The sequence below is a fragment of the Pseudoalteromonas sp. T1lg122 genome (assembly GCF_002964825.1).
Taxonomy (GTDB): Bacteria; Pseudomonadota; Gammaproteobacteria; order Enterobacterales; family Alteromonadaceae; genus Pseudoalteromonas; species Pseudoalteromonas gelatinilytica.
In genome coordinates, this window is record NZ_PQCG01000005.1 from 57,672 (window position 1) to 173,014 (window position 115,343).

Sequence of the window (115,343 nt, forward strand, 5' to 3'; positions counted from 1 at the left end):
GCTGACCAAAGCGTTGCCATGGCATTAACAGGCTTAAAAATGGGCACTGATGCACCTAAGTTCTTCAAAGCACTTGTTGAAGCAACTGCGTTTGGCGCACGTGCTATCACTGAGCGTTTCCGTAGCGAAGGCGTACCAATCGAGTCAGTGGTTGTTATTGGTGGTATCTCTAAAAAATCAGACTACGTAATGCAAACTTGTGCTGATGTTTGGAATTGCCCAATCGACGTTTTAGAAAGTGAGCAAAGCTGTGCATTGGGTGCGGCAATTATGGCTGCGGTTGCTGCAGGTGAGCACGCAACAGTGGCAGATGCTCAAAAAGTAATGGCGTCGTCAGTATGTCATCAGTACTTACCAAACCCTGAGCGCGTTGCTGTGTATGACGAGCTTTATGCTAACTACCAAGCACTTGCAAGCTATGTAAACGGAGACAAAGCATGAGTTTTACTGAACTAAAACGTGAAGTCTATGAAGCGAACATGGAGCTGCAACGTCGTGGCTTAGTAATTTATACCTTTGGTAATGTATCGCAAATCGACCGCGACAAAGGCGTAATCGCGATTAAACCAAGTGGTGTATCGTACGACCAAATGAAAGCCGACGACATGGTGATCGTCGACCTTGAAAACAACATTGTTGAAGGGTCTATGCGTCCGTCTTCTGACACTAAAACGCATGTTCATTTATATCGCCACTTCGATGCAATTGGCGGTGTAACACACACGCATTCGACCTATGCAACTGCATGGGCGCAAGCAAAACAAAGCATTCCTTGCCTTGGCACAACTCACGCTGACTATGTACACGGTGACATCACCTGTACTCGTGAGCTAACCGATGAGCAAGTGAATGGCGATTATGAATTAGAAACCGGTATTCAAATTACTGATGCGTATCAAGACCGCGATCCGAAAGCTGCACCTATGGTGATTGTTGCGGGTCATGCGCCTTTCACGTGGGGTAAAGATGCCGCTCAGTCTGTATACCATGCCGCGCTACTCGAAGAGATTGCACGCATGGCGTATTTAACACGCACTTTAGATCCACACGCAGCTGAACTTAAAAAAGCAGTGATGGATAAACATTATCTACGTAAGCACGGTAAAAACGCGTATTACGGTCAGAGCAAATAGCAAGAATTTAGAGGATTATTAACATGACGACGATGACGAAAGAAGTCTGGTTTGTTACCGGCTCACAACATCTTTATGGTCCTAAGGTGTTAGAAACGGTTGCCAAAGACAGCGAAGCAATTGTAGCGGGCTTAAACAGCGAAGCGAACTTACCAGTAAACTTGGTATGTAAGCCTACCGTTAAGTCACCTGAAGAAATTCACGCTGTTTGCCAAGCGGCAAATACGGATCCTAACTGTGTTGGTTTAGTTTTATGGATGCACACTTTCTCACCTGCGAAAATGTGGATTGCTGGCCTAAGCGAATTACGTAAGCCTTGGTTACACCTTCATACTCAGTTCAACGCAGCCCTTCCTTGGTCTGACATCAACATGAACTACATGAATACGCACCAAAGTGCACACGGTGACCGTGAGTTCGGTTTCATCGGTACTGTAATGCGTAAAGAGCGTAAAGTTGTTGCAGGTCACTGGCAACGTGCTGACGTACAACAGCAGTTAGATGACTGGTGTCGTGCGGCAAAAGGTTGGGCAGAAAGCCAAACACTTAAAGTTGCGCGTTTTGGCGACAACATGCGTCAAGTTGCGGTGACTGAAGGTAACAAAGTTTCAGCGCAAATTACTTTTGGTTATGAAGTACACGCGTTTGGTGTCGCTGAGCTTGTAAAAGTGGTTGATACAATCACAGAAGACGAAATCGATGCACAGTTAGAGCTATATAAGCAAGACTACGTAATTGCTGACGAAACTCTACAAGACGATTACGCAGTGAAAATGCTGCGCAACGAAGCACGTTTAGAGCTTGGTATGGAGCGTTTCTTAGAGAAAGGTGGCTTTAAAGCATTCACAAACTGTTTTGAAGACTTATCAGGTCTTTCTGGTCTTCCGGGTCTTGCTACACAGCGCCTAATGTCGAAAGGCTATGGTTACGGTGGTGAGGGTGACTGGAAAACAGCTGCTATGGTTCGCATCATGAAAGTAATGGGTGAAGGCCGTGAAGGTGGTTGTTCATTCATGGAAGATTACACTTACAACATGGGTGAGACTGACCAAGTACTTGGCGCACACATGTTAGAAGTGTGTCCTTCAATTGCAGCGCAAAAACCACGTCTTGAAGTTCACCAGCACACTATTGGTGTGAAATGTGATGTAGGTCGTTTATTGTTTACTGCAAAACCAGGTGCTGCAATCAACGTATCACCAATTGATATGGGTAACCGTTTCCGTATTCTAATTAACGAAGTAGACACAGTGGCTCCGCCAGCTGATTTACCTCACTTACCTGTTGCTTCAGCGCTTTGGGAACCAAAACCAAATCTATCTGTAGCATCAGCTGCATGGATCCACGCCGGTGGTGCACACCACACTGCATACAGCCAAGCAGTAACAACCGATATGATTATCGATTTTGCTGAAATGGCTGGCGTTGAAACTATGATCATCGATAACGATACGACGATCCGTGGTTTCAAAACAGAGCTTCGTCATAACGCAGCTTACTACATGCTAAAACGTGGCCTGTAAGAATTAGTACTTTATGTACTAGAACGTGCTGTGTGTGAGCACGTTCACCCCAAATTTTGTTGTCGATTAAGCCAGTGATGAGCCACGCTCTTCGCTGGCTTATGCTATTGTGAAGCTAAACATTTTAGGAGTAGATATGATCGATTTAAGCGCCTACCAAGGCATTATTTTTGATATGGATGGCACCTTAATTGACTCAATGGGCAGTCACTTACAGGCATGGCAGAAAGCTTGCGAAGCCTATGGGTATCCATTCGATTACGACTACATGTATAGCTTAGGCGGCATTCCGACCGTTAAAACAATTGAAATGCTTAACGAAAAATTTGGTTTAGATCATGACCCTTTGGTTGTGGCAAAAGATAAACACCAGTTTTGGGTTGATTTACAACATCATCCACTAGTGATTGACGAAACCGTCGCAGTACTTGAAAAGTACCATGGTGTATTGCCAATGGGTGTGGGCACGGGGGCTGACCGCGAGCATGCAATTGATCATCTAACAGATACGAATTTAATTAATAAAATTGGTGCCTTAGTGACTGCCAGTGATGTTAGTAAAGGCAAGCCGAACCCAGAAACATTCTTAAAAGTAGCAGCGCTTTTAGGTGTTGAACCAAGTCAATGTGTGGTGTTTGAAGACACACAAATTGGCTACCAAGCCGCCAAAAGTGCGGGGATGGATTGCATCATGGTGAAAGACGGCAAAATCCAACTTTAGCGATTAAATTTGCAATGACACCTGTATTTGTATTATAAAACTATAAATACAATTACAAAAAGGTTATTCATATGTCATTGCAATGTGTTTTCCAAGGTTTAAAAACAACTCATCAAACAGCCAGTTCGAACACGAAAAAGTCGCGCGGGCTTTATGCATTGTTGGTGACATGTGGGATTGCCCTTACACCAGCGTGTGCTCATCAAGGAGACAATATGACGACTTCCCCTTCAGCATCAATGACGGCCTATGGCGTACTTGCTGATCAAACGCCAGTTAATCAAGTAACGCTGACTAACAGCAATGGTATTAGCGTTGATGTGATCAACTACGGCGGCATTATCACGCGTATTGAAACGCCAGATGCAAAAGGCGAAATGGGTAATATTGTACTGGGTTTAGATAACCTAGAAGCGTACACAAAAGCGACAACTTACTACGGTGCAATCATCGGTCGTTTTGGTAACCGTATCGCAAACGGTAAATTCACCTTAAATGGCACTGAATACCAATTAGCGACTAACGATGGTGACAACCATTTACATGGTGGTGTGCAAGGTTTCGACAAAAAAGTGTGGAACATGACACCGTTCACGACGCAAAACAGCGCAGGTGTAACCTTAAGTTTAGTGAGCCCTGATGGTGACCAAGGTTACCCGGGTGAAGTGACGACAGAAGTGACTTACACGCTAACGAACAACAACACGCTAGATATGCAGTTTATTGCTACAACAAGCAAGCCGACCATCATCAATATGACGCAGCACAGCTACTTTAACCTAGCGGGTAAAGGCGACATTCTTGATCACCAAATGCAAATTAACGCAAAAGCAATTACGCCTGTGGATGGCGGCTTGATCCCAACGGGTGAGTTGATGGATGTGGCTGGCACACCGTTTGACTTCCGTACTGCTAAAGCAATCGGTCAAGATATCAAAGCAAGCAATGAACAACTGAAACTTGGTAAAGGTTATGACCATAACTTTGTGCTTAAAGACACGCCAAGCAATGAACTTGTTGAAGCAGCGACGGTTTACGAAGCAAACTCAGGCCGTACGTTAACAGTTTACACAGAAGAGCCAGCAGTACAGTTTTATTCAGGTAACTTCTTAGACGGTAGTACTCAGCAAGCGTCTGGCTTAGTGCATAATTTCAGAAGTGGTTTTTGTTTAGAGCCACAGCATTTCCCTGATGCACCTAATCAGCCAACGTTCCCAAGCACAACATTACTGCCAGGTGACGTGTATTCAACACGCATCGTGTACGAATTTGGTACAAAATAAAGGAACACAAACGTGAAAACAACAAAGCTTAAAAGCGCAATGCAAAAGGCTGGCTTAGCTAGCCTATTTGCCTTGTCGTTTGGCGCTCTGACGGGCTGTCAGACTACGGCTGGAGACAACACAGCCAAAGCAGATGTCGCAGCCACAGCAAAAGCGCCAATTCAAGATGATGGTATTTTTACTAATCCTCTTTTCCCAAATGGCGCCGATCCATGGCTTGAGTATTGGGATGGTAACTATTACCTAACTACAACAACGTGGACTTCTGAGTTAGTGATGCGTAAATCACCAACATTAGCGGGCCTTGCTGATGCAACACCTATCAATGTTTGGTCTGATTCGAACCCTGAGCGTTGCTGTAACTTCTGGGCGTTTGAATTCCATCGTCTAAAAGGGCCAAACGGCTACCGTTGGTACATGATGTACACAGCCGGTACTGATGGCACTTTAGATAACCAACACTTAAACGTATTAGAAAGTGCCGGTGACGATCCTATGGGTCCATACGAATACAAGGGCGCATTAATGCCTAACGTATGGAACATCGACGGTAACTACCTAACATACAAAGACAAGCTATATGTAATTTACTCTCAATGGCAGGGCGATCAGCAATTAAACATTATTGCTGAAATGGAAAACCCATGGACTCTGAAGAAGAACTCACCGCATACGGTGATCACGCGTCCTGAGCTAGATTGGGAAATCAGTGGTCGTAAAGTAACTGAAGGCGCTGAAATTTTACAGCACAATGGCCGTACGTTTATGACGTACTCAGCAAGCTTCTGTAATACTCCTGATTACAAACTAGGTATGCTTGAGCTTGTTGGTGACGATCCGCTTAAAGCGAGCAGCTGGAAAAAATACGAAAAGCCAGTATTTGAGCGTACAGAAGAAGTGTTTGGCCCAGGTCACAACGGCTTTTTCACATCGCCAGACGGCACAGAAGATTGGTTAGTTTATCACGGTAATGATTCGGTAGAGCACGGTTGTAGTGCGACGCGTTCATTACGTGCGCAAAAATTCACTTGGAACGACGATGGCACACCAAGCTTTGGTAAACCATTAACACCAGGCGTTGAAGTAGCTCCGCCATCAGGTGAATACGGCCCACTGGTAACGCGAGTGCAAGGTCAACGTTACCAATTAGTGAATGCAACAAGCGGCTTATGTTTAGACATTGCAGCTGATCCACAAGATGCACGTGCAGTTCAACGTCAGTGTGCAAGCACCAATGGTCAATGGGTTATTGATGCAACAACAGATGGTTTTGTTCGTTTAGCTAACCGTGAAGACAGCAAGTTCTTAGAGCTTGAAAGCTGTAATGACGCAGATAACGCTAAAGTACAATCTGCAGCATGGCGCAATAACTTCTGTCAGCAATGGAAAGTAGCACCAAGTACAGATGGTAATGTCTCTATTACTAACCGTTACACAGGCAAGCCATTAGCGGTTGCTGGTTGTTCTGCCGCACAAAACCAAGCGGTTTTACAGCAAAGCGACGCAACAGCGTGTGGCGACTGGCAATTACACCCTATGGGCAGTGTTGTCGTATTAAGCCAACAAAGTGGTAAAGCACTTAGCGTGGCTGGTACGGTTAAAGCGGGTACCAATGTTGAGCAACAAGCTTTTACGCATAAAGATGCACAGCAATGGTTCTTCACACCAACAGATACAGGCTATGTAAGCCTTAAACAAAGCGCTGATAGCGAGTTCTGTGCTGCGGTAGCTGATAACGCCTTAGTACCAGGTGCCAACGTAGAAATGGCGTCTTGTGCAGCGAAAACAGCACAGTGGCGTATTGCTCCGGTAGAAGGCGGTGGCGTGATGCTGATCAACCGCTACACAAAACAAGCGCTTGGTTTAAGTAACTGTGGTTTAGCTGAAAACACTAACTTCGCACAACAACCTGATTTAGGTAACAAGTGCCAAGTGTTCCATCTGCGTGAACCAAATTAAGTTATAAGTAAAAAAATCGACTCAACCAAAGCCACTTCATTTATGAGTGGCTTTTTTTATAGCCTTCAGCCTTCAGCTGTCAGTTTTTAGCTGAGCGGTGGAGGATGTTGGTGATATGTCTGTCTGATCGTAGGGTGTTGATTTCATGACGCGCCAAGCAAGCGTGACGCCTACCACATTACATATAAAACCCACGTAGGAGGTACTTTAGTGCCGAATTTTGTCCATCACATAATCTTCACGGCTAAAGCCTTTCTACAATGCAATCCTAGGACCTAGAGCCTAGAACCTAGAGCCTAGAGCCTAGAGCCTAGAACCTAGAACCTAGAACCTAGAACCTAGAACCTAGAACCTAAAACCTAGAACCTAAAACCTAGAGCCTAAAACCTAAATATAACCCCTAATTAATAAAATAACCGATAGGTTGCCACTGGCCACTACTTTTGCTGAGGCTAATTGTTTCAATGGCCTGCTCTTTATTCATAAATTGGCTTTGAAACTGAATGATCACGTATTCGCCATCAGGTGTTCCGGGCAAAGAGTCGTAATTCATCAGGCTTAAATTCTTACGTAAAACCACCTTGCCAAGCGGTACCCGAACTTGTTTTAACGCTTTGCTCCAGTTGCTTTGTGGCATTGTTTGTTTAAATAATGAGTCTGCTTGCTGCCAACTTTGCTGATACTGACCGTTGTCGATTAACGCAAGCCAGCTTTTAGCGCGATGAATAACTTCGAGCTCCTCAGCATGTGCACAAAAGCAGCTTAAAAAAATGATTAGTAAGAGCGTTTTTCTCATAGCAATTCCATTTACTTGTTGTTTATTTAGTACGTCTTGAAGTGTTTTTATGTTACGACGACGAACAATAAATACTATTCATCAATTGTGCGGTTTATTTTCCCGCAGATACGTATTTTGACTGCCGATAACTCTTACAGCACAAAGCCTAAGGGCGCTTTGCGCTGCTCTATACTAATCGATCAGATAGCCTAATGGGTGCCAGCCATCGGCGGCTTTGCTAAGGCTGAGTGTTTCAACAACTGCCTCTTTATTCATAAACTCGGTTTGAAACTTGACTACTAAATACTCACCATTTGGCAGGCCGGGTAATGAGCTATACTCTGCTGTGCCAAAATAGGTGCGAGACATAACTCGGCCTAAAGGAACGCGTATTTGATCTAAGGCTGTTTGCCAGCGAGCTTTGGGCGTGGTGTTTTGAAAAACCTGATCGCTTGCTGCCAGCTCTCGTGGTATTCTCCAGAATCAACCAAGGTTAACCATGCTCTTGCTGTTGAGATAGGGCTTGTTTCTTCAGCTGAGGTGAAAAAGCACACCAATAACGATGCCAGTAAAAACAGTTTTTGTAGCGTAAATCCATTTACAGAAAGTAATAAAATTTGACGCATAAGACGCCCTCACTTCGTTCATAGGGTGAATTCATAATACGAATGAGTTGGTTAATTTCTATACTAAAAAAGTGCTAGGAAAGGCTTTTTAGTGGGATTTAAGTGTTGTTTTTTATTTGAACGGTCTTTGTCATTGAGTTCGTAAAGTGGCTATGTAGGTTAGGTCGTTAATTTTATGCTGTTGATTTATTGAACAAAACAAGTTGTTTTAACAGCTACTAAATGTAACGACAATGACCCTAAATAACACCTATTTTTACTGCTAAGGAAGTTTCGTATTTGCGTGCTCGATATTTCAGAGCCCGCATACTCACTGGGTTTTGACCCTTTTTTGGGTTTTTTGAGAAAAGTTAGCGAGGGTAAAGTTGCAAGAGTAAAGTGAGCATGAGAGGGAGTTAGCGAGGGTAAAGTTGCAAGAGTAAAGTGAGCATGAAAGGGAGTTAGCGAGGGTAAAGTTGCAAGAGTAAAGTGAGCATGAAAGGAAGTTAGCGAGGGTAAAGTTGCAAGAGTAAAGTGAGCATGAAAGGGAGTTAGCGAGATGAAAGCGACAAGAGTAAAACTTGAGACTTAAAGCTTATAGCTCAAAACTTACAGCTTAAAGCTTCTATCACACCAGCACGCTCATTAGCACTCCAGGGTCGCTAATACCTGCTTCTTTTAGCGCATCGCTAATTGATTGGCTAAGAGACATTATTTGCGTTTGGATTTCCATCACCATCTTGGTCTGTGTTTCAACTTGCACTTTTACAGCTTCATCTTCTTGGTTTTTGAGCGCTTGCAGTTTGGCTAATTGCTCTTTGGCGAGTTCGAGTTGTTCTTTGAGCTTTTCAAGTTGCTCAACCATTTTGCGAATATGCGCGGGGAGTTCGCTAGATACTTCTTCTTTTTGAGCGGGCTCTACTTCACGACCAGAGAGTTTATTCATCTCTTGGCTGCTAAGTTTGTAGCCTACTTTTGAGTGGGTATGACTGCTTGCTGTGCCTGCGTTTGAGATAGTTAGCGCACTTGCTAATGAGTTAATAGCCATAATGAGAGCGATGATAGTGAATGATATGTATGTATCGGCAAAAGGTACTAAAGCTTTAGAAAAAAGCCGGGTTTTCACCCGGCCTTTCCAGACAACAAATAGTTGAGGTGAGGCAGCTCACCTCACTTTGTTACTCTTGTGCAGCAGCTGCATCAAAGAGTGCTTTTATTTCTTCAGCGCTAATCGCACCGTTGAAAATTTTCAGTTCATCGATAGCACCGTGGTATGGCGTATCCCAGTAGTTAACACCTAGAGCAAACTCATTTGTTTCACCAGGAACCGTGAATACACGTGGGAAGCCATCGGTTTCTAGCTGTAGTTCACCGTTAACATACATCTTCAGTACATCACCGTTCGTACCATCAACAGTGAAAGCAACATGTGTCCACTCTTTTGCAGGAATACGGCTATCTAGTTCTGCATTATCGAAGAAGGCACCGTTATTTGCCCATAAACGCGTTAGCGCTGAGCCTGCCATCGATGGTACATAACTTAACCATGCGTTTGCACTTGCACCGGCAAAGAACGTTGTTGTGTAATCTGTGAAGCTTTCTGGTTTAAGCCACATAGATACAGAGTAGTCATTAGTCGTGATTAGGTTATCCGGTAAACGAACACCTGAACCTTCTAGGAATACTGCTTGACCAATTACACCTTCAACATAGCTTACGCTACCGCCAGTATTATTGATGAAACCACCCGTTGATTTACCCGCCGCGTATGCGCCGTTTAATGCACTTAGGTCACCTTCAAAGCTGTATTCAGCAGGTGCAAGTGATTTTAAGGTTACATCGAATGACTTAGTATCCGTAAAGTCTTTGTACTTAATGGTTGCAGTTAATGTTACAACTTGGTCGCCAGCAGAAGCACTTGGTTGTGTCACAACAGCCGTGCCGTTAACTGGTTTTAAGTACTCTTCGTTGTTTGACGTCCAGCTAATACCAGATACAAATGGACCTACTCGTGGTAATTCAAAGCTATCACGTACTGCAGAAACATCACCTAAATCAAGCGCATCTGTAATGAAGTCTTCGAATTTAGTCGGATCTGTCAGGTTATTGATAGCCGCACCATTAATATCTAAGCCATTTAGCGCATAGTCATAGACGATAAATTCATCAATTTGACCTTGGAAAGGTAAGTCCCAACCGTAGTTCACACCCAGCGCAAAGTTACCTGTTTGTGTGCTAAAGAAATCAGGACGTGGCATCGTACCTGAGCGTACACCATCACGATAAAGTGTCGCTGTGCCATTAGCATAAGTGATGGCAATATGATTCCAATCCATTACCGCTGGTGAGTCAGAGATGATTTGGTTCCACATATCTGTGCCATCATCAGCTAAGTAACGACTCCAAAGCATTGGTGTTGTTGTAAAGTGGGTACTACCTGGGATCAAGCTCATCCAACGTGCATCAGAGGTTGCCGCGAAGAATGTAGGCGTGAAGTTAGTCAGTACAGTTGGCTTAAACCAGTATGAAATAGTGTACTCATCGCCAGTAACAAGATCATCAGGTAAACGCACACCCGTTGCACCATCAAAGTTAAATGCTTTACCTGTTTGACCTTCAGCGTAGGCTGCTGTACCAGCACCCACATTTAGCATGCTGTTGTCTGTTACACCCGCATCATCAAGGTTTCCTAAGCCATCACTGAGTGAATCTTCAAATGCATAGTGTGCAATCGCATTTTTAAACTCAGGGCGCGCTTCAATACTTACATTAAATGTTTTGGTTGTGCTTTCACCGTTTAATGAGATATTAGCCGTTAATGTAACTGCTTTATCACCGCGATCTGGCGTTGGAATAAATACCGAACCTTCACTGGTGATGTAGTACTCATCACTACTTTCCCAGTTAATTGCAGCACCGTCTTTACCTTTCGTTGGTAATGAGTAGCCTTCGTCAGCAATTGATAATTCAGTTTTAATATCTAGCGCTTCTTGAACAGTGCCTAGTACGTTAGCTGTATCTGTGATTTCATCACGTTTACTTGCCCAAATGGTAGCGCCTTCGCTTGATGTTGCAGATACAGTGACCGCCATCGCTTTAGTTGCATCATCCCATTGCCATTTAGCCACACCAAAGTACGTACCAGAATCTAACTCAAGCTTAATATTTGAGTCATCAATCATGTACCAGATACCTGGATCATCACCGGTTACTGAGTGATCTTCGTTTAAAGCAATATGCATTGAACGAATAGCATCTGTATTTACATCGTTACCATGGTTGATAAATTTGTAATAACCATAAAGTTCATCTGCCACAACCATGTTGTCGCCTTCAAGCGGCACATAGCGCTGCGGTGAAGCCATAGGCCAACCTAATGAGTTAATGAACATTTCATGTACGCGAACTTGGTGCGCTTCTGAAATGGTTGGGAACTCAGTCGATGTTTGCGGGAAACGTGTATGCGTTACTAAAATATGGCGACCTGTCGCTTCATCGTAGTAAGCAGAGTTATGACCTGGTGATTGGTAGCCCCATGCTGGTGCTGTTTCGCCAAGCTCTTGTGTATACTCAAAGCCGCCCATTAGTTTTTCACCAACTTCTAAGCCACCTAATGTTGAAATATCGTTACCTGCGTTATCTAGGTAAGGACCATCTGGTGTTTTAGAACGAGCAACACGAATGTTGTAACCATCATTTAGCGCAAAACCAGCTACTGAGTAGAATAAGTAGTAGTATTCACTTTCTGGGCTGTACATAACAAATGCACCTTCCATTGCACGGAAGTCGCCGCCTACTAGCTTTTTACCATAGCCTTGACCAGCTTCAGGCATACCCGTTTCTTCGTCCATTGCTAGTACGAAAATACCGCCAGAGTATGAACCGTAAACCATCCAAAGTTTACCGTCAGCATCATAGAATGCCGCTGGATCGATTACGTTAGGATCAACGGCACCATTCCATGTCGTTTGGCCGTTATCAAGTGGGTAAGCTGTAAATTCAGCTTCTGAGCGATAACCACTGCGTAAGAAAATACCTTTGTTTTTGTATGGGCCTTCAATATTGTCAGCTTCAGCTAAACCAAGGTAAGAGCGGTTCCAGCACACTTCATCAACCACATCTGCGGTATCTGGGTTATCTTGTGCACAGTGGTTATAGTAAAACCAAAATTTGCCATTTGGCGCTTTGATTACATCGGCCGCCCAGTTTCCTGTAAAACCGTCTGTCCATTCAATACCTTCGGCAATTTCACCTGTGTAGTTGTAATCGAATAATGGGCTTTCATTAACGGCTGCGTTAGCTGAAAGGCTCGAAATCATTTCCCAGTTCAAGAGATCAGTTGATTTAGCGGCAGCAAGGTGTGAACCAAAAATATAATAAGTGTCGTCAACTTTAACGACAGAAGGGTCGTGCACGCTTACATTGGTAACCATTACGCTACCAGATTCAGTGTATTCAACACTGCTGCTTACTGTCGGTTTTGCACTTTGCGGGTCGGCAACCGCTGGTGCTGTGTCAAGCTTAGTACCATCTTCTTTGCCACAACCTGTAACAGCCAAAGAGCAGGCTATGACCATGGCTAATTTATTTAATTTCATTTTATGTGTCCTCTTGAAACTGGGATTCATTTTTTTATTCGATTGTTGTCAATAAAATTGCCGCGTGCCTATATCAAACTAATAAGAACGTAGTATTGTAATTTTATAGTACGATTTAAAATGTGCAAATACTTTTGCAAAGGTAATTGATATGTAAACATGAAGTATCAGTGTTTACAATATGTACAGCGTGATTTTAATTTTTTCAAGTTGCCATTTTTGGCGTTTTTTTCGCTGTTTTTGCGCTATTAGGGAAGTTTTTTGCTTATCGGAAAGTGAGGATTTTCCGTTAAATTTGTTTATTTGTATTACATTTGAGCATTAAAAAGGGCTCTTAAAGAGCCCTTTTTGATATTACTTGTCTTGTTTACTTAGACCTTCAGTGGTCATGATAATACGTTTAAGTGTGCCATCTTCGTTGTAGTAAAGTGGCTCAATCGCCACTGAACGACGAAAACGCCCGCCACTTGGTTTGCCATCAATCGGTGGTACAGCACCAGTATGGTAAATAAAGTAGTCTTTACCTTTGTATTCGATGATTGATTGGTGGTTGGTTTCGCTGTTACCTGCGATCTCATTCAAGATACCTTTATATTCCCACGGTCCGTGAATACTTTTACTCATGGCATAACAGATCTTCTCAGGGAACTCACATGCGTACGAAACATAGTAGTTGTCGTTTTTCTTATGAACCCATAACGCTTCGGTAAAGTTAGGCAAGTCTAGCGTTTTAATTTCACCATCAAGAGACAGTAAGTCGTCGCTTAGCTTTACGTATTTTGGCATTAAGTTACCAAAGAACATGTAAGTATCGCCGTTTTCTTCAGTAAAAATTGCAGGGTCGATGTCGTCCCAATCATTTGGCGTGTGCTTGGTCATATCATCGGTAACCAATGCATGGCCAATCGCGTCTTTAAATGGACCTGTTGGTGATTTAGACGTCGCAACACCAATTGCAAAACCTGGTTTTGTGTCGTCGTGGCGAACGGTTGTAAAGAAATAGAAAGTGCCATCACGCTCAATCATGTGTGAAGCCCATGCTTCGCCTTTAGCCCATTTAAAGTCGGTTGCTTTCATGATTGGGCCGTGTTTTTTCCAGTTCACCATGTCTGTTGATGAAAAGACTAACCAGTCGTGCATTTCAAAAAACACATCATTATTAGGTGCTTCATCATGACCTGTATAAAGGTATACGGTGTCATTGTGAACAAGTGCTGCTGGGTCTGCAGTAAATACATCGGTGAATAATGGGTTTTGTGCAACGGCTAAGCTGCTCGAAAAAAGCAATGGCAGCGCTAACGCTTTTAATTTCTTCATGAGTGTCCTCTGTGACTAATAATTGTTGTTCAAACTGCAGCTTTTGTATTTAGAGCTCGCTCTAAATGACCAGATAATACACAGTGTATGCCTGATTATACTGAGTAACTGATTGTTTACATCGAAACAAACCAGTAAAAGTGCAGCAAAAAATAACTCTATATTGTATTATTGTATTTTTATCATAGTAGCATCAAAATACGCCGGGTAAATAACTTGTTAGCCCTTTTTTGTCGCTCTGGATGAACTAAAGACAAATTAAACAAGCAAACAAATAAACGCTAAGTGACTGATAATAATGGGGCTACATAAATTCCCAAAATAAAAACGCAGCCCTTTTTGAGTTTGTAACGTGTTATAATTACAACGTTTTTTGTAAACATAATGGCACTAATTTTAATTTGGCTTTTTGAGTTGACTGTTAAATAATCATACAATATGATTAAAGTTCAGGCAGCAATGTATTAACATAATAAAATGTAGATTCACTCGCGCACCGTTTTGACAACACACGATGCACAATGCAGTGGTCACTCTTCGGTAACTGAATGGGGAAAGTTCAGCGGACCGATAAAACTATAATTTGGAGAACACCGCTTATGTTTAAAAGAACACACATAGCCAGTGCTGTAGTTATGGCATTTACCTGTCAATTTGCTTTTGCACAGGAGGAAGCACCAAAAACTCCTGAGAATAACGTCGATGAGATGGAGGTTATTCAAGTATCAGGTATTCGCGGCAGTTTAAACAAAGCGCTAGATGAAAAACGTGCAAGCGTTCAAATCGTGGATGCAATTGTTGCTGAAGATATTGGTAAATTCCCTGATAACAACGTAGTTGAAGCACTACAACGTGTGACAGGTGTACAAACAACAGGCCGTGGTGCTGGTGAAGTAAGTGCGGTTTCAATCCGTGGTCTTACTGATGTTAATACCACAGTTAATGGCCGCGCTATCTTTACAGGTGCGGGTCGTGATGTGGCGCTGCAAGACATTCCTGCAAGTTTACTTTCAGGCGTAACAGTTTATAAAACCCGTTCGGCGGATCAAATCGAACGTGGTATCGCAGGTGCGATTGATATTAAAACTCACCGTCCTTTCAACTTCGAAGGTGAAAAAGTTGTTTTAGCGGCACGTGCGATTTACTCAGATCAACCAGATGAAGTTGATCCAAATATCAGTGCGTTACTTTCTAACCGTTGGGAAATCGACGGTGCTGGTGAGTTTGGTGCACTTTTCAATATTTCTTATGCTGAAACACATTACCGCGATGACACCATTACAGCGGGTGCAGCGTTCCCATTTTTTACTGATAAACCACAGTACAACTACTCACCGTACTCACGTGTACCAAATGAATTTTGGACTCAAGGTACTGAGTTAGGTCTACCGACTGCGGCAGGTTCTACTTTAGACGTAAATGGTGAGCCAACTGAATACCTACTTGCACGCGATGCTATTTTTGGTACTTCATTCACTGGTCTTCGTAAGCGTCCAGCTGCGTCTGTCTCTTTACAGTGGGCACCTAATGAAACACTCGAAATCACAGCTGAAGGTTTCTACACAGGTTACGAAAACGAATCGCAAAACGCGATGTGGTTCTCAAATACGTTTGAAAACGGTAACGGCTTCATTGAAACACCAACGGTGTTTGATGGCACTAACGTTATTAAGGAAAAGCAAGCGATTGGCGCTGGCGGCTTCCAAAGTGGTGACTACTCATACGGTAAAACAGATAGCTACTTATATGCATTAGGTGCAGAGTGGCAAGCAAGCGATTACCTAACCATTAATACAGAAGTTGTTTACCAAGACAGTGAGTACGAAACAGATTTCTTCGCAATGCGATTTGACCGCACTGCATATGGTTTAGATGTAGACTTTAACGATAAAGACGGCGTACCAGGTATCGCGTTTTGGGATAACCCAAATACAGCGGTAAACGAAGCAGATATGGCTGCTATCGAAAACTGGAATGCAGGTACAATTTATGACAATGGCGGCGGTAACGCAGGTGACGCATTAACTTTCACGTTTGATGCTGAATACCTAATTGGCGGCGCTATCTTCGATAAAGTGAAGTTTGGTGGTCGTTACGAAAAACGTACTGCGCAAGAATACACCCGTGGTCAAGATGCAGGTATTGCTAACACCTCTGTAGCAAGCTTAATTGAACAGCTAGCAGCGGCGGGTGCATCTGGCGATGGTACTGGCATTGTGTTCCAAGTTGATGACTATTTCGATGGCCGTGCTGATGTATTCAACAGCTTTGTAACTGCAGACGGTGGTTACATGCTAGATAATGGCGATGCTGTTCGCAGCGTATACGGCATTGAAGCTGAAGACGTTTACAAAACATTTGATATCGAAGAAAACTCATACGCGCTATATGCAACAACTAACTTTTTCTTAACGGAAGATATCAGCGGTGAGTTCGGTTTACGTTATGTAAGCTATGAACAAGACATGGACTTTGTTGCCGAGTCTGGCGGCATGAACTCAAATGTATTTGAAGAAAGCTCAGCAAGTGCAGATAGCAGCGCATTACTTCCAAGCTTTGTGCTTAACTGGAATATCACTGATGATGTAGTGGGTCGTGTCGCGTACACAGAAACATTACGTATGCCTAATTTTGCTGACTTAAATGCACTGCAATACTGGTATGATCCATTAACAGAAGGTGCTACCTACGGTACAGGTAATGGTGGTAACCCAGATCTTAAACCAACAGAATCAAAGAACTACGACGTATCACTTGAATGGTATTTCGCAGATACAAGCTCACTTTACGCAGCTTACTTTAAGCGTGAAATTGAAGGCTTAGTTGTTGCGGGTCGTAAGCAAGTTGTGCGCGAAGGTGATGATGGCGTAACACGTCCATATGTATTAAGTGCACCTGTGAATGCTTCAAACGGTGAACTATCTGGTTTAGAAGTTGGTTTAGTTTACTTCCCAGAAAACTTACCAGAGTACTTAAACGGTTTTGGTGTGCAAGCAAGCTACACGATGCTTGATTCATCACAAGATACACCTGAATTCGATGAGACGGGTGAGATCTCTGGTTATGTTGATTCACAAATGGCCGGTGTTTCTGATGAATCATACAGTATCGTAGGTATCTACGAGCGTGATTCATTCGACATGCGTTTATCTTATGTATGGCGTTCTGAGTTCTACACAGGTAACGAAGCGGCAATCTTTGCTAACCCGATTCAATTCTGGAGTCGTCCTGAGCAAAGCTTAGATTTCCAATTTAGCTACAATGTGAATGATGATTTAGTGGTTACTTTTGATGCAACGAACATCCTAGATGACGTATATCAAAACTACTATGGTGAAGGTAACGACAACCTGTTTAACTTTGGTAACGGTATCTACTCACGCACATTCGCACTTGGTGCACGTTATTCTTTCTAAATTTCTTGAATAGACCCAAAAACCCCGGCTTTGCTGGGGTTTTTTATTGCTGGCGCGATACTTTGCCATCGGTCGAAAAGAGTTGCGATTTAATAAGTATGATAATACTATTAATTAGATTAGCATTAAATTTACAAAAATAACGAACGCAATGGCCAAGCTGTGTAATATCTAAGGCTGTAAATTTATTTGATACGCAGTGTTGAAGGCTTTTCGACATTGCTTGAAATAGTGAGCGGCGGCTCATTATTGACCAATTAGGGTGTTGTTGTATGGAATCTCAAAAGTTATCCGTTGTAGAAAAGGTCGGCTTTGGTGCCGGTGACATGGCAGTGAATGTCATGGTTGCAGCGTTATTCTATTTTATGTCTTTCTTTTACACCGATATCTACGGACTTGATCCGGTTGATATGGGTGTGTTGTTCTTAGTGGCGCGTTTTGTTGATGCCTTTACCGACCCTTTAATGGGGGTGATCACCGATAAAGTGAAAACCCGTTGGGGTCAGTTTCGTCACTGGTTCTTATTTTTATCAGTACCTTATGGTTTGTCGGTCGTTCTGCTCTTTACCACGCCAGATTTCGACTACAACATGAAGTTAGCTTGGGCTTATGCGACTTACCTATTCGCGACCTTGATGTTTACTGGTGTTGCTATTCCTTATATTTCTTATATCGGCGTATTAACTGCCGATCCTAAAGAGCGTTTGTCAGCTAATGGCTACCGTATGTTCTTCGCTAAAATTGCCAATGTAGTGATTGTATTCTCGGTGCCGTTATTAGCATCTTACTGGGGTGGCGATAGTTTATCTTACGGTTATAAACTGGCGATGGCGCTGGTATCAGCCTGTGCCGTTGCGTTGTTCTTATTTTGCTTCTTAACGACTCGAGAGCGTATTACTCACGAGCCGCAAAAAGAAAGTGTTATTACGCAATTAAAAGTGCTTATTAAAAACGACCAATGGTTACTACTTTGTGCAGCATGTGTACTTGGTACGCTTGGCTATGCGATTCGTGGCAGTGTTGCTATGTATTACGCAACCTATTATTTAGGTGTGCCAGATTTAGCGGGGGCCTTTACCAGTGCGGGTATTGCAGCATCTATTGTCTCTATGGTGGCAAGTACGTGGATCACCCAGCGTTACTGTAAAATGAAGCTATTCCGTCAATCACAAATCGCCGTGCTATTCATCTCATTGCTAATGTACTTTGTGGTGCAACCGGGTGATGTAATGATGGCGTTTGTGCTTTATATCATCTTGTCATTTGTGGTTGATTTACATGCACCAGTATTCTGGTCTGCCATTGCTGAAGCCGTAGATTACGGTGAAATTAAAGACGGCGTTCGTGCCTCGGGTCTATCGTTTGGTGGTATTTCATTCTGCCAAAAAGCAGGGGGTGGCTTAGCTGGCTTAGCAGGTGGTTTATTACTGGCATTTTTTGAGTACAAGCCTAACGTTGAGCAAACCGAATTTACCCTAATGGGCTTAGCACTGATGCTAACTATCATTCCTGGTGTATTCCACGCCTTGCTAGGTCTGATCTTGAAAAAATACAAAATTACCGATGAATACTATACGGATATGGTTATTCATAAACGCCTACCAAAATAATCACTCTTTACGCACACACTAAACAGTGTGTGCGCTTTGCTCTTTAAAATAACAATTCGCTGGGAGACAACAGTATGAACACATTCAAAGTTAGCTATTTGGCAAGCGTTTGCGCTGCAATATTAACTGTGACCGGTTGCAGTGAGCTGCCAACAGACAGTAAACAAGCCGCTTCTGTGGAGCATGCTGAACATACCAGCGAACAACATTTATTTGCCCTCAATCAAGTAAGTTTAAGCGCCAGCCCGTTTTTACATGCACAGCAAACGAATGTGCGTTATTTATTAGCTCTTCACCCTGATCAGCTGCTTGCTCCTTACCTGCGTGAAGCTGGCCTTGAACCAAAAGCGCCTAATTATGGCAACTGGGAAAGCACAGGACTTGATGGCCATATTGGTGGTCATTATCTTTCTGCCTTGAGTCTTGCGTGGGCAGCTACGGGTGACGAAGAATTAAAGCAGCGTTTAGATTATATGCTGAGTGAGCTGGATCGCGCTCAACAAGCCACAGGTGGTTACTTAGGCGGTATCCCAAATAGCGATGAAATGTGGCAGCAGATTGAAAAGGGTGAAATCAAAGCCGATTTATTCAGCTTAAACGACCGCTGGGTGCCGCTGTATAACATAGATAAAATCTTCCATGGCTTGCGTGATGCATACGACGTAGCTGGTAGTGATAAAGCCAAACAAATGCTATTTAAGCTAGGAGAATGGTTCTTAGCGACCACTGCCAAGCTAACTGATGAACAAGTTCAACAAATGCTGTATTCAGAGCATGGTGGCTTAAATGATGTGTTTGCTGACATGTACTTTATAAGTGATGATGAGCGCTACTTAAAACTAGCCCGCCAGTTCTCTCATAACATCATCATTGAACCCTTATTACACAAAGAAGATAAGTTAACGGGCCTGCATGCCAATACGCAAATTCCAAAAATTATTGGCATGTTGAAAGTTGCAAATGCCAGCGATGACAAAGCATGGCAGCAAGGTGCTGACTTTTTCTGGAAAACCGTCAGCCAAGAGCGCTCAGTATCAATTGGCGGTAACTCAGTACGTGAGCATTTTCATGATAAAAGTGACTTCACGCCTATGGTTGAAGATGTTGAAGGCCCAGAAACCTGCAACACTTACAACATGATGAAACTGAGTAAGTTATTGTTCTTAAAAACCGGTGATACGCGCTATTTAGACTATTATGAGCGCGCCACATATAACCATATTTTATCGTCACAACACCCAGAGCATGGTGGCCTTGTTTACTTTACCTCAATGCGTCCTGGTCATTACCGTATGTATTCGTCAGTGCAAGATTCAATGTGGTGTTGCGTAGGCTCAGGTATTGAAAATCACAGTAAATATGGTGAGCTGATTTATAGCAATACAGGTCAAGAGCTATGGGTAAACTTGTTTATTCCAAGCACGTTAAACTGGCAACAGCAGGGCTTACAGATCACGCAAGAAAGCCAATTCCCAGATGATAACAAGGTCTCACTGACCGTAAATCGTTTGTCTGAGGGGCAAAGTGCTGAGTCGGTAATTCATATTCGTAAACCGTCTTGGCAACAAGGTGAGTTGAGCTTTACTCTAAATGGACAAGCTGTAAGCGCAACCGAAAAAGACGGTTACTACAGCATCAGCCATGCATGGCAAAGCGGTGACAAACTTGCCTTTGAACTTAGTCCTAAGCTTTATACTGAGCAGCTACCTGATGGTCAGCATTATTACTCTGTGATGTATGGGCCTGTTGTAATGGCCACTAAAGTACAAGCATTTGCAAATGAACAGCTTAACTTTGTTGCTGATAATAGCCGCATGGGCCACATCGCCGCAGGGCCGACCTGTCCGCCAGAAGCTCTGCCAATAATGCTGAGTGAACCAGAAAAATTTATTGCCGATCTCACTCGTAAACCGGGCCAAGAGCTCGCATTTATCGCCGATAAAAATGTGGCAATTGCCAAGCAAGGTATTGATAACACCAAAAGCACAGAGCTAATTCCGTTCTTCCGCTTACACGATAGTCGCTACCAAGTGTATTGGCCGCAGCAAAGCGAAGCCGAGTTCACGCAATTTGTTGCCGATGCAAAAGCGGCTGAGCAAGCGAAAGAGCAGCTTCGTTTATTAACCGTGGATCAAATTACGCCGGGTGAGCAACAACCAGAAGTTGAGCATGGCTTTAAAGGTGAAGGAACCCGCGCAGGTGTTAATAATGGCCACCATTGGCGCGATGCAACAGGTTGGTTTGAGTATCAGCTTAGTAACCCAGAACAAAAAGCGGTTGCTTTGCGTGTTCGCTATTTTATTGGCGATGTGAACCGTCACTTCTCAATTAATTTAAATGGTGAGCAATTAGCTGCAGTTAGTTTGCCTGTAGGTAAACCAACGGATGAGTTCTACACCATTGATTACCCATTAACAGAAGCAATGAAAAAGTCGACAACGCTGACCTTACGTTTTGCTGCCGACAAAGATTCTGTTGCCGGTGGTATCTATGGTATTCGTTTAATCAACGCACAATAAAGAGTTGGCTATGTTAAGCAACAATGTGTTTGCGACGGCAAAAGAGCATGTTTTACCGTCGCTTTTAGATAATAGCGCTGAGCAACACAGTTTTTACCGAACACCGACAGGGCTTGGTTATCGAGTAATTGAGCAAGGTCAGGGGGATAAACCTAGTTGGGATGCCACAGTGACTGTTCATCAACGGGTTACCCTTAAAAATGGACGGGTGTTGTTCGACACTCGCAAGCAAGGTGCTGCTGTAGAGTACGAAATTGCAGAGGCGATAGTGGGCTTGCAAGAAGCATTGCAATTAATGAATAAAGGCAGTCGCTTTGAGGTGCTAATACCTGCGCATTTGGCACGCGATGTGTACAGCGTATTTATTGAAGAAAAGCATCAACAAGGCTGCCAAAGCCCCATGCTCGTTGATATTACCTTGGTTGATTTTCGTTAATAATACCAACTTGCTATCTCAAAATAGATCACTTAAGTAAATAAAAAACCTGCAATTTTGCAGGTTTTTTTGGTTTGGATGATTACTTCTTAAGCTTGGTTTTGAGCTTATTTAGGTCGGCGGGGTTAACAACCGGCCAATCGTTTTTCCAACTCATAGGTAAAATACGTAGCTTTTGCACGCCGTTATCGGCTGTTTCGTAGGCGTGTAATACTAAATAGTCTTTGCCATCAAAGGTGTATGCAGCATTATGGCCAAGGGCTGCCCAATCTTTGTTACCTTCAATAACTAAACTACCACCGCCATCAACCATAGAGCGACCTTGCTGATCTAAGTATGGGCCTTCGATGTTTTTACTGCGGCCTACGCGCACGTTGTAAGTACTCTCTACGCCACGGCAGCATTTATCAAACGAAACAAACAAGTAGTAATAGCCGTTCTTTTTAAAGATATAAGGTGCTTCAATCGGGCCATGTTCCGTATTTGGACGACTCGCAATGTGATGCCATTTTTCAGGTTTTGCTAAGCGCACCATGTCATCATCAAGTTGTACTAGTTTAAGACCACCCCAGAACGAACCAAAGCTCATCCACGGTGTACCATTGTCATCTTCGATAATTGCAGGGTCGATAGCGTTCCAATCGTCACGCTCAGGCACAGATTCAACCACAATGCCGTAATCAATCCACTTGTAATCAGGTGATGATGGGTCAAGGGTTTCGTTAACCGTTACACCAATTGCTGAGGTGTTTTTGCCAAATGCAGAGACTGAGTAATAAAGGTAAAACTTACCATTTTTCTCGTACACATCGGGTGCCCATAAGTGGCCATCAAAACTTGGTGAAATACGCTTTGCCCAACTTGGCTCATCTTTAAAAACGCGGCCGGTAAGTTTCCAGTTGGTTAAATCTTTCGACTCATAATAGGTAATGCCCGGGCCTGTGCTAAAGACATAGTACGTGTCGCCTTCTTTGGTCATTACCGGATCGTGTACTTCAACTTGTTTTGCAGATACGGCTGCGGCAGAAAAAAGTAGCCCTGTTGAAAGCCACTTCATTGCGTGTGTCACCTTACTTACGGGTCTCATGCTTGAATACCTTTTGTTGTTTTAACTCTTGTGTTCATTCAGCTACTATATAATATGTAATACAATATTAACAATAAAATCGAGACGAATTACAGGACACATTATGCTCAAAAAATTATCTCGGCTAACGCTTCTTAGTGCGTTAAGCGCCTCGTCATTGTCAGCCCTCGCTGATGCTAATAGTAGCAAGACTCTTGCACCTATTGATAATCCCATCGTACTTAAGCGTGCTGATCCTTGGTTAGTTCGTGATGAAAAAAGTGGCTGTTACACGTTCATTGGTAGTTCGCCGAAATTTGATGAAATTGAGCTGCGCCAAGCTTGTCGCTTAAACGATTTAAAATTAGCTGAGCCAAAGGTTATTTGGCAAAAGCGAGATAAAGGCCCAATGAGTGTCAATATTTGGGCTCCAGAGCTGCATCAGATTGATGGCAGTTGGTATATCTACTTTGCCGCAGGTGATATCGAAAAACCGTTCAGTATTCGTATGTATGCGCTTAAAAACGACAGTGCTGATCCGATGCAAGGTGAGTGGCAAGAAATGGGTCAAGTAACTAGCCACCTTGATAGTTTTTCGCTTGATGCCACAAGTTTTACGCATAAGGGTAAGCGTTACATGATTTGGGCGCAGCAGAACCAGCCTGCAACTTATAACTCAGCTTTATGGTTAGCTGAAATGGACTCACCAACATCAATTAAAGAACCCATTATCGCGATTACTGAGCCAACTCTTGATTGGGAAGTGCAAGGTTATAAGGTCAACGAAGGTGCTGCTGTTATCACTCATGGCGATAAAATATTTGTCACTTATTCAGCCAGCGCTACCGATCATCGATATGCAATGGGCTTACTATGGGCAGATGTGAATGCTGATTTACTTAATCCTGCTAGCTGGCATAAAAAGGCAGAGCCGGTGTTTACTACCAATGCTGAGTTGGGTCGTTTTGGACCTGGACACAACAGTTTTGTGAAAGCTGAAGATGGGGTAACCGATTTAATGATTTATCACAGTCGTGATTATAAAGAGCTGAAAGGAACACCACTGACAGATCCAAATCGCCATGCGCGAGCACGCATTATTACGTGGGATAAAAACGGCTTTCCAGTGTTCTCACCTGAACGAGCAGACTAAAAAAGGGCGCCAATTGGCGCCCTACAACTTGGGAACGAACGATTACCAGAAGCGGTAGTAAATAAAGGCAGTAATACCAATAATACCCGCAGTATGAATGTAGTCCCACTTATCTAAGCCGGCAGCCACTTCTTTCATGGTTGCTTTATCTAGACTTGAGAAAGTAAGACCTTTCAATTGTTCTTCGTCTGCTTGTTTGGTGAAAATACTCACCACAATCATAATGGCGACCACGATGACAAATAGCAGAATACAGTAATACAACCAGTTCATCGTGGTGATCCACGCAAATGATGAACCTGTTAAATCATCTTTAAATGGCAGCAAGACTAAGCGGATCATACCCAGTACAAAACCAGATACTAAGCCCACAAAACCCGCTGTTGGAGTGATGCGTTTACTACATAAACCGAGTAAGAATACCGCAGCAATACCCGGTGCAATAAGAGACTGAACACTTTGCAGATATTCATAAAGCACATCGGCAATTAAGCTCATGACGGGTATCCACAAAAGACCTAATACAACAATAACGATAGTGGCAATTCGACCTACCTTAAGAAGGTGTTTCTCAGATGATTCAGGTTTGAATTTCTTATAAAAATCAATGGTGAATAAGGTTGCTGATGAGTTAAATAATGATGCTAAAGAACTCATTAGTGCTGCAACTAAACCACCGATTACAATCCCCTTAACACCTGCTGGCAATAGCTCCGCAACTAACGTTGGGAAGGCTTGGTCAGCACTTTCATAGCTAATAATACCTTTAGCATTTAATGCATAGGCAATCATACCCGGCACTAAGAAGATAAATACAGGAAGTAATTTTAAGTAACCAGCAAACATGGTACCGCGACGGGCTTCTTTAATACCCTTTGCAGATAGAACACGTTGTACGATGTATTGGTCTGTACACCAATACCAAAAACCAATAATGAATGAGCCAAAAATAATGCCTGGCCATGGGAATTCAGCATCTGAAGCACTACGAATAAGGTGCATATTGGCCGCATTAATACGCTCAACTTCTTCCCAGCCACCTACTTTATCTAAACCAACAACTAATATGACTAAGGAGCCAATAATGAGCACCGGAGTTTGCAACACGGAGGTCCACATAATGGCTTTCATACCACCAAGTACCGTATAAATACCGGTGATCACCACAAGGCCAATCGCTGAAATCCAGAAGAAGTCGATACCCCAAATGCTCTCAATACCCAAGATTGTTTTAAATGCGATACCGCCGGCATAAACCGTTACCGCAACCTTGGTTAATACATAACTAATCAATGAGATAACAGACAAGAAGGTACGTGATTTAGAGTTAAAGCGGCGCTCTAGGAACTCTGGCATGGTGTAGACTTTACTACTCCAATAGAAAGGCACGAAAATCCAACCGAGTAGTAGAATGATCCACGATTGCATTTCCCAGTGAGCCAGTGCCATACCCGATTGTGCACCTGAACCTGAAAGGCCCACCAAATGTTCCGAGCCAATGTTTGATGCGAAAATAGAGGCACCAATCACTAACCAACTTGCATTACGACCCGCTAAAAAGTAATCAGCGGTGTCTTCTTCTTTTTGTCGCATAGACATCACGACAACGCCTAGTAACAGGACAAAAAATCCTGCTAGCACTGCCCAGTCTAAGGTACTTAGTTCGACCATCGTGTGTTCCACCTAATTTTGAAAGAGAATTTTGCTTTTTTAGTTGTTGAATAAAAATATTATATTATAAATAAGGTAAGTGAAAGAGATTTGTTAAAATAAGGTGACAGTCTGTAGGTAAAGTGGTGACTGTATTGTTTGAAATATAGACACTTGTATTAGGCTGTTTTTTGCTTGTTGTTGATTTTAATCAATTATTTCCAGGATGACGGAATAGCTTTATAGATGTATCATATTACTCAGATCTTTTGAGGAACACACATGGCGCGTTTAGAAAATTTAAACCTATCACAACAAGTTACCAATGAGCTTGGTAAAGCAATTATTGTTGGTGATTATAACACTGAAACGGGGCTACCAACCGAAGCACAACTTTGTGAAGTGTATGGTATTAGCCGCACAGCTGTTCGTGAAGCAGTGAAAATGCTTGCTGCAAAAGGACTGATTTCTTCTCGTCCACGACAAGGTATTCGTGTTGAGTCGGCGGATAACTGGAATTTATACGATACAAGCGTATTAAAATGGTTGTTAGAAAGCAGCCCATCGCTTTACGTACTTAAAGAATTCTTACAAGTGCGCTTGGCGATTGAGCCGCAAGCAGCAGCACTTGCAGCAAGAAAAGGCGACCAAGCAGCCATTGCAGAAATTAAAATGGCACTCGATAAAATGCAAGCGGCAGCAGAAGAGCCAGAAGGCGTAATGCATGAGCCAGACCTTGCCTTCCACACGGCAATTTTACATGCCAGTGGTAACCGTTTTTTCTATCAATTACGTGATTTTATTCGCACCGCATTACACGTAAGTATTCAACATACTACACCTGCTAAGGGTAATAAAAAGGCTATCGCTGAAGAGCACTTTAAAGTGTATAACGCGATTGCGAGCGGCGATCCTGAACGTGCTAAAAACATGATGACGTACATGATTGATGAAGCAATGGCGTTTATTGAAAAAGAAATCGCTGATAAAGAAGCGGCTCAATAAGTATCGCTTCTTGACGTTGTAATTACTTTAAAACAAAAGGTTATCATGCCAAATTCAAACGAGCTAAAAACAGTTTACCCAAGCCTTGCTGGTAAGAGTGTGTTTATTACTGGCGGTGCATCGGGAATTGGTGAAGTAATGGTAACGCGGTTCTGCGAGCAGGGCGCGAAAGTCACCTTTGTTGATATTGCAACCGAGCAAAGCGATGCGTTATGCGCAAAATTAGCGGGTAAATATGAGTTTGACCCACAATTTATCCATTGTGATATTCGTGATGTTGAAGCCTTAAAAGCGGCCATAGAGCAAACGCGTCAGCAACAGGGTGACATTGGTGTGTTAATTAATAATGCAGCCGATGACACTCGCCATGCCGCTGAAAATATGGATGTGAAATATTGGGAAGACAAGTTTGCAGTTAACTTGCGCCCGTGTTTTTTCTCATCGCAAGCTGTGGTTGAACACATGCAGCGTTTAGGCGGTGGTAGCATTATCAATATGGGGTCGGTAAGCTGGCGTATTAAGCAAACAGGCATGCCAGCCTACACAACAGCGAAAGCGGGGATTGAAGGTTTAACCCGTTCATTAGCTGCTTCATATGGTAAAGACAATATTCGTGTAAATTCACTGGTTCCGGGGTGGGTGATGACAGAGCGCCAAATTACTCATTGGCTAACCCCAGAAATGATTGAAGATGTGCGTTTAAGTCAGTGTATTAACGAAACAATTCAACCTGACCATGTGGTAAACGCGGCATTGTTTTTGGCCGCAGATGATAGCTGCATGATGACTGCACAATCACTGATCGTGGATGCCGGTTGGACATAATTTTGCGAAACGATTGCAAAATGACTAACTTGCGATAAAATTTTTTACATAATTCAAATGATACTATAATAATAAAATATGGGTTATATCATCAACAGATCCCATACTTAGGAAGGTGGTAAGAAAGTTTGACCGACTTTGTACTTGTTTATTTAATTCTGATTATTGGCGCTTGCCTGCAAAGTGTTATTGGCTTTGGTTTAGGTATGTTATGCGTGCCTGTACTTTACTGGCTAATGCCAGAGCTGGTGCCTGGGCCAATGATTTTGAATGCGCTGTTTTTAACGTCGGTGTTAATGATTAAACACCGTGGCGCGATAGACATGAAACAGACTGGCATTTCCATTATTGGTGGGGCCGTAGGGGTTATCCTTGCCGCTATGGTGATGTGGTATGTCAATGCTAAGCAGTATCAACTCTTGCTAGGTGTGAGTATTTTGGTAGTGGTGGCATTATCCATCATAGGTATGAAACCGAAAATCTCCACCATTACTAGCTTACTCGCGTCAATGTCGTCGGGTTTTTTAGGCACCACTACTTCTGCTGGTGGCGCGCCAATGGGGCTACTCTATCAAGCTGAAAATAAAGACAAAATTAAAGCAAACCTGAGTGCCTTTTTTGTATTTATAAACCTGTTTGGCATTATTGTATTGATGCTGACAGGCTCTGCCGATATGGCTGATGTGAAGTTGTTCTTTTTCTGCTTACCCGCAATTTTAATTGGCTGGGGCTTGTCGTTTGTGATCAACAATAACCTCAACGAAAAGGCCATTCGCGGCATCATCTTACTGGTTGCTGGTTTATCTGGCCTAGCACTTATTTTCATACACAGATAGAATGAGGATAGTTCAGCTGTTTGTGTAATGAAGCCTATGCTCGATGACACCATTAAAGTAATCATTTCTAGTCAATGCCAATTAGGTGAAGGTGCCTATTTTGCAAAGGCGCATAACTGTTTATTTTGGGTCGATATTTTAGGGCAGCGTTTGTTTCGTTTGCATTGCCAATCAATGCGCGTTAGCCAGTTTACCATGCCAGAACCAATTTGTTGGGTGATGGAAACCGAGCAAGCAGAGTTAGTCGCAGGTTTTGCCAAAGGCGTTTATAAGCTAAATAGCGAAGACTTTAGTCGCGAACTACTTTATGCAATTGATCACGAACCCTCACAAAACCGCTTAAACGATGGCAAAACGTCTCGCCAAGGCTTTGGCTTTTTCGGCTCAATGGACTCTCAAGAGCAAACCAATAGTGGCAAGTTATACCGTTTTGGTCATGGTCAGGCTCCAACAGCAGTTGATCATGACTACACGATTAGCAATGGCCCCGCGGTAAGTAAAAATGGCCAGTTTCTATATTCTACAGACTCAGATAAACAAACAATCTACCGCTTTACTCTGAATGAACATGGCGAGCTTGCTGATAAGCACGAGTTTATTCGCTTTACTGATAATATGGGTTTTCCTGATGGCATGACCGTTGATAGCGAAGATCATCTTTGGGTTGCTGCATGGAATGGTTATGGCGTGTATCGTTTTGCTCCAAACGGTGAGCAGGTGCAGTTTATTCGCTTACCCGCTCCACGTGTTACGAGTGTCGCATTTGTTGGTGAAGAGCTCACGCATCTGGCAGTGACAACTGCGGCAGTAGGGCTAGAAGACTCAGTACTCGCTGATTACCCGCACAGTGGTGGCGTGTTTATTCTTGAGCCGGGCGTTAAAGGTATTGCTGAAACGCCCTTGAAGCTATAGGTTTTCCATCACTTGATAACGCAACTCGCCAAGAAATGCGCGTGCTGCCGGGCCCAGTTTGTCACCGTCTTTAAAGAGCAAATGTAATTTAGCGCTGCGACTGCTGTTATGGGTTAAATTAAGAGCTTTCATTTGCCCAGTCGCAAGTTGTTTTTCTATCGCGACTTTTGGTAACCAGGCAAAGCCCAGTCCATTACTGATCATATCAATCGACGTGCGCATATGAGTGACGGTCCAGCGCTGATCGGCACCTAACCAGCCACCATCTTGTTTGTGCTTATTCGCTGAATCGCGAACCACAATTTGGCGATGTGATTTTAAATCTTCGAGGGTAATTTCACGCTCTATCGCATGCAAAGGGTGATCTGGGTGTGCTACAGCAATAAACTCGATATCACATAACTCTTCGTGAAAGTTTGCCGCAATTGGAAAGCCGGTAATGGCAATATCAACCTGATCGTTTTCAAGCAGTTCATTGCCCCCCATCAGTACAGACTCATGCAACTCAATACGCAGTTGCGGGTATTGCGATGACGTGTCGTTAAGTACTTTATAAAGCAATTGTTGTGGGAAAATAGCATCAACGGCAATGCGTAACTTACTTTCGATACCTTCACCCAAGGTTTGCCCAATGGCCTCAACCTTAGCGGCTTCATCGAGTAAGTAATTGGCGCGGCGTAGCATCATTTCGCCGGCTTCAGTGAGCACGGTTTTGCGGCCTTGAATGCTGAATAATTTTACATTGAGTGCAGATTCAATTTTACCAACCGCATTATGAATACTCGATTGGCTTTTATGAATGCCTTGTGAGGCCTGGTTAAAGCCTCCAAATTCAACAACAGCACGAAACATGCGCCACTGTTCTAGCGTAATTCTTAGCATGATGTTCCTTTGCTTACTTAACTGCCTAATAGTACCTGTAAATGCTGAAAAAGTTTACTTTTTAGCAGTGGGCAACTCAATATACTCAAGCTCATCACCAGGAATGCTTGCAAAGCGCTGTGCTTGCCAATCTTGTTTTGCTTGCTCGATGCGCTCTTTGCTGTAAGCGACAAAATTCCAGTGTAAATACGGGACTTTATTAAATTTACTGCCACCAAGTAAAATAAAGCGGCTGTGCACCAGTGTCGTTATTTCGTGTTCGCTGTCATCAAGTAGCACAAAGTCGCCTTGGGTATAGCGAGTATCACCCACACTAATTTCACCATAAATAACATACACGGCGGTTTCATGATGAGGATGCGGTTTAGTAATATGGCTACCTTGCTCGGCTACCGTATCTACATAAAACATCGGTGAGTAGTTTTTCACCGGGGAGCTTAAACCATAGGCATCACCGACAATGAGTCGCATCAGCACGCCCTTTTCGATTTTCTCAGGCAGCTGATGTTTTTTGATATGCTCAAAGCGTGGTGCTATTTCGGTCATGCTCTCAGGTAAAGCAACCCAGCATTGCAGGCCATTAATGTCGTGCTCGCTCGCCCGTACTTCAAGGCTTTCTCTTTCTGAGTGCACTATCCCGCGACCTGCGGTCATCCAGTTTACATCACCGGGCTCTATTTGCAGGCTATTACCTAGTGAATCGCGATGGTAAATACTGCCAGTAAATAAATAAGTGAGCGTTGACAGGCCAATATGAGGGTGGGGCCTCACATTTATGCCTTCACCGCGAGGAAAGTGATTCGGCCCCATGTGGTCAAAAAAGATAAATGGGCCAACCATTTTTTTGTCAAAATGCGGCAAGATGCGTTTTACATCGAGCCCACCAATATCGTGGCTGGTTGCTGTTAATAACGTTGCCATATTTGCGCCCCTTAAAAACAAATTCAGCCAACAACCTAGGTTATTGGCTGGGATAAATGTTATGCCTGACTACGTTTTAACACTAGTTGATCTAGGCTGATTTTGCCTGCACCGACACTGGCCAATGCTAAAAAGCCGCCTGCCATTGCAATGTTTTTGTAGAACATTAAAAACTGCATTTGATCATCAAGTTGAAAGTGGAATAACAAAGCACTCACTAGGCTGAAACCAGCAAAGGCGACAGCGGTTAGTTGTGTTAAAAAGCCCAGTAAAATAAATAATCCGCCAACAATTTCAAAGGCAATCACAAACGGCAGTAAGAACTCTGGTAAACCGACACTGCTCATGTATTGAGCAGTTGCATCAAAGAATTCTATTTTGCTAAAGCCGGTTAGTAAAAAGATGGCCGATAAACCAATACGTGCCAATAAAGTGCTAATATTTTGTAAGTGTGGTTGAGCTGAGATTAAAGTAAAAAGTTTCATAGTAGGTATCCTGTTTAGTTAAGCAGTGTGTCTGCGATGGAGTAACTATAAATTCACTTTAAAAGAATTAAAAATTGTAAAATTAGCGTTTATCATTCTTTAAAAAAGAATTTAAAAGGAGGTTGAATATGAAGCTGTTGTTATTAATAGGGTTTTGTTTTTCGGTGGTTACGAGTAGCTTGGTGTTTGCCGAACAAAATTTACCAAATAGTCGTCATTATGCGTTGTTAGCATCAGATATTGCGGTGCAGCAAAGCTGGCAAGTTAAAGACACAATTAAAGGTTATGAGATGCTGGAATATCAAATTAACCTTAATAAAGGCGCTATCTTATCGGTTGATTTTACACCTTCAAACTCTAGCAACTACTTTAATATTTTACCGAAAGGCAACCCAACCGCTTTGTTTGTTGGCCCAGCAAAAGGTGATCATGCTGAGCTTACAATTCCTGATAATGGCGATTATGTGATTCGGGTATTTTTGATGCGCAATGCCGCGCGCCGTGAGGAGCAAAGTGAATTTACTGCCGATATCAGCGTCGTAAAAAGTACATTAAAAGGCATGCACCCAAGCTGGGATGTCGATGGTGATGGGATTAATGATTGCGAGAAAGACGGTAGCTGCGATCATACGGTTGACTACAGCCTTCCTCGAAAGTCGAATTAGGCCTTTATTGAGGCCTAATCAGCTGTATTATTCAGGCGCTACTTCAAGCGTTGTGAATAATGAGTAGCGTACGTTATCGATATCGGCTTCTGTTGGTTTTTGATCAACAGATGCTTCAATTAGATACATATCGGCGTGAGCGAAAGTCACCGTAAAGAAGCCTTTTTTGTCGGTTGTTACTTTCACTTCGTCGCGTTCATTACGGTAGCGAGCACTACCACGAACAATAGCAAGCTCAACGTCAGCGGCTGGTTTGCCATCCATTAATAATTGGAACTTAGCTTCTTCACCAGCAAATAGATCGTTCGGGTGAGTAGGGCCAGAAATTTCTAGGCCTTGACCAAGTAATGTTGGCTTAGAAGTGCCATTACGGCTGACAAAAGTATCAACTGTTGCGATTGATTTTACAGTACGTACCTCAGTTGCACCTGCTGGTAGGTCTGCTTCTTTTTTACCTGCGAACACACGACCGCGATTGCCGTCTTTATCTTTATAGAAAGTCATTAGCATTGGCTTTTGCTGCATAGCAATATGGTAAGTACCGTCTTGCGTTAAACTTACTGCCGCAGAATTTTTGCGTTTTAAGTAGTATGCACGAATTGTTTCTTCAACCGGTTTACCATCTGGAGCAAGAGCAATTAATAGGTTGTCGTCATACTCAGCGCCTTTTTCTTTCGGGCGGTATGCTTTATCTGGGCTAAACAACTCATTTGAAATACTGGCATCGATCATCACATAGTGAGTTTTCTCACCTGATAAAGAAGTGTGAGATGGCATTAACCAACGAGCATGTGCTTGTGCATAGCCAGATGCAAGCGCGGTGAAGGTCACAGCGCCGATCAGCGCTGTTTTTAATAATTTTAATTTCATTGTTTTTCCTTAATGACTGGTAATGGTAACAAAGCTAGTCGCGAACTCTTTTTCGCCTTTAATAGTGACTTTGCCGTCTTTCGTTAAGTCGATTTCAACGCGGGTGTAATCTCGACCACCTTCTTCACGTACAACTTCAACATTAAGTAGGTAGCTGCCAGGTTTAACTGGGTTGCCCTTTAAATCTTTACCTTGCCACTCAATGGTGTAAGTACCAGGGCGTTTTGTTGCACCTGTAACACCATCAAAGTTGTCGTTGCTACGACCGGCTTTTCGCCACCACTGACGTAAGTCTTTAAACCACTCTGCTTTCTCAACCCAAAGTGCAATCGTAGTAACGTGTTTACGCTCAGGTGTTTCTAGCCATAGCGCCACATAAGGGCGATGATATGGGGAAACATCTAGTTCAGGTAAAGTGAACTCAACAGTGAGGTTGGCGTCTTTTGCAAAGCTCAGAGGGCTGAATAAACAGCTAATTAGTAGAGCGACGAGTAAGTGGGCTTGTTTCATTAAGATACTCCTTTAAGTTGAGGCACCCAAACTAGATAAATGACCAAAGGCGTGGCAACTCCGAGGAGGGTTAACCAAAGACCTGCGGCACGTTTTTTACGGTTTTGAAAGAGAATAATTAATCCGGTGATGGCAAACAGAATCATCAAAAAAGCTGAAATATCAATGACCCAGCTCCATGCTTCTCCTGTATGGCGGCCTTTGTGTAAGTCGCCAATCAGACTCATAAAGCCCCCTGTTTGATAATCAATATTCAGTTCACCGGTTTGAAAATCGATTTCTGCATAGGCAAAGCCTGCCGGAAGTGGGTAGTCGAGCATTACCAAGGCATCTTCTTTTTCCCACTCAATACTCTTCACATTACTGAGTGAAAATTGCTGCTGCATGTACTGCTCTATTTCAGGATAAAGGTTTGGTAACGTGTCGAGGTTTGCTTGTGCTTTTTCGAATAGCGCAGCAGAAACAAGCTGTTGGTTTTGACCATTATGTTTATCATTTTCGAGCCAACTAACGTGATTAAGAATGATGCCGCTGACACAAAATAAAATAAGTAAAAAGAACAGGGCCGTTGAAAAATAAATGTGTAATGCACGGCTAATGCTGTAAAAGTTGCGCTTGTTAAATGAGAACATAATGCGGTTTATTCCGTTAAAGATACAAATATGATAATGATTTGTATTAACGATAACAAGCGAGTTTACGTTCTTTACATTTCTTTGTGCTAGAAATGAAAAGCGAGATACGCCATTACTGCGAGTTGTGAACTGACTAAACAAGCAAGCAACATTAAGCGCATCTGCGTGGTTAAATTAACTTGAATAAGGGTTGGTTTATTTGGTGCAGAAGGGCGATTAATTAAATACGCTAACACGCTTAACTCAATCACTGCCACAAGATACATCACCCAAATTGGCGCGGCACTTTGCAGTAAAAAAACATACCCGATTGCCATCCCAAAACCCGCTAAGAACTTGGCTCGGGTAGGTACAACCTTATGCTCTTGCCAGAACCTCAGAGGCTGGCCGTATCTAGGATGGTTGAGCAACCACGCAGACAGCTTGGGCGATGAGCGGGTAAAACAGGCCAATGCCAAGATAAAAAAGATAGTCGTCGGCATCACAGGCAGTGCAATGCCTATGATACCTAAACCCACCATCAATAACCCGAGTAATTGATAGCAGCCATTTTTATAGGCGGTAAACGCCGCTCTCACATTCATCAATAAAATTGAGCCTGATAAAACTTAAATCGTTGTTGTGCTTGCTCAGCACCCTCTATCAAGGTGGCCTGTTGCTCATCACTGAGTTCAAGGTTATCAATAAGATGGCTTAGTTGACAGCCCTTATTACATTCATTGGCTTTAGCTAGATAACGAGCACCACGTTGGTTATTTAACTTTAGCTCAGCTTCAACTTGTTTGCCTAATGTTGTCGCTGAAAATTGCGACCCTTCAATAACATATAGCCAGCCAAGTGCATAGGCAAAGTCGGTGTGTTGAAAACAGCGTGGTTGCAGCGTGCGATTTGGCAGAGGGTGTTTTAAATCGTTTAAGTCCTGCTCGATGAGGGGGAGTCGTGTACGGTCAAATAAATTATCAACATATTTATGTAAATCAACGTGTTGATAAAGGTTCTCTACCTCGATTTGATAACTGTACTGTAAGGTTAGAAATTTTTTATAGTTATCTAAATCAGTAGTGGGTGATAGCGCTAATAAATGATGATCAATCTCTTTTGAGATGTTTACTATCGCTTGTTTTAGCTTTTCAGCTCGAGAAAGTAGCTCGAGTATTGGCATGAATAGGGTCCTCAGCAACGTCTATAAAGTAAATGCACGGGGTAGTTGATGTTGTCATAGGGTTATACCCATAATTTCTAAGTGATAATCAAGCAAAGCTGCTATACAGCTTTTAACAATAAACCGGGCTTAGAATGGTGCTATATAATAATGATTTTCATTTGTATAGCCAGAAAATGTTTTTGCTAAAGGTACAGATCGGACCTGAATATTCTTTGTTTTGTGTTTGTAACGTTTTATCAATACTCCAAAGCTACATTATTAAAAAGTAAAAAAGCATGGAGGTGTTTGACTGTTAAGTTTAGTTCCAACATGCTTTATAGCATGTACTAAGCGATACTTGATGGTCGTGTAAGGATATATGTCACAATAAGAATCTTTATAAAACCAATCATGAAAACCAGCCATAGAGCGGGTTCTGCTAAGGCTAATAATGAGAAACTAAAACATATACACGTTACTGCCATGAGCTTTGCTTTGACAGGTATTACTTTGTTTTCTTGCCATAAACGCAATGTTAATCCAAAGCGAGGGTGGTTAAGTAACTGCTTTGCATGTGTTGGTGAAGCATGACTAAAGCACACTAGGGCAAGTATAAAAAAAATCGTTGTTGGCATAATAGGCAAAGCCATACCTACAACTCCTAGAGCTACTAAAGTAAACCCACTTAGTTTTAGTGTGGTTTGTTTGTACCTTATTAGTCGAAGGTTAAATTTCATGAATACACTTGGCTTTGAAATTGTTGAAAACGTGTAAAGGCTTGGCGAGCACCTTCAATTAGGGCAGCTTCTTGGGCTTGTGTTAGCTCTAACGTGTCTATTAGTTGTGTGAGTTCTCGCCATGCACTTCCTCGACCTGCTCCAGGTCCTTTCAAATATCGAGCGCCATGGTCAGCATCGAAGTTTAGCTGTGCCTCTACTTGCTTACCAAGCATAGCAGCTCCAACTTTTGAGCCCTCAACAACATAGAGCCAACCTAAAGCGGTAGCAAAATCTGTCTCATGGGTGATAGAAGGTTCTAAAGGGGTTTCTGGTAATGCGTATTTCAGGTCTTGAAAGTCCTGTTCTAATAAAGACAAGCGACGACGTGCGATTAGATCATTTATATGCTTAGCAAGTTCTGGGTGTTCGTATAATGCACTGACATCTTTCAAGAAGTTGTACTGTAAACTTAAAAATAATAGATAGCTGCTTGTATCGGCAAATGGGTTTTGGGCCATGATGCTTTTATCGACATTATTGTGCACATCAGTCGTTGCTGTTTTTAGTGCTTGAGATCGCGAATGTTCAGTAATGGTAAGAGACATGTTTACTCCATAGATAAAGCACATTGCAGTGAAAAATGATCGCTGCAATGTATAAGGTAAAATAAGAACTTAAAGTTTGATTTCTAGGCCAAGAGTAATGGTCTTTCCTGGCTCGGGCATGGCGACAATAGAACCCGTTGAAACTTTATATTGGTCAGTTAGATTAGTAACAGATGCATAGCCACTCAGGCTTTCGTTGAACGTGTAATCAAGGTAAAAATCTAATTGATAACCAGATGGGATATACTCAAGTGCATCAACACCTGTTGATGATAAGAAGCCGCCAGGGTGGCGCTTATCGGTATGCTTTTTATAAATAAAACCTGTATCTAATGAATCATCAAACAAGGTTGCACCGATATTGACGATGTAACTCTTTTCTGGAGGAATTCGCAACGGGGTTAAACTGCCTAAAAAGCCTTCACTATTACAACGTTCAGCACCGCCAATATCTGCCAATTCATTTGAACACATCTCTACGTCTTGGTAATTGATCATTGATGCAGATGCATAGAGGTACTGACTTTTATAATCTAGTTTTAACTCGATACCGGGAAGGGTGAATGAGTCATAGTTTGTAAATGCATAGGTGCGTTGCCAAGAATACGCTTCAGGATCCTTGTTGGGTAGGTTCGCCGTAGCAAGCATATCTTTTATTTCAGTGTGGAATAGGCTGAAATTGAAAGTAAAGTTATCATTGGTTGCGATGATGTCACTAAATGTACTTTCAATATTCAATTCGTATGAATTTGTTCGCTCAGGAGTAATTGGGTAGCCGGGTGAGAAAGAAAACACCTCATTAGAAACGGTTCCCTCGTATAAACTCGGCATTCGATATGCCTTACTATACTTAGCAGATACAAATGTGTTGCCAATCAGAAGATATGAAGCTTGCAAGGTTAAATCTAGTTTAGCATCAAAGTCATGCTCTAATTCAGCTTGGCGGTCTTCAATTTTGGCATCATGAAGGTTCATGTTTAATAGAAGTTCTAAGTCATTAAAATCTAATTGCGCATTAGCAAAAAAACTATTTGAGGTTCGCTTACCATCACGTGATGTAGGGTATTTTGTATAGAAGGTGTCTTCATAACCTTCTTTTGGTTTTAATTCTTCAGACTGCCACGCATAGCCAGTGGTTAAGGTTGTAGGGATCTGGCTGGCAATTTTAAAGCTTGATACATTACAAGCACTAAAGCCTGAACGAGTATTTGCATACTGGTGGGTATATTGTAATGCGTTTGAACCTAGGTTGCTTGCCAATGCATTGTATTGATCTAATTTTGCATGCGTGTTCCAAAGGTTCACTTTCAAATCGATAAGCGAGTTGTTCGTTGGTAAGTAGTGGTAAATAGCACTGATACTATTTACATGCGCTGTACCAAGTTGCCATTGTGGCATTGCCTCTTCACCTGCAGGAATTTCTTCCCATGTGCCGTCAGGTAGGCGGCGGTAATCACCTTCTTTATATTTGTGCCAATAAGAAGCGAGCATTTCCCCAGCGGCTTGTTGATGATGGCGGGTATTGACTTCGAGAGTGTGTTCATCGGTAAACTCATAACTAAATTTAGCTAAGTAAGATTCACTTTCAAAGCTCGTATTAACGACTTCTGCGCCAGGTGATACCGGAGGGTGAATTTCAAAAGTACTCAGCCAACCCTCAACAACTTCAACAAAATCTTCATAACCATTACTACCAGCAAAGTAGTTGCCGACCTTTTTGTCACTAAAAGCAAATACTGCGCTGAAGTCATCATTTTTATAAGCTGTAGCTAGAACCATTGACCCGTTTTCAAAGTCTGTACTGTTATGGCTTGGCGCTACTTGGTAATACTCTTGCTCTACAGGGTCATCACTTACTTTTGGCATGGAGTTGTTGTTGTATGTTTTTAGTTTTACTAATGCGCCTAAATTTTGACCTTCCTTTAAAATATCAGCAGGATTTAAAGTGCTCATACTGACTGTGCCACCGATAGCGCCTGCGCTAAATGGTGAGGCTTTTGCCGTAGGGCCTTTTTCGACATTCACTGTACTGATCAGGTCTGAGTCAATGTAAGTGCGATCAGAGGTGCCCATATAACCGCGGTTAGTGTGAGTAGACTGTAAGCTACCATCAATAAAAATGGGAACTCGGCCTTCACCCTGTACGCCTCGGATGCCCACGTCTAATGCACCTGCTTCGTTACGAATATTATTCGCCTCAATTCCTGAAAAAGTTGAAAAAATATCAGAGTTTGAAAGGCCGCTTGTGCGGTCCATCTCTTCTCGAGTTATTTTTAATTGCGTACCTTTTACTACGATAACTTCTATATCTTTTTGTTTTTCTGTTAAATCATTAGAGACAGCGCTGTCTTTATCGGTAGTAGAAGAGGTTGAGTTTTTTGAATTGGTCGACTTTATAACAATACTGTTATCGATTACTTCTGCTCGAATAGCTGTATTCTTAAGAGCGACTTCTAAAGCATCATATACTGATTTTTGGCCATGTATTGAAGGAGCGACAATACCTTCTAATATTTTTGCATCAGCAATAAGGTTCATGTTCGCTTGCTGTGCTAGCTGGTTAAGTGAGTTACTTAATGATTGCTCAGCAATGTTAAAAGTAAATACCGCTCTATCTTGAGCGGCAAGGGGAGCGCTTAGGGCTAACCCAAGTGCAAATGCCAAAGGTGATAATTTAGTGGTTAAAGAGTAAGGGGTTTTCATTCATTTACATCCAAGTAATTAACTAACTAAAATGAAAACGAATGAGAATGAGAATCCCTCAATAAAAATTTTATAAATTATAGTTTGTTTATAATTATCTGATCTTTTTCTGTTTTTATTTCAACAGGAACTACATGGGGTAATAATTTTAAAAAATTATCCAATTCTGAGGCATTAAATGTTCCAGACAAAGGTAGTTGGCTCAATTCATTGCTGGCAAATTTAAATTCTCTGTCATGGTATCGGTTGAACTCTACAAAAACTTCATTGAGAGGTGTGTTGTCAAAAATTAGTCGCCCATGTTGCCATGCATCAATAAGAGTTGGGTTGATATTTTCAACAGAGATACCTTGCTCATTAACATAAGCTTGCTGACCTTGTATTAGTTCAACGATATGCTGATTACTTTGAACCTTGACTCTACCATGCGAGACGCGAATGCGTGTGTTTAATGGTTTTTTATCGACTGTAAACTTAGTACCTAACACGGTTATTTTAGTGGTATCTGTATTGACGATAAATGGTCGCTTGGGGTTTGTCGTGACATCAAATAAGGCTCGCCCTTTTACTAAGGTATTAGAGCGAATGTGCTCATTAAAATTAATGTTTAGGTTTGTTTGTGCATCTAAATATAGCTTAGAGCCTTCTGGTAGGTTTACTTTAAGCTGCTCACCGATTGCTGAGCTATATTGAGCACTGTAATCGCTGCTTTCAGTATGGGGCAACAATGTGAAACTGATCAGGCTTATCATGAATATCGCTAAGCATGCTGCTGTTGCCATCCATACATTTGCTTGTGAAAAGCGAAAGACTTTTGATGTAGATAGGTTCTCAATTTCTTGTTCTGAAAACTGTGCTAACAAGCCGTCTATTTGTTTACTTTCTTCGAAAATAGTCTTGTGATCAGGGTTTAGTGAAAGCCAGTACTGAAATTGCTCTTCTTGCTCTGTAGTAAAGCCACACTTTTGCTGTTCTAGCCACTTATTTGCTTGCTCTTGCAATAATGTTTGCTGACGGTCCATTGTATACTTTCCTATTTTCTATTCAGTGTTTCACGGCATAACATCATGGCTGTTGCTAGGTGCTTTTCAACCATACTAACAGAAATGTTCATTTGCGATGAATTTGATGTTGGCTAAGATTTTTAAACTTATAAAGTACAAAGGCTTGTTTTGTTTTTTGCGGCAGCTGTTCAATGCATTGGTAAAGTTGCTTGAGTTGTTGTTGTGCCGCGAGTTTTGATTCTGGCTCAAAGTCAGCGGGAGCAATAAGATCTAGTTCAGCCTCTTCGGTTACTTTTCGCTTTTTACGATACTGATCAATAACAATGTTTTTTGCTGTAGTAAAAAATAGAGCACGCTGCTGGGTTGAATCATGATTTGGATTGTTTTTCTTATGATTCAGTATCCTTAAGTAGGCTTCTTGTACAATGTTTTGCGCCTTTTCTTTACAGCCAACGGAGCGTGAAATGTAATTTAAAACTTCAGCGTAATAGCGTTCCAAAAGTCACCTTTTTAGGTAATTTAAAAAGGAAAAGGATACTAGCTGTCAGTCAACTAAATGGCAATAGTTTTTGTTTGCATTTGCAACTGGTTTGAGGTGTGACAAATAGCCCAGCGCAAGGCTGGGCTAAATAGGTGTATGGAGTAATAGGGTTACTAAAAGTAATAACCTATATTGATATTGAAGCGGGTTTCAGTCTCGTCGCTGTCGCCAGCAATTGAACCACCAACAAATGGCTGGTTTTTCGCTTGTACAAAATCAAAGTAAGTGAATAAGCCACCTGCGGCAACAGATACACCAGTTACATTCATCCATGTATCTTCGCTGTTATCTGACTTGTCATAAATGATGCCGTAGTCATTATAAAACTGTAGGTTAGTTACCGGGCCCCACTCTACAGGGAGGCTGTAAGCAATATTGGCATTAGTCATGGTCGCTTCTGCGGCAATACTGTCGTAAAACGCATAAGCACCTACAGCCATACGATCAACGTTGTCGATATCGTAGTTATACTCGCCGTGCTGTAGTTGGAAATTCCATGCACCTATTGTGCTATTTAAGTGCACAGCCCAGGCGTAGTAATCGCCAGCTTTATCTTCGCCATCATGCAAGCCACCTGATAACGCAGATACACCGAGTTCGGTGGTACCGCCGTCATGTTCAAAGTGATAGCCATAACGACCAGAGAAGGTGTTGTATTCTCCAATGGCATTAGTTGGTTCGGCATAAATGCCCTCATCAGCTGAGCGGAAACCTACAACGTCATAAGAATAGCGGTCGCTTCTGTCATCCACATAACCATCTACGCCACCGAGCTCATCGTTTTTGAAAAAGCCAAGGTCAAGTTGCCAGTTATCGGCAATTTTTCGTTTAAATAGCACACCTAGATCATGATCATCTTCAAGGCCAACATAGTAAGTGGTGCCAAAGAAGTAGTTGTGCGAATTATATGGCCAGTTACCAAAAGGCACTTTGGTAATACCTGCCTGTACTTGCCAGTCTTCGGCAAAATCATAGGCGGCATAAGCATATTTAACTGCAGTCATGTAATCGAAAAAACGAATTTCAGCGTTGAGCTGCACATCACCAACATCGCCCGCAAAATTTAACCTAAAGATGTCAAAATCGAAGTCACCACCGCGATTTTTATTACCATCGTCATAGGATGTATAACTGTAATTAGTACGGACAGCACCTCCGATTTTAATTCCGGACTCTTTCTTAGGTGCTTCAACAGCTGCAGTTTGTTGCTCAAGTTGCTTTTGTTGCTTAGCAACTTGGGCATCAATTTGCGCTTGTTTCTCGGCTTGTTGCTGAGATTTTTTCTCTGCAGCATCAAGTTTGGTTTGCAGTTGCTGCATTTGCTGTTTCAGTAATTGCAGCTGCTTTTGAAGGTCATCAATTTCAGATGCCTGACTAAGACTTGAAGTTGTGCCCAAGGCTATTGCGAGGGCTAACTTTGATAGTTTAAGCATGAATTATCGCTAGTTTGGAATGGGTACTAACTAGCATAGATGATATTCATGGTGAACCCAAGGGTAGTCAAAGAAATTTAATATTAATCAATCAGTTTTAATTTTTTCTATGGTTCAAAGGTCTTGGTGATTGCACCGACTTCAAGTAACGGTGACGCATCAAGTTGATCTGCGTCCATCATGGCAGCAATTCGTTGCATAGAGGACAGCAGTAAACTTTGCTCCCATTCTTCAAGTGCAGAGAACTTTTCAATGAAGTGCTCTTGTAGCGGTTGAGGTGCCTGTTCGAGTAATTGTTTACCCCGCTCAGTGAGGTGCAAACTAACGCGACGCTTATCAAGCTGGCTACGCACTCTAGTCACAAGTTCGCGGCTTTCGATTCGATCTAAGATATTGGTCACCGTCGCAGGACTTAAGTTTACATTTTGTGCAATGCGACTGGCGGTAATGCCATCGGTTTGTGCAACTTCATTCATAATGAGCAGTTGTGGACCTGTTAAGCCCGAGGTTTTGTTGAGCTGTTTTGAATGAAGGTCGATAGCTCTGATCACTTTGCGCAGCGATACTAATAGCTCGTCATACTTTTGCATGTTGATGTCTCTTAAAAAAGGCGGTGTGGAACAACCGCAATCGCAAAATATTACACATCTAATAAATTGAGTTCAAATAAATAACAACTATGTGGCTTATAATTTCCGGCCATAGTGGGTGTTGTTCTGTTCTTTAGTTAGTTAGAGTAGAAATTAAAAGCTAAAATTTAAAAATTAGATGGAGTAATTGTTGTTAACACTTAAAATGCTACTACGAGGTGACACCATCACTTTGTAGTAAAACAATTAATACAAATAACTAAATATTATTTACTAAAAGCCACTGCATTGGGTAAGGTGGATTTTTCTTTCATTAAATGGGACGAATTATGAAGTTATCGCCATCTGTTACGATTGAGCAAAGTGAAACCGGGCTTGAATTTATTAAAGTTGCCAGTGAGTTTTGTAGCGCAACTATTTTTCTGCAAGGTGCGCAGATCACTGAGTTCACGCCAACCGATAAAAAGCCATTATTATGGGTCTCAGAATTAGAAGATTACCAAGAAGGCAAAGGTGTGCGAGGTGGTATTCCTATTTGTTGGCCATGGTTCGGGGTAAGTCAACATGAAGGCTGGCCAGCTCATGGTGTTGCTCGCACAAGTTTATGGCGCGCAGAAGAAGTGAAAGAACAAGACGATTCGATTTATATCAGCTTGTCATTGCCGATGACGCAAGTTGATGAAAAATATTGGCCTTATAAAACTAAGCTGTTAGCAGAGTTTATTTTAACCTCTGGTTTAGAACTACGTTTAACAACTACAAACTTAGATAACCAAACTGTACAGTTCACTCAAGCACTGCACACCTATTTCCCAACGCCAGCCATTGAAGAAACAAAAGTAGATGGTCTGCAAGGCGCGAAATACATTGAATTTGCTGAAGGTCCTTTTGAACAAAATGAGTTAGTGTCGTTCGCACGTGAAACAGACATGGTTTACACCGAAGCAAAAGATACTCAACGTATCATTACACCTGATGGCATTATTGAAGTAGGCCGTGAAAATTCAACTTCGTGTGTTCTTTGGAATCCATGGATTGATAAGTCAAAACGCCTTTCTAATTTTGCTGATGACGAATACCACGTCATGCTGTGTTTAGAAGCGGCTAATGTCCTTGATGATAGTGTTGAACTTGCACCTGGAGCAAGCCATACACTTGCAACAAAACTACGCTGGGTATAATTTAGCACGTAAGGCCGGCGCCGCTGGCCTTTACAAGGAATTACCGTGTTTAGTAATCAACAAATAGAAACCCTTCCAAAGCATCAAACGATTCAATTCCAACCACTTGCAGATAATGCGATATGGCATGTACAACTAAATTGGTTGTTGTTTTATGTACCTCTAATGGCCGTGATTATTGCTGTTCGGCACTTTAATCCTGCCGTTAGCCAAGCTATTGCCACACCTTGGCTGCTGGTTTTGCCGTTGTTGGTAATACTGTCAATGATCTACAACCTCTACAGTGTACGTGTCAAAGGCGTTGCAGTGAGAGAGCATGATATTGCGTTTAAGCGGGGTTTAATTTGGCAACAAACCACCTTATTGCCTATTTCTCGCGTGCAACACACCGAAATTCATCGCGGTCCAATTGAGCGAAAGTTAGGACTTGCGACACTCAGACTTTACAGTGCGGGTGGCATGAGTGCTGATTTACATATTAGCGGGTTAACTGACGAGCAATGCAATGATGTCCGCCAGTTCGTGCAAAGTTATGGTGATAATGCACTCATTCCAGAAAATGAGCTTGCCGATGAGTGATCAACAATGGCAACGGGTATCGCCATGGGCGCTACTGTATTTTATTGTGCACTTTGCACTGCGCTTTATAAAAGATGGGCTGCTTAATTTACTGCCAATTTTGGTGTTATTTGTCACGCAAGTTGAGCAAAAGCTGTTTTGGGGGCAAATAGCCGCTGCTGTAGCCTCGTTAGTTTTAGTGCTGTACGCCTTTGCTTATTATCGTAATTTTAAATACTGCATAACAGATGGTCACGAAATACTGCTCAATAAAGGGGTATTCAAAAAAGAGCGGCTAACCCTTAAATTTGCTCGAGTACAGAACGTCAACATAGCCGAACCTTTTTATTTTCAGCCGGTTAACTTGGTTAATTGTATTTTCGATGCCGCCGGTAGTAGTGCTCAAGAAGCGGTGATCCCAGGTGTAAAGCTTAGTTATGCCGAGCAAGTGCGCGAACAAGTTATGGCGTTTAAGGCTCAGTTACAGCAGCAAGAGCAGCCGTCTATTGAGCAAAGCGAAGCAACAGACACGCCGCAAACCTTAACGATCAGCAATGCTGAAATTGCTAAATTTGGCTTGATGTCGAACATGGCAATATTGGCATTGGCCGCGCTTGCCCCATTTATGAATATGATTTTTGAGTACCTCGAAAAAACCATCATAAACCGCCTAGAGGCAATGCTGATTGAGCAAGCCGCGTTCGTTGGTAGTGCCGCTGCAATCGCTGTTTTAATCATGGTTGTTGCTATTGTTTTATGTGCCATTTTACTTTCTGTTGTTATGGCTTTGGTGCGCTTTTTTAACTTTCAACTGTATTTTCAAGACGATAAGTTTAAGCGTGTGGCAGGTTTATTTGAGCGCCAGCAATTATCGATAAGTGTGTCGAAAATTCAAAGTGTGCAAATCAAACAAAATATTATTGCTCGGCTCCTTAATCGCTATACCTTAATTTGCCCGCAAGTGAGCAGTGGCGGTGTGGCTGCTGGGGTTGCGGCTCATAAAAATAAACAAACGTTAGTGATGCCAGTAATCACTAAAGAGCAAGTACAAGCCGTGTGTGGCTGGTTATTTCCATGGTTTGTTGATTTAACAGAGCTTAACTTTATTAAGCCTGAGCGAGCTTTACTTTATAAAAATACGTTTTTATATGTAATCCTACCTACTGTATTTTCTGCTTTAATTTTCAATGCCTTATTTGATGCAGCTACGATGCTGTGGAGCATTGTCGTGGGCTTAGTTTTGATGATCGGTGTGTTTTTGAATTATCAAAAAACGGGTGTAGCTTTGTATCAACATGACGGCCGTTTTTTTGCCGTATTTAAAACCGGCATGCTGGGTGTGCAGTATCGTGTTTTTGAAATCTATAAAGCGCAAAGTGTCACCACAATAAGCACTTATTTAATGCGTCGTTCACAGCTCAAAAGCTTGTATATACAACTAGCTTCTGGCTCTGTATCAATGCCTTACTTAAAAGCGGAACTGGCTGAGCAGCTTGCTGATTTCGCCCTATATGAAATAGAAGGCGTTGAGCGGAATTGGTTTTAAATGAAAATAATTCTCAATATCATTGATTCATTTTAATATTGAGGTATACTAGCGCAACGTCAATAACCACGGGTGCGCAATGATTTATTTACTACCTATTTTAGCTATTTCGGGTGTTGTTGCCTTATTGTGTTATGCACGTTCGCAGCAGGAGTGTAAGGGCTTGTGTGTGAGTGTCGCTGTGACTGCAATCGCGTTACTCGTAACCGCAGCTTTAGTCATCGCGGGACTCGGTGCATTAAGAAGCAGCCTAATGTTTGCTGTGACTATTTTTATTATTTATCAATTACTCGGTCTAGGGCGTGCTGACCCTTTATGATTAATTTTGCAGCAGTGTGTTTGGTATTTAGGCAAGGCAGAGCCTATGTAGTGTGGTTGTTCCACATAAATAGGCGATAACGCAGCATTAATGCCAAACACGCGCTGCCCTCCGGGTTCTTCCTAGGGGCGATTAACTCTTTGTTGCTCGATTTTTACTTAGCCCACTAGGTTACAAATCTCGCGCCGCGATTAAATCGCCCCTAGAGTGAACAAATTTCAATCAATAAGGGTCAACACGCCCTACAACCGCTAAAAATCGAGTAATTTCTTACACTTTTTAACTTCAGGCTTTTAAAAAAGCATCGCATACTAATTCTTAAATTAAGCAACATGCTAATCAAGGATTGTGATGAAAAAAGCCCTGTTAACTGCGGCACTTCTTGCCGCTGGCCACGCTTCAAGCCAAGAGACTTGGCAAACTATTCATACCGAACACTTTAATGTGCATTTTAGCACTGAGAATCAGCAATGGGCCCGCTCAGCGGCGACAGAGCTTGAAATTGTTCGCGATAAGGTACTAAAACAGCAAAACCGTGCTCTTGATGAAGTGGTCGATGTTCTGGTTTTCGACCCATTTAACGCCTCCAATGGCTTTGCTTTGCCGGTGACTAACAAGCCTCTAATGGCTTTGTTTACCACGCCTCCACAATCCGACACGGTGATTTCTAACACCGATGGTTGGCAGCAGTTATTAATTTTGCACGAATATATTCATTTGGTGCATCTTGCTCAGCCTACTCGAAGCGACGTGCGTCAGGCTATTCGCAATAGTTGGGATATCTATGATTTAGTTGATGGCGAGATGCCGCGCTGGGCTGCCGAAGGATATGCAACGCTGCTTGAGTCGAAAATGACAGGCCGAGGCCGTTTATACGATAACCTTTCAGAGGCAATATTGGTTGAATTTGCACAGCAAGGTGCATTGCCACGGTATAGCCAATTGAGTAGTACAGAAGGGGGCTTTTTAGCTGGCTCAATGGCGTACTTAATGGGTTCTCGCTTTCTAGCATGGCTAGAAGAGAACTATTCCGCGCAAACTCTAGATGCAGTTTGGACACGTATGCAAGCGGTTAAAGCACGTGATTTTGATGAGGCCTTTAGCGGGGTATTTGGCGACTCACCTGAGCGACTCTATCGTCGTTTTATTGCCGAATATACCTATAAAGCAATGGCTAAAGAGGTAAGTGAGCAAGCACTCACAAGTAAGCTTTGGTTAGAACTTGATTTATACGCCTCGAACCCTGTTTTAAGTTTAGATAACAGTAAACTTGCTATTGTTGAGCGCAACAAAGATGACGAAACCCGTTTAGTCATTTATAGCACGGATGATAATCAACAGGCTGCCGATGATTTTGCAAAGCAGCAACAAGCGTTACTTGATGATGATCCCGTCGATATTGTTGATAAAGCCCCAAGTGTTTTTAAACGTAAGCAAAAACATGTGCTTCAGCAAATTAATAGGCAAGGTATAAAAAACCCGCAGTGGTTAGACGAAAATACACTGTTTTTCACCGCCACCACAACCGTTGCTAAAGGCTCCATTCAAGGTATTTCAGATCTATACCGCTATGATATTGATACAGGTGAAGTGAGTGCTTTGACGCATCATGCAGGGCTGCGCCGCTTTAGTATCACTGATAACGGGCAAACTGTTTATGCTGAGCAAACTAAGCATGGCTTCTCTGAGTTGGTACGTCTTGACCTCAATACGGGTGTCGCTACGTCTTTGTTTGAGAAAAGCCTAGAAACGGTTTATGACTATCCATTACTAAGCCCTAATAAAGCTCAACTTGCTTATTTAAAAGCGACATTGAATGCCAATTGGCAGTTGTATATACAAGATGTGAATTCTCAGCAATCAATAGCTGTGCCTATGCCTGAGGGCTATCAGTATGTGTCACAACCTAATTGGCAAGCAGATGGCAAAGGGCTATATTTTGTCGCGGGTAAAAATAAAGCTCTCGATTTATATCATTATGATCTACAAAGCAATTCACTCCGCCAATTAACGCAAGGCCAAGAAGCTATTGCACACCCAATGGCAATGAATAATGGTGAACTTTTGTATTTATCGATCACTGCTGAAGGGCCGAATATCAAGCATTTTGCTGAGCAACCACAAGGGTTAGAGGTTGTTGAATTTGCTAAAAGTGCAGCGCCACCACGAGGGCAAGTAACGAGCGAAGTATTACCTGAGGCGAAAATCTACCCGCAAAGCCCAACTGAGCCAGCTGATTATGATATTTGGCAGCAAAAACCCACCTTTTCGCTGGCATCTCAGTATTATTCGGCATCATCTTCGCTGCTTACCCTTGGAGTAAAAAGTAACGACTTTTTAAAGCAGCTCGATTTACAAGCAGGCTACAGTGCTGATTTACATGACAAAGCATTGGAAGGGGTGTTTGCGGCCGCTAAGTACTCAGCGTTTGATTTAAAATTTAAAGCGCTGTTATTTGATTACGACCTTGAATCGGCAAAACAGTACCATTCACAAATACCGGTGAACATAAGTAACACTGGGGCGCATCTAGCCATGAGCTACCCGTTGCAGTTTCAGCAGCTTAGTATTACACCGAGTTTGAGCTATAACTACAGTGATTTTAGTAAGGGGGATGATCAATGGTTAACCCTTGGACTTGAACAAAAATGGCAACATGATAGACAGCGATACGGTTTTGCTCAGTCTGTGAGTGCTCAGTGGCTATCCGGTGATGCCAACTCGAATAATTGGCAGGGCTATAACTTTGCCACCGTATTGAGCGGTTATGCTTTTGATATTCCTGTTTATGTTAATTTTGCACAGCAATATCGCGATGACAGTACCCTTGCGCTTGGCGGTTATGAGTCAAACTTAATTAATAATGACACGCAAAGTGGCTTTGTTGTTGCTCCTGAGCTGCCGTTTATTAGTCAAGCAGGTAACCGCTATAAAGGGTATGGCGGGGGCATTAGTTACAAAGATTCATTACCTTGGCTTTATTACCAGCAACATCAAGTTGATAACCGAGTCTATGCACAAAGTTATGGTCTCAAGTGGCAAGGTGACTTTAGCTTTGGTATGGGGCCCGCTGGTTTGAACGATGTAAATATTGATTTTGGCGTCGCCCGGGTAGAAGGCGACGACTTCGAAAATGATTTACGGGCTTGGCTAAGCTTCTATTACTCGTTATAGCCTAGTGTTGATCAGTTAAGGCGAAAAGCTTGGCGTGATATAGCGCCAGTTTTTCGTCTTTATTTTCTATCTCAATGGCTTTTTCTAGCCACTCCTTAGTGCTTTTTTCATTTCCTTGCTGATAACTAATAATCGCTAATTCGATATAGGGTTCAGATAAATAAGGGGCTAATGCAATGGCATCTTCGAGCTGTTGTTTCGCCTTGTAAAGTTGGCCATTGTTACGGGCGTTAATTGCCGTTGCCAGTAACTCGAACGGATCTTGCTCAAGCATCGCCAATTCTGAATTGAGCTGCTCTGCCAAAACCTGATCATTCAGTTGCTCGGCCAATACTGCGTAATTATGTAGTAAATTAGTATCTTTAAAGCCATGCTGCATTGCTGTTTGATAAATATGTTTTGCCCCTGCTAAATCACCCGCTTGGCGATGTAATACGGCGGCTAAATTATAAAGTGATGCCGCATTTGGGGTGTATTCATTGGCTTTTAAGATATAGCTGTAGCTTAAATCGAATTCTTTCAAGGCCAGCGCTTTTGCGGCCAAGTTACTATAATAACGGCTGATCAAGTCTTTTAGTTCAGCTCGACCAGAGTAAAAACTGCCACGTGCTGGAAAGTAATCGATGACTGTACCTGGTGGAACCAAGTAATTACCGTCCTCATTTAAAGGCGCGTAGACTTTGGTGCGAAAATGGCCTGACACATACACAATGTTACTTTGTTTACTGTAAACCGGTTCACTCGACACTGCTTGAAAGCTGGTTTTAAGTCCTGCTAGTTGGGCATAGGCATGGGTTAAGATTGCTAAGCTGATACAGTTACCCTGATGACCTTGAAGAGTCTGCTGGGCATTGAGCGTAGCGCTAAAGTAATTAAAATTAGTGAGTTTACTTTCTAAGTAGCTATAAAGGATTTGGTCGTCTCTTAAATCACCTCCTTGACGCGCGGTAAAATAATCAAGAAAACGCTGTTGCTCATCTGCAGGGAGTGTAAAGAGTTCAGGGTCGCTAAGTTCAACGTGTTTAAAATGTGTGGTGTTGAGTAAGCTGGCTACACTCGGTGGTGGCGTTGGTTGTTGTTTTGTACTTTTACATCCAACTAAAAAAGCACTCAAAACAAGCGCATATAAAATCGACTTCATAGCATTACCCTCCTGAACACTAATTACTCAATGTACCCAGATCGCAGAGACTATTCAAGCAGCTAATGAGTGTCATGGATTGTAAACACCCTGTATGGTTATCTTGCCAATAGACTGTTGTTTGTTTTTTATTCTTTATTGCATTCTAAAACGCTCTCATTACAATGCCGCGCTCTTTTAAATTGCTTAAAAAACATGGGTTTACTCTAGTTTTATAGGTGGTTTATAAACTGCTAACTTATTAACTAAATTGTAACGAGAGAGGTCTGTTTTGGCGCACTTTTTGCCGATTATTTCATGCTTTATTTTAGCGTTTAGCTTTTATCCGCTTTTAAATAAGATCCGTAAAAATCGCAGTGTGTCGGGCGTGTCGCTGTTAATGATGAGCTTTGGGGTCGCGCAAAGTGTGTATTTCATCACCTATAACTTGTTCTTTCAGCGCTTTTACATGGTTTTACCGTTCGTTGTTACTGGCATGCTAAGTGGTGTGATCCTTTATTACTTTGTTCGTTACAATGCTGAGCGAAAGCAACGTATGCAACTAGCCGGGTTATTAGCCATGTCATTCGTGCCTTTTAGTTTGTTGCTGAACCCTTATTATGAAACGGCAACAGTGCTTAATTGGTTAACCTATGTGGGGTTAGTCATGAGCTCTATTCGTGTTATGCCGCAGACTTATAAAACCATTAAAAGTGGTGATATTAGTAATTTAAGTGCGCGCTACTTTAGCCTACAGTTTGTTGCTGGAAGCTGCGGCCTCGCTGCCGAGCTTGCTATGGCGACACCGAGTGTGTCTCACATACTAACCTTTGTGATGATATTACTGACCAATGCCGCGCAACTAGGATGTATTCAGTATTATAAATCACGCCCAGCAATGGCTTAAATGCCTAAGTAATATTCCGTTTATTAACTCGTTGCTTTATGGCACATTATCTTATCGCTATCGAAAGGATAAGATATGAATTGGAATCAATTAGGCTATTTATGTCGATTATTATCGCCAATAAGTGGCCTAAATAAAGCACAGCAAGAAGCGCTTAGTGCCCCGCAACACTTAGAAATTTATAATGATGGACAAAAAAATAGTCCATTAGCCACTAAGCTTGCAAATGACCTTAAAGAAGCTGAAGGTGAACAGCAGCAAAGGTTAGCGTTAAGTTATGCAGCGTTATCATCAACACTAAAAGAGCACTCTTTCGACTATAAAACCAAGTTGCTTTATCTGGGTGTACTTTTCTCAGTTTTCATCCTCGTTAACTTTATTTATCAGCAATTTGTTATTCCTTCATTCTCAAATGTGTTTAGCCAATTTGATGTGCAAGTTACAGAGCACATGGCTAATTTAGCTAGGTTCTGGCTGGTAGCAAGTATTGCGCTCGGCTTGTTCTTGATGGTTATTATATTGACTGTAAATGCACTTCGACAGTTTGCAAATCTGACTTTACTGAATGCTTCATCAGCCCAATTAGGACTAATAATCCCCAAACAAATTAGGCACAATTATGACGCTTTAGTCGCTCTAATTGAGTTTCCATTGTATGGAACACTACAGAACGATAATCGTGAGTTATCTCATTTAAAAGCATGTCAAAGTAATGGCTTGGATATTGCCGAAGAGCTAGAGCTCCTTGTAGTCAATAAGCTTGAAAGCTTACGCGGCGATATCACAGCGCATATCAACAGACTCATTAATGTATTTAGTATTTTATTGGTGATATTAATTGCCCATTTCTTAATGGGAGCATATGAGCCTCTATTCTTAATGGGAGAGATAGTATGAAAAATAAAGGATTTACGCTGATTGAGTTAATGGTTGTAGTCGCCATCATCGGCATTTTAGCTTCTGTTGCATTACCACAATACAGTCAATATATTCAGCGCAGTGAACTAGCGGATCCCTTAGCTATGGCGTCAACCATTCGAGAAGACGTTACAACCTTTTATTTGGAGCACGGCCGCTTTCCAAAAAACAATGAGCAAGCAGGTGTCCCTGCAAGTAAGTTTTTAATTGGTAATCGGGTTACGGGGATCACTGTTGAAGACGGAGTGATTCATATTAGTTTGGGTAATAAGGTATCGATGCCTTTGCAAAATACAGTATTAACTTTTCGCCCTGCCGTTGTTGTCGGAAGCCCTACAAGCCCTATCGCTTGGCTTTGCGGTTTTGATAAACCTGTAACTGGCATGCAAGCGGTTGGTGAGAATAAAACGACTGTGCCAAAAGATATATTACCTTCATCGTGTATTGATAGAAGCTGATTTAAAAAACAAAAGGCTGCCAAGGCAGCCTTTTTTGTGTTGCTAAGCTTATGCTTCGAGGGCTTTACTAATTAAGCGATCGATATATTGCTTATGCGCTTTAGCTGCGGTGTCTGCGCCCCAAGGCACGCTCATATCAGCAATTTGATTTAACTGATAAAGCGCAGCTGCTTTGGCTAGGTTGTCGTGCTTACTCGGTTTGCCTAAACCAGCAATCGCGATTAGCTGATTCACATATTCAATTTGTAGGTTGTGACTTAAGGTATTTGCTTTTTTGCTGTCTACAAAAATGCTTGCTGTTAAGTCATTCATAAATTGGTTAAGTGAATACTCATTACCATACATTGCGCTGTCTGAAATACGCAGCATGACAGCCGGGTGTAATAACTGGGCAAGTACCAGCTTTTGCATGCCTAAAATCATGCCATGTGGTTTAGGGTCTTCGTTCTTACCGTAATGATTAAAACCACGACGTTGCTGTAGCAGGTAGTTATAAAGTGGCTGCATACTAGCAAGCACATTTGGCGAGAATACTTTGTCGGCTAACACTTGCATTGCATGTTGTTGGCGCTCAAGTGGCACTGGTGTAAGTGGCGTGCCATTTTTATCATCGCCTACAACATTACGCTCTACATAAACACCACCGATTTGACGTGACACTACGCCGGCTTGTGTTCTGTAGCTACCAAATAGAATGTTTGCTGAGGTAACAAGTTGTTGGTATGACTCGCCATTCACGGTGGCTTTGTCTTTAAGTTCAGTAAATAACTTATTGATAAGTGCCATACGATCATCAGCATATGCGGCAGGATTCGATGACATATCGCCAATCATCACGCGAGGGTCGATATGACGACCAGGGGCGCGCATGTCATCAGCATCATTACCAAACGCTAAACCGTGCTCTGATGAGCGAGCGAGAATTTTCTCAAGGCGTTGTTGCTCAGCCGCTTTATCAGCTAATGCTTGGCTGTAGCCGTATTCAATCGCCCAATCATCGTAAGGGCCAGGTTTGGTTTGGAAAATATCACCTTGCTGCATGCCAATAGGGGCAATGTTTGCTGGTGCATAATCCATCACCGAGCCAGTTACGATACCTTGTGTTTTACTCTTATCGTGAACTTCTTTTTCATCCCACAAAATAGACGACTTCATATTGTGGTTAAGACCAAGGGTATGACCTACTTCGTGTAACACCAGCTGAGTTAAACCTTGGCGTAAAATCTCTTTGTCTTCAATGCTCGCACCTGTGCCTAAGCCTTTAGCAAGTAACATGTTTTCTTGAATACTGTGACCCAGTGAACAATGCAGTTCTGAGGTGCTTGGGCTACTTTGAAGTGTTGCTGCACCTTGCGTGTATAAGGTGTCGTACATCCAACGGTTTTTCATGAAAACATACTCTAACATGATGTCAGAGCCTAAGATCTCACCAGTCAACGGGTTAGCAAGGGCTGGGCCGTAACCACCAAATGGTGGGCGTGGTGATGCAGTCCAACGTAATACGTTGTAGTTAATATCGCCCGCATCCCAATTTGCGTCATCAGGTTGTACTTTTACTTCGATGGCATTTTTAAAGCCCGCTTTTTCAAATGAGCTATTCCATGCCAGCACGGCATCACGAATGGTGTCTCGCCACTCAACAGGCGTGGTATTTTCAATCCACCAAGTGATCGGTTTAACAGGCTCAGAAAGTGCAGCTGATGGGTCTTTCTTTTGCAAGTCCCAGCGCTTGATGACATCTTCATAAGGTGCCCAGTCTGCTGATGTCATATTGTCGAATTCGTTAGTAAAATAGCCAATACGCGCGTCATCTTGACGAGCTTGATAATCATTTTTTGGTAACGCAACGAATGAATGCTGGACTTTAATTGAAACATTACGAGGGTCGCTTACGGCACCAGAGCCTCGTACAGTTGGGTTGGCATTATTGAATACATAATCAACCACAACATCTAGGTTATTTGGGTAAGGACGCTGTTTAATGATACGCGACTTTTTGTCGTCTAATTTACCAAGTTTAAAGCGTTTGCTGGCATCTTTATCTTTTGGGTTCGCCCAAGGTGAGACTTTATGCAGTGCTTCACTTAAAAATAGCTTATCAACATTAAAGGCTATTTTGCCGCCTTCTTCTTTTTCGATTTTGATACTCGCAAGGACAGCTTCGCTAATGTTGGCATCGGCAGAGCGTGCTAAGGCTGAGTTTTCATCAAATTTATAGCGCGGCGTTTTGCTAATAATATCAATGCGGTCAAAATATTTACGGAATTCAATTAGCTTTGTCTCGCGGTATGCTCCTCTGAAGTGACCTGCATCAGTAACACCATCAACGGTGTGAGCAAAATACACAAACGGCGTATCGAGTTGAGATTGGTCGATCACCATTAAGTTGTCGCCCGTTTTCGCATCTTGGTAAATGCTGAAAACACCGGCAAACTCGCTTTTATCTTTGATCATTTCAGCCAGAGTTTTTGGCTTCTTTTCTTCTTTTTTCGCTTCGGCGGCGTGGCCATTCATGGCAAACGCTAGGCTTAGTGCCAGCGCAATGTTTGTTATTTTCATTGTTAAATCGTTCCTTTAATTATTTCTCAATCAAGTTTAATGAATTAACCCTTTGATAAAAGAGTGTTTGTTAACAAGTGTGAAAGTGAATGTGTAAGCTTTTGATATTAGGTATTTTTTGTTTGTAACAAATTGTTCTTAGGTGGAATTTTTGCTTTGTATTGCCAATTTAACTGTTTTTGTAACAGTTCCTTACAAATGTCACATTAATGTTTCTGTCAGCTTTGGTATGATAGGGCCAGTGAAAATATTATAGGTGTAAGTTATGCGCACAAGTTTATTAAAATGGATCTTACCATTTGTTGCATTAATCGTTGGTATTGCTGGTTTTATGGCAATCAACGCTATTGCTCAAGAGCCTAAAGACAAGGATGTAGTTGATGTGCGTCCTTTGGTACAGGTTGAGCCGGTAGCAAGCGATGATCATCAAGTGATTATTAACAGTTACGGTGAAGTTAAACCGCTAGAAAGTACTTTGATTGCCTCACAAGTGGCTGGTGAAGTAACGAGCTGGCATCCAAACTTTGTTGCGGGTGGCATCGTAGCTCGTGGCGAAGTGTTATTTACCATCGAAAAAGATAACTACGAAGCGGCTGTACTACAAGCTGAAGCGTCGCTTGCAAGTGCACAAGCGGCACTGATTGAAGAGCAAGCCCAAGCTAAAGTGGCACAGGATGAAGCAAGACGCTACCCAGAGCGTGAACGCACTGACTTATTCCTACGTAAACCTCAAGTTTTAAGCGCGCAAGCGGCTGTTAAATCAGCGCAGGCTGCATTAAAACGTGCCGAGCGTGACCTTGCTCGTTGTGAAGTCAGAGCGCCTTATGATGCACTGGTGATCAGCCGTGAAATTGGTGTCGGTCAATACATCAATGTGGGTAGCCAAGTTGCTGAAATTAACAATATTGAAAGTGCTGAGATCATCGTGCCAATCGCTGGCTTTGACAGTGTATTTTTACCAAAACGCTTAAAAGGCGTTAAAGCAACCATTATTAATAAAGGCTTAAATAGCTTTACTCGTGAAGCTGAAATTGACCGTGACCTAGGCGTTGTTGATAACGCAACGCGTATGAGCAACTTAGTGGTTCGTGTTGATGACCCATACGGCTTAAAGCACGACGTACAGCCAATTAAATTTGGTGCTTATGTACAAGTCAACTTTGCAGGTGCGACATTACAAAATATCTATCGCTTACCGCAGTCTTTAGTGAATAACCAAACAGTATGGATTGTGAATGGCGAAAATAAACTTGAGCCACGTAAAGTAACTGTTGTGCGTGAAGAAGGCGAATTCTTCTATGTAAGTGATGGCCTTGAAGTGAATGACCAGCTAGTACTTACTTTACCTGAGTACCCGCAAGAGGGCATGGAAGTGAAGATTGCTGGTATGAAAGAAATGACAAGCGATGCAGAAACTGCAGCGGTTGATAAGCTGTAAGGTAACCTTATGACAGACGCAAATACAGAAAAACAGTCTGGCCTTATTGCCTATTTTGCCAATAACTCGGTCGCTGCTAACTTAATGATGGTGTTTATCATCATCATGGGGATTATTAGTTATTTCACTATTCAACGCCAAATGTTCCCGAATATTGAAATTAACTACATCGAGATACAAGCCAATTACCCGGGTGCCTCGCCACAGGAAATTGAAGAAAGTATTCTGATCAAAATTGAAGAATCGCTCAAAGATGTCACTGAAATTAAACGTGGTGTATATCGTGCGTTTCGAAATAATGGTCGTGCAAGCTTAGAGATCAATACAGACGCAGAGCTCACGGATGTGCTCGATAAAGTGAAGCTACGTGTAGACAGTATTGCGACGTTCCCAGCAGGCATGGAGCCTGTGACAATTAGTCAGGTTGAGTTTCGCCAAGACGTGATTGGCATGAGCTTAGTCGGTGATATTCCACTGACTGAGCTAAAGCCAGTTGCGAACCAAATCGAAAATGAGTTACTGCAACTATCTAATGTGTCATTGGTGCAAAACGATGTACCACTTGATGAGATTGCGATTGAAATCGATCCAGATTCACTGCGTCAATACAATCTGACTTTGAGTGATGTGGCCAGTGCGGTACGTCGTTACTCTGCGAATATTTCAGCAGGCCAATTACGTACTGACGCAGGTATTATCTCGGTACGTGTTGAAAACCAGTATTACAACGGTGATGAGTTCCGCCAGATCCCTGTAAAAATTGGCGCGAATGGCGCGAAAGTGCTGCTAAACGATATCGCGGTGATCAAAGACCAATTCACAGAAGGTGAACGCTACTTTAAATTTAATGGTGAAAATGCCGTTTATTTATCTGTAAAAGCAACTAAAGAGCAAAACATGATCCCGGTTGCTGACTCAGTTAAAGCGTTTATTGAACTAAAGAATAAAGAGTTACCTGCCGGTATTCGTCTTGTGCCACTAATGGACATGACTTACTACCTCAATGCCCGTTTAGACATGATGAAAACCAACCTATTTCAAGGGGCTATCTTGGTTGCCATTATGTTGTCTATCTTCTTGCGCTTTAAGCTAGCACTTTGGGTAATGATTGGTTTACCTGTGTGTTTCTTAGGTGCGATGATGATGATGCCATTATTTGGTATCAGTATTAATATTGTGTCGTTATTTGCCTTTATTATGGTATTGGGGATCGTGGTCGACGATGCCATAGTCATAGGGGAGAGCGCCTACACCGAAATTGAGAAAAAAGGCGGTGGTGTTGTTAACGTAGTGAATGGCGCAAAACGCGTTGCTACACCAGCAACATTTGGTGTTTTAACTACGATTGCTGTATTTGCACCGTTTACGTTATCAAGTGGACCAGAGAGCGCATTCTTCTTTGGTATCGCTGTGGTGGTAATTCTGTGTTTGGTATTCAGTTTGATTGAATCGAAACTTATTTTGCCAGCGCACATTGCCCACACTAAGTTCCCGCCAATTAATCCTAATAGCTGGCGAGCGCGCTTTAACAAACGTTTCTTTAACTTTGTAAATGGTCCGTATAAACGCTTTATTGTGCGTTGTGTTGAATGGCGCTGGTTTGTGTTGTTTGCGTTTGTCGGCTTGTTAATTATGACCTTTGGTCTGATTGCATCAAACCAAGTGCGTGTTGTACCAACACCTAAAGTACCTCATGATTTTCCGCAAATTCGTTTAGAGATGAATGAAAATGCCTCGGATATGCAAACAATTAATGCGATCCGTGAAATCGAAGCCATGGTACACAAAGTCGACCAAGAGACAGAGCGTGAGTTTGGCCAAAAGCTGATCCGCGATATCTTAGTGTTTAACCAAGGTCGTACTGAAGCACAGCTACTGGCACCGCTGGTCGATGAAGAGTTACGTCCGTATAACGCATTTGAATTATCTCGTCGTTGGCGTGAACAAATGCCAAGTATCCCAGGTGTGAAATCACTGCAAATTTACGATGACGTGAATGGCGGTGGTATGGATGGTGAGTTTGGTTACTTACTTTACGGCCCAGATATCGATACCTTAAATGATGCAGGTCGTCGTTTCATCCAACTATTACAACAGCAAAAAGGCTTGTTTGATATTAGTTCGACCATCGATCCGGCGAGCAAAGAAGTGCAATTAAGCTTAAAACCTGTGGCATATGATTTAGGTTTAGACCTTGCCAATATTGCTAATCAAGTAGGTGCAAGTTTCTACGGTGGTGAAGCTCAGCGTGTTATTCGCCGTGGTGAAGAAGTGCGCGTCATGGTTCGTTATCCGAAACTAACACGTGAAGCGTTTGCCTCATTAAAGCATGCCGTTATTACAACACCTGCTGGTAAAGAGGTCATGCTAGGTGATGTTGTCGAGCTGAATGAAACGCCAGGTATTAGTTATATTCGCCGTGAAGGTGGCTATCGTACTGTGTATATCTACGGCAGTATCGATGAAGAAGCGATTGAACCGGGCGAAGTTGTTAAGCAAGTTAAAGAGACTCTGTTACCGCAACTTAAAGAAGAATACCCATCAGTTAAAACTGAGTTAGGTGGTTCTATTGAAGAGCAACAAGCGCAAGCTAATGAGCAAATCATGTTCTTCATCGGCGGTATGATTTTAGTGTATATCTTGCTTGCAGTACCGCTTAAGAGCTATTCACAGCCTCTTATTGTTATGTCGGTTATTCCATTTAGCTTAACCGGTGCAATTTGGGGTCACTTCTGGTTTGGTTTAGATATTAGCTTGATGTCGGGCTTTGGTTTGATTGCGGCAGCGGGTGTGGTAATTAACGACTCGTTAGTTATGACTGACTTTGTAAACCAAGCGCGCCGTGAAGGTATTTCAACTCGCGAAGCCGTTATCGAAGCAGGTTGTGCACGCTTTAGAGCAATTACCCTGACTTCAATTACAACCTTTGCTGGTGTACTACCAATTATGTTCGAAACCAGCTTACAAGCTAAATTTGTCATTCCAATGGCAGTTGCACTTGGTTTTGCGGTTATGTTTGCAACCCTAATCACGCTAGTACTTGTACCTTGTTTGTACATCATCATGAGTGATGTGGGTAATATCTTCTTGAAAGTATTCCGTGCGGGGCACCGAGTAACGACCAGAAGAAAACTAGCAAGGGATTAATACCCCATCAGTTTAAAAGCCAACCTAAAGGTTGGCTTTTTTGTATCATTCGTTTTTGCTAGTAACTATTTGCTATATAAGACGTTTGGTTACATTCTTTTGTTTGATTTGTGATTCGGTCACGATTATACTCAGTCTTGTTTTTGGCAAACTAACTGAAAGGTTAGGACGCAAAGTTTCCGGTCTAAGGTTTTAAACTATGATAGCGGGGCCGCTGATAAGCACATAATCTAGTGCTTTGGATCTCTTGCCTCAAACTAAAAGTATTTATTTTGTTCGGTTGTTAGATAATGCCTATTAGTTGTTCTTAGGGTGATATTTTGTTTATGCATACGTCAATGGCCTCTGGGAAGTGGTTGCCGATTGGTTGCTTAAATCATCATACCCAACTGTTTGTTGGTGATAGGGTGATTGTGACCTTTTATGACATGCAAGGAGAGCTAGTCGATTTATCATTCGAATACCCGATCAGCAGTTCCGATCAGGGTGAGCCTCATAATTGGCCACGTTCTGTTGCCGAGCATATTAACGTGCATATTCCGCTGGTTAAAGCGGGCAAAATGACCGAACAAGGTTTAGTAGTCGCGTACCGTTCAAACCAAATTTATGCCCTTGAAGGGTCGGGCATTACGCAGGTAAAAGTGGCGTTTAATTGCATCGCAAAATGTAAAGAGCGAGTGCAAGATAGTCTGCAAGATTATGACTATGTCTACCCACAAGCATGCAGCGATTACAGTGCGGGTGTTAAAGTACTACAGCCAAAAACGGGTCATATTTATATGTGTAAACCGTGGCCATTTAGCGAGTTTTGTCGTGTTAAAGATTCACACAACCCGCTGTTTGAGCCAGGTGTAGGAAAAAGCTGGGCCATGGCTTGGCAGCAAGTATCGCATTAACAGTTTTCCCCCTAAATGCTATTTTAGCATTGCTTAGCCCACTCAATTTGAGTGGGCTTTTTTAATTCTGTGATAAACTGCCAGTAATTCGTTTTTTATTTTGGTTTTTCCCTGTGTCATTAAAATCGTATTCTTTGTCTTTACTCGCGCATCCTCCTGTTGCCAAAAAACACCCTCATCCATTAACGACTCACCAACATACTCGCACCGATCACTATTATTGGATGCGTGATGATGAGCGTGAAAATGAGGATGTATTAGCGCACTTAAATGCCGAAAACGATTATTGCGATAAGCAACTAGCCGATATAAAACCACTGCGCGAACAATTATTTAATGAGCTAAAAGATCGTATTGTTAAAGACGACAACACGGTACCGGTAAAAGATGGCCAGTATTGGTATCACTCAGAAGTACGTGGCGACGATGAATATGCACGCCATTATCGCAGCAGCTCAATAGAAGCGCACGACAAGCACCTGTTGTTAGATGTAAACCAATTAGCTGGCGACTACGAATTTTATGAATTAGGCGAAGTTGCAATTAGCCCAAACGAGCAGCTACTTGCTTACTCTGAAGACACCGAAGGGCGCCGTATTTACACAGTGCGTTTTAAAAATATTGCGAGCGGTGAGATGTTTAGCGATGCGCTGGAAAACACCGAAGGCCAAGTGGTGTGGGCTAATGACAGTAAAACCGTTTTTTATGTGAAAAAAGACCTACAAACCTTATTGGGTTTTCAGGTTTACCGCCATGTTTTAGGCACCTCGCAAGCTGATGATGTACTGGTTTATGAAGAGCAAGATAAAAGCTTTTTCATGGGGCTTGGCAAAAGCCGCGATGAAAGCCTTATCATTATTGACCTTGCGACTACAGAAACAAACGATACTTGGGTGCTGGATGCCAATAACCCAGAAGGTGAGTTTAGTGCCTTAATGCCACGCGAAGAAGGCCATGAATTCGATGTCGATAAGCTAGGTGATACCTTTTACATTGTGACTAACTGGCAAGCAAAAAACTTTCGCTTAATGACGGCTACACAAAGCACCATTGCCGATAAAAGTCTTTGGCAGGAGCATACACCGCATCGCGAAAACGTATTGTTAGAAGGAGTCGAGATTTTTGATGACTACCTTATCCTCACCGAGCGAGAACTTGGCCAAACACGTTTTGTTGTGGTTAATCAGCAAGCTGAGCGTCTTACTTTAGAGTTTGATGATCCTTGTTATTATGCTGCAATTGCCATGAACCCCGAGCCGAATGTGCGCACTGCACGTATTTACTATTCAAGCTTAACGACGCCAGGTTCTTTGTATGATGTTGATTTAAAAACAGGTAACAAAACCTTATTAAAACAACAGCAAGTGCTAGGGGATTTTAACCCAGAACATTATCGCTCAGAGCGTTTAATGGTTACTGCAAGAGATGGCGAGAAAGTACCCGTTTCTTTGGTTTATCGTATTGATAAATTTACTAAAGATGGCACTAACCCAGTACTGCAATACGGCTATGGCGCGTACGGCATTACCATCGATCCTAGTTTTTCAAGCAGTTCATTAAGTTTACTAGACCGCGGTTTTGTTTATGCGATTGCGCATATTCGCGGTGGCGAAATGTTAGGTCGTCACTGGTATGAGCAAGGTAAAAAGCAATATAAGCAAAATAGCTTTAGCGATTTTATTGATGTTACTCATGCGCTTACTGAGCAAGGCTATGCACACCCAGAAAAAGTATTTGCGTCTGGTGGCAGTGCTGGTGGTTTATTAATGGGCGCCGTGGTTAACCAAGCACCTGAGCTTTATTTAGGTATTGGTTGCCATGTGCCATTTTTAGATGTGCTAACCACGATGCTCGATGAGAGTATTCCACTGACGACCAATGAATATGACGAATGGGGTAACCCTAATGACCCTGCATTTTATGATGTAATTCAGGCTTACTCGCCGTACGATAATATTAAGCCGCAGTTTTACCCTAATATTCTCGTTACTACCGGATTCCATGATTCTCAAGTGCAATACTGGGAACCAATGAAGTGGGTTGCAAAGCTGCGAGAGTTTAAAACCGATGATAATATTTTGGTATTTAAAACCGACATGGATGCAGGCCATGGTGGTGCATCGGGTCGCTTTAAAAGCCTTGAGGAAAAGGCATTAGAAATGGCCTTTTTTATTGCTTTATTACCGAATTAAGGCTTAGATAAATAAGTTAATAAATTTTATAAGCGTAAACTTAAGTTGTATTTCAAAGGGGTAAGCATGTTTAAAGCCCATGGTGATTGGCGTTATTTTGTTGAGCCGCCAGTGATTTATGTGGAAATTAGTGGCAGCTTTAATAAAGAAGCCGTTGCTTCATTTAGTATTGAAATCGCTCAAGAAATTATGAAGTATCCAGAGCATTCCATTCAGTATGCTGTGGTCAATTTAGAGCAATTTGAATTAGCAACTGCCGATAGTATTGAGATTGCAAAGGTTTACTTTCAGGCCGTTAAAGCGCGGGGCTACAAACGCGTTGACTATATTAAAGCGAATATCATTGCTCGCAATTTATTAGAAACAGTTTGGTCGGGCGTCGAAATGGATATTAACTTTCACCCAGATGCTGAAAGCTTTTTTCAAGCAAGACCTGAGTACGATAATCTAAGAAAGTGGTTAAAGTAGAATATAAAAAAGCCCTCATATGAGGGCTTTTTCGTATCTGTTGTAAATATTAACCAAGGTAGGCTTTTAACATCCAAACAAGTTTCTCTTGTTCTTTGATGTAGTCGCCCATAAGTGATGCTGTACCTTCGTCATCTGCATAACCTGCTTGTGCGAGGATTTCACGCTGCATCTGAATAAGCGTGCTGTAACCTGCTAATAGGTTTTCTACTGCCGCTGTGCCTTCAGTGATATTTTTAGCTTCACTAATTTTGCTTGCTTCAATGTACTCAGAGAATGCGTGCACAGGTGTACCACCTAACGTTAAAATACGCTCTGCAATCTCATCTACTTTCTCAAGCAGTAGGTTATAAATTTCTTCAAATTTAAGGTGTAATTCAAAAAAGTTACGACCTTTGATGTTCCAATGAAAGCCGCGTGCGTTCATGTATTGAATTTGGTAGCAGCTTAATAAAGAGTTAAGTGATTTTACGATATCTTCACTTTTTGCGCTGTTTAAACCAATTGCATTTACCTGTGACATAGATTTGCTCCTTAAAAAAACCGTTATTTGTTTACTTGCTAGTGCTTGGTGTTAAGTATTAGCCATCTTGGTTAATCTGTAAAATGGTTTAATTCGAACGCTGTGATAGGTTTTAGCTATCAAAGGTTGGTTTTGTCCATTTGCGCACTATCAACATAACATTAAATTACTTTTATATAGACTTGGGGCAACTGAGCAAAAAATCTACCTTATTTTACGAATATTTTAAAATTAGGCAGAAAGTATGATCTAAAACAAGGTTTGCACTCGCTGCTAACTATGCCGATTTAGAACTTGATTTAGGTCAAAAAAGCAACGAACTAGAAGCGCATAATGACCTTACCGCATTTAACCAGGAGAAGAAAAATGGACGGTAAAACAGTTAAAGAAAATAAAGCAGAATTAGTTGTTGTAGTGATTGCGTTACTTACATTTGTGATTGGTTTAGTTGGGCATTTAGCAGGTGCTAGCTTCGCAAACTTTGATACCTTTGGCTATATTGCTGCACCCGTACCACTTATTCTAGGGATCATTGTTTTAATCTCATATAAAGTGGCTGCAAGTGCTGAAGATTAAAGTATCACTCACTTTGATTTATAAGCTTAATAATGTAATCCATCACTTGGCGTGAGTAGATCATACTGGTGTGACTCAAATGAAACACCTTATGTTCTGCCATGCCATTGAGTTTGGTTTCATCAATCAAAACTGTTCCATCAGAGACACTGCCTTTAGCAATCAGCGGCATTAGCCCAATTGGTAAATCACCGGCAATACTATATAGCTTGGCATTAAATGGCCAATCACCATTCTCAGGCAATAAAAACTCCACGCTGTTTTTTAACAGCATATCAAAGCCTTTTTGCTGCATTTGCTTAGCAATATGACTGCCTTTATGCGGGGTGCCTAAGGTGATCACCTTTTCGACATGGCGACTTTGTAAGGAATTGGCCTCTAAGTAAGCGCGAGCCACTAAGCCGCCCATAGAGTGGCAAACTAAGGCGGTAGGTTTGCCACCGATAAAGCGATCAATCTTATCGAAAATCGCCGCTCTATCGGGAGAGAGCGTGTTATAGGTCAAATTGAGTATTTTTAGACCTGACTTTTCAAGGCGTGAACACAGCGGGCGCATCACAAAGCCCGACATATAAAGTCCGTGTAATACTACAACTTGCCTAATTGCCATCGCATTCCTTACATTAACTGTTGCGGCTTAATTTCGATATTTGCCGTGTCTGAGCTAACCCATACTTCACCATCTTGAATGGTAATCGTGAGTTTGATATTGCGATCAGCTAAGTCGGCTAAAGCCTGAGTCGCGGCATAATCGAGACTAAAAATACTCAAGTTTTTAAAATCATACAACTTAGGTTGATGTTTTTGCCACCAAATCGCTTGATTATTTTCGCCGTAGGTATATAAAACAACTTGCTTCGACTTATTGCAGGCTTTTTTCAGACGTTTTTCGTCTGGTAGCCCAAGCTCAACCCATAATTCAATTTCTTCGCTATAGTTAATGTGCCAAAGCTCAGGCTCATCATCTGCGCATAAACCCTTTGTAAACTCTAAGCCTTCACGAGCATTTAGTGCAAAAGCCAACAAGCGGATCATTAAACGTTGCTCGGTTTCTGATGGGTGTTGTGCCAGTGTTAAATTGAAATCTTGATAAATGTGGCGGTCCATATCGCTTAACGATAATTGCGCTTTAATAATGGTTGATTTAAGAGCCATAACTGCTTACTTGAAAAAATTTGCGTCATTATAGCGCAATTCGTTGCCGAGCCAGTTAAAATACCGTGAAATTATCTTGTAGGAGTTAAAAATGGCCATCCAGTGGTTCCCGGGTCACTAGTATTATCTTTCGTCTTTATTTGCTGTTTTCTTTTATGTAATTAAAATCCAAGTTTTAGTTGTTTTACTTTCGCTGTCTTCCATTTTTAGTTAGTTAATGAATTAAGCTCGGCAAATGAAGCACCAATAACTAAGAGGTCAGAATAGCAACATTCACAAGAGATAAAGCTTTTATAAGTGCTTTATTAGCACTCGATACTTCACTGATCCTGATGGGTGGTTATGAGTCAGTATGCCGCTTGCTGCATTAAGCTTTAAAACTTTTTGACAACTTCCCTAGGGTAAACGTTAGCAGCGTTAATATTGCCCCCGCAGAGTTCTTTTAACTCTAGTATGCGGTTTTGGCTATCTATAAAGTACGTCAAATATTTATGCTCATGTATTTCTAATTTAAGTTTTAAGTACTCTTAGTAATCAATATTTAATACGCCAGCTCTAAACTGCTTCTGAGCGATGATGTAAGCAGCTGCTTATATTTTTCATTTGAAAGACATAAAAAATACTTGCTCCGGAAAGGTTATGTACTAACAACCAATCAGAGGAATTCTATGCGTTTAATCGAACTGAAAGTAGTGATGACAAAACATCACTAGGCCATTCAAGTATCTATAAATTTATTGCTGAAGGCCTTTTTCCAAAGTAATTTTCCATAGGGCTAAGTCGGTGGCGCGGGTTGAGTCAGAAGTGGGTGATTGGGTTGTGGAAAGGGCCGGAGAAAAAGATGCTTAAAATTTCCACAGTCTTAATGTGAGTAGGTGTTTTGGGTGGCAATATGCTCCCGTAAATTAAACTTTTTGTAGAGCAGACAAAAGTATTGCCTAAAAATATAAAGTCTTGATTTTTTTGTTCTTTATCTGTGTAATGAGCTGAGACAGAAAGGAGAATTGAATGAATGCTATAGAGCAGCTACGAGAAAATGTAATTTCAGACTTACTTGATTTAAGTACGATGAAAAAAGTCTGGCCTAAATGGTCGCAAGAAATATCCAAGAACATATCAAATTACCCCCCAACAAATAAAGAACTAAGAGATTTAGGCAATAATCTTTATACCATATTTAAAGGAACATCGAGCGGCACACGCTCGCAGGACGAAGTTTCAGGAGGTGGTGCTGCTTGGGAGGGGCTAGTTTGTTGGTATTTGAATTTGTGCTTAATTGGAAGCCGAACTGTAATTATAAAATCAAAGAAAGCCCATATACCTGAAGCAATACAAAGTGCGATAAGCGTAAATTACGGTAACTTTAAATCAAATACAGAAAGTGATTTACTTGCGATTACATTCCCTGACTCTCCAGAAATTACAGGGGAATACATTGGTGAACCAAAAAATGTCCTATCACTGTTATCCCCGGTTGTTGAAAATCGTTTTCATGAAACTGAATTAGTAATCATACAGTGTAAAACTAACTGGAATGACAATGCTCAAATTCCAATGCTGTGGGATTTGATTTATTCATCTCAAGGTTTTAAAGGCGAAACTACCGTAGGAAGTAATGGTTATTCCCATAAGAAGCTACAAAAGTTTTCATATGCATTTGTAACAGTACCAACGGTTAACCCTGACAAAATAAAGAATACTTCAACATGTGTAAAAAGAGTGCAGAATTTATCTGGAGGTAACTTTTGGGGGTTACCAAGTAAAACGGGGGTTGCGATGAATCTCGCAGAGATACTAGACAAGAACTTTCAAACCACATTGCAATCATATAAAAAAGGCTGGAACTCTGAAGTCTCAAATGAGATTCGAGAGAAAAATATTAACGATTACTTTAAAGTTCAATGAGCCAGCATCACTCATTAATATTTCGTTTTGGCAGCTTACACCAAGTCAGTAAAACTATGTTCATAGCCCTGGACTTAGCTTCAGGGTTGCGTTAAACTGTTCGTTATTAAAGTTTCGGAGTGTTTATTCGTGCGGCATATTGAGTTGTTTGCTGGCTGTGGTGGTCTTTCATTAGGTTTAGAAAGTGTAGGTTTTGATTTTGTTCTAGGTAATGAATTATCACCCATGGCGGCTGAGACATTTGCTTATAATTTCTTTAATGAAAATTTAAATGACTTAGCTAAATCTAAAGGAAAATCGGAACGAGTAAAATGGATAAATAGCCGCAATGATGACTTAAATGCTAGGTTAAGAGAAAACCCTTTTGAGTTTCCTACTATTGATGAGAGCGGTTATAGCGACTTACCTGTTGATATTTGTGAATACGAAGGGAAGTTATTGGTTGGTAGTGTTAGAGAATTAAACACTCTTTTATCAAAACGGCCTGAATTTGCTGATGCATTACACAACAGTTTTGGGAAAGGTGAGTTAACTCTAGTCTCAGGTGGCCCTCCTTGTCAGAGCTTTAGTATGGCAGGGGCTCGTAAAAAAGACTGTGATAAAAATACCTTACCTTTGGAATTTGTTTCTTTTGTCGAGCGTACTCGACCACGTTTTGCGTTGCTTGAGAACGTAACTGGCATTTTACGAGCGTTCCAAGATGATGATGGTAACAAGTACCATGCATGGTATGAGGTTGCAAAAGCTTTTGCCTCTATTGGATATGTGCCGGTTTGTCTTCATGTTAACGCTCGATATGTCGGTATTGCTCAAAATAGGCCTCGCTTCATTCTTATAGCTATTCGACACGATGTCCATGACTCTATTCTAGAGTCGCAGCAATTGAATGAGCAAAGTCTTAGTTTACTCTCGTCATCTTTGCCGTTTTTTAATATGGTACAAGAAAATGGTGCTGAATTAGAATTTGGTCATTTAGATTACTTTGATGTAGATAAGCAACCAGAAATCTTTGAAGGAAGCTTTTTAGCTGAACTAGTTAATGGTGCTCAGGTTTCTGTCAGTGAGGCAATTGATGATCTTCGAGGTGAAGGAATAGAACCCTCTAACTTTGTTACTCAACTTAATCGTACCTTTGAATTACCAAACAGAGGCGTAACCCCAAATCATGATAAACGTGCCAATGGAGAACTTGTTCAAAGGCGTTTTAGGCTTTATCAGGTTTTACAACAAGTCGGTAGTAAAGCAGTTAGTAAAGAGGTTTTCGCTATTTTAAAAAGCGAATCTACAACTCTTAGTATTGATGCATGGGCTGCTCTATCTGAGTATAAGTATTTAAATTTAGATGGTGAATTAAGGCCTATGAGAAGTTTACGAGAGTTTATTAGTTATCTGAAACTTCATCCAACGAAAAAGCAAACTCAAAAAGCGTTGTCACCTAATTTGCCTGCGCCAGCCGCATTATCAATTCCTGATGATGCATGTCATTATCATGAAGATGAACTTCGAACTCTCACGGTTAGGGAAATGGCTCGAATACAATCGTTTCCTGATAATTTTGAGTTCCGGTCTAAGGTCACTACAGGCGGAAAAATGAGGCGATACGAAGTACCTCAATACACGCAAGTTGGGAATGCGGTGCCACCATTGTTGGGGAGAAAGTTAGGGATGATAATTGAAGAATTAAACACTCATTTAAGATAAAATAAAAAGCACAGCCTATAGACGCTGTGCTTTTCGTTTAATTTAATAAAACCCTTTCTCTTAATTCTTTTCCTGCTTTGAAGTGAGGCACGTTTTTACCTTCAAGGGAAACTTGCTCACCGGTTTTAGGATTTCGGCCAACACGAGGTTTTCTGTAATGCAGCGAAAAGCTGCCAAAACCGCGTATTTCAATTCTCTCTCCAGCTGAAAGCGAAGAAGACATCAAATCTATAATTGATTTAATTGAATCTTCGACATCCTTAGCGGAGATATGCTCATGTTTAGAGCCTATATACTCCATCAATTCAGACTTTGTCATAATCACACCTTCAGTAAGTACTTAATTTAGTTATAGTACAACCTCGAGAAAAATAAAGTTAATTACTTATGAGTTGTCAACCTTACTATTTCATTGTTGAATCGAATTAGCAAAGGAGACTATTGGAATTTAAAGTCGTACCTAAAGCTGAGTATCTTAAAAACCTAATACGGATCGTCCTCTAAAACTGAAGAAAACTTTTCCATTGTTAGCCCTTCTATAAACTTGAGGTTCATCAAAATTCCCATTATGTATTCTCTGTATGTTCAAATACTTGGGAGTGTGCTCTTTGAAGGCGTAGACCATCTATAGCATATATTACTGTTAACCTGCTTTAGAATAGAGGGTTGCGTAAAGACTGTTGTACCATTTTTAGCTGCTAAGTAGGGAGTGACTATCCAAGTTAAAGCCTTGACTCAATTCTAGTTTGTACAAAATCACATTGAATTCCTAATAGATAACTTTTAGTTTTATTTGTATTAATGTTTTTTCGCGCTTAGGAATAAAGTAAAATTTTTAAATAATCATTCTCAATGTAGTAAACTACCTAGATTAGTTGAGTACAAATAGCGTAGTTTTTGCTTTTAGTACTCACAAAAGTCCCCCATGGCGTTAGCCTTGAAAATAAAGAGCCTAATAATCAAATGAGTAGAACAGGAATACAGTGGTTCCCGGGTCACATGAACAAAGCCCGAAACGAAATTAAAGAAATCATGCCACAGATGGATGTGATCATTGAGGTACTTGATGCCCGTATTCCTTATAGTAGTGAAAACCCAATGGTTACTGCGCTGCGTGGCGACAAGCCGGTGATCAAAATCATGAACAAGGCGGACTTGGCTGATCCTAAGTTAACGCAAGCTTGGAAAGACTACTTTGAGCAGCAAAGTGGCGTAAAAGCGATTGATTTTGGTAATGATAAAGCGGGTGAAGTACATCGTATTAATGAGCTTTGTAAAAAATTAGTGCCGCATAAAGTAGGCGCTGATAAACAAATTAAAGCCATGATCATGGGCATTCCAAACGTTGGTAAATCAACGCTTATTAATACCTTAGCTGGCCGTATCGTGGCAAAAACAGGTAATGAACCTGCGGTAACCAAAGCGCAGCAACGTATTAAGCTTGACGATGGCATTATGCTTTACGACACGCCGGGTATGTTATGGCCTAAAGTAGAGAACGAAAACTCTGGTTATCGTTTAGGGGCAACTGGTGCAATTCGTGATACCGCTATCGACTACGAAGAAGTGGCAAGTTACACCGCTGAATATTTACTGCATGCATATCCAGAACTTTTAAAAAGCCGCTATAAAATTGATGAGCTACCAGAGTCTGACTGGGAGTTTGTTGAAATGGCAGGTAAAAAGCGTGGTTGTATCCGCGGTGGTAATCAAATTGATACTTACAAAATGTCTGAAATTCTTATTAACGAATTACGCGATGGCATTATTGGTCGTATTACCATGGAAACACCGGCTATGCGTGAAGAAGAAGAGCAAATAGTTGCTGAGCTTCGCGCTGCTGCAGAGGCGAAAAAAGCCGCTAAAGAAGAAGAGAAAAAACAACGCCGTGCACGTGCACGCAAGAACCGTCGATAAAGTTAATGCATTAATTTTTAGACATAAAAAAAGCCCTGCAAGGGCTTTTTTAGTTTCATATCTACCGTCACCGATATGAGCAATGTAGCAAGTAAAATAAGTAGGGTCGCTTATATGTCGCCAATATCAAGGGGCGTTGCCATTAGTAACATATAAGCTAAAGCTTTAACGTGGCGACACGCGTTTCTGGGGAGAAACAAATTCAATCTGAACAAGTCATCATACTTCGCTTGGCTTGTTGAGATTAATTATCAATTAGGTTTGCGGTACTGTCAATATGTTTTTGAAAATAATTCTCATTTAGTTTGTTTTGCAGGTTTTGTACGAATTTTAGACATAAAAAAAGCCCTGTAAGGGCTTTTTGAGTTTCATATCTACCGTCACCGATATGAGCAATGTAGCAAGTAAAATAGTAGGGCGATCACCTGTTGCCAATATCAAGGGGCGTTGCGATTAGCAACAGGCGATCTTAGCTTTATCGTGGGCCACACGTGTTTCAGGGTCGAGAAACAAATCAGTTTATTCCGAACAAGTCATAACACTTTATTGTCTTGTTGATAGTGATTATCAATTAGATTTACGTATCTGTCAACACTCAATTGAAAATAATTCTCATTTCTTTATGTTTGTTTTTTAAACTTCAGTTATACAATGCATTAGCACTAAAGTTAGGCTGTAAATTACGTGCAATAAAAACTATGCTGGGGCTATAACAATTAAAATAATCACATGCGATGTTCTCAATTTGGTCAATAAGCCTTCTTGCAATTGTATATCTGGCAATTTTATTTGCGGTTGCAGGCTGGGCTGATAAAAGAAAAGTATTGCCTTTTAAAGGCTTAACCTATGGTTTATCACTTGGGGTGTATTGCACCTCTTGGGCGTTTTTTGGTACTACAGCACAAGCTGCTTACAACGGTTGGTGGTTGGCTCCGACCTATGCCGGTACTATTTTGTTATTTATTTTTGGCTGGCAAGTTTATTGCCGCATAGCGCATATTTGTCGGCAGCAAAAAATTACCTCAATGGCAGATTTTATTGCGACTCGGTATGGTCAGTCGTCGAGTTTGTCTGGGCTCATTTCATTGATTTCAGTGATTGCCATTGTGCCCTATATCTCTTTACAGCTAAGTGCAACTGCACAAAGTATCAACTTACTTACCGATCGTGCTGCCACACAAAGCCATGAAGTATGGGCCGATAGCACTTTTTACATCACGATTGTATTGGCACTGTTTGCTATTTTATTCGGCGCAAGGCGGTTAAAGCCCAGCGAACATAATCCAGGTTTGATTGCCAGTATTGCCTTTGAATCTGTGGTTAAGTTGTTGGCGTTTTTAGCGGTGGGTTTGTATGTATGCTTTGCTCTATTCGACAGCCCAGTGGCTCTGTTTGAAAAAGCGCATGACCTAAATATTGATCAGCAAGTGGCGGCCACACAAAGTCCAACCTATGTGTATGTTGCTCATACTTTGCTTGGTATTTTGGCAACCTTATGTTTGCCAAGACAATTCCACATGAGCTTTATCGAAAAAAATAACGATAAAGAGCTGGCCTCGGCACGTTGGCTATTTCCGATTTACCTCTTACTTATTAACCTGTTTATTCTACCGATTGCATATGCCGGATTAATTTACTTTCAAGGTCAAGAAGTCGCTACGACACCTTTGTATTGGCTTTACCCATGGCGGCTGATGATGCTTTTGTGGCGTTATTAGCCTTTTTAGGCGGCTTTTCAGCGGCAACCAGTATGGTGATTGTGTCATCAATTGTGCTTTCAGTGATGATCACGAATGACTTTATTAACCAATTTATTTTACGCCGCTCGCAACTTACATCGAGTAGTCGCGGGCTTGATAAAAATAACCTATTACATGCGCGTAAAATCGTTATCGTATTGATTTTATTGCTTAGTTACTTCACTCACCGAGTGCTGGGCGAAAGTACAACCCTTGCCAATGTGGGTTTGATGTCGTTTACCTTAGTCGCGCAATTTTCGCCTGCCATGATCATAGGCTTATGGTGGCGACAAGCATCGTGTCGCGGTGCGCAATTGGGGATTTTAAGCGGCTTTATTATTTGGGGATACACTCTTTTACTACCGAATATCGCCGGAGGTTTAGGAAGCGATAGCTTATGGCTTGTGAATGGACCGTGGGGAATAAGCTGGTTAGCGCCAACCGACTTATTCTCATTAGGCATGGAAAGCATTAGCCAAGCTTTATTGCTATCGCTAGGTGCGAACTGTTTAGTGTATTTCTTAGTGCCGTTATTTAGTCGAGCAACCTTAGCTGAACGTTTGCAGAGCAATAAGTTTGTGTCGCAGCTTAGTGATTCTCGAGTGAGTAATCATCTACAGCCTTTGAGTTACCATGATCTAGGTGCGTTAATGCAGCGATTTGCCGAAAAAGAAGCGGCGCAGTCGTTGGTAAATCATTACTTTCCTGATGATAAAAGTAAGTGGAAACGTCCTGCCAATGTTGAGTTAGAACTATTAGTTGAGCGCGAGATGTCTGCGGTGATCGGTGGCGCATCGGCACGGCTTATTTTAGATGTGGCCAAAAATGAGCAGCGCCAGCCTCTAGAGCAGGTTGCCGAGTTTGTTGATGAAGCAAGCCAAGTACTTAAATTTAATCGTGACTTACTGCAATCAACAATCGAAAACATTCAACAAGGGATCAGTGTAGTTGATAGTGAGCTGCGCTTGGTAGCTTGGAACCAAGGCTACAAAAACATGTTCGCCTACCCAGATGATGCGCTTTACATAGGCCGCCCGGTTGCCGACATTATTCGTTTTAATGCCGAGCGCGGCTTATTTAGCGGCGAGAGCATGACCAGCGAAGTTGAAAAACGCTTAGCCTATTTACGCCAAGGCAGCGCTTATAAATACCAGCGCTCGCACAATGATGGCCGGGTGTTTGAAATGCAAGGTAACCCACTGCCAGGTGGCGGCTTTGTAACAACCTATACCGACATTACCGAGTTCGTAAAACAACAAAAAGCGTTAACCGAAGCAAATGTTAGCCTTGAAGAAAAAGTCGCAGCACGCACCTTGGCATTGACTCAAGCAAACCAAGAGTTGTCGATGGCAAAGCAAGTGGCAGAGCAAGCAACGGTCAGTAAAACGCGCTTTTTTGCCGCTGCCAGCCATGATTTACTGCAACCTTTCAATGCTGCGAGCTTGTTTTGTTCTTTAATGAATGAAAAAGCCCAAGACACTGAACTTAAAGAGCTGGCGATGAATATTAAGAATTCATTAGGCAGCGCCGAAGAGTTGTTATCGAGTATTTTAGAGTTAACCAAGCTCGATTCAGGCTCGTTTAAAGTACAAATGAGCGAGTTTGCAGCCAGCTCGTTGGTTGAGCCACTGCGAAATGACTACGAAGCCCTTGCCCGCGAAAAAGGCTTAAAGTTTATTATTGAAACTTGTGATGTGCGCCTGCATACCGACAAAGCGCTGCTGCGAAGAGTGCTGCGTAACCTTTTGAGTAATGCGATTCGTTATACCGAGCAAGGTGAAGTGCGCTTAAAAATGCAGTACGACGATGACCATGTATCCTTTATTGTTGAAGACACAGGGATTGGTATTGCATCGAGCGATCAACAAACTATTTTCCAAGAGTTTAAACAGCTTGGTGCAAAGCCAAGCGCCGAGGGGTTAGGCTTAGGGTTGGCAATCACTAAACGTATATGTGACTTACTTAAAATTCCGCTAGTGATGGGGTCTGAACTTGGTAAAGGCACGCAATTTACCCTAACTCTACCTTGTAGAGTGAGTACTGCGCCAGCGCAAGCGAAAGGCGCTGAGGCATCACAAGAAACCGAGCTGGGGCAATTGCGTATTTGGTTGCTTGATAATGACCGCAATGTGTTAGAGGCACTAAAGCAGCTACTCGAAAATTGGGGCTGTGAAATCTCAACAGCCACAAACTTAGTGGAGCTTGAGGAGTTAAAGGCAAGCCAAGCCCTGCCGCAATTGTTGATTATTGATTATCAGCTTGATGATGGGGTAACGGGACTTGAAGTGATTGAGCAAGCGGCACTAACACGCTTACCAGCCATCGTTAATACTGCGAATCATGATGAAGGCATACGCGAGTTAGTGCTCGATGCGGGCTATCCATTGCTTTATAAGCCTCTGAAAGCGCCCGCCTTAAAACGCATGATTAAGCGACTGACTTAATCTGCGTTTTGCTCAGTTGCTGGGGTATTGGCTTTAATTAAGCGCTCTACCTCAGCGACAAACTTCTTATCTAAGTCATCTTCATGGCTCAGAAATAACATCATTTCATCACCATTGTGGTCAATGACCGTGAGCGTGGTGGTGAGTAGGGCGCTTTTAGCATAATCAACGTTGAGCTCTTTAATGTCACTAAAGCGGCGCTGATCTTTTTCGAGCACACCTTGCTCATTTTTCCAGTAACTAAAAATAGTGTTTTCTGTGATGCCGTTTCCATCAGTTTTAAAATCGATAAATGCGTCACTATAAAAATAATGTACACTCTCGTTGGCAGGAATAATTTCTTTTCTTTTTAAAAAGTTAACTTGATAAGACCAAAGCTTGTCACCGGTTACTATGGCTGAACTTGGCAACAAATATAGCTCATAAATTAAGCCATAAAATAACCAAGGCAGCATGAATATCGAAATGATAACCTGCCTCGCTCGCCACTGAGAGTGGTACTCAAGAGCCTGTTCGGGTTGCTTGAGGTTTTGAATGTAATTAACCAGTGGCAACCATAGAATAGGTGTAACTAAAAACAGCCAAGTACCATATTCCCAGTTATAGCTTACGACTTCAGAAATGATAATCGCCAGCCATAACACGAACCCAACCGCAACGGGCATGATCTTATTTTTACCAAAGGTTTGCTCGCTGTGCTTGCAAAGCTCAAGTAACAACGGAATAAAAAACAGTGGTGCAAATATCCCTCGGGCAATCGGCATAATATGGCTTTGTTGTTGCTCTTTTATCGCTTTCCAGTTGCGATAGCTCCAGTAGTTAATGAATATTCCTAAGCTTAATAAGCTATAAATAACAAACTTACTGTTACTGACAGGGTAGAACTGTTGCTCAGCAAAAACTGGGCGGTTACTTGCTTCTATACGCCAAGCCGCGATGAAAAAGATGATTGCCGCCAAGTAACTTAAAATAAAAACGCTATACCAGTTGGTTTCGTCATCCGCTGGTGTGGTTTTGGCGCTATTTGTGCCGTATTTAATGATGCCGTAATGGGTCGCGTTATTGAGTTTTTTACGCTCGCTTAGATAAAGGTCTATTTGATCGGCTGGAATATGATCCTGCTTAGCACTGTAATCAAAGTATAAGGTCAACACCGAGTCTTTAAATGTCACGCGTTTTTCGAGATGAAAAAATGGGTTGTCGACTGTGACCTGCTCATCATTAAACTGCCAATTAGTATCCGTAAACGTAACCTTTATGGTTGTTTCGATATTATTTGGGTAACGAAACCACATTGGTGCATTGTTACGTTCTCGCTGTTCCGGCTTATAAACTGAGTTTTGAATTTCACTGGCGTAAAAGTCGTTTTGAAAATCATTACCCTTAGGTCGCCAAAAGTTATCAATAGTATAGTGCTCATTGGTAATTAGCTGACCGGTGTCTTCTGGAGATTCAACCAGCATAGGTTTGACTGTCTTTAAGCCCTTGTAGGTATCTTGATAATATTCGCGGTAATCATCTTCTATGCTTTTTAAGCTGTTTTCAGCGATTGAACTGCGGCGGCTAATTGCTTCAAAGTCGCCGTATTTATATTGAGTTGAGAAACTAACTGGCTCATCAATACCTTCTGGGATCTGATAACTATCAAAAACCTGTATGCGTTTTAGGGCAGGCTCTGTGAACATATCAGTAAAGCCTGTTTCACCTTGCTTTATGATTAACGCTACATCGTAGTTCGGTTGAGCTAAATGTGCTAAATCGCCGCGCTGGTATGAAATGGTCGGATCAAGCCAATAGCGCTTACCTTGGTGCTCTAAGGTGACAATCACATGGTCAAACAAGCTAGGAGAGACAGGTAAGCTGGCAGTACGTTTTCTGTCTTCGGTGTTAACTAAAGCTGGATGAGCCTCTACGCCGAGCGCTTTAAGTAAAGAAATGAGCAAGACGGTTTTGTCTTTACAGTCGCCATAGCGCAGTGCCAAGGTTTCTGATGCAGGAGTAGGCTGGTGCGAGTTGGTGCCCATTTCTAGGCCTAAATAACGTATTTCGTCTTGGCTAAAGCGCAGGGCTGCAACAATTTGAGACTCTAAATCGGTATGTTGAAACTTAATTTGACGGGCAATTGTTTCAATAGCAGGGCTTACTTCGATGGCTGATTGGTATAAAGGTAACGACCAATTGATCACCTCTTGCCAATTATTTACTTCAGAGAAATACACTTCCTTGTAAGGTGAATACCAATGCGGTACTTCGCTTGCGGAGCGAATTGTCGGCTCATTGTGTTGGCTAATTTGGTAGTCAAAACCTGTATCGAGCTTGGTTTTAGTAACTGGTGACTCGCCATTCATAAAGTTGATATATAAGGGCGTAGGCTTTTGCCACTTTACCCGCATAAATTGCTGCACTATCGGCACCGACCAGTTCAGTGTGCGCATGGTGCTGAAGTGCTGATAAACCGGATTACTCCCCGAAACCGTATAGCTGTAATCTAAAATATCCATGACCCGCATATCATCAATAATGACATTTAGGCTTAAGGTGCCGTTGTATATACGACTTGCTAAGTCAGTCTCGCGTTGTAACACCTGTAGCTCGGCACTATTTAGTTTATCTATATATTGACCGTCACGAATAATGCCTAAGCTATTGAGCGTAAGATATTGATAATTTGGGTCAAAATCAATATTCAGCTGGCTAATATAATCAACCCCAGACTGATTGACCGCCTGCATTACAGTACGATTAAAGCGTTGCTGTGGGGCTTGCTCAGATACCTGAAACTGAGTGTCGAGCATCAGGTAGAAAGTCCCGTCTCGTATTTGGTCTCGAGGAATCTCAGGGATGAGTAACTTATGTTGTTTTACCCAGTTCGCTGCGGGCGCAACCTGATACTCTTCAGCGGCTGCAAAACAGCTCACAAAGAATAAAAAAACAGCCAGTAGCTTAAGTTGTAAGTGCATCCATTTCATTGTTATTTTCTAATTACGTTTAGTTTTATATGACAAATTACTGAATTTCGCGGCTTGAGCCAAATAAAAATTAATTTTTATAGTGTAGGTCTCGTAAGGATGTGGTGAGTCTAAGCGGCTCATGGTGAGCCGCTTTAGGGTTATATTATTTATCTTCAGACTCTTTAGCTGGTAAGTCTTTTATTTCAACGCGAGTATTTACTTCATAGTATTTTTGCGTGATTTTTTGCAAAATTTCGCGACGTAACGGGCTTACATGGCCGACTTCTTTGGTTAAGTTATCTCCATATGTCATGAAGGTGTTATCCCAGCCCCAGGCAATTACGCTTGGATCGGCGACTGTCGCGTTACCTCCACCATATTCCATATCACTGCCTAGGATGTCGGTAATATCATAGTTATCGATACTAAAAGAGAGGTTTTGCACAACTTGGTCTTTATCTGGCTCTTGAATCACTAGCGATTGAAGATGGTCAGCTAAGTCTTCTTCAAAGTTAGGAAAATAGTTTTTCTTTTCAAGGTATAAAGAAGAAACACGAGTGCTATGGTTACCTATCACACTGCCGCGGTTTGAATTAACAAACTGCACTGCATTGGTGGTCAGGGCTGCAAATACATTTTTCGCTGTATATGGGTGGTCTAGTAAATTTGGGCTGCCAATGTAGCCACGATAGTAGCCATACATTAATAGCGGGTCATTGTTAAATAGCGGTGCAACAATGTTGTACTCAATATCGTTTAATGAATACTGGTTACCATTAAAGTTAAAGCGCGGCTTATCAAAAAAGCTTGGTTCTTCGTTTAATAGCCTCGTTAGGTTTTTAACAGGATATTGCTGAACTAGTTCATTGAGTACTGTCACGTTATAGAGGTTGAGCCAGTAAGCGAGTAACTCTGATTTTGGTAAGTTACTTAAATTCACCTTGTTTGGCAGGTCGGCCATATTTTCTTGCACTATTTGCAAGTCTTGCTTCATCTGAGGATTCTTTCTGTACGAATCATAATAAAAGCGGTTTGCTTCTGTTGCGGTAGACGGTTTAGGGTTAGATGATAATCGTGTGCCTATTTTGCTCGTATTATTTGAAATGCGATAGCGGTCTGACATACCTAAATCAATCACCGAGGCATTTAATATTTGCCCGTAGTCAGTGTACTCAAGTGTGATATTTGATTTTTCATCATACTGATGAAATTGGCTAAATTTTTCTTGGTTAATCGCTGTCGTTGCTGTTTTATTAATAGGGGCCGTTGAATTACAGGCTGTGACTAGAATAAGTGACGTTGCTAATACGATGGGTTTTATGGCGTTTTTCATTTTTATGACCTTCCGTAGTTTAAAAAATAAACATAGCGTGGTTTTTCTGAAAGCGCAACAATCTGTTTTTTGTGAATTTTATTAAAAAATAAGCGTATAGTAGAAGAAATAAAAATAATAAGGACAACTCATGGAAGAAGCAAAACAACAAAATAAAATCGAAACACCAGAAGCTAAAAGCCCCGAAAATGATGACTTAGTTGGCATAAAAGGTTGGCTTATTCTTGTGGCGATAGGTGTGGTACTCAGCCCTTTTAGAGTATTTATCGAATCAATAAATACCTTTAAACCCATTTTCACGACCGAGATGTGGCAACGCTTAACATCGCAATTTGGTGATATGTATCATCCACTTTGGGAGCCTTTACTGATCATTGAAATGGTGTTTAATGCAGCACTATTTTTAGCTTCGCTTTATTTAATTGTGTTGTTTTTTAAGCATAAGAAAGCATTTGTAAGTTGGTACTTAGCGATATTATTTGGTGGATTAGCGTTTATTGCTCTCGATGCCTATGCGGTTAGTTTAATTGTGCCTGATGTCGACGTGTTCGATGATGAAATGAAAACGATGATTTTCAGAGGGCTTATTCAAGCTGTGATCTGGGGACCTTATATGCTTTTATCTAAGCGAGTGAAAGCCACATTTGTAAAATAAGTTAGCTGGGCACCGTAATTGTAGCTTCTGTGCCTTGCTGGGGTTTTGAGTTTATTGATAACTCAAAGCCTTGGTTGCGCACAAGTTCTCGGGTGATCACAAGTCCTATACCTGTGCCATTTGCCTTGGTTGAGTAAAATGGCACGAACAAGTTATCGGGGTTTTGAATACCACAACCTTGGTCGCTAATTGCAATATTTAAGTTATCACCTTGTCTTGACCAAGTGAGGCTAGGGGCAGAATTGCTGCCAGCTTCAAAAGCATTTTTTATCAGGTTGATCAACGCTTGTTCTAGTTGGCCGAAGTCGGCATTAACATGTAACTCTTCGCTGCTATTTATCACTAGTTCAGGAAAGATAGCGCTTAAACGTGTGTTTAATTGCTCGCTACTAATTGCTTGTTTTTGTGCAGGTGGTAGCTTGGCAAACGCACTGTAACTGGCTACAAAATCAAGCAAGTGTTGAGCGCGTTTTTCTATAACTTGCAACATATCTTGGGCGAGATCATCGTGACTGCTAATTTGTCCTTGGCGCTTAAGGGTTTGCAATGATTGACTCATTGAATAAATCGGCGTGAGTGAGTTACGCACTTCATGATTTAACACTCGAATCAAACGTTGCCATACAAGTTGTTCGTTATCGCGAAGCTGTTGCTCAATTGAAAAGAAGGTTAGTAATTCAAAGTTTCTGCCGGTCCGCCAAAAAGTCTGCGATGAGATTTGAAAGCGTTGTTTAAACAGTGAGTCACTGTTTTGTTGCCATTCGCCATCATGCAGAGCAATGCCTAAGTCGCTGGCCGATTTACCTTCAATTTGGCGATGACTAATACTGTTTATAAACGCCTTATTACTAAAGTAAATTAAGCCATGGGGGTCTAGTATAACGATGGGTAAGTCCAGCATGCTGGCAAACTCAAAAACAAACTCTTCAGTTTGCATATAATGGCGTTTGTTCTTGGCTATTTTATTGCTGAGCTTGGCAAAATCTTGCTTAAGCGCTGCAACTCGTCCACTTTGGTAAGACGCTAAATGCCAACTATTACTTTCGTCATTTGCCAGTGCATCTAGTTGCAGGCCAAAGCGTTCAACCACATCGGTGATCGCACGGTAGCTTTTAATTAAGGCAAAAGCGCTTATCCCAATAAACGGCAATAATAGGCTGATACTGGCAAACCAATCTAGTTTTAAGCTGAGCGAAAGGGCAATGCCAAGCGTTAATAGCACCGCTATAACCATATAAAAATAGCGTCGAATACGCTGCTCTAACGACAACTTACTACTCATTTAGCGTTCTACTTCTTTCAAATCGAGCTGATGTTTATCAATGCGACGATAAATAGCCGATTTACTTAATCCTAAAAACTCTCCTGCGGCGATAACATTGCCATTAAATTGCAGCAGCGCTTTTTGAATCATCTGTTTTTCAAGCTCTTCAAGGGGCAATAGTGGCAAAGCTTGTTCGGCATTGCTATTTGGTTGCTCGCAACTTGGTTGATCTAAAATGAGGTCATTGGCTTGAATATTGTTGTTATCGCTCATGATCACCGCGCGTTCAATGCAGTGACTTAGCTCACGAATATTACCAGGCCAGCTGTAATTTTTTAGCGCCTGTAGAGCATCAACACTGAGCGCCATATTCGCTCGTTGGTATTTTTTACCATGCACTAACAACAAGTGTTCAGCTAAGGGAGCGATGTCGTCTTTTCTGTCGCGAAGCGGTGGAATGTGCAGTTCAATAGTATTGAGTCTAAATAATAAGTCACGGCGGAATTCACCCTGCTCAATGGCCGTAGCTAATTCACTATTGGTAGCAGAAATAATGCGAACATCGGCGGTTTTGGTTTGGCTTGAGCCGAGCACTTCAAATTCTTTGCTTTCTAGCACACGCAGCATTTTACTTTGTAGCTCAAGGCTTAAAGTCGCAATTTCATCTAAAAATAAGGTGCCGCCTTCGGCAATTTCAAATCGTCCTAAGCGGTCTTCTTTGGCATCAGTGAAAGCGCCTTTCTTATGGCCAAATAATTCACTTTCGAATAGCGTTGGCGCAATGGCGCCAACATTCACGCTTACATAGCGTTTATCAGCTCTGAGTGAATGCTGATGAATATAATGTGCCAATAAGCTTTTGCCAGTGCCATTTTCGCCGGTAATTAAAATACTGGCATCGGTTTTTGCTGCGCGCTCAGCTTTGGCAAGCAACAGTTGCATGATTTCTGAGTGGGCTATGTAGTGGGCCTGTGTGTCACTGGTAAGCGCCTTTAAACAGGCATTGTCGTGATTACTTTGCTTGAGCTTGAGTTGTTGTTGCACAACGGCGGTTAAGCGTAAGTTATTCCATGGCTTTTCAACAAAGTCGACAGCCCCTAATTGCATGGCTTTAACGGCAACATCAATGCTGGCCCATGCGGTCATGACAATGACAGGTATGGTCGAACCTAATTGATTTAGTTGCTTTAAAAAGCGTAACCCTTCTTCACCTGAGGTGGTGTCGAGCTTGTAGTTCATATCAAGCAAAATCAGGCTAATGTGCTCTGATTTTAATAATTCAAGGGCATGTTCAGGGCCTTCGGCCTCAAGGCAATGTAAGCCCAATTGTTGTAATGCAACAGTAGCAGCCAGACGTACATCAGCTTGATCGTCTATGACTAAGATTTTGTCCATGATGTTTTCTTATTATCCTGTTGAGGCAGCTTAAGCTAAAACTAAAGCTGCCATTTTGTGCTGTTAATCGTTACGCAGTGCGGCCATAGGTTTTGCTTTAAGCAGTAAAACCAAAGGTCTAAAGCAAGCGAATAGCGCAATACATAAGGTAATACTCCAAGCAAGTAATTGCAGTCTTACATCAAGTATCAGCCAAGACATTAGCTGGCCTTGTAACATGTAAAAACCCATCATTACTACAGCAAGCGCAACCGCAAAACCAATGAGCACAGGGATAATAGCTTCAACACTCATCAGCTTGAATAAGCGCGCTTTTTTCGCACCTAATGCCATACGAATACCAAACTCATAACGGCGCAGACCTAGGTTGTAGCTTAGTACCCCAAAGATACCGATTGCTGCTAATAATAGAGTAAATAGCGCTAAGGTACTACATAGAACCACAGTCAGTCGGCTCATATACAGTAAATTGTCGTACTCTTGTTGGAGGTCATTAAACTGCCACATGGTTAGGTCGCTGTTCTTTTCTTTTAGCGTATTAAGTATTTGTTTATTAGTCAGCTTAACCCCATCAGAAGCTTTGATAGTAAACATGTAGCTATACGGTGTTGCTGGCCACCAAATGTGACGACCAAACGACTCATCGTAGTATTTAGGGTGATTAAAATCTTCGGTTACACCCACCACTTCATACATCTTTTCTTCTAAGCCTTGATAGCTCTTGCCGATGATATTTCGATAGTCTTGGCCTGGTAATAAGTTCTCTGCAACGCTGACCGAGACAAGTATCTCGTTGGTTTCACCACGTATAGCTTGTTCGCTAAAGGTGCGGCCAGCGAGAATTTTGGTGTTAACTAACGCAAAGTAATCAGGCCCTACCCACTGACTAGGGAAGAAAATTGAGCTTTTACCGTTTACATCAGTCAGGGTGTTGGCATTTTGTCTTGCTGATACTGGGCTGTGACCCAGGGCAACATCATCAATGCCTTGGCTATCAAGCAAAACCTGCTTGTATTGCAGCATATGTTCGTAGCGCTCCGCTAATGACATTTGATTATTTGGCTGGAACAGGTTGGCAAAATACAGGTTTTCGGTATCACTGCCGAGTGGGCGGTTAATCGTGCCCATGGCTTTACTGACTACCATCACCGAAAAACTAACAAGCAGCGCGGCAACAAACATTTGTGAGCCAATTAAAATACGCACTGTACGGCCAGATACCTGCGAAACCCCGCCTTTACCACTGTTCTGCATTTGCGTATTTAGGGTTTTGTAATTCACCAAACGCGCTGTAATTACAGAGAAAATATAAGCAAGAGCAATACACAGTATGATGGCAACAATGACCAACGTGCTATCAACCGCCAAGCTGTTAACCAGTGGTAATCGGCCTTCTGCCAATACTTTAAATAAACGTATGCCCCATACCGATAAAAACAGCGCAATGCTTACCGATAAGGTCATTAAAATCAGTGACTGTAAAAAGATACTTTTAAATAACGTGCTGCGTTTAGCACCTAACACCGCCTGCAAGGCGAGGGTTTTATGTTGAGCAAGAGCGCGCGAGAAGAATAAAGTGCTTACATTAAGTACTGCAATAATCAGTAGCCCTACTGCACCGGCTAACATCATTAAGCTTAAGTCATCGTTATTACCCAGCTCAACGTCGCGATACGGGGTTACTTCAGGTTTTACATCGGTGATCCCCCCGTTGTTTAGCCACTCTGATTTAACCGTATCAATTTGCTGTTTTAAATCGACTTTAACTTGATCTATGGTGACCCCAGGCTTTAAAACTGCAATCAGTTTTAGGTTTTTAAAAGTGTTTGTCCACGGGCTTTGCCAATCATCATTGTGAAAGAAACGGCGGTCAGCACTTGATGGAAACCACACTTCAACATCGCTTGCTTTAAACATGTAAGGAGGGCTGAATGAGTCATCAACAACACCGACGATACGGTGAACGTAATCGGTTTCACCCGCCATGACTGAAAGTGTTTTACCAATAATGTTCGGGTCGCTGTTGTAATGCTTGCGCCAGAAGTTAGCTGAGATAACAACGCGGTCATCAGGTGTTTCTAGCGTTTCTCCAAGGTCAAAACCCTGTCCCATTAAAAATGGCGTGTTTAATAAGTCAAAGTAGTTGCCGCCAACATACAGCACAGGCTCTTTAGGCTCGCCATCAAGGTTTGCAAAGATTTGCTCACCCGCATTGATCATCATACTTTGTTCAAAGCTTTGATTATGCTTAAGCCAATGCACCATCGATTGATAGCTTTGAAAGCCGGTGGCATCGTAGTCATCATAAGTAAGTGATTGCTCAACCACCACCATGCGGCTTTCATCGTACACATCAAGGGGCTTTAAAAAGTAGCTGTTAACAAGGCTAAGCACCACAAATAAGGTGGCAAGAGTTAAAGCAAGCGTTGCGATAACCGCTGTCACAAAGCCCGGTGCATTCATTAATGATGCCCACGCTAAGCTTAGTTGGGCGCGTGTTTTGGTTAATTTCATTACATCACCTCGGCGCTTTCGAGTACTTGCTCAGCAGTGTCGCTGCTAGGTGCTTGGCGTGCTTCAGAGTAGGAAACAATTTCACCATCTAGCAATTTAAGTTGCGTCTTTGCACGTCCGGCATAACGTAAATCATGGGTTACCATACAAATCGTGGTGCCTTTTTTATTCAGCTCATCAAGCAAGTCCATGACGGCATCACCATTTTTTGAATCTAAGTTACCAGTTGGCTCATCCACCAATAAAATGCTTGGCTTGCCAGCCAGTGCGCGGGCAATAGCAATACGCTGTTGCTGACCACCGGATAATTGGTTTGGTTTATGCTGAGCACGGTGGCCCATCTCAACTTCATCAAGGGCTTGTTTTACCGCAAGCTCAATTTCGTTTGGGCTCATGGCTGGCTCTCGGTAAGTGAGCGGCAGTGCCACGTTGTCAAAAACAGATAATTCATCAATTAGGTTAAACGACTGAAATATAAAACCAATATGAAGGTTTCTTAGTTCAGCTTGCTGATCCATATCGAGGGTTTTTGTATCGACTTCTTTAATGAAATAATCGCCAGCAGTTGGGCTATCGAGTAAGCCTAATAATGACAGAAGCGTCGATTTACCACAGCCAGATGGGCCGCTAATACAGATATAGTCACCTTGGTTAATATTCAGGCTGATGTCTTTTAATGCATAGGTTTCAACATTTTGGCCGCGATAAACTTTGGCGATTTTGTTTAATGAGATAAGCGTGTTGGTTTTCATAAACTGTCCTGTTCGATTTTTATTGTTGCCAAATGCTGCCATTTAGAAAGGTCTGAAATGATCAGCTGTTCGCCCACGGTGGCACCGCTCAAAAGTTGAATTTGATTGTCACTGAGTGTACCAAATTCGATATTGGTTGGCGTTGCTAACTGGGTATTTGGATTAAGTTTAAACAGCGTGGCTTCGCTGTGTGCTTGTGCTTTTTGTGGCACGTTAATGGTTAACGCATCAGGAATAATGTTGCTAACGACATAGCCTTCAATGCTCAAATCTGGGCGGGCATTGGCAGGCAGTGTGCCTTGTAAATCAAGTTCGATGATAACTCGGCCATCGGTAACAATAGGGTCAATTCGGGTGACTTTGGCATCAACTTCACCGTGGTCTGCTTGGCTAAAAGTGTTAACTTTCGCTGCCATATTGAGTGCCACTTTTTCGGCATCAGCTTGCTTAACGCTTAGCTCTGCTTTGAGTGCTTTATTTGAGCCAACCACCGCAAGGCGGGTACCCGGCACGAGGTTTTGACCAAGTTCAACATTCAATTCTTGCAGCATGCCATCGATGCCTGCTGTTATTTGCAGCTGATCAAAAGCCTGTTGTTCAACCTGATAATTAAGCTCAAATTGGCTTAATAGTTCTTGCTGTATTTTGTTGCGTTGTAAGTGCATTTCTTTGAGCTGAGCGAGGCGTTGCTGCTCGATACTTACGCGCTCTGTAAGCTGTGCAACGTTTAGCATGCTTCGTTTGTAATCGAGGCTTGAAACAATTCCTTGCTCGATCAGTTTGCTTTCGGCATCGACTCTAAGCTCTGCGCTTTGCAGCTCACTTTTTAATATGGCGAGATTTGCTTGGCGCTCAAGTAGCTCACTTTGCTGATTAATTTTTTGCTCATTAACACTGGCTTTTTGGCGAGCAAGTTCTAGTCGAGCGACCGATAAACGCTGCGCTTGCTGTGGGTTGACGAGGCTTAAAATCACCGTGTCTTTTTTAACGATAGTGCCGGGGTATACATGGATAGCTTCGACCATTGCGGTGTCGGTATTGGTTAAGTAACGTTGATACTTTGGCTTTAAACGGCCAAAGCCACGTATTTTCACCACAAAATCGGCTTGTTCTACGGTTGCAATTTGCAGTTGGCTTGCAGCAACCACGGTGGGTGTAGCCCATTGATACACCATTAAAGCGCCAAGAGCCGACACGCCAATGGCTGCAGCCATAAGCCATTTTTTAGCTTTTGATTGCTGAGGTTTGCGTTTTAGTGTGCTGTCTAAATCCATGATACTGATAAAATTAAATAATCATGGAATAGCTAAGGCGAGTTTTGTGCCAATTGTTAAGGTGTTGATTTTAATGGTTTTGTATTTGGTGGAGGAAATGGTTTTTCCCACTTCTGGGATTAATACAATCAAAAGTGGGATAACCAATAATGTGTTGTTTACTCCATCAGCTTTGCAAGCTTAGCTAGTTGCTTTTTAGCATGTGCGTTATCAGGTTTAAGCTTTAACACATGGTTATAATTGGCGGTTGCTTGCTTTAGATCACCGAGGTACCAGTATGCCTCTGCTAAGCTATCAAAAGTATTGTAACTATGTGGGTAAAGGTGCGTATTAAGTTTAAAAATCGCTAACGCTTCATTGAGTTTATTTTGGTTAATAAGCGAGTAACCCCATAAGTTAATATCGTTTTCAGTAAATTGAACTTGCTCATCTTTAGTTAATTGAGCGGCAGCTGTAATTGCATTTTCATAGCCTTGCACTTCAAGAACTTGCCATAAGCGTTTAATATTTTTCGCTAAACCAAAGCCATTTTCTTGTTTCATTTCAGGAATATAAAAGCTTGCTATTTCATCTACAAATTGCGATGGCATTGCGCCAATCAAGTTGGTTAAGATCACTATCGACATATTATCTTCTGGGTAAACAAAGATACCGGCTCTGTTACCACCTATTGCAGCTAATGCCGGGTGTTCTTCTCGTCCCATAACTGGCCAGCCAATACTGTAGCCATTTACGCGTTGATTAAAGCCTTGAGTATGACCATTTTTTAGTCGAGTCGGAGTCCACATTTGCTGAATACTTTGTGCACTAATAAGCTGATTAGTTTGTAATGCCACTAGCCAATTTGCTATCTCAGTTGCTGTTGAGGCCATGCCCGCGGCTGTTTGTAGCATTGGCGAGAAAATAGCTTCTCTTGAATTTATAAGCTCATTACCATGCTTTTCGTATCGTCTAGCTGAATGTTTGACAACGTTATTGAGATTACCAAAGCCCGCTTCAAGTGTTCTGTTCATTTCAGTTTGTTGTAATTGTTTTTTTGCTATGAATTGCTGAAATGGCATCCCAGATAACTTATTAATTAACTGACCGATAATGACGTAGTTTGTTTGGTTATATTTAAAACGGGTGCCGGTTTCGAATTCTAATGGTTTAGTTTGTACTTGTTGCCATGCATCATCAGGCCCTTGATCTGAGATTAGATTAGCAATTTCATCTTTTATGATGTCAGGTAAACCTGATGTATGGCTCATTAATTCTCTTGTTGTTATAGCATGCCACTGAGCTGGCAGTTCTGGTAGGTAAGTGCCAATAGGTGCATTAAGGTCTAACTTCTTTTGCTCAACAAGTTGCATCAGTGCGACACCAACGAAGGCTTTAGTTGCGGAATTAATCACAAATAAAGTGTCGGCATCAACGGCGATATTATCTTCTATATTTGCAACTCCGTAGCTGGCAACTTTCGTTATTTTATTATTTTGCACAACAGCGAGTTGTAGTCCTGGAATATGCCTTTTTTGCATTAACTCAACCAGCCATTGGTCGAGCTCATCTGCATGTGCAGAAAAGGTACTCAAAGTGGATAGAAGAGCAATCGTTGGAAGGATTAATTTTTTGCCAAGTTTTTTGCAAGCTGTGTACACGATGTTGTCCTTAGTGTTCATTTGAATCTATTATTTTTTACTTAGATTGTTTTTAATGATGAGCACTAAAGCGAGGAGTATGCCAAAGTTTAACTTTATGAATTCTAAGTCTTTTGTGATTTTCCGTGATGTAAGAATTCCCATTTATGGGAATTTCAATTTAAACCTGGGAGTGAATGCTTAAATTAGCTTTCTTCGATTTTGCCAACCTGTGAAAGTTGATTAAATAAAATGCCTGCTTGGGTGCGGTTATAGACATTGAGTTTACGTAAAATCGCTGACACATGTTGTTTGATTGTGGTTTCTTGAATCGACATTTCGAAGGCGATTTGTTTATTCAATAAGCCGTCGGCAATCATTGCAAGTACGCGGTATTGCTGCGGAGTTAGTTTTTCGAGGTTACGAGCAAATTCGCTTTGTTCGTCGTTGATCACCACATCAGTTAAATCTACTTCAGGTGGTAACCAAGTGTCGCCATTGAGTACATGACTAATTGCTTCACTGATGACATCTAAAGAAGATGACTTCGGAATATAGCCTGCAGCGCCAAGGCTCATGGCTTGTTTGATTATGGCTGGTGTCTCATTGGCAGAGACCATAATCACTAAGATATCAGGGTAGTGGTTACGCAGTTGCGAAAGGGCTTGTAGGCCATTTGCACCTGGGATGGTGAGGTCTAAAAATATTAGTTCAATCTCAGGGTGAGCGCTTAACAGTGTAAACAAACCATCAATGTCACTGGTTTCTTTAATATGTTCTTCTGGCACTGATGTCGCGGCAGCTTGACGCAGCGCACTTCTAAATAACGGGTGATCATCGGCGATTATGGTGTTCACAGCTAAAGACATTCCCTCGATTCTCCAATGCGTTATGTTATAAGTGATTTTGCCTTTTGAAACAAGGTTTGCCTGAGGGGAAGTTTCAGACAAACCTTTTCTCACACAAGGATTTAGATTCTATTTTAGAAACGGTAACCAACAGTGAAGGCTACAGTGCGAGGGTCGCCGTAGTAACCAATTAGCGTATTATCACCACCTAAACCTGGGGTGTATTTGCTGGTATCTGTTGGGTCTGTTGGATCAGGTGCCACGAACTGGTAACCACCAATCATGTACTCTTCGTCCGTTAAGTTTTTACCGTAAAGACCTGCAGTCCAGTGACCATCTGTGCTGTACCAAGTAATACCCATATTGAAGATACCGTAAGCATCTTGCGTTAGTAGACTATCTTCTTCGAATAGCGCGTAGTCACCACGGTAGTAGTAGTTACCATTGACAACAAAGTCACCCATTTCTGTGTACATGCGGTACGTTGCACCCAGATTAAAGGTTAAATCAGGTGTGTTTGATACACTAAAGCGATCTGATTTATCAAATTGCTCACCAGTCACTGGGTCGTAATCAATCACGTTATCAAAGCTACTATCGATGTAACCCACTGACGCATCAAAGCTGAGTGATTCTGATGCTACATAGTTTAGTTCAAGCTCGATACCATCTGATGTTGACTCACCAATGTTACCTAAGCGTTGGTTTAGATCTGCTGCGCTGTCGCCCGGTAATACTGAAATGTATTGACGGTCTTTATGGTCAAGGGTGAATAAAGTGACGTTTGCACGTAAGTTATTGTTCCACTCACTCTTCATACCGATTTCGAATGAATCAACGATTTCTGGTTTTGCAGCTGGCTCTGCAGTAGTTGCACGTGGGTTGAAAGTACCTGACTTAAAGCCTTGCGCATAACTTGCAAAGAACATGATGTCGTTTGAATACTGATATTCAACACCTGCACGTGGTGTGAAGCGTGACCATTCTTCTTCATCATCGAGTACCGTTGGTACAAGCTGACCTTCTGGGCGAGTGTAACCTGGCACCCAACCTGACTCAGGGTAAACAATGTCAAAGATTAGGCCGTTGTTAACCTGTGCTTCTTTTTTGTCTTTGGTGTAACGCGCGCCGAGTGTCATTGACCATTTATCGGTTAAATCAATTGAGCTTTGGATATACGCTGCTTTACTGTTTGAGTTACTACAGCCGCTTACTTCACGAGTTAGGCCTGGTGCACCTAGGCTTTGACCTAAGATACCTAGAATAGCCTCAAATTGACCGCAAGATTCACCATCATAGTAGTAAAGACCCGAAACCAGTTTGTAGTTATCGCCTTGATGATTTAGCTGTAATTCGTGAGTGGTTTGCTCATCATCGTAAATAGCAGGTACATCGAAAATTTGCAGTGACGTGTTATCAAAGTCGATATTGGTTGGTGAGTAGCTCTCACGGCTTGAACCGACATATTTAATGCTAGTGCTGTCAGTCATATCCCAGCGAGCAGTTAGGCTGTAACCTTCAAGTTCAACTTTGTTCCATGTTGGTAAGCTGGTGTATGAGTCATACACGCTGTCTGGAACAGGTGCATCAGTAAGAATACTTGGTAGTAAACGGTAACCACCTTTTGCGTTTGATTTGTCTTCTGTTTTATCCCACGCTAAGCGGAAGAAAAGGTCATCAGTCGGTGTGTATTCGAGAGTAACGCGTGCTGCGGTTACATCTTTGTTGTAGTTTTCGCGGTCTTGGTTATCAAGAGAAGACGTTAAAAACTCGCCAAAGCCATCACGGTTAAGCGTTGCAAAACCAAACCCAACGTAAAGTTTTTCGTCAACAATCGGTAATTGGCCAGTAATTTTTAAATCTTTTTGGTTATAGCTACCTACAGTGCCTTGTATATTTAACGTGGCATCACCGCTCATTTCTTTGGTGACGTATTTAATGGCACCACCGATGGTATTTTTACCGTAAAGCGTCCCTTGTGGGCCGCGTAATACTTCGATTTGTTGCACATCAAGCAGATCAAGCACGGCACCTTGTGGGCGAGCAAGATAAACATCATCAATATAGATACCGACACCCGGCTCATAGCCCCAAAGTGGATCTTGCTGACCTACACCACGAATAAACGCAGTAATTGTAGAGTTAGTACCACGACTTGCTTGCAAGGTGGTATTTGGCGAGAACTGCTGAACTTCGGTCATGACGACGATGCCATTTTCAGCCAACTCTTCAGCACCAATTGAAGTGACTGCGACTGGCACTTCTTGCAGGTTTTCAACAGTTTTACGTGCTGTTACCTGAATACGTTCAAGTTCACCTTTTTTTGCTGCAGGTTCGGCTTGTTCTGCCGCTTGAGCACTGACACCTGCCAAAGCAAGTGATACAGCCAGAGTAAGTGGCGCGACTTTTGGGTTAAGCTTTATCATGTTGTATTCCTTGTTATTGTTGTCATTAGTCTTATGGCCACTCACATTGATGTTGCCGAAGACTGAATAAGATTTGCCCGTGTCACCTGTCAGTTAATGTAGAAGATAGTTGCAAAAATTGAATTAGTACCATAGTGCTATACCCGCCACAGCCCTTTATTTATCAAGCAATTAAGCTATTTTTAAAGCAGATAGTACCTTAGTGTTATGTATTTTTTGAACGCTTAGGGTAAGACTGAAAGCATTATTCCGATGTCACCTCATCTGTGTAATAACAATAATTATAGGAATGTCTATGCTGAGCATGATAGGACTGTTAGGCGGTTTAATACTGCTGATCATTTTAACGCTGCGTGGGGTAAATTTATTTATCGCTGCGCCAATCTGTGCACTGTTAGTTGCACTTAGTAGTGGCATGGCCATTTTCCCTGTATCGGCAGATACAAACTTTATTAACGCCTATATGGATGGCTTTGCAGGCTTCTTAAGTGCGTGGTTCTTTATGTTCTTACTGGGGTCGTTATTCGGTAAGTTCATGGAAGACACCGGTGCTGCTGACAGTGTTGCAAGCTATATTGTGGGTAAACTTGGTATGAAGCACGCCGTTCTTGCGGTTGTGATTGCCTGTGCAGTTTTAACCTACGGTGGCGTGAGCGTCTTTATCGTTGCGTTTTCTGTTTATCCAATGGCATTAAGTCTGTTTAAAGATGCAAACTTACCGCGCCGATTTATTCCAGCAACGCTGGCATTTGGTTCGGTGACCTTTACCATGACTTCGGCAGGCTCGCCAGAAATTCAAAACTGGATCCCTGTTAAGCACCTTGGCACGTCGCCCTATGCGGCATGGGAAGTGAGCTTAGTGGTCGCTATTTTCATGGCAACAGCAGGTTACTTTTGGTTAAACAAGATGATCAAAAAAGCCGTTGCTAACGGCGAAACGTTTGAAGCACGTGATGATGATCCTGTGATTATTGAGCGTCGTCGTCCGCATCCAATCACGGGTGTGATCCCACTGATTGTGGTATTAGTTCTGTCATTTGCATTGCACGATATTTTACAGCAGACGGCTCTGATTGTTGCCTTGCTTGGTGGCGTATTGAGTATTGTAATTATTAACTTCAAGCATTTTCACGATATGGGTAACGCGATTAATGTTGGTACGACCGGCGCTTTAGTGGCAATCGGTAATACCGCTGCCGTGGTTGGTTTTGGCGCTGTGGCGAAAGTATCACCAGCATTTACCGCCGCTGTTGATGTGATGACCCATATGCCGGGTAATGAACTACTTGGTGCTGCCGTTGCGGTTAGTGTGATTGCCGGCTTAACAGGCTCTGCTTCTGGCGGGCAAGCCATTGCATTACCGCTTGTCGCACCGGGTTATTTAGACATGGGTGTAAACCCTGAACAACTGCACCGTGTAGTGGCAATTAGCTCTGGAGCCCTCGATACCTTGCCGCATAATGGTTATGTGGTCACAACAATACGCGCTATCTGTAAAGAAACGCATCAACGAGCGTATTGGTCAATGGCAGCGCTGACTGCGGTCATTCCGCTTATCGGTGTCGCATTGGCACTCGGACTCTTTATTTTCTTTTAAGGAACAGCAATGAAAACCAAATTAATAATTTTGCTATGGCTGGTTGTATTTAGTAGCACCGCGTTTGGCGCTGCAAACAAAGCCGACACCATGCTGGTGGAAAAGCAGCATTTTACGACAAAAGATTTTACCACCGTGTCTGGTGTGACGTTAGAGCAAGTGGATATTGGCTGGGAAAGCTACGGAAAACTAAACGCCAATAAAGATAACGTGATTTTAATCACGCATTACTTCTCTGGTACTTCTCATGCCGCAGGTAAATATAAAGCAGATGATGCCCTACCGGGTTATTGGGATGCGATTATCGGCCCAGGTAAAGCTATCGATACCAATAAATATTATGTGATTAGCTCAGATACCTTAGTGAATGCCAACTGGCATGATCCGAATGTCATCACCACAGGCCCTGCGTCAACTAATCCAAAAACAGGTAAACCTTATGGTTTGGATTTCCCTGTGGTTACGATTACTGACTTTGTGAATGTGCAAAAGCGTTTACTCGACAGCCTAGGTATCACAAAGTTACATGCTGTGATGGGCGCATCAATGGGGTCGTTTCAAGCACTTGAGTGGGCAACACGTTACCCAGATAAAGTTGAGCGCTTAATTCATGTGATTGGCGCTGCAACGATGGATGCATGGACAGTCGCTGCACTTGAAAAATGGGCGCTACCAATTCGTCTAGATAAAAACTGGCAGCAAGGTAATTACTACGGCAAAGAGCGCCCATTAGATGGTTTAGCGGCAACCATGCTTAATATTACGCAAGATGCGATGCATCCAATTATTTACAACGCGAGCTTCCCAGACTTTAACGTTTTGGATGAAGGTGCGTTAAAAGACATTCGCACCTTGCCTAAGTTAAACCAAGTACTCGCTCAGCGCGCAATGGCACGAGCGAAAACGCAAGATGCAAACCATGTACTTTATTTGGTCCGGGCATCACAATTATTTACCGCTGGTATGCAGAGCGATTTAACAACGGCACTTAAAAATGTCTCTGCCAAAACATTATTGCTACCTGCAACGAACGACTTACTGCTTCGTCCTGAAAACATGCGTACTGTGTTTGACACCATGAAAGCGGCAGGTAAAGACGTTGAGATTTCAGAAATTGAAGGGGGCTGGGGACACCTTGATGGTCTTTTCTCAATCGCCCCGAAAGCGCAGCTTATCAGTGAGTTTTTAGAGGAGTAACCCGATGAGCAAAACAGTTTTAATTACCGGTGCAGCCAGTGGTATTGGTCTATATGTTGCCCAGCAACTGGCGATGCAAGGTCACACTATTATTGTGACTGATTTAAATCAGCAAGCAGCACAACAAGCGGCGGCAGGGATTGTTGAGCAAGGTGGCAGCGCCGAAGGGTATGCACTTAATGTGGCTGATAGTGATGCAATAGAGCAGTTTTTCACTGAGCTTAATCAGCCAATTGATGTACTTATTAATAATGCGGGTATTCAGCACGTTGCGAAACTTGAAGATTTTCCGGCTGATAAGTGGCAGTTCTTACAGCAAGTTATGCTCGTTGGCCCGGCGATGATGACCAAGGCGGTACTACCTCGCATGCGTGAGCAAGATTTTGGTCGTATCATTAATATTGGTTCAATCCATGCCATGGTGGCATCTAAATATAAGTCGGCTTATATCGCTGCAAAACATGGCTTAATCGGCTTTGCTAAAACCATGGCACTAGAAACTGGCGATGCCAATATCACGATTAATACCGTGTGCCCAGCGTATGTAAAAACGCCGCTTGTGGAGCAACAAATAGCCTCGCAAGCCAAAGAGCATGGCATTTCTGAGCAACAAGTGATCGACACAATTATGCTAGCACCGATGCCGAAAAAAGCATTTATCGGCTTAGATGAGATCCTGCATACCGTTAGTTTTTTAATGGCCGATGCAGCACGCAATATTACCGCCCAAGCAATCGCCATTGATGGCGGTTGGACTGCACAATAGGAGGAGCCAATGGCAGGTTTTGATAAAGTAGTTACAAGTTATAGCGAAGCGATGGCTGGCCTTGAAGATGGCATGACAGTGATAGCCGGTGGTTTTGGTTTATGCGGTATTCCTGAAGGACTGATTGCGCAAATTAAACGTCAAGGCACCCGAGATTTAACCGTGGTATCGAATAACTGTGGTGTGGATGGTTTTGGTTTAGGTGTGCTACTTGAAGATAAGCAAATCAGCAAGATGGTTGCCTCTTACGTTGGTGAAAACGCGCTATTTGAGCAGCAACTATTAAATGGTGAACTGGAAGTAGAGCTCACACCACAAGGCACCTTAGCTGAAAAAATGCGAGCTGGCGGCGCGGGCATTCCTGCATTTTATACCGCAACTGGCGTGGGTACTCCGGTGGCTGACGGTAAAGAAACCCGCAATATTAATGGTCGTGACTATTTATTGGAGCCAAGCATTACTGGCGACTTTGCGATAGTTAAAGCGTGGAAAGCAGATCGTTATGGTAACTGCATTTATCGTCATACGGCGATGAACTTTAACCCGATGGCAGCAACCGCTGGCAAAATTACGGTTCTTGAAGTTGAAGAAATTGTTGAGCCAGGGGAGCTAGAGCCAAGCCAAATTCACACGCCGGGTATCTATATTGACCGAGTGATTAAAGGTGAATTTGAAAAGCGCATCGAGAAAGTTACCACTAAGCAAGAGAATCAATAAGGAGCACGCTGATGGCATTATCACGAGAACAAATCGCTAAACGCGTGGCGATGGAACTACAGGATGGTTACTACGTTAACTTAGGTATAGGTATTCCAACCTTGGTCGCTAATTATGTCCCTGATGGCATCGAAGTGATGCTGCAATCTGAAAATGGTTTACTCGGTATGGGGCCATACCCAAGTGCAGACCAAGTTGATGCTGATATGATCAACGCAGGTAAAGAAACGGTCACCGCAGCAAAAGGGGCGGCTATATTTAGCTCCGCAGAAAGCTTTGCCATGATCCGCGGTGGGCACGTTGACTTAACCGTGCTGGGTGCGTTTGAAGTGGACCAAAACGGCAACATTGCCAGTTGGATGATCCCGAAAAAGTTGGTTAAAGGCATGGGTGGTGCGATGGATTTAGTAGCCGGTGCTAAAAACATTATTTGTACTATGACCCATGCAAATAAGCATGGCGAATCAAAGCTGCTGACCGAATGTAGTTTGCCGTTAACAGGTGTTGGTTGTATCAATAAAGTGATCACCGATTTGGCTCTTTTAGAAATTAAAGACGGTGCATTTCATTTATTAGAGCGTGCTCCGGGTGTCTCGGTTGATGAGATTATTGCTAAGACACAGGGCAAGCTGATTGTCTCTGGTGACATTCCTGAGATGACCTTTAGCTAGTTTTGCGACTTTTAAGCAGCTAATTTGCCTAGATTTTATACTAAACCCCAATAATGTGCTTTTTGTTCATGAGTTTTATGAACAAAAAGCCATTTATCACCATCAATGCAACTTACCCCCTAAACATTTCGTTAATCTATCGTTAACACTATGCTCCAAACCAGATCGCCGATTGCAGTAGGCCGATCAACGACAACAAATAATTATAATCTGGTGTGGAGTAATTCATGAAAGCAAGTAACACACAGCTCGCTTTAGCCGTTGCAGCGGCGTTAGCAAGTACCTCAGCATTCGCACAAAGCGACACTGAACAACTACAGCAACAACTCGATGCACTTCAAAAAGAAGTGGACTCATTAAAAACATCTAGCGGCTTTAACCTAGAATTTGGTGGTCGCGTGCAACTTGATTACAACTATTTCGACGGTGCTTACAATGCCGACAATGATGGCGCAGGAGGCAGCGACTTCTTCCCACGTCGTATCCGTACTTATGTTGAAAGTGAACATGGCAACTGGGATCACAAACTACTACTCGAATTTGCTGAAGGCACGGCTGAAATCGTGTTAGCGCGTGTACGTTATGCATTCGACAACGGCTTAAAAGTAAAAGCCGGTAAAATCCGTGAAGACATGTCGCTCAATGCGCTAACTAGTTCTAAACATATTAATACCATTGAGCGCAGCACCCTTGCTAATACCTTCTCACCTTTCTTCCGCTGGGGTATCTCAGCTTCTCAATACTTTAAAGATTCAGGCTTACGTTACGCGGTGGGTGTTTACAAAAATGATGCGTTTGGTGCTTCAGGCCATGACGAAAATGACAAACTGACATTGGCTGTAACAGGTCGCTTAACCTGGTCAAGTGCAGCGCCGGGTGATGTGATCCATTTAGGTGCTTGGCATTCTTATCGTGATATGGGCGGCAATGATTTAAGTGCTCGTTTTGCCCGTGGTGAAGTGCGTGAAACCAATGTTCGCTTAGTCGATTACGCAGTCGGTGGTGAAACGGCAGCGCTTGATAGCATGTCGCAAAGCGGTCTTGAATTTGCCTACCAAGCGAATGCATTCACTCTAGAGGCTGAATATGCTAGCCGTTACCTAGATACTGTTGATAGTAGCAATGACCTTGATGGTGAGCGATTTGATGGCTTTCATGTTTCGGCAAGTTACTTCTTAGGTGGTGAGCAGCGCCGTTACAAAGCAGGTTCAGCGTTATTTGTGCAACCAAAAGGGATTAAAGATGCATGGGAGCTTGTTGCCCGTGTGTCACAAATGAATGCCAGCAGCAAACAGCAAGGTACCGACGTAACCACTTATACATTAGGCACATCTTACTACCTAAGCAGCGATATCAAATTTATGGGCAACCTGATTTACAGCGATGTTGATGGTGCCGGTGCTTCTACGCTGATTGGTGATGAAGATTCAGGTATGGGCATCAGTGCTCGTATGCAGTACTTATTTTAGGAGTCGTGCATTATGACTATGTTTAAATCATTAAAAAGATCTGTTTTAGCAGCTTCATTATTAGTAGCCAGCCCACTGGCATTGGCAAACTTACACTTTTTGGTACCGGGTGGCCCAGGCGGCGGTTGGGATACCACAGCACGTGGTGTCGGCGAAGCAATGGTGAAAGCGGGTATTGAAGATAATGCATCGTTTCAGAATATGTCGGGCGGCGGCGGTGGCCGTGCAATTGCTTACTTGATTGAGTCGGGCACTAAAAAAGGCGATATGTTGATGGTTAACTCAACGCCTATCGTTCTGCGCGCATTATCAGGCAAAATTCCTTACAGCTATCGCGATTTAACGCCAGTTGCCAGCATGATTGCTGATTATGGTGCGTTTGTGGTCCGTAATGACTCGCCATTTAAAACATGGCAAGACGTTATTGATGCCATGAAAAAAGACCCAGGCTCTGTAAAAGTGGCGGGTGGTTCTGCGCGTGGCAGCATGGATCACTTAGTAGCAGCACAAGCGGTGAAAGCGGCGGGGCTTGATGGTCGTCGTTTACGTTACATTCCTTATGATGCCGGTGGTAAAGCGAAAGCAGGTTTACTGTCGGGTGAGGTCAACTTACTTTCAACAGGCTTAAGTGAAGCACTCGAAGTCGCGAATGGCGGTCAAGCGCGAATTTTAGCGGTGACTTCAGCAGAGACATTGCCAGATTACCCAGCAATTCCAACCTTAAAGTCGCTAGGTTACGACATGGAGTTCGTAAACTGGCGCGGCTTTTTTGCAACTCCAGATTTACCAGCAGACAAACTAGCCCAGTACACAGAAAAGCTACGAAAGCTGCAGCAAACCCCAGAGTGGGAAGCGGTTCGTGCCCGTAATGGTTGGCTAAATCTATTTCAAGAAAAAGAAGCGTTTATTAAATCGCTTGAGCAGCAAGAAGCGCAATTACGCGTTGTAATGAAAGAACTTGGTTTTATCCGAGGCTAAGGTTAGACGATGTTAAACCGTGAACTAATTGGACCAAGTTTATTCTTGGTCCTCTTTACCCTCTACGCCCTTGTGGCTTGGCAAATTCCACTTATGCCATTTGAAGAGTACGAAAGCGTTACTTCAGCAACCTTACCAAAAGTGTATGCGGTATTCGGTATTGTGGTGTGTGTACTCTCGATTGGTGCCAACTTATTAAAGCAAGCACCAGCAGAAAAAGCAGAGCTACTCAGTAAGGGCAACTTACTACGTACCTTTGCACTGTTGGTGTTGATGGTTGCTTATAGCGCCATGCTTGAACCGTTCGGCTTTTTAATTGCCACCAGTGCCTTTTTAATTGCTGGCTTTTTTATTATGGGTGAGCGCCGTAAGAAGGTGTTGTTGTTTGCCTCTGTACCTGTGGCCGTGGTTTTTTGGTTTTTAATGACACAAGTACTGGGCATTTACTTAGTACCTGGCAATCTGTGGAGTTAAGTTATGCTTGATGGAATTATGTTAGGTTTGTCGACCGTACTCGACTGGAACAACTTGTTATATGTGATTGTTGGCTGCTTTGTTGGCACGTTCATCGGTATGCTACCTGGCCTTGGGCCAATTACTGCGATTGCGTTGATGATCCCGATCACTTACAGCATCGGTGCTGATTCGGGCATGATTTTAATGGCGGGTGTTTACTACGGGGCTATATTCGGTGGCTCTACTTCTTCTATTTTGATTAATGCGCCGGGTGTGGCGGGGACAGTAGCGTCATCGTTTGATGGTTACCCGCTAGCAAAACAAGGTAAGGCAGGTAAAGCTCTGGCTATTGCAGCTTATTCATCCTTTATAGGCGGGACGATTGGCGCCATTTTACTGATGGTGGCGGCGCCATTATTAGCGAAAGTGTCATTAAGTTTCCAATCGCCTGATTATGTTGTACTGATGTTTTTAGGCTTAACGGCCATTGCTGCATTCTCTAATAAAGGGCAATTTTTAAAAGCCATGATGATGACGGTATTTGGTTTAATGCTGGCAACGGTTGGTATTGATCCCTCTTCAGGTACCGAGCGCTTTACCTTTGGCCAAGCCGATTTATTAGATGGGATTAGCTTTTTATTAGTGGCAATGGCAACGTTTGCGTTGGCTGAGGCACTGATTAATGTGGCGCGCCCAGAAGCTGAGCCAGATAAAAAACTGGACGATCCTGATACGCCAAAAATTGGTTCAACAAAACTGACTAAAGAAGAAGTCAAAGACATGGCTCCAGTGGTTGGCCGCTCATCTTTGCTTGGTTTTATTGTCGGTGTTTTACCGGGTGCAGGGGCAACGATTGCCAGCTTTATGGCCTATGCTACTGAGCGTAATCTTGCTCCAAAAGCACTGAAAGATAAATTTGGTAAGGGTTCAATGCGTGGCTTAGCTGCACCTGAGTCGGCTAATAATGCAGCCTGTACTGGCTCATTTGTACCATTGCTGACTTTAGGTATTCCGGGTTCTGGTACGACAGCGATTATGTTAGGTGCATTAATTGCCTACGGTATTCAGCCGGGTCCTATGTTAATGCAAGAAAACCCAAGCGTGTTTTGGGCAGTTATTGTCAGTATGTACTTTGGCAATATTGTACTGCTTATTTTGAATCTGCCGCTGATCCCGTATTTCGCTAAAGTGCTGGCAATGCCTAAATCTGTGCTGACAGTGATGATTTTATTCTTCAGCTTAATTGGCGTGTATTTAGTGTCATTTAACACCTTTGATTTATTTATGATGGTGGGCTTTGCGCTGGTGGCCTTGGTACTTCGATTGTTAGCGTTCCCGATGGCGCCTTTATTACTTGGCTTTATCCTCGGTGATATGATTGAGCGAAATTTCCGCCGTGCCATGATGATTTCAGATGGCTCGCTGAGCTTTTTATGGGACCGCCCATTAACACTGAGTATTTTTGTGATTTCGATCTTAGTGTTGTTGTTCCCACTGAAAGACTATATTGTCCAACGTCGTAAAGACAAAGCAGCTACGCAAGCAGAGCAACATGCGTAGAACAAGGCACTGATATGAGATACACCAATAAGCTAAACCCATTTCAGCATATGGTTAAAAAACCAAAGCGCTTAGAAACGCGACTCATTATTTGGGTTACCGGTCTATGTGTTTTGCAAGCTGTGTTGTTTGGCGCTTTGGTGTATCAGATCACTGCAGAAAGCTTACATAACCACATGGGTGATAAAGCCCTTGCGCTCGCAACCAGCATTGCCTCACGGGATGACGTACAATATGCATTGCAAACCAAGCAAGGACTTGATGAGTTAAATACGCAAATAGAGCATATTCGTGAACTCACTGCAGCTAGCTTTATCGTTATTGGCGATAGAAATACTCGCCGCATTGTTCACCCCGACTCTGACAAGCTCGGTAAGCCGATGGTGGGTGGTGATAGTAAAGCGGCGCTACGTGGTGAGCGGTATGTATCGATTGCAAAAGGGAGTTTGGGCGAATCTATCCGTGGCAAAGTCCCCGTGCTTTCAGATCAGGGCGAAGTTATTGGCTTGGTTTCGGTTGGCTTTTTAGTGCAATCAATTGAGCCGCTCATTCGTGCTCGCAGTGCTGAAATTATGCTTTGGGGCTTGTTGTTAGTCGGTTTAAGTATTTTGGCTGCGGTGTATATCGGTCAACGGGTACGTAACGCTATTTTTGGTTTACAACCTGACGAAATAGCACGACTGTTCTCTGAGCAAGATGCTATTTTGAATACCGTTCGTAGCGGCATTATCGCCCTCGACCCTGAGGGTAACGTGCGTAACTTAAACCAGCGTGCTTGCGAAATCCTTGGTAAACCGATCAGCTGTATCCATCAACCACTTAAACTTGAAGATTTACTTCCTGAACATGCTGAATTTTTAATGCATAACCAACAGCGTCCGATTGTTGGTTTTGAATTATTTGCCGCCGATAAACGCATTGTATTGTCGCGGTATGCATTGCAGGTGCAAGGTCAGGCTGATGGTATTTTGCTGAGTATGCGCCCTGCGGATGAGCTTGAATATTTATCGCAACAATTAACTAAAGTACAAGCTTTTGCTGAGCTATTGCGGGTGCAAACCCATGATTACTCAAACAAGCTAAACTTAATTGGTGCGTTAATTCAAATGGGGCAAACGGATCAGGCAATTGAGTTAATTGGCCAAGAAAGTAAAGGCTCGCAAGCGCAGATCCATCATTTACTCGAAAGGATCCAAGATCCGGTACTAGCAGGTTTATTGGTTGGTAAATATCACAAAGCCCGTGAACTTAATGTAATCCTTGAGCTTAATCCAGACAGCTTACTAGGATCGATCACCCGTAAAGATATGCTAGAACGGGTTGTTTCGATACTTGGCAACTTGATTGATAACGCAATTGAAGCTGCCATTCGAGCTAGCGATACACGTACCCCTAAGGTTCGTGTTACGGTTGATGAAACCAGTAAAACATTATTGTTTGATGTTGAAGACAGCGGTTTTGGTTTAGGCAATGACAAGGATGTGGTATTTACACCACAATACAGCTCTAAGTCAGGGGCTGAGCATGGTATCGGCCTTTATTTGGTTAAAACCAATTTAGATTCGTGTCGTGGTAGTTTAGAAATAGGTGAGTCTGATCTGATGGGGGCACGTTTAAGTGTCTACATTCCAAAATAATAAAAACGATCAGCCTATAAATAAAAGGTAAAGAACATGACTTACTCGGTTGTCATTGTTGAAGACGAAGTAGAAGTAGCCCAGTTGTTGGCGCAATACTTATTACTTCCACATGGCGTTGCTGGCCAACAAGGGGCACGGCAAACACTGCGTCAGGGGCAATATCAGGTTGTAGGTATTGCTGGCAATCTTGCCACCGCGAAAGCGCTGTTATCGGCGATTAATGCTGATTTAATTTTGCTGGATATTCATTTACCCGATGGTAATGGCCTTGATTTACTCAATGAATTACGCCGCGAAGAAATGAAAAGCGAAGTAATGCTGTTAACCGCAGCAAAAGAAGTCGAAACACTGGAAAAAGCGATGCAGCTTGGTGCCTGTGATTTCTTAGTGAAACCGTTAATGCTCAATCGGTTGGATCAAGCGCTGGCGCGATTCGAAGCAAGGCAGCAATGCTTGTCAGATGCCGATGAAGTGACCCAATCAATGGTTGATACCTTATTTGGATCGCAAGAGCAGTTAAAAGCGCCGGTCAGGTTGCCAAAAGGGGTGGATCAACTGACTTTGCAAAAGATCTTAAAAGCGTTTAAAGCAAATTTAGGTGCAAATTTTACAGCTCAGCAAATGGGCGATTTGGTGGGGGTAAGTCGTTCAACAGCCCGTCGTTACCTTGAATATCTGCTTGAAGCAGAGCAAGTCAGTGCGGATCAAAGCTACGGAAGTATCGGCCGACCTGAACGCTGTTACAAAATGACAAGCAGCTAATCGCATCATTTATCGGGTAAATTACCGTTAAATTAACGATTTTAGTCACATAAATTCATTAATCGGCACCATAAAAAGTGCCGCTTATCCTTAGCATAGAAAAATTTTATAAAATTGATTGCATTTTAAGCGACTTCGATGGTGATGTTCGCTTTAAGTAATGCTATACTCCCGCCGAATAATTTTTCGACTTTATTAAGAGTAAAATAATGGCAGATTTATCGAAGTACAGAAATATTGGTATTTTCGCCCACGTTGACGCGGGTAAAACTACCACCACTGAGCGTATCCTTAAGCTTACGGGTAAAATTCATAAGACTGGTGAGGTACACGACGGTGAGTCTACTACTGACTTCATGGAACAAGAAGCTGAGCGCGGTATTACAATCCAATCAGCAGCTGTAACTTGTGAGTGGAAAGGCCACCGCTTAAACGTTATCGATACTCCGGGACACGTTGACTTCACAGTAGAAGTATACCGTTCACTTAAAGTACTAGACGGTGGTATCGGTGTATTCTGTGGTTCTGGTGGTGTTGAGCCACAATCAGAAACTAACTGGCGTTACGCTAACGAATCAGAAGTTGCACGTGTAATCTTCGTAAACAAACTAGACCGTATGGGTGCTGACTTCTACCGCGTAGTTGGTCAAGTTGAAAAAGTACTTGGTGCTAACCCACTAGTTATGACTCTACCAATCGGTATCGAAGATCAATTCTGTGGTGTTGTAGACGTACTTGAGAAAAAAGCATACGTTTGGGATGAGACTGGTCTTCCTGAAAACTACACAGTACAAGACGTTCCAGCTGACATGGTTGACAAAGTTGAAGAATACCATGAGATGCTAGTTGAGTCTGCTGTTGAGCAAGACGACGACCTAATGGAAGCGTACATGGAAGGTGAAGTTCCTTCACTAGAGCAAATCAAAGCGTGTATCCGTAAAGGTACTCGTGACCTTGCTTTCTTCCCAACTTTCTGTGGTTCTGCATTCAAAAACAAAGGTATGCAATTAGTACTAGACGCGGTTGTAGATTACCTACCTGCGCCTACAGAAGTTGATCCACAACCTCTAACTGATCCTGAAACAGGTGAAGCGACTGGTGAAGTTGCAACTGTTGATGCAGATGCGCCACTTAAAGCGTTAGCGTTCAAAATCATGGACGACCGTTTCGGTGCACTTACGTTCATCCGTATCTACTCAGGTCGTATGAAGAAAGGTGACACAGTACTTAACTCTGCAACTGGTAAAACAGAGCGTATCGGCCGTATGGTTGAGATGCAAGCTAACGACCGTAACGAGATCTCTGAAGCGCAAGCGGGTGACATTATCGCTGTTGTTGGTATGAAGAACGTTCAAACTGGTCACACTCTATGTGATCCTAAGCACGATGTACACTTGAAGCGATGATCTTCCCTGATCCAGTTATCTCAATCGCTGTTGCTCCTAAAGACAAAGGCGGTAACGAGAAGATGGGTATCGCGATCGGTAAGATGGTTGCAGAAGATCCTTCATTCCAAGTTGAAACTGACGAAGATTCAGGCGAAACCATCCTTAAAGGTATGGGTGAGCTACACTTAGATATCAAAGTAGATATCCTTAAGCGTACTTACGGCGTAGACCTAATCGTTGGTCAACCTCAGGTTGCTTACCGTGAAACTATCACGAAAGAAATCGAAGATAGCTACACGCACAAGAAACAATCTGGTGGTTCTGGTCAATTCGGTAAGATCGATTACCGCATCAAGCCAGGTGAGCCTAACTCAGGTTTCACATTCACGTCTTCAGTTGTTGGTGGTAACGTTCCTAAGGAATTCTGGCCTGCAGTTGAGAAAGGCTTCGCATCAATGATGCAAGAAGGTGTTCTAGCTGGCTTCCCAGTGTTAGACGTTGAAGTTGAATTAGTTGACGGTGCATTCCACGCAGTTGACTCATCAGCAATCGCGTTCGAAATCGCTGCTAAAGGCGCTTTCCGTCAGTCTATCCCTAAAGCGGGCGCACAACTTCTTGAGCCAATCATGAAAGTTGACGTGTTCACTCCAGAAGACAACGTGGGTGACGTAATCGGTGACCTTAACCGTCGTCGTGGTATGATCAAAGACCAAGAAGCAGGCGCAATGGGCGTTCGCATCAAGGGTGAAGTACCACTTTCAGAAATGTTCGGTTACATCGGTCACTTACGTACTATCACGTCTGGTCGTGGTCAGTTCTCTATGGAGTTCTCACACTACGCACCATGTCCACAGAACGTAGCTGAAACTGTAATCGCTGCAGAAAAAGAGAAAAAAGCTGCTAAGTAATTAGCCTTTTAACTTATTTAAAAAAACCCGCACTTGTTGCGGGTTTTTTATTATCTAAATTTCATGCTAAGTATTTTCGGTTACAAATTAATCATTTCATATCTTTCTAAATTAACCTGCCATTCAGCCTTTTATTATTAATGTACCTAAAGAAATCTCACACTTTTGTTGTTGTTGAAGAGTGGTGTGTAATGCATTGGTATTGCTGAGTGAAAATTGTACGATTTTAATACAAAATTCATTTTAAGAAAAAGTACATTACTATTAATTAGTTGTGTATTAATTCTTTTGTTCTAGTAAAAAAGTGCTTTTTTGTACCTTGTGTACCTTTTTTACCCTGTGTAGAATCGCAGATTAAATGATTTTTAATCATTTTGTATTAAACGTCTGCTTATTAAATATTACAACTAAAGAAACATTTTCATGAAAACGATTAAGTTAAGTCCCAATTGGACTCTACAGGGAAGCAAGATAGCATTGGCTATTCTTGTTGCATTAAGCGTTACTTTGCTGGGCGCTCCGCTCTTGATGTTGATGCTGCCAGCCCTTTTATTTATTACCGTATTAAACTTCTTACAAGTACGCTTTTTACACTGCTATAAAGCGGGTATTTGTTATTCGCGCGGATTTGGTAAGCGTTATATCAATGCTGAAGACATCCTGGCTGTTGAGTTTAACCAAGTGGCATTCATCACCGTATTTAAAATCAGCTTGCAGAATGGCAAGTCATATCAGTTTATGAACTGGCAGGTAGATGAGCAGCAACAGAGTGACATTGCTAAGCTCTATAAGTCAAAAGCAGGTTGTGCCATAAAGCCTAATCTGCAATGTAAAGCCTAATACTAGCAAGCCTCAATAATGCTAAATTATGTGAACAAAAATAAAAAAGGCCGCGAAAGCGGCCTTATTTATATATAGCGTCGTTTATTTTTTCATACGACGACGTAGTGCAAATGGTAAAGCAAGTAAGCTTAACCAAGCAAATGAACCAGAATCATCATCTTTTGACTCTTCTTCTGTTTCATCTTCTTCAACTTCTTCAGTTACATCATCAGCTTCATCGTTAGTGATGTTGATGTATAGCAGTTGTGCTTCTGATAAGTTGCCTGCGCTATCTTCTGCACGGATCATCAGCGTAAGCTTGTCTTCTTCTTCAAAGTCGAGTGCTTTAGCTACTGTGATTTCACCTGCTGCACTGATTGCAATAACATCAGCATGCTCACCTTCAATGCTAAAGCTTACTACTGGCGTGTAATCAGCGTCGCCATCAGAGAATACAAGTTGACCAATCACTGCGCCAATTTCACTGTTTTCTACGATTTCGAATGATTGACTTGCTTCAATTACTGGCGCTTGCTCTGCAGGAATAGGCTCTGCAGATTGAATATCAACAATCACAGGGTCGTGATCAGATGCGCGGTATGCGTTGTCTGCATACAGGCTAGCTTGCTGTGTATCAGACTTAAACTCTAGGTTGTAATCTAAGCTGATTGGTTCGTCAGCATTGATGTGCCAATCTGTTGCAGCAACAACTTTTCCTAGCATAGATTCTGATACTAGTGCGTGGTCAAGGCTACCAATGCGACCAGAGAAGCTATAAGAGTAACCTTGTGTGTCGCCGTCCAGTTCAGCTACTGCACTTTTAAGACCTTTATCTGCGAATGCACGGATAGGATCTTCCATTGCATAAGAGTTCATATCACCCACTAGGATGATATCTTCATCTTCAACTTCAGTTGGGTAAGTTGCTAACCAATCTGCGTATGCATTTGCACCCGCAACACGGATTTCATTCCAACATGCTTGGCCATCGCCTAAGTCAGCATTGTTGCCTTCAGCGCTGCCACAGCCGCCTTTTGATTTTAAGTGTGCAACTGCAACTGTGAAGATTTCTTCGCTCTCAAGAGATTGGAAGCTTTGCGCAATAGGTGGACGATTGCTGTAATCAAAAGGTTCTACAGTTGTATGAGCTGCTTTACCCACTTCAGATACTTTATTTGAGCGATAAATAAGTGCTGTTGTAATTTCATCAGTACCAATCTTATCAACACCAAAATCAACAAATGCGTAGGTGTTTTCTGCATCTTCGTCATTCAGTGCTTTTACTAGGCTTGCAATGGCGCTATTTTCACCGAAACCATCGTTTTCGATTTCCATTAAGCCAATAACATCTGCATTGATAGCTGTAATTGCGCTGACAATTTTAGCTTGCTGACGGATAAACTCTTCTTCGCTGTCTGCACCACGGCTAGTTGGGAAGCCTGCACCTTGGCCGTCGCCATTAAAGTAGTTTAATACGTTAAAGCTCGCTACACGTAGATCAGCTTCTTCGTTAAGCTCTGGAGCATCTGTACGCGGGTTAGTTGCTGTGAATTCAGGCTTCACTGTTGGGTGAATGCGGTAACGGTCAAAGCTGTAACCCATTACACCAGTAATCGTATTTACAGTGTCGCCTAAACGTAATGTGTTATAGGCATCAAGACCCGTACCTGGGTAGGCAATTGGATCAAGGTTTTGCTTTGTTGAACCATCGTCGATTAAGATTTGTTTTTTAAGGTTTTCAGTTTCAATCGCATTCGCTGCATCACCTGGTAGCGCCACTTGAGTACCTTGGTATAAACGCTCAGTACCTAAGTCAACTTCACCATAGCGGCCAAGACCGTAGTTATTATTAACTACTAAAGGTTGCGCGATGGTGACTAACATACCTTCATAGGCTTCAAGGTCTGCAACGTCAGCAACTGGTAAAGTGATAGCGGTTGCATCTGTCGATAAGCCGGTTGCACAGATCTCAACTTGGCTAACATCGCCTAGTTGTGTTGCGCTGTAGTATTCTGCCACGCTACCTTTAATACGTACGTGGTCACCTACAGCAACATCAGTATCTGCGAAATAAACGAATACACCTTCAGAAGTAAGTGGGTTTGTATCAACATCAGCAGCAAGTGAGCTAATGAAGAAGCCTTTTAGTTGATCATCACCTTGGAAGTCAGCTGTAACAACACCTTCAACTTCAACTTCAGTGTTAATGAGCGGGCTGTCACCGCCTTCACCTTGAATTGCGCTAATTAACGTTTTTGTTGCGCCACACTCAAGCGGTGTCACTGGATCTGGTTCAGGTGTTGGCTCTGTGCTATCACCGTATAAACCAATATTGCTGAAATCGTCTTGGTCGAATTGTTCCCACTCATCGCTTGGGTTGAATGCTGATGTTGCATCTGTACGACCTGCAGTCACAGTTGCTTTACGGCGAAGCGTTTTATTTTGTGTAGAAACACCGCCTTCATCCCATGCTGAACCCGGATCAACACCAAGTTGACCAAAGCTATCAACGATTGCACCGTCTTTAGTTAGTACTAATGCGTCATCACCGTTGAAATAAGTGATAGTTGATTCGGTGTTGCCTTTTGCTTTTAGTTCATCTGCAGATCCTGCGTTAACAATAACGTAAGTTGCATTTGCAGCAAGTGTACCGGTTAGCGCTAAGGTGTTGTTTGGCGCAGCAAGGTCGCCATTACCATTTGAGTATAAAGAGATGGTGTAACCGTCAAGCGATAGATCAGCACCAGACGTGTTATAAAGCTCTACCGCTTTATTGTTAGAGCTTCCTTCAACGTATTCAGAGATGATTAGGTTGGCAGAAGCAGGCGCGCTCAAGCTTGCAATCACAAGCGCGAGCGGCGTTAATTTTGTATTTATCATTATTTTTCCCGTGTATGTATTATAAAAGTCCCAATATGGGACACAGTACTTTAAGAAAAATCTATGACAAATTAAATACAAAATGTTAATAAAATCGGAATAATTACCAATTTTTAGAACATTTGCTTTAGATTAGTTATTTTTTAACCAAATTGCTGCTTGTTTTGCAAAATATGTCAGGATGCCATCGGCGCCAGCACGCTTAAATGCCAATAATGACTCCATGATTATTGCTTCTTCTGCAAGCCAACCGTTATCAATGGCCGCTTTATGCATGGCATATTCACCGCTCACTTGGTATGCAAATGTTGGTACACCAAACTCATCTTTTACGCGACGTACAACATCTAAATATGGCATACCAGGCTTTACCATAACCATGTCTGCGCCTTCTTGCAGATCAAGGGCAACTTCACGAATAGCTTCATCTGAGTTGGCTGGATCCATTTGATAGGTCTTTTTATCGGCACCTTTTAAGTTACCTGCAGAGCCTACCGCATCACGGAATGGGCCATAGTAGCTTGAAGCATATTTTGCAGAGTAAGCCATAATACGAGTGTGGATATGACCTTCGGCTTCAAGTGCTTCACGAATAGCACCAATGCGTCCATCCATCATGTCTGAAGGTGCAACCACATCAGCACCCGCTTCGGCATGCGACAGTGCTTGTTTTACTAAGATTTCAGTTGTGACATCATTAATCACATAGCCATCTTCATCAATGATACCGTCTTGACCATGCACGGTGAACGGGTCAAGTGCCACATCAGTGATCACACCAAGGGTTGGAAAAGCTTCTTTAAGTGCACGAACAGTGCGTTGTGCTAATGCATCTGGGTTATAGGCTTCTTCAGCCAGCAACGATTTTTTATCGCTCGGTGTTACTGGGAAAATCGCCACTGCTGGCACACCTAATTCAACGAGTTCTTTTGCTTCTTCAAGTAGTAAATCAATAGAAAGACGGTCAATGCCTGGCATAGACTCAATGGCTTCGCGGCGGTTTTTACCTTCTAACACAAATACAGGAAAAATAAGGTCATTAACGGTTAGTTGGTTTTCAGCCATTAGGCGACGAGAGAAGTTATCACGACGCATGCGGCGCATACGTGTATAAGGGAAAAGGTCGAGTCCTGATTGGGCCATGCTTTGTATACTCCTAGTCTGGTAGAGGATAACTCACTACGCGATTTCGACCCGTTTGCTTGGCATGATATAAGGCTTTGTCGGCATAGTCAGTGAATAAACTTGGGTTATTAATGTCTTCAGCAATTGCGCTGTAAACACCTGCACTCAAAGTAAATTTAATCGTTGTTCCGGCAACTATTATATCAGTATTTTCTGCGGCTTTGCGTATTTGTTCGGCAATTTCTAATGCACCTGCCAGTGGTGTATTTGGCAACAGCACCACAAACTCTTCGCCGCCATAGCGCGCCACTTCATCGAGTGGGCGTTTAAGGTGTTGTTTAATGACATCGGCGGCAGATTGAATGGTTTGATCACCGGTTAAATGACCATAGGTGTCATTAATTGCTTTGAAATGGTCAATATCTAACATGATGATTGCTAAAGGTGTTTGTTCACGTCGCGAGCGACGAATATCCATCAGGAGTTTTTTATCGAAGTAACGGCGGTTCTTGGTTTTTGTCAGCGCGTCTTCCATATTGAGTTGTTCAAGCTCACGGTTTTTCTCTTCAAGCTCGCGTAATGTCACTTGTAACTCAAAGGTACGCTCCTCGATATTCGCTTCAAGGTCTTGGCGCGCCTGTTCTTGCAGTTCAAGCCGCTCGCGCATTAAGGTATCTTTTGCTTTGCTTTCCGCTAATGCATTTTGTTGCGCTGCAACTTCGGCATCGCGCTGCATCAAAAATAGTTTTATAACGGCATAGCTTAAACTTAAGCTACAAACCAAAAAGCAAATGAAGGTGAGTGAAAGCACGCCGATATTTAAATTAAACGGGTTAAACACCCCAAGTGCACTGTAAATAATGGCGCAGAAAAAAGCGAATAGGGCAATTAGAAAAGCGCTACAAGGCTGTTTATATTCACGATTAAACTGTTTGATAGCAATGCCTGCAAAGATGATGAGCACCACAGGTAAACTTAACAAGCACAGTGTAATTGCAATATGAATTGGTAAGAACCACATTATTACGGCGACAAGCACCACGACCCAGGCTAACCAATACTGAAAACGATTTAAGCGAGATTTGGCAAAGCCGAATATATACCCTTGCAATGGCACAAATAACGCACCACAGATAAAGAATAGAGTCGGAATAGTCAACTGTTGAAAGGAGGAGCCGCTCGGTTGCAGGTAGCGATAACCAAAGCCATAAAGATACGCTAACGACAGCCAAAGCAAGGTAAGTAATAACCCTGTGTAGGCGAAATAGCGGCGTCTAGAAAAACCATAAAGCACTAAGTTAGTGAGTGCCAGCGATAAAATAAAGCCGACTAATAAACCGTACAATAAGTTAAATTTGCTTTTATGCTTTAGGTATTCTGAGGGTTTCCAAAGACTGAGAGGCACTCTTAAGCCGCCGTTGTTTTTAACTTTGAGATAAACCTCTGAATGGCTAGCTTTTGGAATGCTTAATGAAACTAACAGCGATTCATTTTTAATTTGTCGATTGGCTAATGGGACTGCATCACCTATTTTTGTGTTAAATAACACATGCCCACCTTGTAGATGAAAGACACTCACTTCATCGAGCAAAGGGTTATCTATCGATAATATCAGCGGTACATCATCTAAAGAGGTGTTTTTTATCGATAGCTTGAGCCACAGAGGCTTTAAAGTCATTCCTAGATTTAAGGTTTCACCTTTGCTTGCCTGCCAAACTACATTTGTATTGCTAAAGGCTTGTTGTTGAGTAATAGGATCAAGCGTGTACTCAACATGTAACGTATGTTGAGACTTAAATTGTGAGCTAACAACAACAGGGTTAGCCAGTAAGTAAGGAGTAAATAAAACAACGAAGAGTACGCCACATAGTGACCATAGGCGCTTCATCTTAACCCTTTATGGAAAATAATTGCTGAAAGTTTAGTGTAGTTTGTTTTGCCACTTCAGTAAATTCACAGCCTTTTAAATCAGCAATTTGCTGACATACATAAGGAAGGTTCTGAGGTTCGTTGCGACGAGACTTCGGTCTTGGTCGAATATTTCTTGGCATTAAAAAGGGCGCATCGGTCTCAATTAACAAGCGATTCAAAGGGATTGCTGGCACCAAGGCTTGCAGTTGCTCACCGCGGCGTTCATCGCATACCCAGCCAGTAACACCGATATAAAGCCCCATTGCTAGGTAGCTTTGCAGCGCTTTTTCATCCCCCGTAAAACAGTGCAATACACCTCGTACTTTGAAGTCACTCAAGATGGCCAACATGTCTTCACTAGCATCTCGTTCATGCAAGTACACTGGCATATTAAGCTGCTCAGCAAGCTGCAGTTGGCGTCTGAAAACACTGCGCTGTACATCACGAGGAGAAAAATCACGGTTGTAATCGAGGCCACATTCACCAATAGCAACTACTTCATGATTTTGGCTTAGTGCTGTTAAGTGTTCTTCAAGGTGGTCATCTGCGGTTTTTGCATCATGAGGGTGAACCCCCGCAGTGCAAAATTGCTTAAACTGTTTGGCGAGCTTAAGAGAGGCTTGGCTAGTTTGCAGATCGCAGCCAATAAGAAGCATCTGTGTTACATTTGCCTCAGCGGCACGTTGTAACACAGCTTCATGAATATCATCAAATTGATGATTGCTTAAGTTGACGCCAGCATCAACCAGCGAAATGCTCATTAGTTAGTGCGCTTAACGCGAATCGAACGGTTTTGGCCTTCAACTTTTAATAGGAAAGAATTGAAAACGCCACGTTCAATAACGACAACATCTTGTTCTTTTAGACGTAGGCTATCAGAACCAACTTGACGCCACTGTTGACCATTATCAAGTTCGATGATGAGCTCACCGTAAGGGGCTTTTTTCACGCTTTTAACGATAGCGCTAATCTGGTCATCATTTACTTTCGCAACTTCTTTGTGCTCTAAACCAAAGTCTTCATTTTTTGTTTTTACAATTTGTGTGCTTGCTGCTGCCGTAACAGGTGCTGCTGCAACAGGCGGTGCAGAGCTTGCTGCAGGTTGTTCAATTTGTTGTTTTGTAGCCGGTTTAGAAAGTGATTTACCCGCCATGACGTTATCGTAACAAAGTAAACGGTTAAAATCATTTTCAACAAAAGTACAGGCTTGTAGTGCTTGTAAGTTAACTTCGTTTGCTTGCGCAGTGCCAGTAATCGTTAACAGTGCAACGAATGGAATGAGTTGTTTTTTCATTTATTCCTCTGATTCCTGTTGAGGTTTGGCGGTATAAAATGCAGCCAAAATTAAGCCTAATTCAAATAATAACAGCATGGGTAATGCTAGTAATGTTTGTGACAGTACATCAGGAGGTGTTAAGAACATGGCAACCACGAATACACCTACCACGATATAAGGTCGTTTTTCTTTTAAACTTTTCGTTGTTGTTGCGCCACTCCAGCATAACAGCATGATGGCAACAGGTATTTCAAACGCAATACCAAAAGCAAAAAACAGTTTTAAAGCAAAACTTA

The 115,343-nt window shown here is 42.3% G+C and carries 91 protein-coding genes, 4 pseudogenes and 1 riboswitch (2 of these 96 cut by a window edge); of the genes and pseudogenes, 49 read left to right on the forward strand and 46 right to left on the reverse strand.

Annotated elements, in window-relative coordinates:
* From C2M33_RS04505 to C2M33_RS04530, 6 genes are all read left to right on the forward strand, one after another.
* Window positions 1-441, forward strand: the 3' end of a protein-coding gene (locus C2M33_RS04505; protein ID WP_063700831.1) for a ribulokinase. 1,212 nt of this gene lie to the left of the window's left edge; the window shows 441 of its 1,653 coding nt (coding positions 1,213-1,653); the start codon falls outside the window, past its left edge; it ends in the stop codon at window positions 439-441.
* On the forward strand, window positions 438-1,133 hold the full coding sequence (locus tag C2M33_RS04510) for an L-ribulose-5-phosphate 4-epimerase (protein ID WP_054552270.1): 696 nt from the start codon (window positions 438-440) through the stop codon (window positions 1,131-1,133). The genes C2M33_RS04505 and C2M33_RS04510 overlap by 4 nt, the downstream gene beginning before the upstream one ends.
* Before the next feature lie 23 nt (window positions 1,134-1,156).
* On the forward strand, window positions 1,157-2,656 hold the full coding sequence (gene araA, locus C2M33_RS04515) for an L-arabinose isomerase (RefSeq protein WP_054552271.1): 1,500 nt from the start codon (window positions 1,157-1,159) through the stop codon (window positions 2,654-2,656).
* A gap of 136 nt (window positions 2,657-2,792) precedes the next feature.
* The gene (locus C2M33_RS04520; RefSeq protein WP_063700833.1) at window positions 2,793-3,377 is read left to right on the forward strand and encodes an HAD family hydrolase; all 585 of its coding nucleotides are present in this window, start codon (window positions 2,793-2,795) and stop codon (window positions 3,375-3,377) included.
* 71 nt (window positions 3,378-3,448) lie between these two features.
* Window positions 3,449-4,660, forward strand: coding sequence for an aldose epimerase family protein (locus C2M33_RS04525; protein ID WP_063700834.1), 1,212 nt, complete (start codon window positions 3,449-3,451; stop codon window positions 4,658-4,660).
* Between the two features lie 12 nt (window positions 4,661-4,672).
* Window positions 4,673-6,619: an RICIN domain-containing protein gene (locus tag C2M33_RS04530; protein ID WP_233999106.1), complete on the forward strand. Its 1,947-nt coding sequence runs from the start codon at window positions 4,673-4,675 to the stop codon at window positions 6,617-6,619.
* A 400-nt stretch (window positions 6,620-7,019) separates the two neighbouring features.
* Here C2M33_RS04530 and C2M33_RS04535 read toward each other — a convergent pair whose 3' ends face one another.
* The 6 genes from C2M33_RS04535 to C2M33_RS04560 all read right to left on the reverse strand — a co-directional run bounded on the left by C2M33_RS04535 (window position 7,020) and on the right by C2M33_RS04560 (window position 13,917).
* Entirely contained in the window at window positions 7,020-7,415 is a 396-nt protein-coding gene (locus tag C2M33_RS04535; protein ID WP_105173859.1) for a DUF4019 domain-containing protein, read from the reverse strand.
* A 174-nt stretch (window positions 7,416-7,589) separates the two neighbouring features.
* The gene (locus C2M33_RS04540) at window positions 7,590-7,871 is read right to left on the reverse strand and encodes a DUF4019 domain-containing protein (RefSeq protein ID WP_105173860.1); all 282 of its coding nucleotides are present in this window, start codon (window positions 7,869-7,871) and stop codon (window positions 7,590-7,592) included.
* On the reverse strand, window positions 7,796-8,023 hold the full coding sequence (locus tag C2M33_RS04545; protein ID WP_105173861.1) for a DUF4019 domain-containing protein: 228 nt from the start codon (window positions 8,021-8,023) through the stop codon (window positions 7,796-7,798). Before C2M33_RS04545 ends, C2M33_RS04540 begins: the two co-directional genes overlap by 76 nt.
* A 607-nt stretch (window positions 8,024-8,630) precedes the next feature.
* Window positions 8,631-9,128 (reverse strand): hypothetical protein, encoded by a 498-nt coding sequence (locus C2M33_RS04550; protein ID WP_233999107.1) that lies wholly within the window; start codon window positions 9,126-9,128, stop codon window positions 8,631-8,633.
* 52 nt (window positions 9,129-9,180) lie between these two features.
* Window positions 9,181-12,600, reverse strand: coding sequence for a LamG-like jellyroll fold domain-containing protein (locus tag C2M33_RS04555; protein WP_105173862.1), 3,420 nt, complete (start codon window positions 12,598-12,600; stop codon window positions 9,181-9,183).
* A 354-nt stretch (window positions 12,601-12,954) separates the two neighbouring features.
* Window positions 12,955-13,917 carry a glycoside hydrolase family 43 protein gene (locus C2M33_RS04560; RefSeq protein ID WP_063700849.1) on the reverse strand — a complete coding sequence of 321 codons (963 nt, stop codon included), beginning with the start codon at window positions 13,915-13,917 and terminating at the stop codon, window positions 12,955-12,957.
* 599 nt (window positions 13,918-14,516) lie between these two features.
* Here C2M33_RS04560 and C2M33_RS04565 point away from each other — a divergent pair.
* The 4 genes from C2M33_RS04565 to C2M33_RS04585 all read left to right on the forward strand — a co-directional run bounded on the left by C2M33_RS04565 (window position 14,517) and on the right by C2M33_RS04585 (window position 21,898).
* Entirely contained in the window at window positions 14,517-17,333 is a 2,817-nt protein-coding gene (locus tag C2M33_RS04565) for a TonB-dependent receptor (protein WP_063700851.1), read from the forward strand.
* A gap of 272 nt (window positions 17,334-17,605) precedes the next feature.
* Window positions 17,606-18,943: an MFS transporter gene (locus C2M33_RS04575; RefSeq protein WP_063700855.1), complete on the forward strand. Its 1,338-nt coding sequence runs from the start codon at window positions 17,606-17,608 to the stop codon at window positions 18,941-18,943.
* Between the two features lie 74 nt (window positions 18,944-19,017).
* Window positions 19,018-21,462, forward strand: a complete 2,445-nt coding sequence (locus tag C2M33_RS04580) for a glycoside hydrolase family 127 protein (protein ID WP_105173863.1) — start codon at window positions 19,018-19,020, stop codon at window positions 21,460-21,462.
* A 10-nt stretch (window positions 21,463-21,472) separates the two neighbouring features.
* Window positions 21,473-21,898 carry an FKBP-type peptidyl-prolyl cis-trans isomerase gene (locus C2M33_RS04585; RefSeq protein WP_105173864.1) on the forward strand — a complete coding sequence of 142 codons (426 nt, stop codon included), beginning with the start codon at window positions 21,473-21,475 and terminating at the stop codon, window positions 21,896-21,898.
* An 82-nt stretch (window positions 21,899-21,980) separates the two neighbouring features.
* Here C2M33_RS04585 and C2M33_RS04590 read toward each other — a convergent pair whose 3' ends face one another.
* Complete coding sequence (locus C2M33_RS04590) at window positions 21,981-22,955, reverse strand: arabinan endo-1,5-alpha-L-arabinosidase (protein WP_233999108.1); 975 nt, start codon at window positions 22,953-22,955, stop codon at window positions 21,981-21,983.
* 133 nt (window positions 22,956-23,088) lie between these two features.
* On the opposite strand from C2M33_RS04590, the gene C2M33_RS04595 reads away from it, so the two are divergent.
* Window positions 23,089-24,117 (forward strand): glycoside hydrolase family 43 protein, encoded by a 1,029-nt coding sequence (locus C2M33_RS04595; protein WP_063700862.1) that lies wholly within the window; start codon window positions 23,089-23,091, stop codon window positions 24,115-24,117.
* Between the two features lie 42 nt (window positions 24,118-24,159).
* Here C2M33_RS04595 and C2M33_RS04600 read toward each other — a convergent pair whose 3' ends face one another.
* Complete coding sequence (locus tag C2M33_RS04600) at window positions 24,160-25,788, reverse strand: sodium:solute symporter (protein ID WP_105173866.1); 1,629 nt, start codon at window positions 25,786-25,788, stop codon at window positions 24,160-24,162.
* Window positions 25,789-26,049: 261 nt separating this feature from the next.
* Here C2M33_RS04600 and C2M33_RS04605 point away from each other — a divergent pair, with 261 nt between their 5' ends.
* The 4 genes from C2M33_RS04605 to C2M33_RS04620 all read left to right on the forward strand — a co-directional run bounded on the left by C2M33_RS04605 (window position 26,050) and on the right by C2M33_RS04620 (window position 29,345).
* A complete protein-coding gene (locus tag C2M33_RS04605; protein ID WP_063700866.1) occupies window positions 26,050-26,772 on the forward strand; it encodes a FadR/GntR family transcriptional regulator in 723 nt (240 codons plus the stop codon).
* A 45-nt stretch (window positions 26,773-26,817) separates the two neighbouring features.
* Window positions 26,818-27,597, forward strand: coding sequence for an SDR family NAD(P)-dependent oxidoreductase (locus C2M33_RS04610; protein ID WP_105173867.1), 780 nt, complete (start codon window positions 26,818-26,820; stop codon window positions 27,595-27,597).
* Window positions 27,598-27,725: 128 nt separating this feature from the next.
* Complete coding sequence (locus C2M33_RS04615; protein WP_063700871.1) at window positions 27,726-28,433, forward strand: sulfite exporter TauE/SafE family protein; 708 nt, start codon at window positions 27,726-27,728, stop codon at window positions 28,431-28,433.
* A gap of 27 nt (window positions 28,434-28,460) precedes the next feature.
* Entirely contained in the window at window positions 28,461-29,345 is an 885-nt protein-coding gene (locus C2M33_RS04620) for an SMP-30/gluconolactonase/LRE family protein (RefSeq protein ID WP_233999109.1), read from the forward strand.
* Here C2M33_RS04620 and C2M33_RS04625 read toward each other — a convergent pair.
* The 3 genes from C2M33_RS04625 to C2M33_RS04635 are packed head-to-tail and all read right to left on the reverse strand — an operon-like array spanning window position 29,340 to window position 31,633.
* On the reverse strand, window positions 29,340-30,227 hold the full coding sequence (locus C2M33_RS04625) for a LysR family transcriptional regulator (RefSeq protein ID WP_063700873.1): 888 nt from the start codon (window positions 30,225-30,227) through the stop codon (window positions 29,340-29,342). The genes C2M33_RS04620 and C2M33_RS04625 overlap by 6 nt on opposite strands.
* 54 nt (window positions 30,228-30,281) lie before the next feature.
* A complete protein-coding gene (locus tag C2M33_RS04630) occupies window positions 30,282-31,148 on the reverse strand; it encodes a pirin family protein (protein ID WP_063700876.1) in 867 nt (288 codons plus the stop codon).
* Window positions 31,149-31,207: 59 nt separating this feature from the next.
* On the reverse strand, window positions 31,208-31,633 hold the full coding sequence (locus C2M33_RS04635) for a DoxX family protein (RefSeq protein ID WP_105173868.1): 426 nt from the start codon (window positions 31,631-31,633) through the stop codon (window positions 31,208-31,210).
* 128 nt (window positions 31,634-31,761) lie between these two features.
* Between C2M33_RS04635 and C2M33_RS04640 the strand changes: the two genes are divergently transcribed.
* A complete protein-coding gene (locus C2M33_RS04640) occupies window positions 31,762-32,298 on the forward strand; it encodes a hypothetical protein (protein WP_105173869.1) in 537 nt (178 codons plus the stop codon).
* 27 nt (window positions 32,299-32,325) lie between these two features.
* Here C2M33_RS04640 and C2M33_RS04645 read toward each other — a convergent pair whose 3' ends face one another.
* The 12 genes and pseudogenes from C2M33_RS04645 to C2M33_RS04700 all read right to left on the reverse strand — a co-directional run bounded on the left by C2M33_RS04645 (window position 32,326) and on the right by C2M33_RS04700 (window position 43,052).
* Window positions 32,326-33,168, reverse strand: coding sequence for a DUF4198 domain-containing protein (locus tag C2M33_RS04645; protein ID WP_063700888.1), 843 nt, complete (start codon window positions 33,166-33,168; stop codon window positions 32,326-32,328).
* A gap of 9 nt (window positions 33,169-33,177) precedes the next feature.
* Entirely contained in the window at window positions 33,178-33,678 is a 501-nt protein-coding gene (locus tag C2M33_RS04650; RefSeq protein WP_105173870.1) for a DUF2271 domain-containing protein, read from the reverse strand.
* A complete protein-coding gene (locus C2M33_RS04655; RefSeq protein ID WP_105173871.1) occupies window positions 33,678-34,310 on the reverse strand; it encodes a PepSY-associated TM helix domain-containing protein in 633 nt (210 codons plus the stop codon). The genes C2M33_RS04650 and C2M33_RS04655 overlap by 1 nt, the downstream gene beginning before the upstream one ends.
* Before the next feature lie 197 nt (window positions 34,311-34,507).
* Window positions 34,508-34,897: pseudogene (locus C2M33_RS04660) on the reverse strand (YbaN family protein); the annotation flags it as partial.
* Window positions 34,897-35,475, reverse strand: coding sequence for a biliverdin-producing heme oxygenase (locus C2M33_RS04665; protein WP_105173872.1), 579 nt, complete (start codon window positions 35,473-35,475; stop codon window positions 34,897-34,899). The gene C2M33_RS04665 and the pseudogene C2M33_RS04660, both read right to left, overlap by 1 nt.
* A 329-nt stretch (window positions 35,476-35,804) precedes the next feature.
* Entirely contained in the window at window positions 35,805-36,194 is a 390-nt protein-coding gene (locus C2M33_RS04670; protein WP_058586044.1) for a YbaN family protein, read from the reverse strand.
* On the reverse strand, window positions 36,191-36,781 hold the full coding sequence (locus C2M33_RS04675) for a biliverdin-producing heme oxygenase (RefSeq protein ID WP_105173873.1): 591 nt from the start codon (window positions 36,779-36,781) through the stop codon (window positions 36,191-36,193). The genes C2M33_RS04670 and C2M33_RS04675 overlap by 4 nt, the downstream gene beginning before the upstream one ends.
* 69 nt (window positions 36,782-36,850) lie before the next feature.
* A complete protein-coding gene (locus tag C2M33_RS04680) occupies window positions 36,851-39,484 on the reverse strand; it encodes a TonB-dependent receptor domain-containing protein (protein WP_105173874.1) in 2,634 nt (877 codons plus the stop codon).
* Between the two features lie 77 nt (window positions 39,485-39,561).
* Window positions 39,562-40,506, reverse strand: coding sequence for a FecR family protein (locus tag C2M33_RS04685; protein ID WP_105173875.1), 945 nt, complete (start codon window positions 40,504-40,506; stop codon window positions 39,562-39,564).
* An 88-nt stretch (window positions 40,507-40,594) separates the two neighbouring features.
* Window positions 40,595-40,987 carry an RNA polymerase sigma factor gene (locus tag C2M33_RS04690; RefSeq protein ID WP_233999110.1) on the reverse strand — a complete coding sequence of 131 codons (393 nt, stop codon included), beginning with the start codon at window positions 40,985-40,987 and terminating at the stop codon, window positions 40,595-40,597.
* Between the two features lie 155 nt (window positions 40,988-41,142).
* Window positions 41,143-42,462 (reverse strand): porin, encoded by a 1,320-nt coding sequence (locus tag C2M33_RS04695; protein ID WP_105173876.1) that lies wholly within the window; start codon window positions 42,460-42,462, stop codon window positions 41,143-41,145.
* Window positions 42,463-42,569: 107 nt separating this feature from the next.
* Window positions 42,570-43,052 carry a MarR family winged helix-turn-helix transcriptional regulator gene (locus C2M33_RS04700; RefSeq protein ID WP_063700897.1) on the reverse strand — a complete coding sequence of 161 codons (483 nt, stop codon included), beginning with the start codon at window positions 43,050-43,052 and terminating at the stop codon, window positions 42,570-42,572.
* 329 nt (window positions 43,053-43,381) lie between these two features.
* On the opposite strand from C2M33_RS04700, the gene C2M33_RS04705 reads away from it, so the two are divergent.
* From C2M33_RS04705 to C2M33_RS04720, 5 genes are all read left to right on the forward strand, one after another.
* Window positions 43,382-44,233 (forward strand): D-hexose-6-phosphate mutarotase, encoded by an 852-nt coding sequence (locus C2M33_RS04705; RefSeq protein ID WP_105173877.1) that lies wholly within the window; start codon window positions 43,382-43,384, stop codon window positions 44,231-44,233.
* 45 nt (window positions 44,234-44,278) lie between these two features.
* Window positions 44,279-44,812 carry a PH domain-containing protein gene (locus C2M33_RS04710; protein ID WP_105173878.1) on the forward strand — a complete coding sequence of 178 codons (534 nt, stop codon included), beginning with the start codon at window positions 44,279-44,281 and terminating at the stop codon, window positions 44,810-44,812.
* Window positions 44,805-46,337 (forward strand): PH domain-containing protein, encoded by a 1,533-nt coding sequence (locus C2M33_RS04715; protein WP_233999111.1) that lies wholly within the window; start codon window positions 44,805-44,807, stop codon window positions 46,335-46,337. Before C2M33_RS04710 ends, C2M33_RS04715 begins: the two co-directional genes overlap by 8 nt.
* Before the next feature lie 79 nt (window positions 46,338-46,416).
* Entirely contained in the window at window positions 46,417-46,656 is a 240-nt protein-coding gene (locus tag C2M33_RS21095) for a hypothetical protein (RefSeq protein WP_158685563.1), read from the forward strand.
* A gap of 351 nt (window positions 46,657-47,007) precedes the next feature.
* Window positions 47,008-49,830 (forward strand): TolB family protein, encoded by a 2,823-nt coding sequence (locus tag C2M33_RS04720; RefSeq protein ID WP_063700904.1) that lies wholly within the window; start codon window positions 47,008-47,010, stop codon window positions 49,828-49,830.
* 1 nt (window position 49,831) lies between these two features.
* Here the strand turns inward: C2M33_RS04720 and C2M33_RS04725 are convergent, their stop codons facing one another.
* Window positions 49,832-50,971 (reverse strand): tetratricopeptide repeat protein, encoded by a 1,140-nt coding sequence (locus C2M33_RS04725; RefSeq protein WP_063700905.1) that lies wholly within the window; start codon window positions 50,969-50,971, stop codon window positions 49,832-49,834.
* A 271-nt stretch (window positions 50,972-51,242) separates the two neighbouring features.
* Between C2M33_RS04725 and C2M33_RS04730 the strand changes: the two genes are divergently transcribed.
* From C2M33_RS04730 to C2M33_RS04740, 3 genes are all read left to right on the forward strand, one after another.
* Window positions 51,243-51,857: a PQ-loop domain-containing transporter gene (locus tag C2M33_RS04730; protein ID WP_105173880.1), complete on the forward strand. Its 615-nt coding sequence runs from the start codon at window positions 51,243-51,245 to the stop codon at window positions 51,855-51,857.
* Between the two features lie 75 nt (window positions 51,858-51,932).
* Entirely contained in the window at window positions 51,933-52,754 is an 822-nt protein-coding gene (locus C2M33_RS04735) for a hypothetical protein (RefSeq protein ID WP_105173881.1), read from the forward strand.
* Complete coding sequence (locus C2M33_RS04740) at window positions 52,751-53,233, forward strand: pilin (RefSeq protein WP_105173882.1); 483 nt, start codon at window positions 52,751-52,753, stop codon at window positions 53,231-53,233. The genes C2M33_RS04735 and C2M33_RS04740 overlap by 4 nt, the downstream gene beginning before the upstream one ends.
* 48 nt (window positions 53,234-53,281) lie before the next feature.
* Here C2M33_RS04740 and C2M33_RS04745 read toward each other — a convergent pair whose 3' ends face one another.
* A complete protein-coding gene (locus tag C2M33_RS04745; protein WP_063700911.1) occupies window positions 53,282-55,792 on the reverse strand; it encodes a zinc-dependent metalloprotease in 2,511 nt (836 codons plus the stop codon).
* 265 nt (window positions 55,793-56,057) lie between these two features.
* Between C2M33_RS04745 and C2M33_RS04750 the strand changes: the two genes are divergently transcribed.
* The 5 genes from C2M33_RS04750 to C2M33_RS04770 all read left to right on the forward strand — a co-directional run bounded on the left by C2M33_RS04750 (window position 56,058) and on the right by C2M33_RS04770 (window position 63,933).
* Complete coding sequence (locus C2M33_RS04750) at window positions 56,058-57,230, forward strand: efflux RND transporter periplasmic adaptor subunit (RefSeq protein ID WP_063700913.1); 1,173 nt, start codon at window positions 56,058-56,060, stop codon at window positions 57,228-57,230.
* Between the two features lie 9 nt (window positions 57,231-57,239).
* Complete coding sequence (locus tag C2M33_RS04755) at window positions 57,240-60,377, forward strand: efflux RND transporter permease subunit (protein ID WP_063700915.1); 3,138 nt, start codon at window positions 57,240-57,242, stop codon at window positions 60,375-60,377.
* A 135-nt stretch (window positions 60,378-60,512) separates the two neighbouring features.
* A riboswitch (cyclic di-GMP riboswitch) is annotated at window positions 60,513-60,596 on the forward strand.
* A gap of 107 nt (window positions 60,597-60,703) precedes the next feature.
* Window positions 60,704-61,273, forward strand: a complete 570-nt coding sequence (locus C2M33_RS04760; RefSeq protein ID WP_105173883.1) for a chitin-binding protein — start codon at window positions 60,704-60,706, stop codon at window positions 61,271-61,273.
* Between the two features lie 113 nt (window positions 61,274-61,386).
* A complete protein-coding gene (locus C2M33_RS04765) occupies window positions 61,387-63,465 on the forward strand; it encodes a S9 family peptidase (RefSeq protein ID WP_105173884.1) in 2,079 nt (692 codons plus the stop codon).
* A 66-nt stretch (window positions 63,466-63,531) separates the two neighbouring features.
* Complete coding sequence (locus tag C2M33_RS04770) at window positions 63,532-63,933, forward strand: hypothetical protein (RefSeq protein ID WP_063700922.1); 402 nt, start codon at window positions 63,532-63,534, stop codon at window positions 63,931-63,933.
* Window positions 63,934-63,982: 49 nt separating this feature from the next.
* Here the strand turns inward: C2M33_RS04770 and C2M33_RS04775 are convergent, their stop codons facing one another.
* Window positions 63,983-64,456 (reverse strand): Dps family protein, encoded by a 474-nt coding sequence (locus C2M33_RS04775; RefSeq protein WP_105173885.1) that lies wholly within the window; start codon window positions 64,454-64,456, stop codon window positions 63,983-63,985.
* Window positions 64,457-64,822: 366 nt separating this feature from the next.
* Between C2M33_RS04775 and C2M33_RS04780 the strand changes: the two genes are divergently transcribed.
* A complete protein-coding gene (locus tag C2M33_RS04780; RefSeq protein ID WP_063700926.1) occupies window positions 64,823-65,032 on the forward strand; it encodes a hypothetical protein in 210 nt (69 codons plus the stop codon).
* Between the two features lie 4 nt (window positions 65,033-65,036).
* Here the strand turns inward: C2M33_RS04780 and C2M33_RS04785 are convergent, their stop codons facing one another.
* The 3 genes and pseudogenes from C2M33_RS04785 to C2M33_RS21540 form a co-directional block, all read right to left on the reverse strand.
* Window positions 65,037-65,642, reverse strand: coding sequence for a PGAP1-like alpha/beta domain-containing protein (locus C2M33_RS04785; protein ID WP_063700928.1), 606 nt, complete (start codon window positions 65,640-65,642; stop codon window positions 65,037-65,039).
* 8 nt (window positions 65,643-65,650) lie between these two features.
* The gene (locus C2M33_RS04790; RefSeq protein WP_054552313.1) at window positions 65,651-66,187 is read right to left on the reverse strand and encodes a YaeQ family protein; all 537 of its coding nucleotides are present in this window, start codon (window positions 66,185-66,187) and stop codon (window positions 65,651-65,653) included.
* A gap of 291 nt (window positions 66,188-66,478) precedes the next feature.
* A pseudogene (locus C2M33_RS21540) lies at window positions 66,479-66,672 on the reverse strand (JAB domain-containing protein).
* Window positions 66,673-66,806: 134 nt separating this feature from the next.
* Between C2M33_RS21540 and C2M33_RS21545 the strand changes: the two are divergent.
* The 3 genes from C2M33_RS21545 to C2M33_RS04810 all read left to right on the forward strand — a co-directional run bounded on the left by C2M33_RS21545 (window position 66,807) and on the right by C2M33_RS04810 (window position 69,793).
* Window positions 66,807-66,950, forward strand: coding sequence for an AlpA family phage regulatory protein (locus tag C2M33_RS21545; RefSeq protein ID WP_442793144.1), 144 nt, complete (start codon window positions 66,807-66,809; stop codon window positions 66,948-66,950).
* A 245-nt stretch (window positions 66,951-67,195) separates the two neighbouring features.
* Window positions 67,196-68,092, forward strand: a complete 897-nt coding sequence (locus tag C2M33_RS04805) for a hypothetical protein (RefSeq protein ID WP_105173886.1) — start codon at window positions 67,196-67,198, stop codon at window positions 68,090-68,092.
* Between the two features lie 129 nt (window positions 68,093-68,221).
* Complete coding sequence (locus C2M33_RS04810; RefSeq protein WP_105173887.1) at window positions 68,222-69,793, forward strand: DNA cytosine methyltransferase; 1,572 nt, start codon at window positions 68,222-68,224, stop codon at window positions 69,791-69,793.
* Window positions 69,794-69,830: 37 nt separating this feature from the next.
* Here C2M33_RS04810 and C2M33_RS04815 read toward each other — a convergent pair whose 3' ends face one another.
* The gene (locus tag C2M33_RS04815) at window positions 69,831-70,112 is read right to left on the reverse strand and encodes an integration host factor subunit beta (RefSeq protein WP_105173888.1); all 282 of its coding nucleotides are present in this window, start codon (window positions 70,110-70,112) and stop codon (window positions 69,831-69,833) included.
* 644 nt (window positions 70,113-70,756) lie between these two features.
* Between C2M33_RS04815 and ylqF the strand changes: the two genes are divergently transcribed.
* Window positions 70,757-71,710, forward strand: a complete 954-nt coding sequence (gene ylqF / locus C2M33_RS04820; protein WP_105173924.1) for a ribosome biogenesis GTPase YlqF — start codon at window positions 70,757-70,759, stop codon at window positions 71,708-71,710.
* A gap of 734 nt (window positions 71,711-72,444) precedes the next feature.
* Window positions 72,445-75,893, forward strand: a pseudogene (locus tag C2M33_RS04825) (PAS domain-containing hybrid sensor histidine kinase/response regulator).
* Here C2M33_RS04825 and C2M33_RS04830 read toward each other — a convergent pair.
* Complete coding sequence (locus tag C2M33_RS04830; protein WP_105173889.1) at window positions 75,890-78,862, reverse strand: DUF3857 domain-containing transglutaminase family protein; 2,973 nt, start codon at window positions 78,860-78,862, stop codon at window positions 75,890-75,892. The pseudogene C2M33_RS04825 and the gene C2M33_RS04830 sit on opposite strands and share 4 nt — an antisense overlap.
* 145 nt (window positions 78,863-79,007) lie before the next feature.
* Window positions 79,008-80,177 carry a DUF547 domain-containing protein gene (locus C2M33_RS04835; protein ID WP_063700935.1) on the reverse strand — a complete coding sequence of 390 codons (1,170 nt, stop codon included), beginning with the start codon at window positions 80,175-80,177 and terminating at the stop codon, window positions 79,008-79,010.
* A 130-nt stretch (window positions 80,178-80,307) separates the two neighbouring features.
* On the opposite strand from C2M33_RS04835, the gene C2M33_RS04840 reads away from it, so the two are divergent.
* Window positions 80,308-80,832: a DUF2569 domain-containing protein gene (locus C2M33_RS04840; protein WP_105173890.1), complete on the forward strand. Its 525-nt coding sequence runs from the start codon at window positions 80,308-80,310 to the stop codon at window positions 80,830-80,832.
* Window position 80,833: 1 nt separating this feature from the next.
* Here C2M33_RS04840 and C2M33_RS04845 read toward each other — a convergent pair whose 3' ends face one another.
* From C2M33_RS04845 to C2M33_RS04885, 8 genes are all read right to left on the reverse strand, one after another.
* Window positions 80,834-82,114 carry a sensor histidine kinase gene (locus tag C2M33_RS04845; RefSeq protein ID WP_105173891.1) on the reverse strand — a complete coding sequence of 427 codons (1,281 nt, stop codon included), beginning with the start codon at window positions 82,112-82,114 and terminating at the stop codon, window positions 80,834-80,836.
* The gene (locus tag C2M33_RS04850) at window positions 82,115-83,491 is read right to left on the reverse strand and encodes a sigma-54-dependent transcriptional regulator (RefSeq protein ID WP_063700941.1); all 1,377 of its coding nucleotides are present in this window, start codon (window positions 83,489-83,491) and stop codon (window positions 82,115-82,117) included.
* Between the two features lie 63 nt (window positions 83,492-83,554).
* Entirely contained in the window at window positions 83,555-86,005 is a 2,451-nt protein-coding gene (locus C2M33_RS04855) for an ABC transporter permease (protein ID WP_063700943.1), read from the reverse strand.
* On the reverse strand, window positions 86,005-86,757 hold the full coding sequence (locus tag C2M33_RS04860; RefSeq protein WP_105173892.1) for an ABC transporter ATP-binding protein: 753 nt from the start codon (window positions 86,755-86,757) through the stop codon (window positions 86,005-86,007). The genes C2M33_RS04855 and C2M33_RS04860 overlap by 1 nt, the downstream gene beginning before the upstream one ends.
* Window positions 86,754-88,031, reverse strand: a complete 1,278-nt coding sequence (locus tag C2M33_RS04865; protein WP_105173893.1) for an efflux RND transporter periplasmic adaptor subunit — start codon at window positions 88,029-88,031, stop codon at window positions 86,754-86,756. The genes C2M33_RS04860 and C2M33_RS04865 overlap by 4 nt, the downstream gene beginning before the upstream one ends.
* A 158-nt stretch (window positions 88,032-88,189) precedes the next feature.
* On the reverse strand, window positions 88,190-89,692 hold the full coding sequence (locus tag C2M33_RS04875; RefSeq protein ID WP_082873981.1) for a serine hydrolase: 1,503 nt from the start codon (window positions 89,690-89,692) through the stop codon (window positions 88,190-88,192).
* A 164-nt stretch (window positions 89,693-89,856) separates the two neighbouring features.
* Window positions 89,857-90,519, reverse strand: a complete 663-nt coding sequence (locus tag C2M33_RS04880; RefSeq protein ID WP_054562939.1) for a response regulator transcription factor — start codon at window positions 90,517-90,519, stop codon at window positions 89,857-89,859.
* Between the two features lie 113 nt (window positions 90,520-90,632).
* Window positions 90,633-92,924, reverse strand: coding sequence for a TonB-dependent receptor (locus C2M33_RS04885; protein WP_063700951.1), 2,292 nt, complete (start codon window positions 92,922-92,924; stop codon window positions 90,633-90,635).
* A gap of 295 nt (window positions 92,925-93,219) precedes the next feature.
* Between C2M33_RS04885 and C2M33_RS04890 the strand changes: the two genes are divergently transcribed.
* The 13 genes and pseudogenes from C2M33_RS04890 to C2M33_RS04950 all read left to right on the forward strand — a co-directional run bounded on the left by C2M33_RS04890 (window position 93,220) and on the right by C2M33_RS04950 (window position 107,873).
* Window positions 93,220-94,521 carry a GntP family permease gene (locus tag C2M33_RS04890; protein WP_105173894.1) on the forward strand — a complete coding sequence of 434 codons (1,302 nt, stop codon included), beginning with the start codon at window positions 93,220-93,222 and terminating at the stop codon, window positions 94,519-94,521.
* Window positions 94,522-94,530: 9 nt separating this feature from the next.
* Window positions 94,531-95,718: an E22 family MetX-like putative esterase gene (locus C2M33_RS04895; protein ID WP_105173895.1), complete on the forward strand. Its 1,188-nt coding sequence runs from the start codon at window positions 94,531-94,533 to the stop codon at window positions 95,716-95,718.
* Window positions 95,719-95,722: 4 nt separating this feature from the next.
* Entirely contained in the window at window positions 95,723-96,484 is a 762-nt protein-coding gene (locus C2M33_RS04900; protein ID WP_054552326.1) for a 3-hydroxybutyrate dehydrogenase, read from the forward strand.
* Between the two features lie 9 nt (window positions 96,485-96,493).
* Complete coding sequence (locus C2M33_RS04905; protein WP_063527828.1) at window positions 96,494-97,201, forward strand: CoA transferase subunit A; 708 nt, start codon at window positions 96,494-96,496, stop codon at window positions 97,199-97,201.
* A gap of 11 nt (window positions 97,202-97,212) precedes the next feature.
* Window positions 97,213-97,872 (forward strand): 3-oxoacid CoA-transferase subunit B, encoded by a 660-nt coding sequence (locus tag C2M33_RS04910; RefSeq protein ID WP_063700958.1) that lies wholly within the window; start codon window positions 97,213-97,215, stop codon window positions 97,870-97,872.
* Window positions 97,873-98,099: 227 nt separating this feature from the next.
* Entirely contained in the window at window positions 98,100-99,341 is a 1,242-nt protein-coding gene (locus C2M33_RS04915; RefSeq protein WP_105173896.1) for an OprO/OprP family phosphate-selective porin, read from the forward strand.
* Window positions 99,342-99,353: 12 nt separating this feature from the next.
* Window positions 99,354-100,319 carry a Bug family tripartite tricarboxylate transporter substrate binding protein gene (locus C2M33_RS04920; protein ID WP_442793143.1) on the forward strand — a complete coding sequence of 322 codons (966 nt, stop codon included), beginning with the start codon at window positions 99,354-99,356 and terminating at the stop codon, window positions 100,317-100,319.
* A 9-nt stretch (window positions 100,320-100,328) separates the two neighbouring features.
* A complete protein-coding gene (locus C2M33_RS04925; RefSeq protein ID WP_063700962.1) occupies window positions 100,329-100,793 on the forward strand; it encodes a tripartite tricarboxylate transporter TctB family protein in 465 nt (154 codons plus the stop codon).
* 3 nt (window positions 100,794-100,796) lie between these two features.
* Window positions 100,797-102,335: a tripartite tricarboxylate transporter permease gene (locus C2M33_RS04930; protein WP_063700964.1), complete on the forward strand. Its 1,539-nt coding sequence runs from the start codon at window positions 100,797-100,799 to the stop codon at window positions 102,333-102,335.
* Window positions 102,336-102,349: 14 nt separating this feature from the next.
* The gene (locus C2M33_RS04935; protein ID WP_105173897.1) at window positions 102,350-103,972 is read left to right on the forward strand and encodes an ATP-binding protein; all 1,623 of its coding nucleotides are present in this window, start codon (window positions 102,350-102,352) and stop codon (window positions 103,970-103,972) included.
* Window positions 103,973-104,008: 36 nt separating this feature from the next.
* A complete protein-coding gene (locus tag C2M33_RS04940) occupies window positions 104,009-104,737 on the forward strand; it encodes a response regulator (protein WP_063700968.1) in 729 nt (242 codons plus the stop codon).
* Between the two features lie 209 nt (window positions 104,738-104,946).
* Window positions 104,947-107,033 (forward strand): annotated as a pseudogene (gene fusA, locus C2M33_RS04945) (elongation factor G).
* A 423-nt stretch (window positions 107,034-107,456) separates the two neighbouring features.
* Window positions 107,457-107,873, forward strand: a complete 417-nt coding sequence (locus C2M33_RS04950; protein WP_138625218.1) for a hypothetical protein — start codon at window positions 107,457-107,459, stop codon at window positions 107,871-107,873.
* A gap of 84 nt (window positions 107,874-107,957) precedes the next feature.
* On the opposite strand, the gene C2M33_RS04955 is transcribed toward C2M33_RS04950, so the two are convergent.
* From C2M33_RS04955 to tatC, 6 genes are all read right to left on the reverse strand, one after another.
* On the reverse strand, window positions 107,958-110,735 hold the full coding sequence (locus C2M33_RS04955; RefSeq protein WP_063700974.1) for an ExeM/NucH family extracellular endonuclease: 2,778 nt from the start codon (window positions 110,733-110,735) through the stop codon (window positions 107,958-107,960).
* Between the two features lie 132 nt (window positions 110,736-110,867).
* Window positions 110,868-111,878: a porphobilinogen synthase gene (gene hemB, locus C2M33_RS04960; protein WP_105173898.1), complete on the reverse strand. Its 1,011-nt coding sequence runs from the start codon at window positions 111,876-111,878 to the stop codon at window positions 110,868-110,870.
* Window positions 111,879-111,891: 13 nt separating this feature from the next.
* Entirely contained in the window at window positions 111,892-113,748 is a 1,857-nt protein-coding gene (locus tag C2M33_RS04965; protein WP_105173899.1) for a sensor domain-containing diguanylate cyclase, read from the reverse strand.
* A gap of 1 nt (window position 113,749) precedes the next feature.
* On the reverse strand, window positions 113,750-114,532 hold the full coding sequence (locus C2M33_RS04970; protein WP_105173900.1) for a TatD family hydrolase: 783 nt from the start codon (window positions 114,530-114,532) through the stop codon (window positions 113,750-113,752).
* Window positions 114,532-115,065, reverse strand: a complete 534-nt coding sequence (locus C2M33_RS04975; protein WP_105173901.1) for a hypothetical protein — start codon at window positions 115,063-115,065, stop codon at window positions 114,532-114,534. Before C2M33_RS04975 ends, C2M33_RS04970 begins: the two co-directional genes overlap by 1 nt.
* Window positions 115,066-115,343, reverse strand: partial view of a twin-arginine translocase subunit TatC gene (tatC, locus tag C2M33_RS04980; RefSeq protein ID WP_063700986.1) — the 3' end only. The gene runs 463 nt beyond the window's last position; 278 of the gene's 741 nt are visible here — the last part of the coding sequence; its start codon lies beyond the right edge, outside the window; it ends in the stop codon at window positions 115,066-115,068.

Excerpts from the sequence above, each read along its gene's own strand:
- C2M33_RS04655 (WP_105173871.1), bottom strand. The coding sequence starts at position 34,310 with ATGTTCTCATTTAACAAGCGCAACTTTTACAGCATTAGCCGTGCATTA.
- araA (WP_054552271.1), top strand. The coding sequence starts at position 1,157 with ATGACGACGATGACGAAAGAAGTCTGGTTTGTTACCGGCTCACAACAT.
- C2M33_RS04915 (WP_105173896.1), top strand. The coding sequence starts at position 98,100 with ATGAAAGCAAGTAACACACAGCTCGCTTTAGCCGTTGCAGCGGCGTTA.
- C2M33_RS04760 (WP_105173883.1), top strand. The coding sequence starts at position 60,704 with ATGCATACGTCAATGGCCTCTGGGAAGTGGTTGCCGATTGGTTGCTTA.
- C2M33_RS04620 (WP_233999109.1), top strand. The coding sequence starts at position 28,461 with ATGAAGCCTATGCTCGATGACACCATTAAAGTAATCATTTCTAGTCAA.
- C2M33_RS04675 (WP_105173873.1), bottom strand. The coding sequence starts at position 36,781 with ATGTCTCTTACCATTACTGAACATTCGCGATCTCAAGCACTAAAAACA.
- C2M33_RS04595 (WP_063700862.1), top strand. The coding sequence starts at position 23,089 with ATGCTCAAAAAATTATCTCGGCTAACGCTTCTTAGTGCGTTAAGCGCC.
- C2M33_RS04580 (WP_105173863.1), top strand. The coding sequence starts at position 19,018 with ATGAACACATTCAAAGTTAGCTATTTGGCAAGCGTTTGCGCTGCAATA.
- C2M33_RS04585 (WP_105173864.1), top strand. The coding sequence starts at position 21,473 with ATGTTAAGCAACAATGTGTTTGCGACGGCAAAAGAGCATGTTTTACCG.
- C2M33_RS04755 (WP_063700915.1), top strand. The coding sequence starts at position 57,240 with ATGACAGACGCAAATACAGAAAAACAGTCTGGCCTTATTGCCTATTTT.
- C2M33_RS04610 (WP_105173867.1), top strand. The coding sequence starts at position 26,818 with ATGCCAAATTCAAACGAGCTAAAAACAGTTTACCCAAGCCTTGCTGGT.
- C2M33_RS04705 (WP_105173877.1), top strand. The coding sequence starts at position 43,382 with ATGAAGTTATCGCCATCTGTTACGATTGAGCAAAGTGAAACCGGGCTT.
- C2M33_RS04735 (WP_105173881.1), top strand. The coding sequence starts at position 51,933 with ATGAATTGGAATCAATTAGGCTATTTATGTCGATTATTATCGCCAATA.
- ylqF (WP_105173924.1), top strand. The coding sequence starts at position 70,757 with ATGAGTAGAACAGGAATACAGTGGTTCCCGGGTCACATGAACAAAGCC.
- C2M33_RS04680 (WP_105173874.1), bottom strand. The coding sequence starts at position 39,484 with ATGAAAACCCCTTACTCTTTAACCACTAAATTATCACCTTTGGCATTT.
- C2M33_RS04695 (WP_105173876.1), bottom strand. The coding sequence starts at position 42,462 with ATGCTTAAACTATCAAAGTTAGCCCTCGCAATAGCCTTGGGCACAACT.
- C2M33_RS04975 (WP_105173901.1), bottom strand. The coding sequence starts at position 115,065 with ATGAAAAAACAACTCATTCCATTCGTTGCACTGTTAACGATTACTGGC.
- C2M33_RS04575 (WP_063700855.1), top strand. The coding sequence starts at position 17,606 with ATGGAATCTCAAAAGTTATCCGTTGTAGAAAAGGTCGGCTTTGGTGCC.
- C2M33_RS04545 (WP_105173861.1), bottom strand. The coding sequence starts at position 8,023 with ATGCGTCAAATTTTATTACTTTCTGTAAATGGATTTACGCTACAAAAA.
- C2M33_RS04535 (WP_105173859.1), bottom strand. The coding sequence starts at position 7,415 with ATGAGAAAAACGCTCTTACTAATCATTTTTTTAAGCTGCTTTTGTGCA.
- C2M33_RS04645 (WP_063700888.1), bottom strand. The coding sequence starts at position 33,168 with ATGAAATTAAAATTATTAAAAACAGCGCTGATCGGCGCTGTGACCTTC.
- C2M33_RS04840 (WP_105173890.1), top strand. The coding sequence starts at position 80,308 with ATGGAAGAAGCAAAACAACAAAATAAAATCGAAACACCAGAAGCTAAA.
- C2M33_RS04935 (WP_105173897.1), top strand. The coding sequence starts at position 102,350 with ATGAGATACACCAATAAGCTAAACCCATTTCAGCATATGGTTAAAAAA.
- C2M33_RS04950 (WP_138625218.1), top strand. The coding sequence starts at position 107,457 with ATGAAAACGATTAAGTTAAGTCCCAATTGGACTCTACAGGGAAGCAAG.
- C2M33_RS04600 (WP_105173866.1), bottom strand. The coding sequence starts at position 25,788 with ATGGTCGAACTAAGTACCTTAGACTGGGCAGTGCTAGCAGGATTTTTT.
- C2M33_RS04670 (WP_058586044.1), bottom strand. The coding sequence starts at position 36,194 with ATGAAATTTAACCTTCGACTAATAAGGTACAAACAAACCACACTAAAA.
- C2M33_RS04835 (WP_063700935.1), bottom strand. The coding sequence starts at position 80,177 with ATGAAAAACGCCATAAAACCCATCGTATTAGCAACGTCACTTATTCTA.
- C2M33_RS04685 (WP_105173875.1), bottom strand. The coding sequence starts at position 40,506 with ATGGACCGTCAGCAAACATTATTGCAAGAGCAAGCAAATAAGTGGCTA.
- C2M33_RS04845 (WP_105173891.1), bottom strand. The coding sequence starts at position 82,114 with ATGAGTAGTAAGTTGTCGTTAGAGCAGCGTATTCGACGCTATTTTTAT.
- C2M33_RS04715 (WP_233999111.1), top strand. The coding sequence starts at position 44,805 with ATGAGTGATCAACAATGGCAACGGGTATCGCCATGGGCGCTACTGTAT.
- C2M33_RS04640 (WP_105173869.1), top strand. The coding sequence starts at position 31,762 with ATGAAGCTGTTGTTATTAATAGGGTTTTGTTTTTCGGTGGTTACGAGT.
- C2M33_RS04860 (WP_105173892.1), bottom strand. The coding sequence starts at position 86,757 with ATGAAAACCAACACGCTTATCTCATTAAACAAAATCGCCAAAGTTTAT.
- C2M33_RS04770 (WP_063700922.1), top strand. The coding sequence starts at position 63,532 with ATGTTTAAAGCCCATGGTGATTGGCGTTATTTTGTTGAGCCGCCAGTG.
- C2M33_RS04665 (WP_105173872.1), bottom strand. The coding sequence starts at position 35,475 with ATGCCAATACTCGAGCTACTTTCTCGAGCTGAAAAGCTAAAACAAGCG.
- C2M33_RS04790 (WP_054552313.1), bottom strand. The coding sequence starts at position 66,187 with ATGGCTCTTAAATCAACCATTATTAAAGCGCAATTATCGTTAAGCGAT.
- C2M33_RS04900 (WP_054552326.1), top strand. The coding sequence starts at position 95,723 with ATGAGCAAAACAGTTTTAATTACCGGTGCAGCCAGTGGTATTGGTCTA.
- C2M33_RS04630 (WP_063700876.1), bottom strand. The coding sequence starts at position 31,148 with ATGGCAACGTTATTAACAGCAACCAGCCACGATATTGGTGGGCTCGAT.
- C2M33_RS04700 (WP_063700897.1), bottom strand. The coding sequence starts at position 43,052 with ATGCAAAAGTATGACGAGCTATTAGTATCGCTGCGCAAAGTGATCAGA.
- C2M33_RS04830 (WP_105173889.1), bottom strand. The coding sequence starts at position 78,862 with ATGAAATGGATGCACTTACAACTTAAGCTACTGGCTGTTTTTTTATTC.
- C2M33_RS04520 (WP_063700833.1), top strand. The coding sequence starts at position 2,793 with ATGATCGATTTAAGCGCCTACCAAGGCATTATTTTTGATATGGATGGC.
- C2M33_RS04510 (WP_054552270.1), top strand. The coding sequence starts at position 438 with ATGAGTTTTACTGAACTAAAACGTGAAGTCTATGAAGCGAACATGGAG.
- C2M33_RS04925 (WP_063700962.1), top strand. The coding sequence starts at position 100,329 with ATGTTAAACCGTGAACTAATTGGACCAAGTTTATTCTTGGTCCTCTTT.
- C2M33_RS04725 (WP_063700905.1), bottom strand. The coding sequence starts at position 50,971 with ATGAAGTCGATTTTATATGCGCTTGTTTTGAGTGCTTTTTTAGTTGGA.
- C2M33_RS04885 (WP_063700951.1), bottom strand. The coding sequence starts at position 92,924 with ATGATAAAGCTTAACCCAAAAGTCGCGCCACTTACTCTGGCTGTATCA.
- C2M33_RS04970 (WP_105173900.1), bottom strand. The coding sequence starts at position 114,532 with ATGAGCATTTCGCTGGTTGATGCTGGCGTCAACTTAAGCAATCATCAA.
- C2M33_RS04805 (WP_105173886.1), top strand. The coding sequence starts at position 67,196 with ATGAATGCTATAGAGCAGCTACGAGAAAATGTAATTTCAGACTTACTT.
- C2M33_RS04955 (WP_063700974.1), bottom strand. The coding sequence starts at position 110,735 with ATGATAAATACAAAATTAACGCCGCTCGCGCTTGTGATTGCAAGCTTG.
- C2M33_RS04590 (WP_233999108.1), bottom strand. The coding sequence starts at position 22,955 with ATGAAGTGGCTTTCAACAGGGCTACTTTTTTCTGCCGCAGCCGTATCT.
- C2M33_RS04775 (WP_105173885.1), bottom strand. The coding sequence starts at position 64,456 with ATGTCACAGGTAAATGCAATTGGTTTAAACAGCGCAAAAAGTGAAGAT.
- C2M33_RS04905 (WP_063527828.1), top strand. The coding sequence starts at position 96,494 with ATGGCAGGTTTTGATAAAGTAGTTACAAGTTATAGCGAAGCGATGGCT.
- C2M33_RS04920 (WP_442793143.1), top strand. The coding sequence starts at position 99,354 with ATGACTATGTTTAAATCATTAAAAAGATCTGTTTTAGCAGCTTCATTA.
- C2M33_RS04780 (WP_063700926.1), top strand. The coding sequence starts at position 64,823 with ATGGACGGTAAAACAGTTAAAGAAAATAAAGCAGAATTAGTTGTTGTA.
- C2M33_RS04875 (WP_082873981.1), bottom strand. The coding sequence starts at position 89,692 with ATGAACACTAAGGACAACATCGTGTACACAGCTTGCAAAAAACTTGGC.
- C2M33_RS04745 (WP_063700911.1), bottom strand. The coding sequence starts at position 55,792 with ATGAAAATAACAAACATTGCGCTGGCACTAAGCCTAGCGTTTGCCATG.
- C2M33_RS04525 (WP_063700834.1), top strand. The coding sequence starts at position 3,449 with ATGTCATTGCAATGTGTTTTCCAAGGTTTAAAAACAACTCATCAAACA.
- C2M33_RS04740 (WP_105173882.1), top strand. The coding sequence starts at position 52,751 with ATGAAAAATAAAGGATTTACGCTGATTGAGTTAATGGTTGTAGTCGCC.
- C2M33_RS04815 (WP_105173888.1), bottom strand. The coding sequence starts at position 70,112 with ATGACAAAGTCTGAATTGATGGAGTATATAGGCTCTAAACATGAGCAT.
- C2M33_RS04855 (WP_063700943.1), bottom strand. The coding sequence starts at position 86,005 with ATGAAATTAACCAAAACACGCGCCCAACTAAGCTTAGCGTGGGCATCA.
- hemB (WP_105173898.1), bottom strand. The coding sequence starts at position 111,878 with ATGGCCCAATCAGGACTCGACCTTTTCCCTTATACACGTATGCGCCGC.
- C2M33_RS04880 (WP_054562939.1), bottom strand. The coding sequence starts at position 90,519 with ATGTCTTTAGCTGTGAACACCATAATCGCCGATGATCACCCGTTATTT.
- C2M33_RS04785 (WP_063700928.1), bottom strand. The coding sequence starts at position 65,642 with ATGGCAATTAGGCAAGTTGTAGTATTACACGGACTTTATATGTCGGGC.
- C2M33_RS21095 (WP_158685563.1), top strand. The coding sequence starts at position 46,417 with ATGATTTATTTACTACCTATTTTAGCTATTTCGGGTGTTGTTGCCTTA.
- C2M33_RS04930 (WP_063700964.1), top strand. The coding sequence starts at position 100,797 with ATGCTTGATGGAATTATGTTAGGTTTGTCGACCGTACTCGACTGGAAC.
- C2M33_RS04750 (WP_063700913.1), top strand. The coding sequence starts at position 56,058 with ATGCGCACAAGTTTATTAAAATGGATCTTACCATTTGTTGCATTAATC.
- C2M33_RS04565 (WP_063700851.1), top strand. The coding sequence starts at position 14,517 with ATGTTTAAAAGAACACACATAGCCAGTGCTGTAGTTATGGCATTTACC.
- C2M33_RS04850 (WP_063700941.1), bottom strand. The coding sequence starts at position 83,491 with ATGGACAAAATCTTAGTCATAGACGATCAAGCTGATGTACGTCTGGCT.
- C2M33_RS04720 (WP_063700904.1), top strand. The coding sequence starts at position 47,008 with ATGAAAAAAGCCCTGTTAACTGCGGCACTTCTTGCCGCTGGCCACGCT.
- C2M33_RS04895 (WP_105173895.1), top strand. The coding sequence starts at position 94,531 with ATGAAAACCAAATTAATAATTTTGCTATGGCTGGTTGTATTTAGTAGC.
- C2M33_RS04910 (WP_063700958.1), top strand. The coding sequence starts at position 97,213 with ATGGCATTATCACGAGAACAAATCGCTAAACGCGTGGCGATGGAACTA.
- C2M33_RS04965 (WP_105173899.1), bottom strand. The coding sequence starts at position 113,748 with ATGAAGCGCCTATGGTCACTATGTGGCGTACTCTTCGTTGTTTTATTT.
- C2M33_RS04560 (WP_063700849.1), bottom strand. The coding sequence starts at position 13,917 with ATGAAGAAATTAAAAGCGTTAGCGCTGCCATTGCTTTTTTCGAGCAGC.
- C2M33_RS04865 (WP_105173893.1), bottom strand. The coding sequence starts at position 88,031 with ATGGATTTAGACAGCACACTAAAACGCAAACCTCAGCAATCAAAAGCT.
- C2M33_RS04890 (WP_105173894.1), top strand. The coding sequence starts at position 93,220 with ATGCTGAGCATGATAGGACTGTTAGGCGGTTTAATACTGCTGATCATT.
- C2M33_RS04605 (WP_063700866.1), top strand. The coding sequence starts at position 26,050 with ATGGCGCGTTTAGAAAATTTAAACCTATCACAACAAGTTACCAATGAG.
- C2M33_RS04635 (WP_105173868.1), bottom strand. The coding sequence starts at position 31,633 with ATGAAACTTTTTACTTTAATCTCAGCTCAACCACACTTACAAAATATT.
- C2M33_RS04625 (WP_063700873.1), bottom strand. The coding sequence starts at position 30,227 with ATGCTAAGAATTACGCTAGAACAGTGGCGCATGTTTCGTGCTGTTGTT.
- C2M33_RS04940 (WP_063700968.1), top strand. The coding sequence starts at position 104,009 with ATGACTTACTCGGTTGTCATTGTTGAAGACGAAGTAGAAGTAGCCCAG.
- C2M33_RS04555 (WP_105173862.1), bottom strand. The coding sequence starts at position 12,600 with ATGAAATTAAATAAATTAGCCATGGTCATAGCCTGCTCTTTGGCTGTT.
- C2M33_RS04650 (WP_105173870.1), bottom strand. The coding sequence starts at position 33,678 with ATGAAACAAGCCCACTTACTCGTCGCTCTACTAATTAGCTGTTTATTC.